Annotated in this window: 97 protein-coding genes and 1 rRNA gene (1 of these 98 running past the window's edge); 50 read left to right on the top strand and 48 right to left on the bottom strand. The window is 45.5% G+C overall.

What is annotated here, in order from left to right; translation table 11 throughout:
- On the bottom strand, positions 1 to 861 hold the 5' portion of the coding sequence (locus BZA03_RS17355) for an ATP-binding protein (RefSeq protein WP_110289429.1). The gene continues 501 nt to the left of window position 1, outside the view; only the first 861 of its 1362 coding nucleotides appear in the window; it begins with the start codon at positions 859 to 861; its stop codon lies beyond the left edge, outside the window.
- Positions 861 to 1574 carry a response regulator transcription factor gene (locus tag BZA03_RS17350; RefSeq protein ID WP_039225152.1) on the bottom strand — a complete coding sequence of 238 codons (714 nt, stop codon included), beginning with the start codon at positions 1572 to 1574 and terminating at the stop codon, positions 861 to 863. Before BZA03_RS17350 ends, BZA03_RS17355 begins: the two co-directional genes overlap by 1 nt.
- A gap of 256 nt (positions 1575 to 1830) precedes the next feature.
- On the opposite strand from BZA03_RS17350, the gene BZA03_RS17345 reads away from it, so the two are divergent.
- Positions 1831 to 2712 (top strand): Spy/CpxP family protein refolding chaperone, encoded by an 882-nt coding sequence (locus BZA03_RS17345; protein WP_110289428.1) that lies wholly within the window; start codon positions 1831 to 1833, stop codon positions 2710 to 2712.
- A gap of 53 nt (positions 2713 to 2765) precedes the next feature.
- Here BZA03_RS17345 and BZA03_RS17340 read toward each other — a convergent pair whose 3' ends face one another.
- Together BZA03_RS17340 and BZA03_RS17335 are read right to left on the bottom strand one after the other, a co-directional pair.
- Positions 2766 to 4019 (bottom strand): flagellar assembly protein T N-terminal domain-containing protein, encoded by a 1254-nt coding sequence (locus BZA03_RS17340; RefSeq protein ID WP_110289427.1) that lies wholly within the window; start codon positions 4017 to 4019, stop codon positions 2766 to 2768.
- 5 nt (positions 4020 to 4024) lie between these two features.
- Positions 4025 to 4774, bottom strand: coding sequence for a flagellar basal body L-ring protein FlgH (locus tag BZA03_RS17335; protein ID WP_110289426.1), 750 nt, complete (start codon positions 4772 to 4774; stop codon positions 4025 to 4027).
- A gap of 161 nt (positions 4775 to 4935) precedes the next feature.
- On the opposite strand from BZA03_RS17335, the gene BZA03_RS17330 reads away from it, so the two are divergent.
- Positions 4936 to 5892, top strand: coding sequence for a hypothetical protein (locus BZA03_RS17330; RefSeq protein WP_110289425.1), 957 nt, complete (start codon positions 4936 to 4938; stop codon positions 5890 to 5892).
- A gap of 53 nt (positions 5893 to 5945) precedes the next feature.
- Here the strand turns inward: BZA03_RS17330 and BZA03_RS17325 are convergent, their stop codons facing one another.
- On the bottom strand, positions 5946 to 6356 hold the full coding sequence (locus tag BZA03_RS17325) for a methylglyoxal synthase (protein WP_014948054.1): 411 nt from the start codon (positions 6354 to 6356) through the stop codon (positions 5946 to 5948).
- Positions 6357 to 6968: 612 nt separating this feature from the next.
- Here BZA03_RS17325 and argC point away from each other — a divergent pair.
- The 8 genes from argC (at position 6969) to BZA03_RS17285 (ending at position 17200) form a co-directional block, all read left to right on the top strand.
- A complete protein-coding gene (gene argC, locus BZA03_RS17320; RefSeq protein ID WP_110289424.1) occupies positions 6969 to 7982 on the top strand; it encodes an N-acetyl-gamma-glutamyl-phosphate reductase in 1014 nt (337 codons plus the stop codon).
- A complete protein-coding gene (argB, locus tag BZA03_RS17315; RefSeq protein WP_110289423.1) occupies positions 7979 to 8824 on the top strand; it encodes an acetylglutamate kinase in 846 nt (281 codons plus the stop codon). Before argC ends, argB begins: the two co-directional genes overlap by 4 nt.
- Positions 8821 to 9732, top strand: a complete 912-nt coding sequence (locus BZA03_RS17310) for an ornithine carbamoyltransferase (RefSeq protein WP_014948051.1) — start codon at positions 8821 to 8823, stop codon at positions 9730 to 9732. Before argB ends, BZA03_RS17310 begins: the two co-directional genes overlap by 4 nt.
- Before the next feature lie 36 nt (positions 9733 to 9768).
- The gene (locus tag BZA03_RS17305) at positions 9769 to 10980 is read left to right on the top strand and encodes an argininosuccinate synthase (RefSeq protein ID WP_110289422.1); all 1212 of its coding nucleotides are present in this window, start codon (positions 9769 to 9771) and stop codon (positions 10978 to 10980) included.
- A gap of 53 nt (positions 10981 to 11033) precedes the next feature.
- Positions 11034 to 12416, top strand: a complete 1383-nt coding sequence (argH, locus tag BZA03_RS17300) for an argininosuccinate lyase (protein ID WP_014948049.1) — start codon at positions 11034 to 11036, stop codon at positions 12414 to 12416.
- Between the two features lie 18 nt (positions 12417 to 12434).
- A complete protein-coding gene (gene argA, locus BZA03_RS17295) occupies positions 12435 to 13745 on the top strand; it encodes an amino-acid N-acetyltransferase (RefSeq protein ID WP_075177760.1) in 1311 nt (436 codons plus the stop codon).
- Positions 13746 to 13963: 218 nt separating this feature from the next.
- Positions 13964 to 16201, top strand: coding sequence for an EAL domain-containing protein (locus tag BZA03_RS17290; RefSeq protein ID WP_110289421.1), 2238 nt, complete (start codon positions 13964 to 13966; stop codon positions 16199 to 16201).
- Positions 16202 to 16345: 144 nt separating this feature from the next.
- Entirely contained in the window at positions 16346 to 17200 is an 855-nt protein-coding gene (locus tag BZA03_RS17285; RefSeq protein WP_014975488.1) for an alpha/beta fold hydrolase, read from the top strand.
- Between the two features lie 66 nt (positions 17201 to 17266).
- Here the strand turns inward: BZA03_RS17285 and BZA03_RS17280 are convergent, their stop codons facing one another.
- Positions 17267 to 18379 (bottom strand): DUF2855 family protein, encoded by a 1113-nt coding sequence (locus BZA03_RS17280; RefSeq protein WP_110289420.1) that lies wholly within the window; start codon positions 18377 to 18379, stop codon positions 17267 to 17269.
- 16 nt (positions 18380 to 18395) lie between these two features.
- Positions 18396 to 19811, bottom strand: coding sequence for an FAD/NAD(P)-binding protein (locus BZA03_RS17275; protein WP_110289419.1), 1416 nt, complete (start codon positions 19809 to 19811; stop codon positions 18396 to 18398).
- A gap of 124 nt (positions 19812 to 19935) precedes the next feature.
- On the opposite strand from BZA03_RS17275, the gene BZA03_RS17270 reads away from it, so the two are divergent.
- Positions 19936 to 20514, top strand: a complete 579-nt coding sequence (locus tag BZA03_RS17270; protein WP_039219244.1) for a TetR/AcrR family transcriptional regulator — start codon at positions 19936 to 19938, stop codon at positions 20512 to 20514.
- Between the two features lie 48 nt (positions 20515 to 20562).
- Here BZA03_RS17270 and BZA03_RS17265 read toward each other — a convergent pair whose 3' ends face one another.
- The gene (locus BZA03_RS17265) at positions 20563 to 22038 is read right to left on the bottom strand and encodes a catalase (protein WP_014975484.1); all 1476 of its coding nucleotides are present in this window, start codon (positions 22036 to 22038) and stop codon (positions 20563 to 20565) included.
- Between the two features lie 437 nt (positions 22039 to 22475).
- Between BZA03_RS17265 and BZA03_RS17260 the strand changes: the two genes are divergently transcribed.
- Positions 22476 to 23003, top strand: coding sequence for a hypothetical protein (locus tag BZA03_RS17260; protein ID WP_039225086.1), 528 nt, complete (start codon positions 22476 to 22478; stop codon positions 23001 to 23003).
- Between the two features lie 135 nt (positions 23004 to 23138).
- Here the strand turns inward: BZA03_RS17260 and yghU are convergent, their stop codons facing one another.
- The 4 genes from yghU to BZA03_RS17240 all read right to left on the bottom strand — a co-directional run bounded on the left by yghU (position 23139) and on the right by BZA03_RS17240 (position 29279).
- The gene (gene yghU / locus BZA03_RS17255; protein ID WP_014975482.1) at positions 23139 to 23996 is read right to left on the bottom strand and encodes a glutathione-dependent disulfide-bond oxidoreductase; all 858 of its coding nucleotides are present in this window, start codon (positions 23994 to 23996) and stop codon (positions 23139 to 23141) included.
- A 282-nt stretch (positions 23997 to 24278) separates the two neighbouring features.
- Positions 24279 to 24536, bottom strand: coding sequence for a hypothetical protein (locus tag BZA03_RS17250; protein ID WP_014975481.1), 258 nt, complete (start codon positions 24534 to 24536; stop codon positions 24279 to 24281).
- A gap of 310 nt (positions 24537 to 24846) precedes the next feature.
- Positions 24847 to 26538 (bottom strand): NAD-dependent malic enzyme, encoded by a 1692-nt coding sequence (locus tag BZA03_RS17245; protein WP_110289478.1) that lies wholly within the window; start codon positions 26536 to 26538, stop codon positions 24847 to 24849.
- A 77-nt stretch (positions 26539 to 26615) separates the two neighbouring features.
- Entirely contained in the window at positions 26616 to 29279 is a 2664-nt protein-coding gene (locus BZA03_RS17240) for a penicillin-binding protein 1A (protein WP_069943617.1), read from the bottom strand.
- Positions 29280 to 29415: 136 nt separating this feature from the next.
- Between BZA03_RS17240 and pilM the strand changes: the two genes are divergently transcribed.
- The 9 genes from pilM (at position 29416) to BZA03_RS17195 (ending at position 38547) form a co-directional block, all read left to right on the top strand.
- The gene (pilM, locus tag BZA03_RS17235) at positions 29416 to 30483 is read left to right on the top strand and encodes a type IV pilus assembly protein PilM (RefSeq protein ID WP_039225089.1); all 1068 of its coding nucleotides are present in this window, start codon (positions 29416 to 29418) and stop codon (positions 30481 to 30483) included.
- The gene (locus tag BZA03_RS17230; protein WP_110289418.1) at positions 30471 to 31049 is read left to right on the top strand and encodes a PilN domain-containing protein; all 579 of its coding nucleotides are present in this window, start codon (positions 30471 to 30473) and stop codon (positions 31047 to 31049) included. Before pilM ends, BZA03_RS17230 begins: the two co-directional genes overlap by 13 nt.
- 2 nt (positions 31050 to 31051) lie before the next feature.
- Complete coding sequence (locus BZA03_RS17225; protein ID WP_110289417.1) at positions 31052 to 31663, top strand: type 4a pilus biogenesis protein PilO; 612 nt, start codon at positions 31052 to 31054, stop codon at positions 31661 to 31663.
- Positions 31660 to 32187, top strand: a complete 528-nt coding sequence (locus tag BZA03_RS17220) for a pilus assembly protein PilP (protein ID WP_110289416.1) — start codon at positions 31660 to 31662, stop codon at positions 32185 to 32187. The genes BZA03_RS17225 and BZA03_RS17220 overlap by 4 nt, the downstream gene beginning before the upstream one ends.
- A 2-nt stretch (positions 32188 to 32189) precedes the next feature.
- Positions 32190 to 33962: a type IV pilus secretin PilQ gene (locus tag BZA03_RS17215; RefSeq protein WP_110289415.1), complete on the top strand. Its 1773-nt coding sequence runs from the start codon at positions 32190 to 32192 to the stop codon at positions 33960 to 33962.
- A 269-nt stretch (positions 33963 to 34231) separates the two neighbouring features.
- On the top strand, positions 34232 to 34747 hold the full coding sequence (aroK, locus tag BZA03_RS17210; protein WP_014948032.1) for a shikimate kinase AroK: 516 nt from the start codon (positions 34232 to 34234) through the stop codon (positions 34745 to 34747).
- Positions 34748 to 34777: 30 nt separating this feature from the next.
- Positions 34778 to 35845 (top strand): 3-dehydroquinate synthase, encoded by a 1068-nt coding sequence (gene aroB, locus BZA03_RS17205; protein ID WP_014948031.1) that lies wholly within the window; start codon positions 34778 to 34780, stop codon positions 35843 to 35845.
- A gap of 121 nt (positions 35846 to 35966) precedes the next feature.
- On the top strand, positions 35967 to 37439 hold the full coding sequence (locus BZA03_RS17200; RefSeq protein ID WP_110289414.1) for an SPOR domain-containing protein: 1473 nt from the start codon (positions 35967 to 35969) through the stop codon (positions 37437 to 37439).
- A gap of 226 nt (positions 37440 to 37665) precedes the next feature.
- Positions 37666 to 38547, top strand: coding sequence for a Dam family site-specific DNA-(adenine-N6)-methyltransferase (locus BZA03_RS17195; protein ID WP_110289413.1), 882 nt, complete (start codon positions 37666 to 37668; stop codon positions 38545 to 38547).
- Between the two features lie 83 nt (positions 38548 to 38630).
- On the opposite strand, the gene BZA03_RS17190 is transcribed toward BZA03_RS17195, so the two are convergent.
- The 3 genes from BZA03_RS17190 to BZA03_RS17180 all read right to left on the bottom strand — a co-directional run bounded on the left by BZA03_RS17190 (position 38631) and on the right by BZA03_RS17180 (position 40143).
- Complete coding sequence (locus BZA03_RS17190; RefSeq protein ID WP_014948028.1) at positions 38631 to 38831, bottom strand: DUF2970 domain-containing protein; 201 nt, start codon at positions 38829 to 38831, stop codon at positions 38631 to 38633.
- A gap of 9 nt (positions 38832 to 38840) precedes the next feature.
- Positions 38841 to 39149, bottom strand: coding sequence for a hypothetical protein (locus BZA03_RS17185; protein WP_014948027.1), 309 nt, complete (start codon positions 39147 to 39149; stop codon positions 38841 to 38843).
- A 172-nt stretch (positions 39150 to 39321) separates the two neighbouring features.
- Positions 39322 to 40143 (bottom strand): TorF family putative porin, encoded by an 822-nt coding sequence (locus tag BZA03_RS17180; RefSeq protein WP_014978118.1) that lies wholly within the window; start codon positions 40141 to 40143, stop codon positions 39322 to 39324.
- A 305-nt stretch (positions 40144 to 40448) separates the two neighbouring features.
- On the opposite strand from BZA03_RS17180, the gene rpe reads away from it, so the two are divergent.
- From rpe to BZA03_RS17140, 8 genes are all read left to right on the top strand, one after another.
- Complete coding sequence (rpe, locus tag BZA03_RS17175; RefSeq protein ID WP_014978117.1) at positions 40449 to 41126, top strand: ribulose-phosphate 3-epimerase; 678 nt, start codon at positions 40449 to 40451, stop codon at positions 41124 to 41126.
- 65 nt (positions 41127 to 41191) lie between these two features.
- Complete coding sequence (trpS, locus tag BZA03_RS17170) at positions 41192 to 42199, top strand: tryptophan--tRNA ligase (protein WP_039225099.1); 1008 nt, start codon at positions 41192 to 41194, stop codon at positions 42197 to 42199.
- A 100-nt stretch (positions 42200 to 42299) separates the two neighbouring features.
- Positions 42300 to 42884: an aminodeoxychorismate/anthranilate synthase component II gene (locus BZA03_RS17165; protein ID WP_014975476.1), complete on the top strand. Its 585-nt coding sequence runs from the start codon at positions 42300 to 42302 to the stop codon at positions 42882 to 42884.
- Between the two features lie 297 nt (positions 42885 to 43181).
- Positions 43182 to 44348, top strand: a complete 1167-nt coding sequence (locus BZA03_RS17160) for an HDOD domain-containing protein (RefSeq protein WP_014948022.1) — start codon at positions 43182 to 43184, stop codon at positions 44346 to 44348.
- Positions 44349 to 44810: 462 nt separating this feature from the next.
- The gene (locus BZA03_RS17155; RefSeq protein ID WP_110289412.1) at positions 44811 to 46019 is read left to right on the top strand and encodes an aspartate aminotransferase family protein; all 1209 of its coding nucleotides are present in this window, start codon (positions 44811 to 44813) and stop codon (positions 46017 to 46019) included.
- Between the two features lie 20 nt (positions 46020 to 46039).
- On the top strand, positions 46040 to 47077 hold the full coding sequence (gene astA, locus BZA03_RS17150; RefSeq protein ID WP_014948020.1) for an arginine N-succinyltransferase: 1038 nt from the start codon (positions 46040 to 46042) through the stop codon (positions 47075 to 47077).
- Positions 47078 to 47090: 13 nt separating this feature from the next.
- The gene (astD, locus tag BZA03_RS17145) at positions 47091 to 48560 is read left to right on the top strand and encodes a succinylglutamate-semialdehyde dehydrogenase (RefSeq protein WP_014975473.1); all 1470 of its coding nucleotides are present in this window, start codon (positions 47091 to 47093) and stop codon (positions 48558 to 48560) included.
- 117 nt (positions 48561 to 48677) lie between these two features.
- Positions 48678 to 49484 carry a DUF1338 domain-containing protein gene (locus tag BZA03_RS17140; RefSeq protein WP_110289411.1) on the top strand — a complete coding sequence of 269 codons (807 nt, stop codon included), beginning with the start codon at positions 48678 to 48680 and terminating at the stop codon, positions 49482 to 49484.
- A gap of 65 nt (positions 49485 to 49549) precedes the next feature.
- On the opposite strand, the gene BZA03_RS17135 is transcribed toward BZA03_RS17140, so the two are convergent.
- The 3 genes from BZA03_RS17135 to parC form a co-directional block, all read right to left on the bottom strand.
- A complete protein-coding gene (locus BZA03_RS17135; protein ID WP_110289410.1) occupies positions 49550 to 51718 on the bottom strand; it encodes a bifunctional diguanylate cyclase/phosphodiesterase in 2169 nt (722 codons plus the stop codon).
- Between the two features lie 12 nt (positions 51719 to 51730).
- Positions 51731 to 52267, bottom strand: coding sequence for a heme NO-binding domain-containing protein (locus BZA03_RS17130; protein ID WP_014948016.1), 537 nt, complete (start codon positions 52265 to 52267; stop codon positions 51731 to 51733).
- Between the two features lie 63 nt (positions 52268 to 52330).
- A complete protein-coding gene (parC, locus tag BZA03_RS17125; RefSeq protein WP_014975471.1) occupies positions 52331 to 54616 on the bottom strand; it encodes a DNA topoisomerase IV subunit A in 2286 nt (761 codons plus the stop codon).
- A 326-nt stretch (positions 54617 to 54942) separates the two neighbouring features.
- Between parC and BZA03_RS17120 the strand changes: the two genes are divergently transcribed.
- A complete protein-coding gene (locus BZA03_RS17120) occupies positions 54943 to 58071 on the top strand; it encodes a hybrid sensor histidine kinase/response regulator (protein ID WP_110289409.1) in 3129 nt (1042 codons plus the stop codon).
- 29 nt (positions 58072 to 58100) lie between these two features.
- Here the strand turns inward: BZA03_RS17120 and BZA03_RS17115 are convergent, their stop codons facing one another.
- The 3 genes from BZA03_RS17115 to BZA03_RS17105 form a co-directional block, all read right to left on the bottom strand.
- Entirely contained in the window at positions 58101 to 58796 is a 696-nt protein-coding gene (locus BZA03_RS17115) for a DUF2982 domain-containing protein (RefSeq protein WP_075177774.1), read from the bottom strand.
- 165 nt (positions 58797 to 58961) lie between these two features.
- The gene (locus BZA03_RS17110; RefSeq protein WP_110289408.1) at positions 58962 to 62108 is read right to left on the bottom strand and encodes an efflux RND transporter permease subunit; all 3147 of its coding nucleotides are present in this window, start codon (positions 62106 to 62108) and stop codon (positions 58962 to 58964) included.
- Positions 62108 to 63247 carry an efflux RND transporter periplasmic adaptor subunit gene (locus tag BZA03_RS17105; RefSeq protein WP_110289407.1) on the bottom strand — a complete coding sequence of 380 codons (1140 nt, stop codon included), beginning with the start codon at positions 63245 to 63247 and terminating at the stop codon, positions 62108 to 62110. The genes BZA03_RS17110 and BZA03_RS17105 overlap by 1 nt, the downstream gene beginning before the upstream one ends.
- Before the next feature lie 129 nt (positions 63248 to 63376).
- Between BZA03_RS17105 and BZA03_RS17100 the strand changes: the two genes are divergently transcribed.
- The 4 genes from BZA03_RS17100 (at position 63377) to BZA03_RS17085 (ending at position 67714) form a co-directional block, all read left to right on the top strand.
- Positions 63377 to 64024 (top strand): TetR/AcrR family transcriptional regulator, encoded by a 648-nt coding sequence (locus BZA03_RS17100; protein ID WP_014975467.1) that lies wholly within the window; start codon positions 63377 to 63379, stop codon positions 64022 to 64024.
- Positions 64025 to 64187: 163 nt separating this feature from the next.
- On the top strand, positions 64188 to 65201 hold the full coding sequence (locus tag BZA03_RS17095) for an aspartate carbamoyltransferase (RefSeq protein WP_014948009.1): 1014 nt from the start codon (positions 64188 to 64190) through the stop codon (positions 65199 to 65201).
- A gap of 4 nt (positions 65202 to 65205) precedes the next feature.
- Positions 65206 to 66486: a glutamate-1-semialdehyde 2,1-aminomutase gene (gene hemL, locus BZA03_RS17090; protein ID WP_014948008.1), complete on the top strand. Its 1281-nt coding sequence runs from the start codon at positions 65206 to 65208 to the stop codon at positions 66484 to 66486.
- A gap of 154 nt (positions 66487 to 66640) precedes the next feature.
- Positions 66641 to 67714 (top strand): adenylate/guanylate cyclase domain-containing protein, encoded by a 1074-nt coding sequence (locus BZA03_RS17085; protein ID WP_014948007.1) that lies wholly within the window; start codon positions 66641 to 66643, stop codon positions 67712 to 67714.
- 28 nt (positions 67715 to 67742) lie between these two features.
- Here the strand turns inward: BZA03_RS17085 and BZA03_RS17080 are convergent, their stop codons facing one another.
- The 4 genes from BZA03_RS17080 to glnK all read right to left on the bottom strand — a co-directional run bounded on the left by BZA03_RS17080 (position 67743) and on the right by glnK (position 72385).
- Positions 67743 to 68669, bottom strand: a complete 927-nt coding sequence (locus tag BZA03_RS17080) for a Dyp-type peroxidase (protein WP_014948006.1) — start codon at positions 68667 to 68669, stop codon at positions 67743 to 67745.
- Positions 68670 to 68853: 184 nt separating this feature from the next.
- Entirely contained in the window at positions 68854 to 70545 is a 1692-nt protein-coding gene (gene ggt, locus BZA03_RS17075; RefSeq protein WP_110289406.1) for a gamma-glutamyltransferase, read from the bottom strand.
- Positions 70546 to 70766: 221 nt separating this feature from the next.
- Positions 70767 to 72014, bottom strand: coding sequence for an ammonium transporter (locus tag BZA03_RS17070; RefSeq protein ID WP_014948004.1), 1248 nt, complete (start codon positions 72012 to 72014; stop codon positions 70767 to 70769).
- Between the two features lie 32 nt (positions 72015 to 72046).
- Positions 72047 to 72385, bottom strand: coding sequence for a P-II family nitrogen regulator (gene glnK, locus BZA03_RS17065; protein ID WP_012516988.1), 339 nt, complete (start codon positions 72383 to 72385; stop codon positions 72047 to 72049).
- A 242-nt stretch (positions 72386 to 72627) separates the two neighbouring features.
- Here glnK and BZA03_RS17060 point away from each other — a divergent pair, with 242 nt between their 5' ends.
- The gene (locus BZA03_RS17060) at positions 72628 to 73482 is read left to right on the top strand and encodes a hypothetical protein (protein ID WP_110289405.1); all 855 of its coding nucleotides are present in this window, start codon (positions 72628 to 72630) and stop codon (positions 73480 to 73482) included.
- Positions 73483 to 73531: 49 nt separating this feature from the next.
- Here the strand turns inward: BZA03_RS17060 and BZA03_RS17055 are convergent, their stop codons facing one another.
- On the bottom strand, positions 73532 to 74251 hold the full coding sequence (locus tag BZA03_RS17055) for an AraC family transcriptional regulator (RefSeq protein ID WP_014975463.1): 720 nt from the start codon (positions 74249 to 74251) through the stop codon (positions 73532 to 73534).
- 228 nt (positions 74252 to 74479) lie between these two features.
- Here BZA03_RS17055 and BZA03_RS17050 point away from each other — a divergent pair, with 228 nt between their 5' ends.
- From BZA03_RS17050 to BZA03_RS17040, 3 genes are all read left to right on the top strand, one after another.
- The gene (locus BZA03_RS17050; protein WP_110289404.1) at positions 74480 to 76123 is read left to right on the top strand and encodes an endonuclease; all 1644 of its coding nucleotides are present in this window, start codon (positions 74480 to 74482) and stop codon (positions 76121 to 76123) included.
- Between the two features lie 212 nt (positions 76124 to 76335).
- Positions 76336 to 77259 (top strand): DUF808 domain-containing protein, encoded by a 924-nt coding sequence (locus tag BZA03_RS17045; protein ID WP_039225115.1) that lies wholly within the window; start codon positions 76336 to 76338, stop codon positions 77257 to 77259.
- A 372-nt stretch (positions 77260 to 77631) separates the two neighbouring features.
- Positions 77632 to 77916 (top strand): hypothetical protein, encoded by a 285-nt coding sequence (locus BZA03_RS17040; protein ID WP_014975460.1) that lies wholly within the window; start codon positions 77632 to 77634, stop codon positions 77914 to 77916.
- A 267-nt stretch (positions 77917 to 78183) separates the two neighbouring features.
- Here the strand turns inward: BZA03_RS17040 and mrcB are convergent, their stop codons facing one another.
- Positions 78184 to 80535: a penicillin-binding protein 1B gene (mrcB, locus tag BZA03_RS17035; RefSeq protein WP_014975459.1), complete on the bottom strand. Its 2352-nt coding sequence runs from the start codon at positions 80533 to 80535 to the stop codon at positions 78184 to 78186.
- Positions 80536 to 80802: 267 nt separating this feature from the next.
- Here mrcB and BZA03_RS17030 point away from each other — a divergent pair, with 267 nt between their 5' ends.
- Positions 80803 to 82089 carry a lytic murein transglycosylase gene (locus tag BZA03_RS17030; protein WP_110289403.1) on the top strand — a complete coding sequence of 429 codons (1287 nt, stop codon included), beginning with the start codon at positions 80803 to 80805 and terminating at the stop codon, positions 82087 to 82089.
- An 88-nt stretch (positions 82090 to 82177) separates the two neighbouring features.
- Here the strand turns inward: BZA03_RS17030 and BZA03_RS17025 are convergent, their stop codons facing one another.
- Both BZA03_RS17025 and hrpB read right to left on the bottom strand, forming a co-directional pair.
- Positions 82178 to 82990, bottom strand: a complete 813-nt coding sequence (locus BZA03_RS17025; protein ID WP_039225118.1) for a DUF4198 domain-containing protein — start codon at positions 82988 to 82990, stop codon at positions 82178 to 82180.
- A gap of 194 nt (positions 82991 to 83184) precedes the next feature.
- Positions 83185 to 85881 carry an ATP-dependent helicase HrpB gene (hrpB, locus tag BZA03_RS17020; protein ID WP_110289402.1) on the bottom strand — a complete coding sequence of 899 codons (2697 nt, stop codon included), beginning with the start codon at positions 85879 to 85881 and terminating at the stop codon, positions 83185 to 83187.
- 156 nt (positions 85882 to 86037) lie between these two features.
- On the opposite strand from hrpB, the gene thpR reads away from it, so the two are divergent.
- Together thpR and purU are read left to right on the top strand one after the other, a co-directional pair.
- Positions 86038 to 86691, top strand: coding sequence for an RNA 2',3'-cyclic phosphodiesterase (thpR, locus tag BZA03_RS17015; RefSeq protein WP_049588560.1), 654 nt, complete (start codon positions 86038 to 86040; stop codon positions 86689 to 86691).
- A 185-nt stretch (positions 86692 to 86876) separates the two neighbouring features.
- Positions 86877 to 87731, top strand: coding sequence for a formyltetrahydrofolate deformylase (purU, locus tag BZA03_RS17010; RefSeq protein ID WP_014947992.1), 855 nt, complete (start codon positions 86877 to 86879; stop codon positions 87729 to 87731).
- A 111-nt stretch (positions 87732 to 87842) separates the two neighbouring features.
- Here the strand turns inward: purU and BZA03_RS17005 are convergent, their stop codons facing one another.
- Positions 87843 to 88283, bottom strand: a complete 441-nt coding sequence (locus BZA03_RS17005; protein WP_110289401.1) for a hypothetical protein — start codon at positions 88281 to 88283, stop codon at positions 87843 to 87845.
- A gap of 148 nt (positions 88284 to 88431) precedes the next feature.
- Positions 88432 to 88950, bottom strand: coding sequence for a YgjV family protein (locus BZA03_RS17000; RefSeq protein ID WP_014947990.1), 519 nt, complete (start codon positions 88948 to 88950; stop codon positions 88432 to 88434).
- On the opposite strand from BZA03_RS17000, the gene BZA03_RS16995 reads away from it, so the two are divergent.
- From BZA03_RS16995 to BZA03_RS16985, 3 genes are all read left to right on the top strand, one after another.
- The gene (locus BZA03_RS16995; protein WP_014975451.1) at positions 88949 to 89134 is read left to right on the top strand and encodes a hypothetical protein; all 186 of its coding nucleotides are present in this window, start codon (positions 88949 to 88951) and stop codon (positions 89132 to 89134) included. The two genes, BZA03_RS17000 and BZA03_RS16995, sit on opposite strands and share 2 nt — an antisense overlap.
- Before the next feature lie 69 nt (positions 89135 to 89203).
- Positions 89204 to 91393, top strand: coding sequence for a M3 family metallopeptidase (locus BZA03_RS16990; RefSeq protein ID WP_110289400.1), 2190 nt, complete (start codon positions 89204 to 89206; stop codon positions 91391 to 91393).
- Between the two features lie 408 nt (positions 91394 to 91801).
- A complete protein-coding gene (locus BZA03_RS16985; protein ID WP_039225123.1) occupies positions 91802 to 93712 on the top strand; it encodes a methyl-accepting chemotaxis protein in 1911 nt (636 codons plus the stop codon).
- Positions 93713 to 93772: 60 nt separating this feature from the next.
- Here the strand turns inward: BZA03_RS16985 and BZA03_RS16980 are convergent, their stop codons facing one another.
- On the bottom strand, positions 93773 to 94360 hold the full coding sequence (locus tag BZA03_RS16980) for a hypothetical protein (protein ID WP_110289399.1): 588 nt from the start codon (positions 94358 to 94360) through the stop codon (positions 93773 to 93775).
- A 303-nt stretch (positions 94361 to 94663) separates the two neighbouring features.
- Positions 94664 to 95515 carry a hypothetical protein gene (locus BZA03_RS16975; protein WP_110289398.1) on the bottom strand — a complete coding sequence of 284 codons (852 nt, stop codon included), beginning with the start codon at positions 95513 to 95515 and terminating at the stop codon, positions 94664 to 94666.
- 210 nt (positions 95516 to 95725) lie between these two features.
- On the opposite strand from BZA03_RS16975, the gene BZA03_RS16970 reads away from it, so the two are divergent.
- Positions 95726 to 97543: a sodium:proton antiporter gene (locus BZA03_RS16970; protein WP_014975447.1), complete on the top strand. Its 1818-nt coding sequence runs from the start codon at positions 95726 to 95728 to the stop codon at positions 97541 to 97543.
- A gap of 294 nt (positions 97544 to 97837) precedes the next feature.
- Here the strand turns inward: BZA03_RS16970 and BZA03_RS16965 are convergent, their stop codons facing one another.
- On the bottom strand, positions 97838 to 99148 hold the full coding sequence (locus tag BZA03_RS16965; protein ID WP_110289397.1) for a 3-deoxy-D-manno-octulosonic acid transferase: 1311 nt from the start codon (positions 99146 to 99148) through the stop codon (positions 97838 to 97840).
- Positions 99149 to 99545: 397 nt separating this feature from the next.
- Here BZA03_RS16965 and BZA03_RS16960 point away from each other — a divergent pair, with 397 nt between their 5' ends.
- Entirely contained in the window at positions 99546 to 100655 is a 1110-nt protein-coding gene (locus BZA03_RS16960) for a glycosyltransferase family 4 protein (protein ID WP_110289396.1), read from the top strand.
- Between the two features lie 85 nt (positions 100656 to 100740).
- Here the strand turns inward: BZA03_RS16960 and rpsQ are convergent, their stop codons facing one another.
- The 11 genes from rpsQ to rpsJ are packed head-to-tail and all read right to left on the bottom strand — an operon-like array spanning position 100741 to position 105678.
- A complete protein-coding gene (gene rpsQ, locus BZA03_RS16955; protein ID WP_014975444.1) occupies positions 100741 to 100998 on the bottom strand; it encodes a 30S ribosomal protein S17 in 258 nt (85 codons plus the stop codon).
- Positions 100998 to 101189, bottom strand: a complete 192-nt coding sequence (gene rpmC, locus BZA03_RS16950) for a 50S ribosomal protein L29 (RefSeq protein ID WP_014947980.1) — start codon at positions 101187 to 101189, stop codon at positions 100998 to 101000. The genes rpsQ and rpmC overlap by 1 nt, the downstream gene beginning before the upstream one ends.
- Positions 101189 to 101599: a 50S ribosomal protein L16 gene (rplP, locus tag BZA03_RS16945; RefSeq protein ID WP_014947979.1), complete on the bottom strand. Its 411-nt coding sequence runs from the start codon at positions 101597 to 101599 to the stop codon at positions 101189 to 101191. The genes rpmC and rplP overlap by 1 nt, the downstream gene beginning before the upstream one ends.
- Positions 101600 to 101601: 2 nt before the next feature.
- On the bottom strand, positions 101602 to 102306 hold the full coding sequence (gene rpsC / locus BZA03_RS16940) for a 30S ribosomal protein S3 (RefSeq protein WP_014947978.1): 705 nt from the start codon (positions 102304 to 102306) through the stop codon (positions 101602 to 101604).
- Positions 102307 to 102315: 9 nt separating this feature from the next.
- A complete protein-coding gene (gene rplV / locus BZA03_RS16935; RefSeq protein WP_014947977.1) occupies positions 102316 to 102648 on the bottom strand; it encodes a 50S ribosomal protein L22 in 333 nt (110 codons plus the stop codon).
- 11 nt (positions 102649 to 102659) lie between these two features.
- Positions 102660 to 102935, bottom strand: coding sequence for a 30S ribosomal protein S19 (gene rpsS / locus BZA03_RS16930; protein ID WP_012516961.1), 276 nt, complete (start codon positions 102933 to 102935; stop codon positions 102660 to 102662).
- Between the two features lie 15 nt (positions 102936 to 102950).
- The gene (gene rplB, locus BZA03_RS16925) at positions 102951 to 103775 is read right to left on the bottom strand and encodes a 50S ribosomal protein L2 (protein ID WP_014947976.1); all 825 of its coding nucleotides are present in this window, start codon (positions 103773 to 103775) and stop codon (positions 102951 to 102953) included.
- 14 nt (positions 103776 to 103789) lie between these two features.
- A complete protein-coding gene (gene rplW, locus BZA03_RS16920) occupies positions 103790 to 104089 on the bottom strand; it encodes a 50S ribosomal protein L23 (RefSeq protein WP_012516959.1) in 300 nt (99 codons plus the stop codon).
- On the bottom strand, positions 104086 to 104691 hold the full coding sequence (rplD, locus tag BZA03_RS16915) for a 50S ribosomal protein L4 (RefSeq protein WP_012516958.1): 606 nt from the start codon (positions 104689 to 104691) through the stop codon (positions 104086 to 104088). The genes rplW and rplD overlap by 4 nt, the downstream gene beginning before the upstream one ends.
- A gap of 18 nt (positions 104692 to 104709) precedes the next feature.
- Positions 104710 to 105348 carry a 50S ribosomal protein L3 gene (gene rplC, locus BZA03_RS16910; protein ID WP_014947975.1) on the bottom strand — a complete coding sequence of 213 codons (639 nt, stop codon included), beginning with the start codon at positions 105346 to 105348 and terminating at the stop codon, positions 104710 to 104712.
- Positions 105349 to 105366: 18 nt separating this feature from the next.
- Positions 105367 to 105678, bottom strand: a complete 312-nt coding sequence (rpsJ, locus tag BZA03_RS16905) for a 30S ribosomal protein S10 (RefSeq protein WP_010179497.1) — start codon at positions 105676 to 105678, stop codon at positions 105367 to 105369.
- A 388-nt stretch (positions 105679 to 106066) separates the two neighbouring features.
- Between rpsJ and BZA03_RS16900 the strand changes: the two genes are divergently transcribed.
- Positions 106067 to 108325 (top strand): GspE/PulE family protein, encoded by a 2259-nt coding sequence (locus BZA03_RS16900; RefSeq protein WP_375342588.1) that lies wholly within the window; start codon positions 106067 to 106069, stop codon positions 108323 to 108325.
- 41 nt (positions 108326 to 108366) lie between these two features.
- The gene (locus BZA03_RS16895; RefSeq protein WP_075177789.1) at positions 108367 to 108861 is read left to right on the top strand and encodes an SEL1-like repeat protein; all 495 of its coding nucleotides are present in this window, start codon (positions 108367 to 108369) and stop codon (positions 108859 to 108861) included.
- Positions 108862 to 108912: 51 nt separating this feature from the next.
- Here the strand turns inward: BZA03_RS16895 and acnA are convergent, their stop codons facing one another.
- Entirely contained in the window at positions 108913 to 111630 is a 2718-nt protein-coding gene (gene acnA, locus BZA03_RS16890; RefSeq protein ID WP_110289395.1) for an aconitate hydratase AcnA, read from the bottom strand.
- 488 nt (positions 111631 to 112118) lie between these two features.
- On the opposite strand from acnA, the gene BZA03_RS16885 reads away from it, so the two are divergent.
- Both BZA03_RS16885 and gpmA read left to right on the top strand, forming a co-directional pair.
- Entirely contained in the window at positions 112119 to 112580 is a 462-nt protein-coding gene (locus BZA03_RS16885) for a cupin domain-containing protein (protein ID WP_110289394.1), read from the top strand.
- A 177-nt stretch (positions 112581 to 112757) separates the two neighbouring features.
- Positions 112758 to 113504: a 2,3-diphosphoglycerate-dependent phosphoglycerate mutase gene (gpmA, locus tag BZA03_RS16880; RefSeq protein ID WP_014947970.1), complete on the top strand. Its 747-nt coding sequence runs from the start codon at positions 112758 to 112760 to the stop codon at positions 113502 to 113504.
- A 66-nt stretch (positions 113505 to 113570) separates the two neighbouring features.
- Here gpmA and BZA03_RS16875 read toward each other — a convergent pair whose 3' ends face one another.
- Both BZA03_RS16875 and rrf read right to left on the bottom strand, forming a co-directional pair.
- The gene (locus BZA03_RS16875) at positions 113571 to 114572 is read right to left on the bottom strand and encodes a branched-chain amino acid aminotransferase (RefSeq protein WP_014947969.1); all 1002 of its coding nucleotides are present in this window, start codon (positions 114570 to 114572) and stop codon (positions 113571 to 113573) included.
- A gap of 644 nt (positions 114573 to 115216) precedes the next feature.
- A 5S ribosomal RNA gene (rrf, locus tag BZA03_RS16870) occupies positions 115217 to 115332 on the bottom strand.
- Positions 115333 to 115343 lie beyond the last annotated feature (11 nt).

The raw sequence follows: 115343 nt of genomic DNA, 5'->3' as shown, positions 1-115343 counted from the left end.
CGCTTCCATACGATCAGCCTCCCGCTCAACACGAGATAACGTGGCAGGGTCTACATTTTGCTGATGAGCAAGACCTAGCGCCATTTGCAGTCGCGCTAGGGGTGAACGAAGTTCGTGAGACACATCAGCCAATAATCGCTTCTGTGCGCCCCACATTGATTCGAGCTGTTCAGCCATTTTATTGAAATCGCGCGCCAACTGACCTAACTCATCCTGACGCTTGGCAGCCTTGCCCACCCGCGTTTGCCAGTCGCCGCTTGCTAAACGTTTTGCTGACCCCTGAATGTGCAAAATAGGGTTGGTCAGCGTTTTGGCGAATAGCCAGCTCAAAAGCGTGGTAGTAATAAGTGCAATCGCCAAAAACAGCAGAACCGGAGGAGTTTGCTTTTCGGGCATATCAAGCTTTACTGCAAAAAGCGCAAAGCGTGAATTGTCTCGCTCGAAGAAAACCGGGCCGAGAATTTTGAATGCGCCGCGCTTTACTGCAATCGGGGAGGTTTGATTTACCAAACGCAGTAAATCTTCTTTATCGTTGTCACGAAGCGGAGGGCCTCCACCTGAAATAAGGCGGTTGTCGCGAATATCTACCGCAACCAGTCGACCTCTCACGCCACGTGAATTGCGATCTAGCGTCTCATGTAACGGTAGGTCCTGAAAGCGCCCACGCTGCATCCGCTCAATGGCTTGATTTAAATCTTCTACTTCGCGAGGCTTTATTTGCACAACTTGAAGGTCTTCAAAAAAGAGGCGACTTCCCCAAATTGCCAAAAGCGATGTAACAATGAACGTTGCCCAAAACCACAGAAACAAGCGGCCCATGATGGCCCGCGTTGGGCTGATGCTGCGTAACAGTTTTACCATTAATGGCTTCCAACAATTAACATGTACCCTACTCCGCGGATGGTTTTGATTTTTTCATCTACGGCTACTGCACTGATTTTCTTTCGCAGGTTGCTAACATGCATATCAATGCTTCTGTCAAAAGCTTGCAGTGGCTTGCCGAGTATCTTTAAGCTTATTTCTTCTTTCGTTACCCGCTGAGCGGCATTTAGCATTAGTAAACGCAAAATTAAAAATTCAGTTGTGGTTAGCGTTAATTCCACATCGTCTACTTTAGCGAGCTGGCTACTTGGGCTTAAAAAGATGCCATTCACAAATAAATCTTGTTCAACCGCTCCTCCCGTTGAGGAAAGATTATGACGACGCACAATCGCTTTTATTCGTGCCACCAGCTCTCGATGGTTAAACGGTTTCGGTAAATAATCATCGGCGCCCATTTCCAGACCTAAAATGCGGTCGTAATCATCGCCTCTTGCTGTCAACATAAGTACAGGCGTGCTATGGCTGACACGAAGTTTTTTCAACACATCGAAGCCATCCATCTTTGGCATCATCACATCCAATAAAATAAGATCGTAATGTCGTCCAGACACAGCTTCAGATAACCCTTCTTCGCCGTCGTTACGCACTTGCACTTGATAACCCATACTCGACAGGTACGTGGAGAGCATTTCAGTTAGCTCAAGGTCATCATCAATAACAAGGATAGACTGCAAATGAAAATCTGAACTCATGGTATTAAACTCTTTAACGGTTGGAACTGCTGACCTTTGATTCATGAAAGTGCCTGTAATTTTTATAAACTTCAACCTGCGCTTGTGGTGAGTCTTGTCTAAATTAAACGAAAAACACTGACAAACGCATACTATATCTTTTCAGACCTTTACAATTACAAAACGGCATCACCTTTACAGAAGCTTTACAGTGTGTTGACTGCTTTTTGTATTTATCACGCTAGGATTAACGTGTCCGAACAAAAAGGAGACGACAATGAAAAAGTTATTAATTGCTAGTGCAACTGTAGCGGCGATTAGCTTAGGTGGACTTGCGTTGGCTCAGCCAGCAGGCCCTGGTATGCGTCACCACGAACCGGTTAAAGAAATTGTTAAACACCTTCGCGGTTTAAGCTTAAGTGACGCACAACGCGAAGAGATAAAAACACTCATAAGCGCATTTAAAGACGCTAACCCTCGACCTGAAAATCACGATAGTGAAAAGCCAAGTTTCGATTTTGAAACTGCTTCTGAGGCACAAATCAGCACCTTTATACAAACTCAGCTTGAAGAGCGTGAGTCGAAACACTTTGCGCTTGCGCAACTACGCCACAGTATTTTTAACGTGCTAAGTGAAGAGCAGCAAGCGAAAGTCTTGGCACGCGAAGAAAGTAGAGATCAAAAAAGAGCGGCGAGAGGCGATAAGCGACGCAACGCGTCTGACGAGCAAAAGTCACAATTTGCAAAACGTATGGATGATGAAGGCAAAGGCAAAAAATTCCGTGGTCACGGTAAAGGTGAAAGAGGCGACAGAGATCACCAGCGGGATGACACGCCGTTTAAAGGCATTGACCTGACCGATGAGCAGCTAACAAATATTGCTGAACTTCGTGAATCATTCAAGGATACATCCAAAGCGAATAGAGAAACGTTGCGAAGCTTCAAGGAAGCCCAGCGCGACCTGATTAGAAGCTCGTCTTTCTCACAAGACTCTTGGAATGCGCTTGTTGACCAGTACAAAGACGACCTTGTCAGTGCTGGTGTTGAAAAGGCCAAACAGCGCCAGGCCATGTTTGCAGTACTAACGCCTGAACAGCAAGCTGAGTTAAAAGCGCAGCGCGAAGAAGGTCGAAAGCTACGTGACTTACTGCGTTCTTAGTATTCAGTAACACCCTAACCCACCGTAAAAAGTGCTGGCCCTGGCCAGCCTTTTTATGGCTGGCTTTCAACCTGCTGACTTTCTTTTAAACTACGTTTCGCCGAGAGAGTTAAAGGCGTGACAAAATCACCAATATGTACGCTATCACTACCTGACTCCGCTTTGAGTAAACTGACGTCATCAGAAACTTCGTACACCTGCAAAGTCAAAGTCTTCGTTGAAAACAGTCCCTGCTTTCTTGATAAGCCCAATGCAGGCAGCGCCCGTTGCTTAACCAATGAAAACTCATCGCCCACGGCTAACCCACTATTTTTACCCAGATCTATAGCAATGTAGTCAGGCGAGATATCAATGACCTGCGCATAAGTCGTTTCGCACTGAAGTGCCGCGTGAATGTCAGTAATAGCAGCGTGTACCGTGTTGAGGACCATGCGCCCAAAATCACTGCGCCACAACAAACTGTTGCTCATATCCACCGAATAATGTTGAGAAAAGGGCCAATCGGCCTCGCTGTGATAGCTATCATTAAAAATCACCTTGGCTTTGAAAGTGTCGAGCACGTAAACCTGAACGGTAAAATTCCGGCGAAGCGCGACACCATCAGTTTCAAATACCGAGGTAGCCTGCGACACCTGTTCGAAAAGAGAAATGTCCTTTACAAACCCGAATACCACGAACTGCTGCCCATATTCACTTCGCAGAATGGTCGACATAGCCGTTAAATCAATGTCTGACAGACTGGAGGTTAACCAGGTGTTAGCGTTAATAAGAGAAACAGGAATCTGGCTTACATCTCCACTTTGATAAAGACCGTTGAGTTGCTGAGCAAATCGTTGAGACACGTGACTGCCAAATGAATAGAGCATGCCAGTCGCGGCCTGTTGGGGTGATGTTAAAGGAAATTCTGTCACTAAAATGCGATGGGCAAGTCCGTTGTTAGTGCAATTGAACAGAGGCGTAATGTTTACATTCACCACCACTGTAAGCGCGTCGTCTTTGAGTGTTTCGCTTATGATCTCTACTCTTTGAACTCTGCCCTGAGAACGAATTTCGGCTTTGCTGGAAAGGAGTAGCCCGTCTACCGTGATATCCTGCGCGGAAATGGTACTGCCACTGCGAAAAGCCGCGTCAGCAATGGCATTTTGTATGGCGCTGGTTCTCACGTCGCTAAGTTCTGCGCCAGCGAGTGCCATTGTAGCTTCACCCTGTACCCATTGAGCCCATGCGTGCTGAGTAACCAAAGAAGGAAGTAGTACCAGCAAAGCAGTAAGACTGATGCGTAAGCTTGGCAAAATAGTGCCTTTCATCGCGCTTATCCAAATATTGAAAACAGCTTGCCAATCACCGTTCGCTGCTGATTATCTTGCAGCTCACCCGTACCGCTATACTCAATTAACGCGTTGCCGACTTTTGAAGACAATACGGTATTACTTTCATCCACATCTTTTTTTCTGACCTCTCCTGAAAAGCGAATGTATTCTTTTCCTCTGTTCATCGTTATCCACTTTTCACCCGTTACCAGTAAATTCCCTGCCGGCGTTATTCCCGTAACATACACGGTAATACTGCCACTCATCGAATTTGACTGCTTAGTTTTAGCAGAGCTGGCGAACTCACTGTCCTGTTCGTGCTCCACCTCAACGTCATCTTCGTCAATTCGAATTCCCCCCACTTTTAGTGTGACGGGAGATAAATCAAAGGATGTGTTTTTGTCTGTATTAAAATCGAGCGACTTCTCCGACTGCGTCTGTTCTTCAAGCTTAACTAGAATCATATCACCCACTTTGAAGCTTGCGTGGCGTTCATAAAGCCCTACAGAGTACTCAGGATTAAATAGCGACCCCGTGGGTACATGCAAGGTCGACGTTGGCTCCATCCTAGGGGGTGAGTAACGGGGATCGCCAGGCGACGGCTCTTCCTCAACAGGCTTTACAGCTCGTTGCGACACATTTGGGTTGGTAGGGCTACTTTGAACAACCTGTTCTTCGTCAGTGAGTGTTTGGGCACAACCACCAAGTGTAAAGATTGCGATTAGTGTGTGTATATGGCATCGAACTTTCATGACATTGCTCAGTATTAGTTTTTATGCAGTGTGTAAATTAAGTGCCATCCATGACCTAACAGGAGCAAGTGTAAACGAACAAATTAAAAGAAATCTCGTTCGCTTAACTTATTTGCAAAACCTTTACAAATCAAATATATGCCTGCGGGTAAGGGGATGTTTTGGCCTTAGAAAACACAACAACTAACACTGCTGAAAATGGCGTCAGCGCACTACTTTCAAAATTTGGTTTACATACTGCTGACATTGAAAATAAATCGGCAAATTCAACAGAAGTAGCCAATGAAGCGGCAACCAGCGGCCAGTCTTTGCCGTCTTTGTTCGCATCGCTACTCGCAATAGAGAATCAACCGAATGAAGCTGATGCATTCGACAGCAAAATATCAGGCGAAGCTAATCTCTCAACACAGCCTTATATACTTACCGATACGGCAAGCGATGCTCAAGACGCATTATCTTTGCTTTCTGGTACGAGTAGCGTCAATGGGGTTTTATCGGATGATGCAATTGCCACCATGCAAGGCACGCTGTTAAATGCATTGCAAAACAATGTATTTCAATCGCTAGTTACCAACAATGATACGTCCGTAAATGCTACTACTAGCGTTCTGGGAAATGGTGATAGCAACGCGGCTGCCAATAATCAAAGTGATACTACTCCAACACTCTTCGATAATTTGTATTCCGGCGCTTTCGGAGACGATGGGCTTGATCTTAAAGACGGATTTGATGCGTTAAATATTGCAAATCACCTACCCATAGTTTCGGATATTTATGAAGCAACCACGTCAAATCACACGGCCGCGGCAGCAAGCTTGGCGGGAAGTTTTTTATATGGCGGAATAGGCGGATTAATGTATAACGCTATCGATTTGACCGTAGAGAATGTGACAGGACAAAGCATCTCAAACAATATGTGGTCTATGGGGCAGTCTTTACTCGCGTCAGTTTTTAGCAATCCAAGCATCGACAGTAAGGTAAATGCTAACATTTCAGGTGCGCCACAAACGCAGGCGAGTGATGCCACCGCATCTATTCAGACCGATGATATAACCGCCGGAATAACCAACAAGGCAGCAGATGCTGCCTACCAGTTCGTTCAACGAGGTTTCAATTAACCTAAAGACCAGCTTCTGCCCACCAAACTACAAGGCCGTTGATTTAACCAATATTAAAAATTCGGTTTAACTGGCTTGTAGTCGGGTGACAGAAAAAGCGGCGACGTTATTACTAGGTCAGCTGTGGCGGGTGTGCAGGCAACTGGTACATTCCATACCGAACACAGTCGTAGCAGCGCTTTAACGTCAGGGTCGTGAGGCGCTGGGTTTAGCGGATCCCAGAAAAAGAAAAGTGCATCTAGCTTGTTCTCAGCGATGAGTGCTCCTATCTGCTGGTCGCCACCAAGCGGGCCACTTTTGTAGCGCGTAACTTCTAGCCCCGTTTCATTGGCAATTAAACCGCCTGTTGTGCCTGTTCCCACTAAATTACACTGTTTGAGCACATCAATGTGCTGCTTAACCCAAGCAAGTAGCTCAGGCTTTTTATGATCGTGCGCAACAAGCGCCAAGGTAAGTTTGCCCATTTTATTTTCCGAGTTAATCCCAACAACCAATGCTTAAGCCCACTGACGACAGCCATTAACGTCCCATCTGAGTTCTGTTAAAAGCTACTGCTAGCGTTTTCCCCGCGCATTATTAAAAGCAATGTTCATCGATAACGAAGACTGTTAATGCACCGTATGTCGAAGTGAGTATAAATATTCAGTTCTAACGGGCAACTTGTCAACTTACTGTAACAACAATAAATATATTATTAGTTATATTTTTTGTGGCGTAGTCGCCGTAACCACCCAATAAAATATTTATACATTTTTATTGCATAAACATTCAAATTAGATACACTAGTCGACGGTTAAAGCATCCAACTCACAATTTTGAGTTGCGACTTGATAGGAATTGATGATGACACAACCAACTCGCTTTGTTGGTTCAACCACTGGCAACGATAAAGAGTTTACCTCTCCCCTGGCTGGCTACACGATGCATAGCGTACGACGATGCGTGCGCCTTTCTATGCTTTTGCGGTAGCACACTTTTTACCTTTGTGATGTGGTCGCGGTTAGGCAACGAATAACGCCCAACCAGTTTACAAAGGTAAAAAGTGATTTTTTTCTCCTTTTATTGAATTTTTAATTATGTACAGCGTTTCAATTATTGGTGCCAGTGGTTACACAGGGGCACAACTCGTTCAGTTGGTTATTCAACACCCAAAACTAGTATTGGCGGGCACTTACGTGTCTGAGAATAGTAGAGACGCGGGTAAGAACATTGCAGAGCTTCACGGTAACTTGGCTCACGTAAACTCTACACTTACGCCAATTTCGGATGCGGCATTAGAAGAAATGGCTGACGGTGTCGATTTTATCTTTCTTGCCACACCGCACGAGGCGAGCCACGACTGGATGCCTGTCTTATCTTCAGACAAAGCCAAAGTGCTCGATTTGTCGGGTGCATTCAGGCTAAAAGACACGAATGTCTTCGAACAGTTCTACGGCTTTCCACATACGCAAGAGCAAAGCTTGGCTCAAGCTGTTTACGGCCTTGCCGAGTGGCACGAAGCGCAAATTGCCTCTGCCGACGTTATCGCTGTGCCGGGTTGCTATCCCACTGCGAGCCTTAGTGCACTTAAACCTCTTGCTCACAATAATTTACTAGATGAAAGCGTACGCCCAGTAATTAACGCTGTTTCCGGCGTATCGGGTGCAGGTAGGAAAGCCAGCCTAACCACAAGCTTTTTTGAAGTTAGCCTGCAGGCATATGGCGTGCTAGGTCACCGTCATACCCCTGAAATTGAAGCTTACTTAGGTACCCCCGTTATCTTTACGCCGCACTTAGGTAATTTTAAAAGAGGAATTTTGGCGACCGTAACCGTTAAGGTTAAAGCTGGTACCACCAGCGCACAACTTGAACAAGCGTACACTGACGCCTATGCTGATAAACCCATTGTGCGTTTGCGCAAGAGTTTTCCAAAAATTGATGACGTTGCTCATACCCCATTTGTTGATCTGCACTGGAAGTTAGATGAAGCATCTGGATACGCAGTGATTACCGCTGCAATCGACAACGTAATGAAAGGTGCTGCCTCTCAGGCAATACAGTGCCTTAACATAATGACGAAACAACCAGTAGAGACAGGGTTAGTACTATGAGTGTTTCACCAATTGTAATTAAAGTTGGCGGTGCATTACTTGATGATGCGGCGGCAATGACTCGCTTATTTCTAAGCGTAAAAGACGTTCAAGCGACACGCCCGGTTGTGGTAGTACATGGGGGCGGCCCGTTAGTGGAAACTTTAATGGCGAGCCTTGGCCTTCAAAGCACAAAAATTGATGGCCTTCGGGTTACGCCCGATGAACATATGCCTTATATCTGCGGAGCTCTCGCAGGTTCTGCCAACAAGCAACTATGCGCAGCGGCTTTGGCTTCAGGCTTAACCCCTGTTGGTTTGTCGTTGTTAGACGGCAATATGGTGGTGTGTGAGCCACTAGCTGACCAATACGGCGCCGTGGGCGTACCGTCAACAGCAGACGCATCATTTCTAAAAAGCGTATTAGCCCAGTCAACACTACCGGTAATCAGTTCTATTGGCTCAAGCCCACAAGGTCGCCTGCTAAATGTCAATGCCGACCAAGCGGCTACGGTCATCGCCGAATTGCTTAACGCAGAGCTTTTACTTCTTTCCAATGTTGACGGTGTACTTGACGGTAACAAATTGCTAATTAGCGAACTTAACGCTGCAAGCATATCGAAGTACGCAGATGAAGGCGTTATCACCGACGGGATGAAGGTAAAAGTGGATGCGGCACTCGCGTCTGCAGAGAATTTAGGCCGCGCGGTTTACATCGCGAGTTGGGCCGCCGACATCAACGACATTTTAAATAAGAAAACGGGCACGCAAATACTGCCCTCAGCACTGACAAATACACCGTCAAAAAACGCTGATTTACCCCACACCGACTTTACGAAAGGCAATGCCGGAGAAGTACAATGAAACAGGACCTACTAACCTTTGCAGACTGGACACCCGACGCAATGAAAAACTTGCTGCAATTGGCTGTAGAAATTAAACAAGCCCCAGCAAGTTACAGCAACGTGCTAGCGGGGAAGTCAATTGTTGCCCTGTTTGAAAAGCCATCTTTGCGAACCCGCGTAAGCTTCGATATTGGTATTAACAAGCTTGGCGGCCACATGGTGTATTTAGATGTGCAGTCTGGCAAATTAGCCGGCCGTGAAGACGCAGTAGACACCGCCGCTAACCTTGCGTGCTGGGCTGACGCCATTGTTGCTCGCGTATTTTCTCACGATACGCTAGAAACCTTTTCTAAGGCGGCAAACGTGCCGGTTATCAATGCGCTGTGCGATAAGTACCACCCATGCCAAGGCCTTGCCGACTACCTCACAATGTTTGAACGCTTCGGCAAAACCGAAGGTCTTACCATGGCCTATGTGGGCGACGGCAACAATGTAACCCATTCTCTGTTAATTGTTGGGGCGCTTCTAGGTTGCAACCAAGTTGTAGTCACGCCAGAGGGGCACGAAGCGGCACCTGAAATTGTGGCGCAAGCCAAAGCTATTGCCGAGAAAACGGGTGTATCGATTGTTGAAAGCACAGAGCTTAGTGCTGCTAACGGTGCAGACGTTATCTATGCAGATACATGGCTTTCAATGGGTGACGAGACGCCACTTGAAGTGATCAAAGAAAAGTTCATGCCTTATCAGGTGAACGAAGCGTTGATGGAAGCAACCGGTGCTAGCTACGTTATGCACTGCCAACCTGCCCATCGCGATTTAGAAATTACGGGCTCGTTGATTGATAGCGATAAATCGCTATTAATGCAGCAAGCCGAAAATAGAATGCATGGCCAAAACGCCATTCTTACTCAATTACTTAACGCTTAAAAAGACGCCTAAAAGACGCTTAGAAGGATTATTTAGATGCAAAACGTTAAAAAAATCGTGCTGGCCTATTCAGGCGGGCTTGATACATCAGCCATCATTCCATGGCTTAAAGAAAACTATGGCTGTGAAGTTGTCGCATTTGCAGCAGATGTGGGTCAAGGTGATGAAGAACTAGAAGGGCTTCATGAAAAAGCTATCGCATCTGGCGCAAGCGAATGCCACATTGTTGATTTGAAAGAAGAGTTCGTAAGCGAATATATCTTCCCAACTATTACTACAGGTGCAGTTTACGAAGGTGAATACCTACTGGGTACGTCAATGGCACGCCCGGTCATCGCCAAAGCGCAAGTTGAGATTGCGCGCAAAGTAGGTGCCGACGCACTATGCCACGGCTGTACGGGTAAAGGTAACGACCAGGTGCGCTTTGAAAGTACCTTTGCTGCCCTAGCCCCAGACCTTACGGTAATCGCGCCATGGCGCGAATGGGACATGGTAAGCCGTGAAGATCTATTGGCTTATCTAGCTGAGCGCAATATTCCAACCACGGCGTCAGCAACAAAAATTTACAGCCGCGATGCAAACGCATGGCACATTTCACACGAAGGCGGCGAGCTTGAAGATCCATGGCAAGAGCCTACCAAGCAAGTGTGGACCATGACCGTTGATCCTGAAGATGCACCAGACACACCTGAGCGCGTAACTCTGTCTTTTGACGAAGGCAAACTGACTCATGTTGATGGTGAGGCACTATCGCCTTATCAAGCGCTAGTTAAACTTAATACTGTAGCTGCGGCGCATGGTGTTGGACGTATCGACATTGTTGAGAACCGCCTTGTAGGTATGAAGTCACGCGGCTGTTATGAAACACCAGGAGGCACCGTACTGCTTAAAGCGTATAAAGCCCTAGAAACTATGGTGCTAGATAAAGCTGCGCTGAAATACCGTGAGCAAATTGGTCTTGAGTTCTCACACGTGATGTACGACGGCCGTTGGTTCACTGCCCTTAACGATGCACTGCTTGCTGGCGCTGCGTCTTTTGCTAAGAAAGTAACAGGCGATATCGTGGTTAAGCTTTATAAAGGCCAAGCCACGGTTACCCAGCGCAAATCGCCAAACAGCCTTTACTCTGAAGACTTTGCCACCTTTGGTGCTGACGATGTTTACGACCAGAAGCACGCTGAAGGCTTTATCCGCCTGTTCAGCCTTTCAAGTCGTATCGAAGCACTGAAAAAACAAGGTGAACAGTAAGCTTTACCTACAAAAGTAAAGCTTAAGTCAGAACAGCATTTAAGGAGCATCACATGGCGTTGTGGGGTGGCCGGTTTGAATCCGGTGCAAGTAGTATGTTTAAACAGGTTAACGACTCGCTGCCGTTTGACCAAGTTATGGCAAGCCAAGATATTCAAGGCTCTATCAGTTGGTCGCGTGCGCTGCAAAAAGCGGGTGTATTGACCGTTGACGAACAAGCCCAGCTTGAGTCCGCACTGAGCGAGTTAAAAGCGAAAGCTGATGCAGGTGAACTAGACTTTAACGCATCTAGCGAAGAAGACATTCACAGCTTTGTTGAAGCTGCGCTTATAGAGAAGCTTGGTGACATTGGCCGTAAGCTTCATACCGGGCGTAGCCGAAACGATCAGGTTGCCACCGACTTTCGTCTGTGGGTACGTGAACATATTGCCTCACTTCGCGCTGATGTTTTAGGTGTAATAAAGTCGCTTCTTAATGCCGCCAGCCGTCATCAAGAAGCGATCATCCCAGGTTACACCCACTTACAGCGTGCACAGCCTATTCACTTTGCACACTGGTGCTTAGCTTACGTTGAAATGCTAAAGCGTGACTTAAGCCGTTTAGACGACTTGAAAGTACGCATGAATCAGTGCCCTTTAGGCTCTGGCGCATTGGCAGGTACTACTTTCCCTGTAGACCGTCATGCCATTGCTGAAGAACTGGGCTTTGACTCTCCATGCCTTAACAGCCTAGACGCTGTGTCGGACAGAGACTTTGTGCTAGAGCTTTTATTTGTAGCCAGCACCAGCATGATGCACTTGTCACGTCTTGCCGAAGACATGATTTTCTATAACTCTGGCGAAGCAGGATTCTTACAGCTTGGCGATAGCGTAACCTCCGGTTCATCGCTTATGCCGCAGAAGAAAAACCCAGATGCACTAGAGTTAATGCGCGGCAAATGTGGCCGTGTGTTTGGTTCTTTGCAGGCACTATTGGTTACCATGAAAGGCCTTCCTCTTGCGTACAACAAAGACATGCAAGAAGACAAAGAAGGCGCTATCGATACTGTAAATCAGTGGCATATTTGTTTATGCATTGCCAGCGAAGTGCTTGATTCACTGCAGTTAAACGAAGAGCGCTGTCGTGTTGCGGCGACCCAAGGGTTCTCTAACGCAACTGAACTTGCCGATTATCTGGTAGGTAAAGGTGTACCGTTTAGAACAGGTCACGATATTGCAGGACGCGTTGTGCTTCAGGCCATCGACAAAGGCTGTGCCATTGAAGATTTACCACTAAGCGACATGCAGGCTATTTGCGATAAAATTGAAGACGATGTATACCCGGTACTACAGCTAGAGTACGGCGTGAATCAACGCAATATCTTGGGCGGCACCAGCAAAGAAACCGTGACGAAAGCACTGTATCAAGAGCTGGAAGACCTGGATAAGCAAGGGTAGCGACAAGGAACTGCTTAGATGGTATTAGCGCATCATGACGGCATAAAACTGTTTCGCAGTTCACTGCCCTATATTAATGCTCACCAGGGAAAGACCTTCGTATTGATGTTCGGTGGCGAAGCCATCGAACATCCTAATTTCCCTAATATTATTCACGACATTGCGCTGCTTAACAGCTTGGGCGTGCGCGTGGTCGTAGTGCACGGTGCCCGCCCGCAGATTGATCAGCGCGTAGCCCTTCGCAACATCGAAGGTCGCTTTGAAAGCGGTGTACGCATTACCGACAAACAAACCCTTGAGTGCGTTAAAGATGCCGCCGGCTCGGTACGCTCTCAGGTAGAAGCCCTACTGACTATGGGGCTACCAAACTCACCCATGCACGGCTCGCAAATACGCGTGTGCTCTGGCAACTTGGTCGTTGCCAAGCCAATGGGCGTGCGAGGCGGCGTTGATTTTGAAAACACCGGTTTAGTGCGTCGTATTGATACCACCGGCATTAACGATCATTTAAACGATGGCTCGATTGTGTTGCTATCGCCTATGGGCTATTCATCAACGGGAGAAGTGTTTAACTTGTCACACGAAGATGTAGCTACGCAGGCGGCTATAGCCCTTAAAGCTGACAAACTTATCGTATTTTCGAATTTTGATGGTGTATACAACCGCGAAGGTCGTTTACTTCGCACCATTGAACGCCCTCAACTAGAGCAGTTGATCATGGCAGGCGACATTACCACCGAAGATACGGTGTTAAGTGCCCTTACCACCAGCGTTGCTGCCGGCGTGCCTCGCGCTCACTGCATCAGCTTTGAAAAGGATGGCGCATTGCTACAAGAACTGTTTACTCGTGACGGTACAGGCTCGCTAGTAATGGAACATCATTACGAACAGCTGCGTGCAGCGACCATCGAAGATGTGGGCGGTATCTTAAAGCTGATAAAACCGCTAGAAGAAAGCGGCGTGTTAGTGAAGCGCTCTCGTGAGCGTTTAGAGAACGAAATTAACCAGTTTATAGTGATAGTGCGCGACGGCATGATCATCGCCTGCGCAGCTTTGTATTTATACCCTGAAGACGGCTGTGCCGAGTTAGCCTGCGTGGCAACCCATCAAGACTATCGAGGCAAAAACCGTGGCGAACGGATTTTAGATGAAGTGCGCGCCCGTGCTAAAGAAGCCGGTATTAACAGCATTTTTGTACTGACCACAGTTACCGCACACTGGTTTTTAGAGCAAGGGTTTGAACCTGCTGACATAAGTGCGCTACCTGCCGTGAAGAAAGAGCTGTATAACTTCCAGCGTAATTCTAAAGTATTCACTTTATCGGTATAAGGCCCTACGCACTAAGCCCAATCAATTTAGACGTTTCCTTATTGTTAATTAGTAAGGAAACTTCCCTCTCCTTTTTATATCATATTGAATATATTAGCGTTATGACTATGTTTATTGCTACCACTCACATTAGCAAAGGGTTATATTAAACCATTCACTCCGGTGAATTATTTGCAACACTCTAGTATTGAACTTATTTAAACGTCAGCGGTTTACTAGTGATTTCTCGAACAATAAGAATTTTAAAACACTATCTTTTACTTGATGAAGATAACCTAAGAACCACCGATGCTGACGTGTGGCGCCTCAGTGTGCTGCGCACTATTCTGCTCATTGGCGTTGTCCTTACCTCGGCCATCGTGGCGCACTCTTCATATACTGCGTATGTACAGGAACTTTATTATGTTATGTACTTAACGCTGGGCTTCACTGCTTTTCTCTTCGCCACACTTTCGATAGGCTTGAAGCATATAAAGATCGCTTCTGCGTGCTTAGTTTTAGCGGTAGTTGGAGCTTCCCTGTGCATACTCTTCTTCACAATAGACTTAGAATCGGCGCGTTATGGCTTACTTTTGCTGTTTACGCTGCCTATTATTGTTCGAGTTTTGTATGGGGTGAAAGCATCCATTGCGACCATGCTATTCAATCTCATTCCGTATTATTTACTGCTGAACAATACGCAAGTATCTCCTTTGTTCGGCATTGATATTACATTGCCGGATACCCATACGTATTTAGCTTCGTTAATTTTCCTGTTTTTCAATTTCTGCATTCCAATGGCTGTACTGCGGGTCATGTCGTCATTAGAAAAACAGTCTGAGCACAATTTATTACAAAGCAAAAAGCTTAATAAACTTGTTAGCCGTTATCAGGAAATTTTTAACAATGGTGGTACACCGTCTTTCTTTTGTGACGAACAAGGACGCATAATTCAGGCTAACAAGGCTGCAAGAGCGCTAGTCAAAAAGTACCGGCCAGAGAGTGAATATATTCAAGATCTCTTCTCTTTATCTCACCCCATTACAAAGGGCGTAAACCAACACGCTTCCATTTTTAATGCACCCGAACGAGAATTTAAGCTTCAACCTGCTAGCCTTGAGCATCACAAAAAACAACTTATCCACTGCCATGACATATCCGCCAATAAAAAAAGCTTGATGGAGTTTGATGCATTCAAGAAGCAGCAGTATGAGAAGCACTATTTTAATGAACTAACGGGACTGAAAAACCATCACTTTTGGAAAATAGCGGAGTCGAGCGAGAGTATTTTAAATCGACATATTGTCCTGCTGAAACTGGCTAACCTCAGAGAAGTAAACCTGCAATACGGTTACAGTCAAGGTGATCAGCTGCTTTTAAGCGTAGCGACACTTTTACAAAGCGAATTTACAAATGATGTCTCGGTATATCAATTCCCTGGCGCTAAATTCTTATTTACCGTAAACGGCAAACATCTTTCAACACAAAGTATAGAACATTATCTTGAGCGTCGATTGCCCACCAGCATGGTTATCAACTCAGCGCGAGGCACTGTAGAACATATGCTGAAATGGCGAGCGGGGCATTATCATGCCAGTCGTGAAATTAGTTTAGATGCGGCCGCCGAGTGCTGCGCAATAGCGCTAAGCCAAAGCGATGAATTCGCGCCGTACATCTCCTTTAGTATCAATACGGTGAAAACTATTCGAGAAAATACGCAACAAAAAGATAAGGTAAAGGCCCTTCTTGATAATGGGTGTCTTGCTTTGTATTTGCAGCCTCAGGTGTCGCTCCATGGCGTTACGGTGGGCTACGAAGTGCTGGCAAGATTGAAAGAGCCAAAGTCTGGTACCGTTCTTCAACCATTTCAGTTTCTGCCTTTGGTGGAAGAAAACAAATGGGAAGTACTGTTCACACAAAAAATTATCGATGGCACCTTGGCACTTTTAGACAAGTGGCCTAGCAACCTACCCAAGGTCCCCCTAGCGATTAACTTATCGGGGCCAGAACTACTTAGCGACCTCTTTTATGAAAAGCTATTACGTCGCTTCTCAGAGAGCCCTGAGCTCGGAGAACGCCTTAAATTAGAGCTAACAGAGACGTCTGTATTAGCCAGCCATTACGAGACTAAGCGACGCTTAACGTCGTTAGCCAATGTGGGAGCAACCATTATTATTGACGACTTCGGCACTGGTCACGCATCACTTTCCCAGCTTATTGATATGTCTGCTAGCGTTATAAAGGTAGATAGAGAGTTTGTAGAAAGAGTAGAAACGTCTGAACGACACCGCAAGATTGTTAAGATGACTCTAGACCTCGCTAAGAGTCTAGACATGCAGACCATTGCCGAAGGGGTAGAAACACAGGCGCAGCTGCGTGTACTTAAAGACATGGGTTTCAATATTTTCCAAGGGTATTTATTTGGAAAACCGGCTCCTATTGAGCATTGGATTAAGACGGCAAAAGCACGCGCATAAAAACATGAAAATCGCGACTTGCGTTCAACATGTGTAATTATCAGAAATTGAAATAGTCGTACTATTGCAAATCTTAACAATCGGCGCTTTACTGGTATGACCAGAAGCGTAACGAAAACTAAAGTATGCCTTGTGAGCAAGACGATGACAAAGGACATTCAAGTAACCTGTGAAGATGGTACTCATCTAGCAGCTTCACTTTTCACTCCACATTCCCCCGCTAAAGCTGCAGTTATGATTGGCCCTGCAACGGGTATAAAACGGCAATTCTACAGCGCTTTTGCCGCCTATTTATGTGAACAAGGCTTTGGTGTTATCACCTTCGATAACAGAGGTATTGGCGGTTCGGTAAAAAGCAGCGTTAAACAAAGCGATGCGTCGTTGGTAACATGGGGCGAGCAAGATATGCCAGCGGTGCTAGAGACATTGAAAATTCATTTCCCTAACGTCCCCTACTTTCTTGTTGGTCATAGTGCAGGTGGTCAGCTGCTGGGTTTGATGCATAATGTGCACGACCTTACTGCCTTTTGTAATTTTGGTAGCTCTTCGGGCAGTCTGAGAAACATGCGTAAAAGCTATTTGCTAAAAGCCCATTTCTTCATGAATTTCTACATTCCCGTGAGTAATTTACTGTTCGGCCATACTAAATCTCAGTGGGTCGGCATGGGAGAGCCACTACCTAAAAAAGTGGCCCGTCAGTGGCAAAAATGGTGTAACGGTAAAGGCTACGTAAAAACAGGCTTTGGCAGTGATGTTAACGAGCATCACTACGACACCATTCAGATACCCTCTAAATGGCTGCTCGCCAACGACGACGATATTGCTAATATTCATAACGTTCACGATATGATTAGCGTTTTCCCCAATATGGAAGCAGAAGTTGAGGAGCTAGATCCACAGGCCTACAACGTAAAAGAAATAGGTCACATGAAGTTTTTCTCCCGTAAATGTCAGCATTTATGGCCTAAGGTCACCAATTATTTTAATCAGTATGTGTGATATTACCCTCGAGCGAGCGCTTTTTATCAAAGCGCTCGAACTCAATATGGGCGCTCTGGTTACGCGCTAAGCAAGTGTGTATATTCTTCCTTCATTTGAAGGAATGAGGCCTTGCTGATGTTCGCTAAAGTCATCTTGTAGCGCGCTCAACCCTTCACGCTCTTTAACGTTTAACCAACCGGCGCTCCACACAATGGCTTTTGATACAAACCCGCTACTTAACTTCTGGTACTCAGCAACCCCAATCTCAGACATACGCTGCTGTATATGAGCAGGAGCAAAGAAGAACTCCTCATCGCTTGACGGCTTAATGTCCTGCCAGTGAGTAAGCCCTACGCTGATGTATCTTGTTAGGTGTTCACCAAGTTTATGTTTGATGGATGCTTTGACCTGAGCATTACCTGACATGTCGACCACAACAGTGCTTTTCAGTTGCAACATGTCCAGCTGTTCATAACCAATAACGGCGCTATATACACCCAATGCTTCTAGTGATGCAACACGCTTTTCAGAGGTTACACCTATTGCGTTAATACCGGCTTCTTTAAACGCAAAAGCAAGCCCTAAACTGGTTTTGCTTGAAGCACTTAATACTAATAACTGCTCTCTTTGTGCCCCAGGTATAGCATCGACCACTTCTGATAAACAAAAGGATGTTGCGTAAAGCGGCCACAGCAACATCTGAAAGTTTTCTTGCTCGTGCTGCTTAGTGCTTATTTCAGCGTTAGCGTGGGCCGTTAGTGAAGGAAGTGGTCGGTAGACATTATACCCTTGGGGCAACTTCAAACGATGAGGGCTACAGTCTATTAAATTGTTGTTTGTCACCGTAGTGTTAGCCATAACCAAATATTCAGCGGGCGGGAAATAACCAAGGAAACGACTTCCTACTTCTACCGCATCGTTGTCAGAGCTAATTACTTGACCCACGCCCCATACCGGAATAACCCCCCAGTTTTCGTTACTACTTGTATTAATGGGTGGAAAAAACTGCCAATAACCAAGCTTGTCACCCACCATATAATAGGTCAAGTTATTGGCAGTAAACGCGAACCTTTCAATTTTGATTACTACGTTTTTTGCCTTTCCAGCACCCTCTGTCTGCGCGTTATCAGGGCTATCAACTGTTTGTATTATCCGAAAGCGATTTGGGTTCGTTTTGTCTATTTGAAACTGTTTCATCGATATTTATAACCTTTTAAAGCTGTCCGCTCGCTTTTAAGCTGTGTATGTAAGTCATCAGCTTTTGCATGGCCGGTGCCGCTGCTTGCTTCAATCGCCCTAACACCTGCATTTTTTGCATATCGTCTTTTGCCACGCCGTGTACTATTTTTGAAAAGCCATCTAGTCGACAATGGTAGATCCACGCTTTAAGCGCTGGGTCTTCACCCCAAATTTGCATGTTTCGTAACATTGCTGCAGTCATTGGTAACCAATCGATGTCGCGATTAGGCAGCGGGACCACTTGTGTCAGCATCTGCTTTTGTTGTTCATCGCTGTAGGCCGCCTCAACGTGAGCAATAAGCGCCGCACTAAAAACAGGTTGATAGGCACGCACTGTTTGAGGGGTGATGGTGTCGCCATCAAACACCGCTTTCATCTCTAAATTAGTAAGTGCAGAAGCTGAGCAGTCAATAACCAACGCGTTATCTGGCATACTCCACGTTGTATCTTCAAATCTGAGCTTATCGCGGCTGATATGTTTAACCCGACCTTGTCTAACGACAGATGGTAGAGTTTGTAAGGCTTTAAGCTCTAATTCGCTCACCGTTGCGCCGTGAAACATACTGGGTCTTACTTTCTTATCAATACGCAGTAAAACGCCCCGCTCTTCTAGTTTGTCGAACATATCCTCGATGGAACTTGACGCAGCGATAGCTTCCATTTGGTTTGCTTGTGCCCCAATAGAGTCAAAGAAGAATTCATCTAAAGGCTGGGTATTTTTCCGGTTCAGTAACCATGCATCTCGCGATACTACCCAGTGGATATTATGCGGGGCGACGTGATTTTCAAGTAGCCATAGGCAGGTATCAATACCCGTTTTACCCCCACCAACAACCACATAGTTGTCAAAGCCTTCAATCATTTGAACCACGGTATTAACCGGCGTAAATGCAACGTCGTCTTCGCGGGTAAAGCTAGGTGTATGAGTAAGCGGAATATTAGTGTTTAGATAAGTGGCATCAACAATTTTCTTGTTAACCGTAACGTTATAGTGCTTGCTATTTAACATAGAAACAAACTGGTTATTGCCCTTGTATTCGCAAAGCGGGTAATACTGCACTCGGTTTGAAGGCAAAAAGGTTTCGTTCATTACCGCATCGAAATACGCACTCACTTCTTGGCCTGAAGCTAATCCCATTAGGCCTTCATTCAATCCTGTTTTATTAATAACGCCACGATTTAACTCTTTTGAACACACGCCGTAAAAAGCAGAAGGCTGGTGAAGGGTGACAAAGGGATAAGCATAGTTCCAATGCCCTCCGGGCTTCGCATTTTTATCTATAATCAAAATGTTAGCGTTAGTTTCGTGAAGTAGTACATCAGCAAAAGCCATCCCTACCGCGCCAGCACCAACAATTAAATAATCGCAGGTTAATTGCTCAGTTTTCATATATAGTGTCCTTATGAACAACCTGCGGGCAGGCAGGTTAAGTGTTAAACCAAGAGATATAACGGCGTTATAAAACCACTTTACATAACGGTGTTATATTGCGCAACATGTAAATGATGTGTAAATGAAAAAAGATACGCGACAAAAGATCTTAGACGCTGCCTCAGCACTGTTTTTGAAAGGCGGAACGAATGCACTTAGCGTGCGCGCCATTGCTGACGGTGCGGGTATGTCAACGATTGGCATCTATAGCCATTTTAAAGGTAAGCAGGGTATTTTAGATGCGCTCTACATTGAAGGTTTCGAATTAGTTGAGCGTGAAATGTTGGCAGCCGATGGCAATACTGCGGCAGAAAAAGTGATTAATGGATGCGAGCGTATTTTAACGTTTTCAGAAACTCATGCGGCCCATTATCGACTAATTTTTGCTTCTAATTTGAAAGACTATACGCCATCAGATGAAGCTATCGAGGCAGGTGAAAAAGCCTTTATCACGCTAACTAAGCTTACCGCTGCGTTAATTAAAAAAGATCTGTCTGTTGAAGAAAAGCAAGATGTAGCTATGCAAGTATGGGCACTAAATCATGGTTATATTACGTTGAATCAGCACGAAATTAGCAACCGTATTACTTGGAACAATTGGAAAGAGCGCGCACTTCAGGCCATTCGCTTGCACGTTTACGCCCTAGTCGCTACCCAGTAAAAAAGGGGTCAGAGTACATTTTTATAAAGTACTCTGACCCCATTTACTCTATTTGCTGGCTACAGCCTTTCTTACCCGTTCGCCATAGTCGCTATCAGCTAGATCGTATTGCACAAACATGGCTTCTTGAACGTCCTTCGTTGCCTGGCTTAAGCCGTCAGCAATGTTGTTAACCAGCTGTTGTTTTTGATCTTCACTCATTATGCGGTAAAGGTCACCGGCCTGTGAGTAGTTATCTTCGTCACGGTTATCGTAAATATCTAACCATGCGTCTTGCTCTAGCGGCATAGGCGGCTCTTGAACCTCTGGTGCTTCAGCCGGCTCACCAACTCGCGCGCGATTATTTGGATAGAAGTTGGCTCCACTTCCTGCAAGTGCTGGGTTAATTCCCGCAAAGGCTCCATCTCGTTGATAATTGTGCACTGGACAACGCGGCGCGTTTACCGGTATTTGGTTGTAGTTTGCACCAATACGGTATCTGTGCGCATCTTGATATCCAATTAGTCGCGCTTGAAGCATTCTGTCTGGTGACGCACCAATACCCGGTACCAAATTGCTCGGCGCGAACGCTGCTTGCTCAGTTTCTGCAAAGTAGTTATCAACATTACGGTTTAACTCCAACTGACCTACTTCAATTAATGGAAAGTCGCTGTGTGGCCACACCTTCGTTAGGTCAAACGGATTAATGTGGTAATTACGCGCTTCCTCTTCATTCATAATCTGCACATTCACGGTCCACGATGGAAATTCGCCGTTATCAATGCTTTCGACCAAGTCTTGCTGAGCGCCATAAGCAGGCATCTTTGCCGCTTCTTCGCTAGTTAGCGTTTTAATACCTTGGTTAGTTTTAAAGTGCCATTTCACCCAATAGCGTTCGCCTGCGTTATTCCAGAAACTCAACGTATGAGAGCTATAGCCATTCACATGACGATATGAAAGTGGAATACCGCGATCAGACATCAAGATTGTCGATTGGTGTAATGACTGAGGGTTGTTCGCCCAAAACTCATACACGGCCTGCGGGTCCGGCAAATTCGTACGCGGGTTTTTCTTTTGACTGTGAATGAAGTCAGGAAACTTGATGCCATCTCGTAAGAAGAATACCGGAGTATTATTTCCTACCATGTCCCAGTTTCCCTGTTCGGTATAAAACTTCACTGAGAAACCACGAGGATCACGGGCATAGTCACTTGAATCCTGACCACCACCTACGGTAGAAAAGCGCAAAAACACGTCGGTTTTTTGCCCCTCTTTTTGCAGAAAGTCTGCAATAGTGTAGTCAGATAAGCTCTTAGTTAGCGTAAAGGTGCCATATGCAGCACTGCCCCTTGCGTGAACTACACGCTCTGGAATTCGCTCGCGGTTGAAGTGCGCAAGCTTCTCAAACAAATAATGGTTGTCGAACGTAACCGGCCCGCGTGGCCCCGCTGTTCGACTCTGATTATCATTGGCAACGGGCGCACCATTGCTAGACGTTAGCGTAGTAGGTTTTATAGCTGCACCTGAAAATGGACACTTACTCATTGCGAATTCCTTCTGTTTATTTCTCACCGATTTTTAGTCTTACTAAAATTGGGTGTCAGTGTGTGATTAAAGAAATGGTGTTAATCACGCTTTTCGTTTAAACAGATAGTCGCTGATTTAATAAAACAATTAAAACAAACAAAATAGATAGTTATAATCGTAATTACTGAATCATTGTCCAAAATTGGTTTCATGCTTAGAATGCATTGATGTGGTGTTATCGAGACAGCAAATACGCGAGGCTTTTTATGTCGCTGTATTTAATGTCAGGTAAGCGTTAAGCGGCGTCTCGCCTGTTATTAAGCCAGCACAAGGACGCTTTAAGGCCACAGCACATTTGTCTCTCTGCGTATTACTTTTATGCAATGTAAGTCTAGCTTTGGCCTCTGTCCGTAACTAAAGAGACAAAAGTTTGTCTAATGCTAAGGGCTTGAGACATGACAAAGCCACTCATCTTCATTACTGGTTTTTTAATGCTGTGCTTGATTACTTTTGCGTCTTGGAAAACCTTTGAAACATTAAGCCATTTCAACGATAAAAATAACGAGCTTTCTTTTATGGGCAGCTCAGGATGGCAATGGCACAACAAATCTCAGGGGCTTCAAATAAAACGAGTCGATGGCTATTTGCCTGCGCTGAGAAAAGTATCTAAGAGCAAAGAATATGCATCGCTCATTACCATTACAGAAAACGGCAGCTATCGCGGCTTTGTGTTTTTCGACCAAGATTGTGAAGAAGGCGCTATTGTCTCTGAGAAAGTAACTTACGCCGATACCAAATCACCACAAATTGAAGTGTTGCACTGCCTTCATGGAAAGCTGGTGTACATGAAAAACTGGCCGGCAGTACCCACCGAACGCTGGAGAGGTCGTGTGGGCAATTTTGAATTTAATGAAGCTTTGAATGAGTGGGATTTCACACCACTTCAAAAAGCCTATTTGAAGAGTGTTGCAGAGCTCATCTGAAAATTGGGGTCAGAGTACTTTTTTAAGCTATCGGGCCAGAGTAAGTTCTGACCCCGTTTTATGTTGATGCCTTTCGTTAGCCATTCTGATGCTAAAAAGGCGATTAACCAAAGTAATGTACTCTGACCCCATTATTTAGGCTTTGGTGAGTGCGTCGTCGATATCTTTTGCGCTGTGGCGGTTTTCTAACTGACCATCGTCACCCCAGGTCTTATTGACAATACGGCCACGTTTAACGCCTTCTCGCTGCTCTAGTTGCTTAGCCCAGCGGACTAAATTGGTGTACTCGTGCACCTGAAGGAAAGTGGCTGCATCGTACAGATTTCCGAGCACTAAATTGCCGTACCACGGCCATATAGCCATGTCAGCGATACTGTACTCGCTACCTGCCATGAACTCATTGTTTGCTAAGTGCTTGTCTAGCACATCTAACTGACGCTTAGTTTCCATGGTAAAGCGGTTGATAGGATATTCCATTGGATATGGCGCATAGCTGTAGAAGTGCCCGAAACCACCGCCTAAGTAAGGCGCTGACCCCACCTGCCAGAACAGCCAGTTGAAACATTCTGCCTTTGCATGGGCGTCTTGCGGAATGAACTTACCGAATTTTTCCGCCAAGTAAACTAAGATTGACCCAGACTCGAATAGCTTGGTTTCTGGTGACGTTGTCGTGTCGACCATAGCAGGAATTTTACTATTCGGATTAACGTCAACAAACCCAGAAGAAAACTGATCGCCCTCACCAATGTTAATCAGCCAAGCGTCGTATTCTGCTTCGCTCACGCCAGCTGCCAACAACTCTTCAAGCATGATGGTAACTTTCTGACCATTAGGCGTAGCTAACGAGTATAGCTGCAAACCATGTTCACCATTAGGACGAGCCTTCTCATGGGTAGCGCCTGACACAGGACGATTAATGCTGGCCCACTTGTTGCCATCATCCTCAGCCTGAGTCCAAACTTCTGGTGGTGTGTAGTTACTTTCTGTCGACATAGCAATTCCTTTAAATGACTTTATCGTTAAGGTTAGTACAATACATAGCTACTAAGAACAGCTTTTAAAGACTTATAGCTCAACGGTGTCGACTAATAAACGGCGATATACGTTTATTGACATAAAAAAGCCGCGCTTTAGCTTTATCCAGAGCGCGGCTTTATGAATAAAAGGCGAGCAGTCCGTTGCCCGCAAACTGGAACTATCGATAGTTGCTATAAAGCTTTATGCCAGCGATAACCGAGGCAGAATCGATAGCGTGTAAAAAGGATTAGTCGCGAATTACTTAACCTCGTAGTAGGCATCAATTAAGTCGGATTCATCCAGATAAGCAAACATTTCACTTTGCTCATCTACTGGGCTTTCTGAAACTGTACTAGCAGCCGTTTTAGCAGCCTTTTCATCTTGTGCTGCAACATCAACATTAGGTGCGTCGCAAGCTGAGAGTGTTGCAAGAGCGGCCATAACTAATGACGTAGAGAATGAGCGCCTAATAATTCGCGCGTAGAAAGGACTTACCTTGTTTTTTAACGTGGTCATCAATAACACCCCTTGCTCCTTGTTGTAACTATAAAGAGGTGTATCAATCATTGTGCCAACAAGAATTAATCATTTAATAACAGCAGGTTAGGAGCTTATTAACGAGAATACATATGAGCAACACATAGGAAATGTTGCGCATAGGCAACACCATATTACATTTGATTAGAGTTCGGCCGTGAAATGGATGAAGTTCGAGCAGTGAGACGGTGGCTTACTTCAGCTTTTGGGTTGTAAGTCATGGTGAAAGCGTTGCTCACAAGTACAAAAAAAGCAGGCTAAGCCTGCTTTTTTATAACGTTAACGGATACTAGATGCTTACCCGCTTGTAAGGGCGGTACTCTGCTTTCCAGAAGTTACGCTCAATGCTGGCGCGCAATGCGTCGTCAGACATTTCAAGAGCAAGTCCCTGCTCCATCGCTACTCTACCCACCTCAAAAGCAATCTCTCTGCTAATTTCTGCAATGGCAGCAAGGGGTGGCAATAGTGAACCCTGACCCGTGTTGACTAATGGCGACGCTGAAGCAAGTGCGTTACTTGCAGCCATCAGCATTTCGTCACTAATAAGCTTCGCTTTAGATGCAACAACACCAAGGCCAATGCCTGGGAAGATGTAAGAGTTGTTGCATTGAGCGATAGGGAATATTTTGCCATCGTACTCTACAGGCTTGAACGGACTACCTGTAGCAATAATCACTTCACCTTCTGTCCATTCAATCACTTGCTCAGGACGCGCTTCAACTTGTCGTGAGGGGTTACTTAACGGGAAGATAATTGGCAGCTCACAGCCTTGCTTCATGGCACGGATAACTTGTTCAGTGAACAAGCCTGGCTGACCTGAAACACCAATAAGTACGTCTGGCTGCGCGCAGTGCATAACATCAAGTAGTGACGCATAATCTCCACTGAACGTCCAATCAGCCAAGTCAGCATTTTTCTGCTGAAGCTTTTGTTGGAAGTCGCGTAGACCTTCCATGCCTTCGGTTACCAAACCAAAACGGTCAATCATGAACACTTGCTTACGTGCTTGCTCGTCAGTCAGGCCTTCAAATACCATTTGTTGAATGAGCATTTCAGCAATACCACAGCCTGCCGAACCCGCGCCCACGAACACCACCTTCATGTCGCGTAGCTTTTGCTGCTTGGTTTTACATGCCGCCAAAATAGTACCAAGGGTAACGGCAGCAGTGCCTTGTATATCGTCGTTAAAACAACACACGTCGTTGCGATAGCGGTTTAATAACGGCATAGCATTTGGCTGCGCAAAATCTTCAAACTGAATCATTACATCAGGCCAGCGTCGCTTCACAGCGTTAATGAACATATCAACAAATTCGTCGTATTCTTCCTGTTCAATACGCGGATGGCGCGCCCCCATATACATTGGGTCGGCTAGCAGCTTTTCGTTGTTAGTACCTACATCTAACATTACGGGCAATGTGTATGCTGGACTAATTCCACCACACGCTGTGTAAAGCGAAAGTTTACCGATAGGAATGCCCATTCCGCCAATACCTTGGTCTCCCAAGCCTAAGATGCGTTCACCGTCAGTCACAACAATCACTTTCACTTTGCGCTTCGTAGCATTGCGAACAATGTCATCAAGCTGGTGACGTTCTTCATACGACACAAACAAGCCACGCGAACTGCGATAGATATCTGAAAACTGCTCACATGCATCACCTACAGTAGGGGTGTAGATGATGGGCATCATCTCATCGATGTGCTTTTGAATTAGGCGGTAAAACAAGGTTTCGTTATTGTCTTGAATTGCGCGCAGATAAATATGCTTGTTTAGTGCTTCGTCAAAACTGCTGTATTGCATGTAAGCACGTTCAACCTGCTCTTCGATGGTTTCGTACCTTGGTGGCACTAGACCCGTCAGGTTAAACGCCGCACGTTCCCGTGCAGTGAAGGCACTGCCTTTATTCAGTAGGGGGGTTTCCAGCAATGAAGGGCCGGCATGAGGAATATAAAGATATCGCTGTGAATCTTCTGACATTGGTTTTCCGATAATGTGTTCAGGCAAATACATCACCTAAGCCTGAAGCGGCACGCGTGCAACGTGCCTCTTAGTAATTAGAATATTTCTTCTGGCTCAGGCGCAGTAGTCGTATCCTGCGTGGCCGGATCCAACACTTCGTCATCGCGAACATAAGTCGTTGGCTCGGTTCCCTGCAGGAAATATTCGAATAGTGTCGTATGGTCTGTTCGTCTGGTCAACTTTCCACTGGTACGATCAATGCGAACACGCACTATATTCTCTGGTACGGGCATTGGCGTATGTGGTTTATTTTCTAGAGCATGTTGCATAAATCTGATCCACGCTGGCTCAGCAGCTTTAGCTCCATCTTCAATGCCGATCATGGCGTTGCCTATCCAGTTGAATTTCTCAGCATTCTTATTAATAAGGTTTTGGTTTCGCGTAGCTCGCCCTAACTGACGCCCCATGTTGTCGAAGCCTACCCATGTGGTGGCCACCAAATCTTTGTGGAAACCACTGAACCACGTGTCTCGCGAGTCATTCGTTGTACCCGTTTTCCCAGCTATGTCAGTACGCTGAAGAATATTACGAGCACGCCAGCCGGTGCCTAACCAATAGGTTTTCTTGCTCCAATTTCCGTTTGCTCTCACAGCCGTTCGCATCATTTCTGCCACTAAGAAAGCGTTTTGAGCAGTAATAACCTGAGGCGCAATCACTTTTTCTGCAGCTTCGTCATCATCGACGTCGCCAAGTAAAATATCTTGATTTAGTTCAGCGGCAAGTAAGGCTTCAATATCGGCTTCTTCGTCTTCAGGTAGTATTTCTGGATCGCTTTGATTTTCACAACGATTGCACGCCCAAACTGGGTTTGCTTTCCAAAGCTCATCGCCGTTTTCATCAAGCACTTTGCTGATAAAATGAGGGTTTACTAAGTAGCCACCGTTCGCAATCACCGACATACCTCTTACTACTTCAAGCGGCGTATGTGAACTCGACCCAAGGGATACGGTTTCATCAAGTGGGATATCGTCTTTATTAAAACCAAAGCGTGTTAAGTAATCGGCCGTTTCTCTAAGACCAACACCACGCAATAGTCGAACCGATACCACGTTTTTCGATTTACCAAGGGCTTTACGCATTCTAATTGGGCCGTCGTACTCAGCTGGCGAGTTTTGCGGTCGCCAAGCTACACCCGTCGCCGCATTCCATTGGTTAATGGGAGCGTCATTGATGATGGATGCAAGGGTATAGCCACTGTCTAATGCAGCAGAATAAACGAAAGGCTTGATGTTCGAGCCCACTTGGCGCTTGGCCTGTGTCGCTCGGTTAAACTGGCTTTGATAAAAGCTGTAGCCACCAACAACCGCTTCAACCGCACCGTTTTTCGGATTAAGTGCGATAAACGCTCCGCTCACCTCAGGGATTTGCGAAATGCGCCACTGCCCTTCTTGCTGTCTGATATAAATGACCGCCCCTTCTTGAGTCACATCTGAAGCGCTTTTGGGGTCACTACCCTGCCTAAAGTCTGTAATGTAGCGTCGGGCCCAATCTAGTCCATCCCACTCTACCGTTATTGCTTTGCCATCTACAGACAACACTTCTATCGACTGCTCATTTACTTTCGTAACAACCGATGGCAAAAGAGGTTTAATGTGAGGAATCTCTTCAAGCACGCGCATGATTGATTCGTTATCCCACTCTTCTCGTGTTGTCTTATCACTTATGTCATAGCTCAATGAAAGTTGTGGAATCGCGTCATCCTTTCCTTCTGGCTTAGGAATATTCCATAAGTAGCCAAGGGCGCCTTTATAGCCATGACGCTCATCATAGTCATGAAGATTTCGAACCACCGCACGCTGAGCAGCTAATTGAAGATCTGACGTTGCAGTCGCAAAAACTTGGTATCCGCCGGTTTCTGCCTCTTCTTTTCCATAAATCTCTACCATTTCGTTATAAATGGTGTCGGCCAAATAAGGCGCATCCACTTCAATTTCAGCACCGTGCTTCTTCGCTGAAACTGGCGCATTGGCAGCTTCATCGAACTGCGCTTTAGTGATGTACTCTTCGTCAAGCATACGAAGTAAGACCACGCGTCTGCGTTCGACAGAACGTTGCGGCCCGCTGATAGGGTTAAGCACTGATGGCGCCTTGGGAAGACCTGCAATAGTAGCAATTTGAGCTAAAGAGAGTTCGTTAAGCGGTTTGCCATAGTACACTTGGGCGGCCGCCCCAAAACCAAACGCTCTATGGCCTAATTCGATTTTGTTGAGGTACAGCTCAAGAATTTCCTGCTTAGAAAGCTCTTGCTCCATGTGCAGTGCTATAAAGATCTCTTTGATCTTTCTGATATAGGTTTTCTCCCGACTAAGGAAAAACCCTCGTGCTAGCTGCATGGTTAACGTACTTGCTCCCTGACGCTTTTCGCCAGTAAGGACTAAACTTACTGCAGCACGCATTATACCAATGGGGTCAATACCGTGGTGTTCGTAGAAGCGACTGTCTTCGGTAGCGAGTATGGCGTTAATTAATTCTTGCGGGACTTCCTCAAGTTTTACGGGGATCCGCCGTTTAACTCCATACTGTGAAATAAGTTTTCCGTCTTTGGTGTATATCTGCATGGGTGTTTGCAGGCGTACATCCTTAAGTACAGTAACACTTGGTAGGTCAGGTTTGATATAAAAGTAAATACCTACCAGTGCTGCAAAACCAAGAAGGCCTGATAGAAAACTAAATAAAATAAGTGGTTTGATGTACTTCACTGTAACGGATACCAAGACATTTTGTTGAAATGACGTATATTTTATACGTATGTGTTATCTCTAGAACCATACGCATAAGACTATTAGAGTAACATTGTACTTTAGAGCAACTACCTTTGAAACTGGACACTTGCACATGAAATCGCTGTTTAAGAAAAAGCTGCCGCCCATTGTGGGCTTAGATATAGGCACGCGTCAAATAAAAGCGGTGTGGTTAGAGCAATCGAAAGACGGGTTCGTCCTTCAAGGGTATGCCTGTGAGCCAATTAACAAAATCGCTTTCTCTGAGCGTGATATTAAAGATTATGAGTCAGTAAGCATTGCTCTCAAGAAAATTCGAAAGTCGCTAAAAACAAAATTAAAGCTGGCAAATGTTGCTGTAGCTGGTACGTCAGTGATCAGTAAAATCGTCTATATGGACCCAGAGCAAAGCGATTACGATTTAGAAAATCAAATTGAGATCGAAGCCGACAGTCTCATTCCCTATCCGCTTGAAGAAGTATATTTGGATTTTGAAGAAATGGGGCCAAGCACAACGCACACTGGAAAAGTAAATGTATTGCTTACCGCTGCGCATAAAGATTTGGTAGACAGTCGCTTGCTGCTTGCAAGAGAAGCTAACTTTGAACCTAAGATTGTTGATATGGAAAATTATGCCATCGGCAATGCCATGGACTTTTTCCATACGCCTCATACCGAAGACATGCCACTTTGCTGTATTAATGTGGGCGCCTCGCTACTTCAAATATGCGTAATAAAAAACGGCGACGTCATCTACACCAAAGAGCACGCCTTTGGCTTAAATCAGCTAATTAACGATATTAGCGCCATTCATATGGTTGAGCGTGAAACCGCAGAGCGTCAACTACTTGATGGCACGCTGTCTGGAAATTGGGTGGAAGATACGCTTCCTATATTTGCCGCTAACCTACAGCAAAATATCAACCGTGCATTACAAATGTATATGAGCACGCTACATGCAGAGCGCCCCACCAAAATACTGTTTAGCGGCGGTGCCGCTACTATTGAACCGTTAGTCGACATTTTAAAACAAGACTTAGGCCTAGAGGTTGATTGCTTCAATCCGTTTAGCAACATGTCGATAAACCCTAAACTTGATGCCACGAGACTTAGCAAAATTGCACCACAGCTTGCGATTGCAGCAGGTCTAGCGAGCCGGAGCTTTACGCCATGGCACATGTAAATTTACTACCTTGGCGAGAGAAGCAGCGCCAACATCAAAAACAACAATACTTGGCAGGGCTACTTGCCGTTGCCGCCATTGTAGGATTGATTTTTTGGTTCATTGGTCAAGCTATCGACCAGCAAATCAGTAATCAAAACTCGCGTAATCAATACCTTGAACGGGAAATCGCGGTTTTAGATGCGCAAATTGCAGAGATAAAAAAGGTTAAAGACAGTAAAAATGCCATTGAGCAGCGCATGGCATTAATTGAGCAACTGCAAGCAAGTCGCAATGTGGCTCCTATAGTATTTGATGAACTTGCTAAACTCGTTCCTCCCGGTGTGGCCTTTGAGTCTATGACCAGAAGCAATAACCGTATTGAGATTGAAGGGACTAGTGATTCGAATAATCGTCTTTCCGACTTTATGCGCGCGCTGGACAACTCGAATGTGTTCGTTGCCGCAGAGCTTTCTACCATTAAATCTGACAGCAGTGCAGCGAGAGCGATTAGCAACTTTACGCTTACGTTTTCGATAAACCCCAATGTTGCTCCCCTAGAAATAGAAAGTAGTGAGGCGCAATAACCATGAAGTTTGATGTTTCAAAACTAAAAGAACTTAACGAACTCGACTTTGAACAAATCGCTATTTGGCCAAACGAAGTTCGCGTTGTTGTGGCGGCGTTTGTCGCAATATTGGTAGGTGCGTTGAGCTACTACATGCTAATAAGCCCCAAATTACCGATTAAAGATGCGGCTGAATTAAAAGAACAAGAACTAAAGTTACAGTTCGAAGCAAAGTACCGCATTGCGGCTAATTTAGAAGCTTACCAAGCCCAACTCGCGCAAATTAAAGAAGACTTCTCGTCTATGCTGAAAAGTCTTCCAACCAGCAACGAAACACCGGGTTTGCTTGACGATATCACTTACGTTGGTACCGCATCGGGCCTCACGTTTGAGTTGCTTAATTGGCAACAAGAAGTACCAAAAGAGTTTTACACCGAACTACCTATCGAAATGGAAGTAAGCGGTGGCTATCACAACTTTGGCGAATTCGTTTCCAAAGTTGCGGATTTACCTCGTATCGTTACGCTTCACGATTTTGACATAAAGCGTGAAGCAAATGGTCTGTCGCTGAAGCTGCAGGCGAAAACTTATCGTTCGGAAAACTCGACAGACATTGAAGGAGATGAACAATGATTCGTTCGTTTTTATCTCTTTTAATCATATTGTTAGTAACAGGCTGTTCACCTAAACTCGACGATCTGCATGCCTATACACAGAGTGTTAAAGAGCGTGCTCAGCCACAAATTGAACCGTATCCAGAATTCAAGACTCACCCACCTTTTAGCTATTCGGCAAGCGCCTTAAGAAGCCCGTTCGATCGCCCTAAGAACAACGCCGCTCCAGTAGCAAAAGCACGGGTAGAAAACTGTTTGCAGCCAAACTTCCAGCGCCCTAAAGAAGCATTGGAAGCCTATGGCGTGGACGCCCTCGCACTGACTGGCAACTTTGCCGTTAAGGGAGTGCAGTGGGCATTATTGAAAAGTAACGATGGCATATTACATAAAGCTAAAGTAGGGAGTCGTATCGGCTTGTTTTATGGCAAAATTACGCAAATTAGCACCGACTCAATTACTATTGAACAGTTATTACCTGATGGTGCGGGCTGCTGGCAAAGGAAAACAACAACAATGACTACAGCATCGAAGGCGGGAGAGTAAGCATGGCCGAACGATACATATTCAACAAATCTCTGAATCGTAGAGTGCCTAGATGGTATTGGCTGGCTTTCGCTGTGGCTGCAATATTTTCATTAACCGTATTTGTTTCGCCAGTAAAAGCCCAAGAGCCTTTGTTAGTCGACCCTGATACTAAACGAAATGCATCAACCGTTACCACCACGGTCACAAACATCGACTTTACTCAAGCAGCTAACAATACCGCTGTAACACTGGTGAGTTTTGAGGGCCAAGCGCCAAAGCTTCAGCTTATTGAGTCACAAGGAAAAGTATCCCTTACATTACCAAACACCAAGTTAGGCGAAGACCAATTGGTAGAACTTAATGTGGCTGATTTCGGTACCTTGGTTTCTACCATCGAGACATTCGAAGATAAAGATGGCGCGCGAATTGAGGTTAATTATTCGGGCCCAGTTACGGTTAAAAATACGGTAAAAGACGGCGTAATTCGTATGGCGATAACGCCAATGGACAGCGCGCAGCAAGACGCCTTGGAAGCGGAAAAGAAATACACAGGCGACCCCATTTCGCTCGATTTTCAAGATGTTCCTGTGAGACAAGTTTTACAAATTATTGCGCAGGTTAATGGGTTTAACTTAGTGACCACCGACACCGTAACAGGAAACGTAACGATAAGCTTGTCGGGCGTTCCGTGGGATCAAGCTCTCGACATGATTTTGCGTGTTAAAGGTCTGGATAAACGCTTAGAGGGCAACATTTTATTAATTGCACCGGCTGAAGAACTATCGGCTCGTGAAACCCAAGCCCTTCAATCTAAAAAGCAAGTTTCAGACTTAGCGCCTCTTCATACGGTTAATATTCCTGTTAACTATGCAAAAGCTGCTGCCCTGGCCACGATCTTAAAGTCGACAGAGGGCGGGATCTTATCTGAGCGAGGGGGTGTTACAGTAGACGAACGAACCAACACTTTACTTATTCGCGACACGTTAGCCTCTATTGATGAAGCAAGAAAAACCATCAATGCGTTAGATATTCCAGTGAAGCAAGTGCTGATTGAAAGCCGTATGGTTACTGTGCTTGACGATGTAGACGAGCAGCTTGGCGTTCGTTGGGGTTTCAGCGACCGTCAAGACGATAATGGTGTGTCGGGAAGCCTTGAGGGCGCAGACACCATTGCCGGCGGCATAGTGCCTAGCATTGATAATCGCCTTAATGTGAACCTGCCTGTGACCAGCGCCGCGGGTAGCATTGGCTTTCAAATTGCGAGCTTGGTTGATGGCACCATATTAGACCTTGAGCTTTCCGCACTAGAATCTGAAAACAAAGGCGAAATTATTGCGAGTCCTCGTATTACGGTTGCTAACCAGCATGAAGCTTACATTGAACAAGGTACGGAAATACCTTACGTACAAGCAACGTCTAGCGGTGCGACTTCAGTAGAGTTCAAAAAAGCCGTTTTGTCACTGAAAGTTACGCCACATATTACGCCTGATAATCGCATTATTTTGGATTTAGTTGTTACGCAAGATACCCGTGGCGAAACCGTTTCTACGTCTACTGGTGAGGCCGTAGCCATCGATACCCAAGAAATTAAAACGCAGGTATTGGTAGAAAACGGCGAAACCATCGTATTAGGTGGCATATTCCAACAAACCAGTTCTGATGGCGTGTCGAAAGTGCCTTTGTTTGGTGATTTGCCTGTCGTTGGTGCCCTTTTCAGAAACTCGTCACAACTTCAGCAAAAACGAGAACTACTTATCTTTGTGACACCCAAGATAGTCACTGAAAGACCATAATCCTCATTTTTAGCCTTCAAAAAAGCGCATTTTTGTGCGCTTTTTTGGTTTTCAGCCTTTTTTTGTAACTAAATTTACAGGTATACGCTTTTTGTTAGTAACAAAACTTGCAACGCCTTGCATGAAACTGAGATAATCCCCGCCTCGAAATTTAAGCGAGGTTTAAGGAGTGGTGCTTATTGGACACTAAATAGGCACGAGTCAATGGGTAGGCTGGTAAGGCAACAGTGCACTGCCCCTAACATGATTAAGTTGTGATATAAGCAAATATGGCTGAAAAACGTAATATCTTTTTGGTTGGCCCAATGGGTGCTGGCAAAAGTACCATCGGTAGACATCTGGCAGACGAACTTCACCTAGACTTTTTTGATTCGGATCAGGAAATTGAGCGCCGCACGGGTGCAGACATTGCCTGGATCTTCGACCTTGAAGGCGAAGACGGTTTCCGTAAACGCGAAGAAAACGTCATTAACGATTTGACAGATAAGCAAGGTATTGTACTTGCTACTGGCGGCGGTTCTATTGTAACTAAAGCTGTGCGTAATCGTTTATCTGCCCGCGGCATCGTTGTTTACCTACAAACGACAATCGATAAGCAAGTTGCCCGTACACAACGTGACAAACGTCGTCCTTTGCTACAAAACGAAGATCCAGAACAAGTACTTCGCGATCTTGCAGAAATGCGCAACCCGCTTTACGAAGAAGTTGCTGATTACATTGTTGATACAGACGACCAAAGTGCGCGTGCTGTAGCGAATCAGATTATCAGTAAAATTGGTTTATAAATTAAATATGTAATAGGAGGTGCTACGCCAATGTCAACCTTAACTGTGGAACTTGGAGAACGTAGCTATCCTATACAGATAGAGGCTGGGTTGCTTTCGCAACCTGGCCTTTTTAGTGCCTATATAAAAGGCCCACTTGCCGTCATTGTTACCAACGAAACTGTTGCCCCACTGTATTTAGAAACCGCTAAAGCGGCGTGTGGTAATGTTCAGGTTGAAACCATTATTTTGCCGGACGGCGAGCAACACAAAAATCTTGCCCAATTCGAAGTGGTTATGACACGCCTTCTTGAGCTAAACGCTGCAAGAGATACGACACTTATCGCACTTGGCGGTGGTGTAATTGGTGATCTTACTGGCTTTGTTGCGGCAACTTACCAACGCGGTGTGCCCTTCATTCAAGTTCCTACAACTTTGCTTTCTCAAGTCGACTCATCAGTAGGTGGAAAAACCGCGGTAAATCATCCTCTCGGCAAAAACATGATTGGCGCTTTTTACCAACCGGTTTATGTGGCCATTGATACTGATACCCTCGCTACATTACCCGCGAGAGAGTTTGCTGCTGGCATGGCAGAGGTCATCAAATACGGTATCATTTACGACGCACCGTTTTTTGAATGGCTTGAAAGTAATGTAGATGCGCTTACGTCGCTTGATACTGAAATTCTTACCCAAGCTATTTCTCGCTGCTGCGAAATCAAAGCAGACGTGGTAGCAAAAGATGAACGTGAAGGTGGTTTACGCGCCATTCTTAACTTAGGCCACACGTTCGGTCACGCTATTGAAGCCGAGCAAGGCTACGGTAACTGGCTGCATGGTGAAGCGGTAGCCGCTGGTACTATAATTGCTTGTAAAGCTGCTGAAGCATTAACGTGGTTTGAAGCGTCAGAAACACGACGCGTATCGTCGCTATTTGAAGCATTTGCTTTACCGGTTGCAGGCCCAAATAGTATGACAAAGAATGACTACGTTAAGCATATGAAACGCGATAAAAAAGTGGAAGCTGGCAGTATTCGATTTGTACTTCCTCAAGGCATAGGCAAAGCGGTTGTTACCAAGGACGTCACGGACGCCATTCTTACTGACATCCTTTCTTAGTCATTAGCCCTCGCGACAACCTGGCAACGCGTCTATCTTGACTTCCCTACGTTAGTTGGAATCATGAAGAAATGCGTTGCAGGACAGTTTTTAAAGCAACGGTGAATAAGGGCAAACTCCCATGCAAAGTGAACTGCATGAACGTTTGGAATATTTGGTCAATTACTCTTCTCAGCTGATTTTTGTCAGTGGTGAGTCTATTGCTCAACAACAAAAGACCCTTGAAGCCTTTGTCTTCCAGCAGCACGATGATACCGAGATTGCGTATTTAACTGCGCAAGAAAATATGGAGCCCTCTGACTACCGTCGACAACTTTGTCGGCAGCTTCTTGGTCAAGTGGTGGGTAGCTTCGTTAGGCCTCTAAACGAACTACTTTCCGACCTAAATAGTCACGAAGGTCCAATTCTTATAGCCATCACCCAAGCCCACAATCTTCCTGATGCACTATTGCAAGAACTATGGGACTTGGTGTTGCAAAGTCGGTTTGCTGGTAACAAACAGCATTTAAATGTGCTTTTGTTCGCGAATAACGAATGGGCTGAGCGCGCCAAGCAGTGGCTTCCTGCAAAAAATACAGAAACCCCACTAATAATTAGCAGCCAGTCAGTCATTAGCGAACAGCCTAGCTTCGAGTCAGAGCTCGACAAAATGATTGCTTCACGTCGCGAGGCTTTTCAGGCTCATTTAGAAAATAGACAGCGTGAAAATACGCAAACTTTTATCAACCCATTAAAGTCTAAGTGGTTTTATATCGCTGTTATATGCGTGTTCCTTGCTACGTTTTCTGGCCTTATTTACTGGCAATACGGTGATAAATTAGCATCGATTTTTGCGCCTATTAGTCAATCTTCGCCAGAACCTGAAAGAACGCAGGTTGAGCCCGGCTCTGCTTATAACAAGCTTATAGGCAATGGTGAAACCGATGAAAGCGAAACAACAGCATCAAACTCAGCAACTCAAGCAACCAACCAAATAGGCAACGTAGAGCTTGTTTCCGCGCCCAATGATGATAGTGCAGACGTTGGTGGCTCGTTAATTGATGAATCGTCAGATAACGGTCCGTTGATTACCAATTGGGAAAATGCGGTTTCATCCTTACCTGAAGTTACGCCATCTTCAGAACAGGCAGACAGTAACCAGTTTGAGAATGCCCCGATTGAAGGTAATACCACTGATTCCAATGGTTCAGAGGTGGTTAGCAGTGGTGCGCTAAGTGATCAACAATCTGCTCAAGGTGCCAAATCAAACTCGGACGGCGTCAACGATAATGTAACGCCAACCACTGTGGCCAGTGAATCGAGTCAAGAAGGCTGGATTGGGGAAAATGACTACGCTATACAGTTGTTAGCGATGAAAAGTGAGTCTGTTCTCAGTGAGTTCCTACGAGAAAACAATCTAACTGAGCAAACGCGAATTTATAAAACGACGCGCTATGGTGGCGACTGGTTTGTAGTAGTTAACAAGCAAATCTACACGTCGTTATCTCAAGCGCAACAAGCACGAACAAATTTACCCGAATATCCAGGTAAACAAAATGCGTTTATAAAGCGAGGAAACCAAATCCTCTCAGAGATGAGCAAAGCGCAAAATTAAGTCATTTCACAACCGGGTGGCCATAATATTTCCAGTAAATGAGCAAAATTCCGTTCTTGCGACACTTGTTGGTTGTCCGTTTTACTGATGAAAGTTACAATCTACCTTTAGTGTGGTGATATCTGATACTGATCAGCATAAAAGTATAAAGACGACCCTTTCCCTTGGAACGGCGGCGCACGGAAAAACCACCGTCTTCATTCCGTCTAGGTAGTAACGTTTAAGCATGATGCAGAAAAAAAACCGGGCTTTTTTAAAATGGGCCGGTGGCAAATACAGCTTGGTTGAGCATATTCAGGCCAGATTACCGCAAGCCAATAAACTCATTGAACCGTTTGTTGGTGCCGGATCTGTATTTCTGAATACGCAATACAAACGCTACCTGCTTAATGACATCAATCCTGATCTCATCAACTTATACAATTTCCTTAAAGCGCAGCCCGATGCACTGATTAACGATGCACGCTCATTTTTCGACGGAAAACGCAACGAAGAAAAAATGTATTACGCTTTACGAGAAGAGTTTAACGCCACACAAGATGAATATTATCGCGCCATTCTCTTTTTGTATTTGAACCGTCACGGTTACAACGGATTATGTCGTTACAGCCTTCAAGGGCGTTTTAACGTACCTTTTGGCCGCTATAAAAAACCTTACTTTCCAGAAGACGAGATGTTTGTGTTTTCGGAAAAGTCGCAAAAAGCGACGTTTACTTGTCTTCCTTTTGAAAAGGTTTTTTCTAGAGCTAGGCGTGGCAATGTTATTTATTGTGACCCACCGTATGCTCCTATCAGCAAGACTGCAGCGTTTACCAGCTATGCCGCGCGAAGCTTCGGACAAGAATCTCAAGAGAAGCTGGCTGAGCTCGCCACCCGCGCGTCAAAAAAGCGAGGCATACCCGTCCTCATCTCAAATCACGATTTACCGCTAACTCGGTCGCTTTATCACGGGGCAGATTTCAGTATGCTGTCAGTTAAGCGTTCGATAAGTCAAAACGGTGCAAAGCGACAGCCTGTGGATGAAATTTTGGCTTATTTCCCTCCAGCTAACGTCGCACCAAAGCGAAACGCTCGAAAAAAGAAGACGTTTCACCGCCCTTCAGTTTAGTGTGTGGTGCCGAAAAAACGTCTTATAGGTAGCGCATCGACCGCCTTACCCGCATACGATTTTAATGTGTATTCACGCAATTGCTATGCGCTATAGCCCGTATACCATTTAACGAACATAAAAAGTGTAACAACAAACAGCACAACCAAGATTACACCAATGACGGCGAAACTGATAAAAGTGCCTTTAGTAAAGTCACGTTCGTAGTTTTTATGGCTCTGAACACCAAATAGACTAGCAACTACACTACCTAGAACTGACCAAAAACCAGTACCAGACTGCATAATTTTCCCCTAAGTGTCGTTAGCAGGTGAGGTGAAATCTCGATTACCTTCGTCGCTGTGCATCAACTCAAGTAGGTCTAAAAAGTGGAATTGAAAAGAGGATGATTTCCCCGCTATCCATGACAGCCAACTGACTTCCTCAACACCCTCTTGATGACGGGCACATTGGTTTTGAATATGGCTTGCGGGCAACTTGGGGTTGAACTCCGTAACGGGTTGGAATTCGCATACTGACGAGTGTGAATTTGGCGTACTTGTAACCGCAACGCTAACAAGCGCTACCGCTCCACAAATCGCAAAAAATGGAAGAACCTTCATCCTGAATACTCCTTACACTCGTTTAAAAATTAATCTCATTATAATCAAAAGCAGGTTACGAACAAGTTAAAAATGCGTTGCTTTTAAAAAATGAAAAGCCTAACGGAAACACATTAGGCTTTTAGTACTCAACGTTTTGATAAAGGCCATCCAATGGCCGCTACAAAGTAGTTTATAGCTCGAAGTCTACTGAATACGCTACGGTAAATTTAACGGCGTCGTTATCAAACTCGTCGTCACCGCCCATGTCGTCAAGGTCGGTACCGGTGATGGCGAAGCTAAAGCCGTCTTTTGCTATTGAAATACCATAGTCCATATAACCTTCAACGCCATTAAACGCTTCAGCGAAGTCACCCTCGTGATAACCGACATGGAAACCCAGCTCAGTGCCATTCAGGATTTCTGTAGTGTAACCAAGAGACGTATAAGACGCTTGAGCAAAACCAAAGTCCTGATCTTCGCCTTCGTCAGCTTCAGTGTGCGCTAAAAGGTATACCGTAAGGCTTAACCCACCCATACCTACAGACCCATAAACTTCTGCAAAGTCGAAGTTCGCTTCGTCATCGTAGTTGTAGTAGAGGTAGCCAAAGTCGTACGCAATACCGTCAGACTCACCTGAGAAACCGAAGTACATATCGTGCTCATATGAATATACGTCACCTGCACCGTAGTTCACGTTAGACGCCCACGTACCCGCATAAAAACCACTTTCATGCGCGTAATCGATACCACCCTGTACTGCGGCTTCGTTAGTTGTTTGTGTTAGACCACGCCAGATGTAGTTACTGGTTGCACTAGCGTTAGCAGTGAATGAACCTTCTGCATAGCTAGGCATGGCTGTTAACAGACACGCTGAAGAAATAGCAGCGGCAAGTATTGTTCTTTTTGTAGATGTTTTCATGTGTGTTCTCCAGTCAAATTCAAACTTGTTGTAATTCGTTTTTTCTGTCTGTGTTTTCTTTTTTGGACTGGATAACGCAAAGTTGATGCCCATTTATGGTTCATCAAAAAAACTCACAAAAAACAAATTAACCAATTGAAATTAAAAACATTATTTCATTTAAAAAATTCATCCGCTGTAACCGAAATAAAAAAACGCTGCATAAAAATGCACCAACATAACGCGCACTCACCAAAATTGGGCAGTGTTCTGACAAAGTCCGTTTATCTTAAATTTCCGCGAAATTAACGCTGATTAACCCTTTGCATAGTAAAGAAGCACGGATTTGGGTAAACTTTCGCAAAGGTGAAACGTAAGTGGCAACGCACCTTGTTGTTTTTAGAATGAAAGGACATGCAATGAAACCATTCCTAATTGCTCCATCAATACTATCGGCCGATTTCGCTCGACTTGGCGAAGACGTAGAAAAGGTATTAGAGGCTGGCGCTGATGTGGTGCATTTCGATGTAATGGATAACCACTATGTACCCAATCTTACGTTTGGGCCAATGATTTGCGAGGCGTTAAGAAACTACGGCATTACCGCTCCCATTGATGTGCACTTAATGGTGAAGCCCGTCGATGACTTAATTGAAAAATTCGCGAATGCAGGGGCCAGCTATATTAGTTTTCACCCAGAAGCGTCTGAGCACATAGACCGCTCTCTACAGCTTATTATCGATGCAGGTTGCAAGCCGGGGCTCGTATTTAACCCAGCAACGCCACTACATTACCTTGACCACGTCATGGACAAACTGCACCACATTCTTATTATGTCGGTTAACCCAGGGTTTGGTGGTCAAAAGTTTATTCCTAGCACCTTAGATAAAGTGCGCGCGGTGAAACAGCGTGTATTAGAAAGCGGCTACGATATTCGAATTGAAATTGACGGTGGCGTAAAAGTCGATAACATTCGCGAAATAGCGGAAGCGGGCGCGGATATGTTTGTGGCTGGTTCGGCTATTTTTTCTCAACCCGACTACAGCGATGTCATTGAGCAAATGCGCAATGAACTAGCGTCACTGTCTAAAGCATAATTTTTGAAGCTTTATTTTCCCAAGCTTTATTTTCACAGTATTTAACGTATTACAGGTAAAAAGAAATGAGTAATAAACCCGTTGTATTAAGTGGCTGTCAGCCTTCAGGACAACTTACCCTTGGCAATTACATGGGTGCACTTAAACAGTGGGTTTCCATGCAAGACGACCACGACTGCTTATATATGATAGTGGATTTGCATGCTATTACTGTACGACAAGACCCTAAGCAGCTTGCTGAAGCTTGTCTAGACGGCCTTTCTCTTTACCTTGCTTGCGGTATTGATCCACAAAAAAGTACTCTGTTTTTGCAATCCCATGTGCCTGAACATGCACAGCTATCTTGGGTATTGAATTGTTACGCCCAAATGGGTGAGCTTAATCGCATGACTCAATTCAAAGATAAGTCTGCGAAGAACGAAAATAACATTAATGTAGGCTTATACAGCTACCCTGTACTCCAAGCAGCAGATATTTTGCTATACCAAGCAGATAAAGTACCGGTAGGTGAAGATCAGAAGCAGCACCTTGAATTGACTCGTGACATTGCTACACGTGTTAACAATCTATACGGCGATGTATTTCGTCTACCTGACCCGTATATCCCAGACTTTGGCGCTCGCATCATGAGCCTTCAAGAGCCTGAAAAGAAGATGTCTAAGTCTGACAACAACCCGAATAACTTCATCGGCTTATTAGAAGATCCTAAGAAGTTAGCCAAGAAAATCAAACGTGCCGTGACCGACTCTGACGAGCAAGCTAATATCTACTTTAACCCAACTGAAAAACCAGGCGTGTCTAACTTACTGACTCTACTTTCGCTTGCGACGGGTAAATCAATTAAAGAGCTTGAGCCTGAATATACCGACAAAATGTATGGCCACCTTAAAGGTGATGTTGCAGACGCTGTGGTTGCTCTACTTGAACCTATTCAGGCCCGCTATGCTGAAATTCGCGCAGACAGAGCATATCTTGACGACGTAATGCGTCAGGGTGCTGAGAAAGCGTCAGCGCGAGCGGCTGAAACTTTGGCTAAAGTATACAAAGCAGTCGGCTTTATTCCAAAGCCATAACAGCCGAATTCCAACATCTTGCTACAGGCCATGAAGGGTTCATTTAATCCTTCATGGCTAAAACCTTCGCAACTTAGAAATACCAAGGACTAGCACTGCTGTGTTGCTGTTAATTGATAACTTCGATTCGTTCACTCATAACCTCGCTCGGTATTTCACTGAGCTCAGCGTCGACGTTGAAGTGGTGCGAAATAACGCACTGACCTTAGACGACATATCTCGCTTAGCGCCTTCACAGTTAGTTATTTCACCGGGACCATGCACGCCTAACGAAGCGGGCATCAGCTTATCTGCGATTGAACATTTTGCAGGCAAGATTCCTATTTTAGGTGTATGCCTGGGTCATCAAGCTATAGGTCAAGTGTTTGGTGCCAAGGTAGTAGGTGCACAAGAGATTAAGCATGGAAAAATTTCACCCCTAACACACCGCAACAGTGGCCTGTTCAAAGGCTTACCTAACCCGTTTAACGTGACGCGCTACCACTCATTGGTTTTAGATCCCGCATCGCTACCTGCCTCACTGAGTGTTGATGCATGGTGTGAAACCGCAAAGGGCACAAAGGAAATCATGGCAATTTCCCATAATCATCACCCTATTTGGGGCGTGCAGTACCACCCCGAGTCACTGCTTACCGAACACGGTCATAGCGTACTGGATGCATTTCTTCAGTTTAAATCAATTTAAGTATACGAGTTTGATGCCGATACGCTTTTATAGCGTAAAAGGTTACGCTTGAAGGCCAGAATTACTCGCAATTCACTGATTTTTCGTTTAACTTTTCATAATTCGTTTTAGCCAATGCGCTGAATAAAGATTATACGAAGCATCGCACACGCAATATCAACAGTTGCAGGGTAAATAAGGCTTGCTTTCAAGCAGTAGCTACCATTTTCATCATTACCGTAGCGAAAGTAATAAAGGCCCCTGATGTACGATAATATTGCCGTTCACCAAAAAGTTATGAGCAGGAGTGCTTTTAATATGACAATGGGGGCAACCACACCGCCCACGATAGATGATCGTTTTGAAAATATGATCATATCGCCAGAGCGAGTGCTGGAAATGCTAGGAAGACGCAAGGTGGGAGAGGTAAGCTTCGAGCAATCGGAGCAAGGTGATGCGCGCAGGCTGCTACTGCACGTTGAAAAAGTGGCGATTGAAAACAAGCGCCTTCAAGAGAAAACCGAAGCGTCATACCTTGAATCAGTGAGTCACCATCTTCACGAGATCCTTCTAGGTGAATTAACAGAGCAGCTAAGCTATACCGACGAGCTCGTTCAAAACGTACTTAACTTGCCCGAAAATATCGGCGAGCTTCTTGATGCACTTTCCGTGAAAGCTTGCTCTGTTTCGAAACTAGAGCCAATTGCCGCAACCATGCCATGGCTTTATGATGAACTGATCGTTGTGGTGAATACTCCACAATTTAGACGCAAAGACTCCCGTGGGCGTATCATTGTTGTAGAGACACTGCGCACAGCATTGAGCTTTTTGGGTATTGAAAACCTACGCACATTGATACCGTCGCTCATCTTAAAGCGTGCTATGCCTCAGATTACCGACCCTTACCCGCTAATTAAACAAAAGCTTACGCCTTATACGACTGGCGTTGCCATAACGGCGAAACGCCTTGCAGCGCTTACGGATCTAAACAAAAACCAGGCTTATACCCTTGCGATGCTTAGTAATTTGGGGCGTTGTGTCGTAACAAGACTTTACTTCAAACTGTTCGATAAAATTCAGCTACATCTGTTGCAAGAATGCCAGAAAGACAAAGAGCAAAAGCGACATGAAGCGCTACTCAAAGTGGCTCCTTCAGCCAACCACCTTATTGCTCTACAGCAAGAATTCGCAGATGCAGTCAGCGCGGATATTCTGGAGTGGATGCATTTAATGCGCTTGCCTATTGCAGAACCTATGCGAGCGTGTGCCGATAAAGTACCCGCACAGCCTAAAACACTCAGTAAGGTACTTCATCAAGCCCGAACCTACACACAAATTCGGATGTTACATCAGTTAAAGCTTGTTGAAATGAAAGAAGTAAAGCCGCTTTTCATGGAGCAACGCTACCCTGCAGGTGCACTCGAAAAACTCAAAACTATTGATATTTTCACCCTTCCTTTGGTGAAAAACGAAGAGAATCATTAATTTTTTAGTGGATATTCATGCACTCGTTATGCACCTTTTTCATTTCATGTGCATGATGCCCCAAATTATTGACGGTTGCTCAATGCCTTGCCCGTTTTTAGCGACATTAAACAGGTAAGGCTTCCAGTCCTATCTCCCCTTTCTTATTGCTTCACAGTGCATTAAAACCCGTATGCAGCCCTTTTCTCAGCGCAAAAATTGATTATTACTAATTGATATAGCCCAGTAGTTAATAGTTATTCACTTTTCCTGCAAATTAAGCCACAGTCCTTATAAATAAAGGGCTGCAGCCCTTTGCATAGAAGACAAATGTTAAAAAAAATGGCATACTGTTGAACAAATCCGATTAGTTTTTACGCGCCCAATTAACGCTTATCGACCAAAGTAGTACTAAAATGTGCTCATTGATTCGACAAGCAAAATCACACAGTGTGATTGGCGCCCAACGCAGAGGTAACAAAGATGAACGTAACTCGCGCTACATTTGATGATGTAATGGTTCCTAACTATAACCCAGCAGGTATGGTACCTGTTCGAGGTGAAGGTTCACGCATATGGGATCAAGATGGAGCTGAGTACATCGACTTTGCAGGCGGTATTGCAGTTAACGTTTTAGGTCACTGTCACCCAGAGCTTGTGAAAGCTCTTAATGAACAAGGCAGCAAGCTTTGGCACTTAAGCAACGTTTTCACTAACGAGCCAGCCCTTCGTTTAGCTAAAAAGCTAAATGACGCAACGTTTTCAGATAGAGTTTACTTCGCAAACTCAGGCGCAGAAGCGAACGAAGCAGCATTGAAGCTAGCTCGTCGCTGGGCGCTGGACAAGCACGGTGAAGACAAAAACCAAATCATCGCTTTCAACAAAGGTTTCCACGGCCGTACCTTCTTTACCGTAACAGTAGGTGGTCAAGCTGCTTACTCTGACGGTTTTGGTCCTAAGCCAGGCGCTGTTGACCACTGTGACTACAACGATTTAGCTGCCTTTGAAGCGCTAATTTCTGACAAAACCTGCGCGGTAATGATGGAACCGCTTCAGGGTGAAGGCGGTATTATTCCACCTGATGTAGATTTCGTAAAAGGCGTTCGCGAACTTTGTGACAAGCACAACGCATTACTTATTTTTGACGAAGTTCAGTCGGGTGTTGGTCGTACTGGTCACCTTTATGCCTACATGGGTCTTGGCGTAACACCTGATATCCTAACGACCGCAAAATCTCTTGGTGGCGGCTTTCCAATTGGTGCCATGCTTACCACAGCAGACATCGCTGCACACCTTAAGCCAGGTACCCACGGTAGTACTTACGGTGGTAACCCACTAGCCTGTGCTGTTGCGGAAAAAGCGTTAGATATCGTGAACCAGCCAGAAGTGCTTGAAGGTGTACTTAAGAAAGAAGCCCTATTCCGTGAACTACTAGGTGCTATCAATGAAAAGTACAACGTATTTGAAGAAGTACGTGGTCAAGGCATGCTGTTAGGTTGTGCGTTAAATGAGAAATACCAAGGCCGTGCACGTGACTTCATGATGGCTGCAACGAAAGAGAACCTTATGTGTCTTGTTGCTGGCATGAACGTTATTCGTTTTGCACCTTCACTGGTTATTCCTGATGAAGACATCAAAGAAGGTCTTGCACGTTTTGAACGCGCCGTTGCTGCCGTTGTAAACGCCGAATAATTACAACACGAGTAGCGAACATGAATATCATTCGCCCTATCACGAAGGCCGACTATAACGCGCTTAAAGAGATCGCCGTTGAATCAGGTATTGGCTTTACGTCTTTACCTGTCAACGACGAGTTGCTGCAGCGTAAAATTGATCGTGCAGAAACTGCGTTTAACAAACCAAACGTAACCGAACCTGGCGATGAGTCATACTTGTTTGTAATGGAAGATACCACTACCGGACAGGTAGTGGGAACAACAGGTATTGAAGCGGCTGTTGGTATAGACGATGCGTTCTATCATTACCACCTAAGTAAAGTAGTGCACGCCTCGCGCGAGCTTAACATTCACAACACGGTAGACATTCTAACGTTTTGTAATGACTACACCGGTGTTACTGAAATATGTACGCTGTTTCTTCGCGAACAAGCCCGTGGCGGCATAAACGGCCGCTTCCTTTCAAAGGTTCGATTCTTGTTCATGATGGAGCACCGTGAACGCTTCTCAGAGACAGTTATTGCTGAAATGCGCGGTGTGAGTGACGAAGAAGGACGCTCACCGTTTTGGGAGTGGTTGGAAACCCATTTCTTCTCTATGGATTTTCCTACTGCCGACTACTTAACTGGCATTGGTAATAAAGTGTTTATTGCTGAGCTTATGCCGAAGTACCCGATATACGTAAATCTGCTTAGCAAAGAAGCGCAAGAAGTCATTGGCGAAGTCCATGACAAAACACGCCCTGCTCTTCAGCTTCTTGAAGAAGAAGGCTTTTCTTGCCGCGGCTACGTAGACATTTTCGACGCAGGCCCGACGGTAGAAGCAAACTTAAGCCACATCCGCACGGCTCAGTCGAGTTTAAAACTGCCTGTAGTGATTGACGATAGCGCTGCTGCCCAAGGGCAAACGCACTACATCATTAATACATCAGTATCTGATTTTCGTGCAGTTGCAACCGAGATGACGGTAAGCGAAGAAAAGCAAGTTGCCGTGCTATCTCGCCAAGCCGCTGCTGCATTGAATGTCAAAGAGGGAGAGCACGTACGCTTCGCCCCCGTTACATTCAGAGATTAAAAGGACACCCACTATGCTACATACACATTTTATCAACGGTGAATGGGTTGCCGGACAAGGTCATGACTTAGCGTCAATTGACCCTGCAAAAAACGAAGTGATTTGGGAAGGTAAGTCTGCGACAGCCTCTCAAATTGATGACGCAATTAACGCTGCTCGTGCTGCACTTCCAGCATGGAGCATGAAAACCGTTGAAGAGCGTCTTGAAATTATTAAGGTTTATGGCACTAAGCTAGAAGAAGCTAAAGCGCACCTTGCCAAAGTTATGGCTAAAGAAACGGGCAAGCCAGAGTGGGAAACTGCCACTGAAGTTGGTGCCATGATGGGCAAAATTGGTATTTCTGAAAAAGCCTATTTCGAACGCACGGGTAACGTTGAAAACCCAATGCCTGTAGGTAAAGCCTTCATTCGACACAAGCCTCACGGCGTTGTTGCTGTATTTGGCCCATACAACTTCCCTGGCCACCTGCCAAACGGACACATTGTTCCAGCCCTTATTGCAGGTAACACAGTTGTGTTTAAACCAAGCGATTTGACGCCTATGGTTGCACAAGAAATGGTGAAGCTATGGGATGCTGCTGGCCTGCCAGCGGGTGTACTCAACCTAGTACAAGGTGAAGTTGAAACAGGTAAGGCATTGGCGTCGCATAACGATATCGATGGTCTTTTCTTTACGGGTAGCTCACGCACAGGAAAAATCTTGCACGAGCAGTTCGCAGGTCACCCAGGTAAAATTTTGGCTCTTGAAATGGGTGGTAACAACCCACTCATTGTTAAAGATGTGGCTGATGTTGATGCTGCTGTACATGACATCGTTCAATCTGCTTTCATTACGTCCGGTCAGCGCTGTACGTGTGCACGTCGCCTATTCTTACCAGCCGATGCACAGGGTGATGCAATCCTTGCTCGCTTAATCGAAGTGACCAAGAATATTAAGGTGGGTGATTATGACGCTGAAGATCAACCATTTATGGGCGCAATGATCTCAAGCAATGCCGCTGCACTGATGGTAAAAGCACAGCAAGAGCTTGAAAACCTTGGTGGTAAAGTACTGGTTCGCCTTGAACAAAAAGACGAGAACAAAGGTTTTGCTACTCCTGGCATCATTGATGTGACTGACATGCTTGCTTCACTGCCTGACGAAGAACACTTTGGTCCACTACTTAAAGTGATTCGTTACAGCGATTTTGACGCAGCTATCGCAGAAGCGAATAACACCAGCTTTGGCTTATCAGCAGGTCTTCTAGGCGACAACGAAGAAGATTATCGCTACTTCTTCGCACGCATTCGCGCGGGCATCGTAAACTGGAATAGACCTATTACAGGTGCAAGCAGCGCAGCGCCATTTGGTGGCGTGGGCGACAGCGGTAACCACAGAGCAAGTGCGTTTTATGCAGCCGACTACTGTGCGTACCCAGTTGCTTCAGTTGAGCTTGATAAAGTTACTATGCCGGGCAAATTAAGCCCAGGCTTGTCGATGTAACCCAAGCTTTTCACGTTACAAAAAGGCCGACATGATTTTTGTGTCGGCCAGTTTAGTACCAACCCTATACGAACTATTCGTTTAAAAATAGTCAACGACAGAAAGGACCCTACCACCATGCATAGCAACATCGATACGTTGTTTAGCAACATGTGGGACGATTACGTTACCATCACTCCCTCAGCGCATAAAATTCATGCACTTTTGGCGGGTGAAGAAAACACGAACGACATCGTTAACGACCATGTAGCTTTTCGAACTTTTGCTCTTGATAAAACCCGCTTAGACAAGCTTGCTGCGCACTTCTTAGCATTGGGTTATGAAGCTAAAGGCGACTATGACTTTGAAGCGAAAAAGCTTACTGCAAAGCATTTCGAGCACCCTGACGATACTAAACCAAAAGTATTTATTAGTGAGCTTCGTGTAAATGAGCTTTCTGAAACTGCTCAAGCAATTATCAAGAAGATGGTTGATCAAATGCCTGAGTCTGTAGTGGATGCAGATAACTTCTTGTACTCGGGTAAGCATTGGGACGTTACTAAAGCAGAATACGACACACTGCTTAGCGAATCAGAATACGCGGCGTGGATGGCGGCATGGGGCTTCCGTGCTAACCACTTTACAGTAAGTGTTAATCACTTAACCCGTACTGACGAGCTTACCGACGTAAACACATTGCTTAAAGAAGCAGGCTTTGTGCTAAACACCTCTGGCGGCGAAATTAAAGGTGGTCCAGACGTATTTTTAGCGCAATCTTCAACGATGGCTGACCGTGCTGACGTAGCGTTTAGCGACGAAACTGTGGCAATTCCAAGCTGCTTCTACGAATTTGCACAGCGTTATGAAATGCGTGATGGTAAGCTTTACAAAGGCTTTGTTGCCGCATCGGCAGATAAAATCTTTGAAAGCACCAATGCTAAGTAACGAGCTTGCTTAGTCATTAAAAAAAGCCCGATAGGGCTTTTTTTGTTTATGCTTAGCTGAAGACATTACCGATTAGGCTCTGTAGTATGCCTTGCCAAGAACTGGTCGTAAGGCATTGGTTTATCAAAGTAAAACCCCTGCATCAGCTGAATGTCGGCCTGCTCCATAAAAGGCAAATAAGACTCCAACTCTACGCCTTCAGCCACCACATCTATTTGCAAACTCTTTAACATCGCTATCAAACCATTAAATAGCGCATTGGCTTTGCTATCTTGGTGAATACCCTGAATTAAGCTTTTATCCACCTTAACCACTTCAAACTGGAAACTTCGCAAGTAGCTAAGAGATGAAAAGCCACTGCCAAAATCATCCAGAGACAGTCTAAACCCATGATCTCTCAACGTGTTTAATGCTCTAAGTGCTGATTTTTCATCGCGAATAAAGACCGACTCAGTGAGCTCTAGCTCAATAAATTCGGGAGACACATCATTATCCATACAGATAGACATTGCCTGATTTGGAAATTCTGGGTCAAGCATCTGATTAGCACTGATATTCACAGACAAAGGAATGGCATCACCCTGCTGCGACTCCATTATTGAAATGTAATCACATGCCGCTTCCAGTGCTTGAAGACCAATAGCACTGTCCAGCTTGTGCTCTTCTGCTATGGGAATAAACACTGCCGGCGATACAACACCGTGTAAGCCTGAAATCCAGCGACACAGTACTTCACCGCCTTTTAACTCACCGTTTAGATCATATTTACCCTGAATATAGAAATCGAGAAGGTGGTTCTCTACTGTTCTGCGCAAGTCATTCACCATACTGACCTGCTGGGTCATGCTCTCATAGAGACCTGACTCGTAAATAAACGCCTGCCCTTTACCCAGCTCTTTCGCACGGTACATTGCGGCGTCGGCGCACTGCACCAAGCTTTCTAGGTTGTCACTATGTTCTGGAAATTCAGCAATGCCAATACTGGCAGACAGCCTAAGCTCCGACGTTTTTACGGTTATGGCGTCTTCTTCTATCTGGCTGATAAGCCGCTCAGAGCGTTCAGCAATTTCCTCAACATTCTGATTAGGCAATACGGCAATAAACTCATCACCACCCCACCTGCCGACTTCCCCTATTGGGCCGAATATGGCAGTAAGGAGCGCTCCTACGCGCTGAAGCTCAATATCCCCTCTTTCATGCCCTGCGTTGTCGTTAATTGCTTTGAACCCGTCCAGATCAATAAAGACCAAAACAAAGTGCTGTTCTTTTTGTACTAACCCGGAGATGGACTCACGCAGCGAATTGCGATTGGAAAGGCCGGTTAACTCATCGTGCAATGCCAGTTGACGTAGTTTGGCTTCGTTTCGTTTTCTATCGCTGATGTCGCGCATTGTGGCAATCAAATAAGATGACGTTTGCTGGTAGGTCTCAAACAAAGCCACCGAGATATCGACAACCTTAATTTCACCGTTTTGCGTCTTCACTTTTGACTCGAAGCGAATTTGTTTATCAAGCGCCAACTGCACTTTATCGACTTTCTCAGCAATGAATATTTGGTTGAAATCCAAACCAATGCATTGCTCTTTGAAAGGCGCAGCAATCAGCTGAATATATGCATCGTTACATTCTGTGATAACAAGATCAGGTGAGAGTACTAACATGGGCTCACGTGAGCTCGCAAAAGCAGAGGCCATTAAGTGAAACGATTGTTCAGCTTTGCGCTGTTGAGTAATGTCTTTTGTGGTACCAACAATTTGAAGCGCTTCACCCGCTTTTCCACGCTTTAGCACGCGCCCGCGCAGCCTTACCCACTGAAAATCGCTGTCGAGCTTTAAGCGAAAAGAAAACTCTATACGGTCACGATTGCCGTGTAGCGCCATGCTCCAGTGAAACTGCAGACCGTCTAAATCGTCCTCATGTACCCGCTCTAGAAGCTCAATTAAGGTGCCTGACCAGGTAGATACACTTTCAGAATGTAGTGAGAATGAGCGAAATTCCATAATGTCATTCTCTGCCTCCCAATTCCAAAAAGACTCCTGCGACGCCCATAGTGCAAGTTCCAAATCTTTCTGTGCACTTTGGCTTTTTTGAAGCGTAGCATACAAACTTTGCGTCTTTTCTCTCAGCAAAGCTTCGGCTTGCTCTCTCGCATTTCGCTCTCGCTTTAAACGCCTTTCAAGTAACGCAGCACGGTCGCTACCAGAAGGCGTGCTATGCGTTGTTCCATCTGACATAACATGCCTCCGTTAAACGAGAGATATACTAAATTCGTAGGTATGAGGCGTATCTAGTTGATGGGTTTCCCTTTCCAGGGTGCAGTTGTAATGAGCTGCGGCTGCGTCCATCAAGCCTTCTGCTAAAGGATATAATTCTCTTTCAGAATAATACTGTAAGCGCATGGTGTTATCGGTTCTGGATATCACCGTAAATCGGGGTAGGTCGGCGTCTGGGTAGAGCTTCTTAACCTGAACATGAATGTCGCCGTCCAAGTGCTCCAGCATATCCAACATGCCTTCTGTATTGGCCAGCACGTCGCCATGCACTGCACCTAACTTACCAAATAAGTAATAGCCGAAATCGTAGAGTAGCTCGTTAGCTGACTTACCCGTTTTCTCCACCAGCACACCTAACAGGCGTTGCATTTGTTCAAACGGGTAATAGCCCACTGCGGTATAAGCGCCGTCGTTTTCTAACCCAGCTTCCATGATGACATCGTCAGCAAACTCAGGAGAAACTTTCTCCTCGAGCATATCGATTAACGATGTAAAAACTATGCCTAGCATGTAAATTCCTCATCTAATCCCTTTTTGAGTGTAGTTCACCTAAGCATAAGAACAACTTAAACTTTATGACAAATCTTCAGATGTTTCGTCCTTGCTGGGTAAGACAACTTCAACCGTATCAACCCGCTGTAGTCCTCGCGGTAATTTATTCCCTCTTCGACCTCTTTCTCCCTGATAGTGGGTAAGGTCGTCAGCCGTCAGTGTCATGTTGCGCTTACCGGCTCCCACTTTAATTGCGGCGCCATCAGGTACAACAGCAAGCACCTTCACGTACTCTTCTCGAGATTGCGATTTTGCAGAAGGAATATTGATAAGCTTGTTCCCCTTCCCTTTACCTAAACTTGGTAAGTCGCGTAGTGGGAACATGAGCATGCGACCTTCATTAGAAATACTTAGGCACCAGTCGGAGTCTGGATTTGTAACCGGTGTTGGTTTCATGACTTTCGCCGCAGTAGGCAATGATAAGTAGGCTTTACCCGCCTTGTTCTTACTCACCATATCTTTAAATGTGCCGACGAAGCCGTAACCTGCATCAGAACCTACTAAGAATTTGCTTTCGTCTTGCGCCATAATGACGTGTTGGAATGACTCGCCACCCACTATGCTGAAGCGCCCGGTTAGCGGCTCCCCCTGACTTCGTGCAGACGGCAACCCGTGAGCGTCACAAGAGAAAGTACGACCTGAACTGTCCATAAACACGGCAGGCTGATTACTCTTGCCTTCGGCGCTGGATAAATAGGCATCACCAGCTTTGTAGCTTAAACCTTCCGCATCGATATCGTGACCTTTTGCACAGCGTGCCCAGCCCTTTTCTGACAGCACAACGGTTACAGACTCAGCAGGTACCAGCTCTTTTTCAGACAGCGCTTTAGCTTCACCACGCTCAACAATAGGTGAGCGTCTGTCGTCACCGTACTTTTCAGCGTCTGCAAGGATTTCTTTCTTAATTAGGGTTTTAAGACGGCGATCTGAGCCTAGAAGCTGCTGGAGCTTGTCGCGCTCTTCTGCAAGTTCATCTTGCTCGCCTTTAATCTTCATTTCTTCTAACTTGGCTAAGTGACGAAGCTTCAATTCCAGAATTGCTTCCGCTTGTGTGTCACTTAAACCGAATCGCGCCATTAATTCTGGTTTTGGTTTGTCGTACGTGCGAATAATTTCGATAACTTCATCGATATTCAAAAACGCAATTAATAAACCTTCTAAAATATGCAAACGCGCTAACACTTTATCTAAACGGTATTGCAAGCGGCGCGTCACGGTATCTTTTCGGTACTGCAACCATTCAGACAAAATCGTACGTAAATCTTTCACCTGAGGGCGACCGTCTAGGCCAATCATATTCAAGTTGACCCGGTAGTTTTTCTCTAGGTCGGTAGTTGCAAATAAATGCTGCATCAGCTGAGTTACATCAATGCGATTTGAGCGAGGCGTAATCACCAAACGGGTTGGATTTTCATGATCCGATTCGTCTCGAAGATCGCTTACCATCGGTAACTTTTTCGCCTGCATTTGCGCGGCAATTTGCTCTAGTATCTTGGCACCAGACGCTTGGTGAGGTAGAGCGGTAATGACAACATCACCGTTTTCTTCCATATACACCGCGCGCATTTTTATAGAACCACGCCCAGTCTCGTACAGCTTTTGAATATCAGACTTTGGCGTAATAATTTCAGCTTCGGTAGGATAGTCAGGTCCATTAACGTGTTCTAGCACATCGCTAAGCTCGGCTTTGCTGTTGTCTAACAACATGGCACACGCGTTGGCCAACTCTCTCACGTTGTGAGGAGGAATATCCGTCGCCATGCCAACGGCAATCCCTGTCACGCCATTTAATAGGATATGTGGCAAGCGAGCTGGAAGCACGCTAGGCTCGTTTAGCGTACCGTCAAAATTAGGTACCCAATCTACCGTACCTTGTCCAAGTTCATTCAGCAGCACCTCAGAGAAGCGCGAGAGCTTAGCTTCCGTATAACGCATGGCAGCAAACGATTTCGGATCATCCGGCGCACCCCAGTTACCTTGACCATCTACTAAAGGGTAGCGATAAGAGAAAGGCTGAGCCATGAGCACCATCGCCTCATAACAGGCAGAATCGCCGTGAGGGTGAAACTTACCCAGCACATCACCTACGGTTCTCGCCGATTTTTTATATTTGGCGTTTGCATTTAACCCTAGGTCTGACATCGCATAAATGATGCGTCGCTGAACAGGCTTTAAGCCATCCGAAATATGTGGAAGTGCACGATCCATGATGACGTACATGGAATAGTTTAGATAAGCGTCTTCGGTGAAACGTCGAAGAGGAAGTTGCTCTACCCCATCGCGATTAATGATGATCTCGTCACTCATGATAGTTTTTTCGTTTTGTTATTAATACCAATGCGCTCGTGCTAGTTAGGCTGTCGATTGTGGACAATTTAGCGCACCACTTAGTGAAAGCTCCCGAGCGTTAAAGGCTATTGTGGGGTAAACCGCATTTGTGTGCAATCCTTGAAACCAATTGTCGCGACTTTTGGGTCTTACTCATTGTATGGGGTGAGGGTTTGTTTTGTTATTCTTCAAAGAGAGTGGTTAAATAGCATTGGGTGAAATTTGCCGTTCAATTTTCACTCTTACGAGTAAAACTAAAAAATAATAAAGCCCCTAATCAAACGGTAACGTAAGTACAGATAATCATGGCTATCTTTCGCGTATTCTTTTTTTTATTTCTTGTTGTAGGCAGTTACCTGCCTTCGAATGCCAGCGCGCAGCATATCGAGCAGCTCTTCGATGAAGAAAGTACGCTAGATTTATCAGACTCTCTGTATTTTTTATTTGAAACCGATTATCAGCTTACTATCAGCGATGTATCACGAAGACGCAATGACTTCCTTATGCATCCCCATGACAACCCTAACTTTGGGTTTCGTAATAATGGCATGTGGCTACTCACTTCTGTTGCCAATGTTTCAAACGATAAACACTGGGTGTTCTCAATAAATTTCAGCCAGCTCGACAGTGTTGATTTTTATTTGGTGCAAAACGGCAAGGTAATAAAGCAAAGCCATCAGGGGAAAGCTCAAAAAGAACAGCGTTTTCGTGTTCCAACCTTTCGTGTTGAGCTGCCTGATAGCGATCCTGTCGACCTTTACATACGCATTGAAAGTCACTCGTCTAGCCTAATTGCACCACTTCGAATTCAAGCCGAACCGCTACATAGCAGCTACTTCCAAATGGACAGCTTGCTCTGGGGCTTTTTCTACGGCGGATTGCTTATTCTCGCTATTTATAACCTTGCTCTATTTTTTGGCGTGCGGGAAAAAAGTCTGATTGCCTATGTTGGCTATATCGCTGCGGTTATTTTGTGGCAGTTTGTGTGGGGCGGCCATACGCACTTGCTGTTTAGTCAGGGGATCCCCTCTTGGCTGGTTGGGCATTCCGAGCTGATATTCGTAATTATTGGTATAAGCTCAGGCTTTTTTACCAAGACGTTTTTGGAAACGGAAAAGCACTCTCCCACGGCACATCCCGTCATTAACTTATTGTTGGTTTGCCAAGCGTTAACAGGGCTGGTGTGCTTCGTCGATCTGCTTCCTTCTATTTGGAAGAACAACCTAGTATACGGCGTGGGTCTTGTGGCGATATTGAGTTATATCTACGCCGGGTTCGAAGCATTTTTCAATAAGTTTAAGCCCGCGCGTTACTTCATTTTTGCATGGAGTATGCTCGCCACCGGTGCGATTATTGGCATGTTAAGCCTTATCGGAATTTTACCTTCCAACGACTTCACCACCTATTGTTTTCAGGTGGGTGTTTTCTTAGAAGCAGGGCTCTTTTCCTTTGCATTAATGGAGAAAAGCAGAGGCCAGCTGGAAAGCGAAGTTGAGCAAGCAACAAATGATTTGCGCAACAATATGGAGCTCATTGAAGAGCAGAATGCCCGTTTAGATATCGCGCGCAAAGATGCGATAAAAGCCAGTAACGTTAAATCTCAATTTCTGGCCAACATGAGTCATGAAATTCGCACACCTCTTAATGCTATCTTGGGGTTCAGCAAAGAGTTGAACAATGCGTCGCTGCCCACTGACCAGCAAGAGCAAGTCAGAATTGTAAACACGGCCGCGGATAACCTGCTAACAATCGTTAACGATATCCTCGATTTTTCTAAGATTGAGGCCGGTAAACTGCAAATTAATAATCAGCCTTTCTCGCCCAATAAGCTGCTCGAAGAAATGGTCACTATCATGGCTAAATCTTCCCACAGCAAGCGCATCGAATTTGTATTTGATTTGCACCCGCTCCCTGAAAAGCTCATTGGCGATGTGTTTCGTATTAAGCAAGTGCTCAATAACTTGTTAAGTAATGCACTTAAATTCACGTCCAGCGGCACCATTACGTTTTCGGTGAGCGGACGCTCGCTTCCTCATGGTATTCACGAAGTAAATATTACCGTTGAAGACACAGGTATCGGAATAAGCCGACAAGACAGAAAAAAGCTATTTAACGCTTTCTCGCAAGTAGACGACGCCCTTAACCGTAATTACCAAGGCACTGGATTAGGTCTCGTGATAAGTCGAGAGCTGGTTCGCTTAATGAACGGTGATCTAACGCTAAAAAGTGTATTAGGCCAAGGCTCTACGTTTAACGTATCACTACGTATGAACCAGTTAAGCCAGAAATATGCGTTAACTAGTAGTGAAGACTGGAAAGGTAAGAACGTGGTTATTTTCGACCCGGTACCTGCAACACGTCGCTCAAGTGCAAGCATGTTATCGATTTTGGGTGCACAGGTTACCTCTGTTGAATCACTAGATTATTTGATGTCACTTAAAGGCCAGTACGACTTTTTCATGGCAACTGTGCCGGTAAGTAAGATGGGATTGCGGGATACCTATTTAAGTCGTTTTGTACAGTTCCCTGCGCAAAAGCGCATACTTTGGTATTCCGGCCCTGAACCTTTTGCCCAATACCCAAGCCTGTCGCAACATTTCCATTCACAAGCGCGTATGCCGATGACGCTTACCAAGTTAGATAGCCTGGTGCACCACCATACAACGCCAGCTAAAAATGCGATGCAAGAGAAAATAGGCACGCTACCAAAAGCTAAAATTCTTGCTGTTGATGACATGGAAATGAATCTTAAACTGCTGCATACGTGGCTCGATCATTCTCCTGTCGAGCTAACCACAACGATCAGTGGACAAGACGCCGTCAATCAGTGCCAGACTCAAGAGTTTGACTTAATTCTCATGGACGTGCAGATGCCAGGCATGGACGGACTGCAGGCCACCCGAGAAATTCGTAAATCACCGTTGAATATGGGTACCCCAATAGTGGCAGTGACAGCCCACGCGTTTAAAGAAGAGCAAGAAAGATTGCTTGCCTCTGGCATGGACGATTACTTACCTAAGCCTATTGAGGTTGAGCTACTTATTACGCTTATCAATTCGTGGTGCCACAATGTTGAGCCCGGTGAAATCGTCTTTCCCTCTATCGACTGGCAGCTAGCACTTAAACGAGCGAATCAAAATCAAGATACAGCAAAAGAAATGTTAGACAGTTTTATTGCGTTACTGCCCGAAACTATCGAGACACTTTCGGCGCTTTGGGACGATCAAGATTACAATGGGCTTAAGACCGAAGTTCACAAACTACACGGTGCGTGTTGCTATACAGGTCTGCCGCGCATGCAGCATTTAGCCAACGAAACAGAGAGCTCACTTAAACTTGGTCAGCACAAGTTAGTCGAGGAAAACTTACCAGCCCTTATTGCCGAAGCCAAGAAAGTGCTTAACGAGAGTAAATTGAAGGACAGCCGCAGCTAGGCGAATAAAGTCTAATTGCTACGATGAGCTTAGCTGGCTTCAGAAGACTGCCTAGCTTTCTGGCACTGAGCAATAAGTCCTGCAAACTCGCTGGCATCCCTATCTAGCTCTGAACTCGCGATAAAAATATCATACCCAAGGCGCTTTCTTAGCTCTACCATACGATGTGCCAGCATAGCTTTAATGCCTTTAATGATGGTCCCGTCTTCCATAACGTACTGCTTATCGTCAAACATAGATTGCTCATAACAGCTTCCAGAGGCGCAATTCTCATCTGTGTTCTGCATTAGCAATGGCCGCTGCTCCATTAACAAGTGCGTTGCAAGCCGTGGTGAAATCGTATTGAGGAAATCCGTGTAACTTTTGATTTTGAAACCGATGGTTTCAAGGGGAATATGCTCCAGCCCATGGCGAACACGGGGGCAATCTGCGCGCAGCAGGTTGTCCCAGTGAATACGCCAACTGCCCAGACGGTGGCGATAAGTAATATAGTCTTTGGCTATTTCCAAACTATAGTCGGGCTCACGAATTTTGAAGTACCCTACGAGCAAGCACACTAACGCGGCACTGGTGATAAAAATCCCCGCTAAGAACAGCCAATCGGGAAGAAAGGCTAACCACAGTGCCGCAATACACAAACCGATACAGCCCAGCACCAGGCTAGTAATACCGTTACTTTTCGAGGCAGCTCGGATATAGATTGGTTCGACACTAGTACCAGACATAAAAATACACCACCAACATGATTACGGCCCAAACGATATAAAGTCTCATGCGTTTACACTTAACGCAGTCGGTTTGCCACCAACGCAAAAGAGGATTTGATTTTCGCATACGCTAAGTAAGCCAAATTTATACGTGGGTTAAAAAGGGATAGTTTAACCGTAAAATTATGCCAATGTGTGATTTCTATAACGGTATCGTTGAAAAGCAGCCACTATAGTTGGCGTAAAGACTAACGACAAGATTACCGAGAACCCTACTCCACCAGCCAGCACCACGGCCAACGGCGGCCAAAAGCTACCTTCACTGAACAATAGCAAGGGAATCAATCCACCTACCGTCGTGAAAGTAGTCGATAAAATATGGCGGCTGCAGCTCATGGTTTCTTCAACAATGGCTTTCGTGTCTCCCTGCTTTGCTTTGGGGTTCGCGTTGATAGCGGCAATGACCACTATCGATCCGTTGATTGCTACGCCAATAAGGCCAGCACAACCTAGCAGCGGATTAAACCCAACCGGCAATCCAGATATCCAAAGACTGAACATACCCAGCCCTACAGAAAGTATTGCCACTAATCCGATTACACCCGCCATCCGCAAGCTGGTAAAAGTCAGAATGAGCGTTGTTACCATAAGAACCAACAGCACCGGCGCATAGGTCGCTAATTTACCTAATGCTTGCTGCTGTTCATCAGCGTCTCCCGCTAAATGAATACGATATCCTTCGGGAAGAATTAATCGACTTTCGAGCAGATCTCGCAAATGGTTACTTGCATCAATGGCCGGGACACCAGGAAGCAAAAACGCCTGAATACGATTTAACCTTTCGCCATCAAGGCGCGTGATACTGCTGGTTGCAGGCTGAAGCGTTAAGTTTGTTACAGCAGCAAGTGGCGACCAAGAAATAGCATTGTCTCCTGCAACCGGAATTGGCATGGCGTCTACGCCCGTTACATTTTGTCTATACGCCTCGTCTAGCCTTACGCGTACAGGAATTTCTTCTGTGCTTTCCAAAACAGAACCACCGGTAATACCTGAAAAGTTTATCTGCATTTGATTGGCAAGCTCGGAAAGCGTAAGCCCCAAGTAAGACAGGTTATCGCTGTCCGCGTTTATTTTAAGCTCGGGTTCTCCCATTGAAACGCTGGTTATAGACTGAGAAATGCCGTCGACTTCAGACATTAACATGCGTACTTTGTCGCCTAGGTCGTTCAACACATTCAGATCAGGGCCGAAAATCTCTACCTCAACAGGCGCCGCAATAGGCGGACCCTGCCCAAAGGCTCGCACTACAATTTGTACCACTGGATACGCGCTATCAAGCTCTTGTTGTAGTTTGCCCACTAGCGCAACAGCGTCATCCACTGTATCTGTCGACACCACAGCATTTGCGAAATAAGGCATGTTGTCACGCGTCATCATCTGGTTGTAGTACACCGATGGGGCAGAGCCCCCGACTAACCAACTAACTTGTTTCACGCCTTGCTCACTGCGAATAGCACCATCTATTTTTTTAACATAGCTCGTTGTGTTGTCGATGCTGCTCCCTTCTTTGGTCCACAGGTACACTTCGAACTGATCTCTGTCTGCACTTGGGAAAAACACATTGGCTAAGCTTTTAGACAGTACAAAGCCAGATAAACAAAGCAAAGCAATAACCGGTAACACCAAAATTGGCTGTTTAACCCATCTACCCAATTGCTTTTTAAAAGCGAGACTGAGCTCTGGCGCTTGTAGTCCCACTTTCCACCACGCCTTCGATGCTATTTCACGTTGCGAACTATTGTCGTGCTTTGGCAAAAATCGGGCAGCGAGGGCTGCAATGATAGTAAGAGAAATAAACAGCGAGCCAATAAGTGCCATCACCACGCTAATGGCAATCGGGCCAACAAAGTCACCAATGTTTCCATCTAAAAGAAAGATGGGCATAAAGCCTAAAATGGTCGTAAGCGTTGAAGCCAAAAGCGGTACAAATAGATGTGAAACGCTTTTGGCCATAGCACCTACTCGCGTTAAATTAGGATCTTGTAAATTAATGCGAATTTCATCGGTAATAACAATGGCATTATCGATTAGTAAACCAATGGCGATGATCATGCCAAAGATAGACATTTGGTGAATTTGCTCGTCGTAAAAACTTAAAGAGAACAAGGCAAAAGCGGCGCATAAGGGAAGTGCCAGGCCCACAATCCACGCAGCACGAAACCCCATGAAAAGTAGAATAACCATCATGACCACGGCGCACCCCATAAGCAGGTTCATCGATAAGTCAGCAAGGCGAGTAGCGGTATATTCGTTTTGCTCAAATGCGACGGTAGCGGTTAAGGTTCCGCTGAAGTCTTTATTGAACTGCTCCACTACTGCTAATGCATTTTCTGTCCATACATCAGAACGTAGTGACGGCTGCATACGCGCTGCCACAAAGATAGACTCTTCACCATTTAGAAATGCCACTTCGTTGCGAGGGGTAGTAAAACTGCGCTCCACTGTAGCGACGTCTTCTACCCGTAAGTAGCGACCTTGCTCGTTAACTAAGGGAATTGAAGCAATCATGTTCACGCCATTTAAGCCCTCTCCCACTGTAAAGCGCAAATTGCTTTGCTGGGAGTTAAGCATACCGGCAGGTAATTTGGGGTCGGCGCGGCTTATTAAATTGCTTACTTGCTGTAAGGTAAGACCCGTTGCGGCAAGCTTAATCGGGTCGATATTGACGCTAATCTCTTCCTGCGGTGCGCCGTATACACGCACTAGCTCAGTGCCGTTAACGTTTCGCAGCCTGTCTGTAAGTTCTTGAGCCAAACGCGCGGTGAGTGTAATAGGGGTATTTTCAAAGTGGTCTGCTCGCACAGATAGCAATAAAGTGAACGCTGTCGCGCCGCGCTTTTCATCGAAAACTGGCGCCATTGCACCTTCAGGGAATGACTCGGCGGCAGCGCCAATGGCGTCGCGAATTTCACTGAATAATTGTTCGTTACTTGAATTATTTATCCAGTCTTGCGTCTCTATGAGAATGATGGAGATACCAGCACGCGACGTGGACTTCACTTCCTTTATTTCAAATATTTCTCTAAGCCTGTCTTCAAGCACATCACTAACCAAAGCCTCTACCCGTTCCGCCGATGCGCCAGGGTATTGAGTAATGATCAGTGCGTTTCGCGTATCTATTCGCGGGTCCTCAATACGCGGCAGAGAGCCTAATGCTGACAACCCTGCTGTGACTAGCACCAGAAGACTCAGTATGAGTAAATGCCCTCGTCGGTAAAATAAGGTATACCATGGATAAGATTTATCTGAGCCGAAGTTAAATGACTTCATTAGCGTGCCCCAGCTTGATGTTGACTGGGGATTGATACCATTTGGCCAGGTGCGAGTTTGTGTGTACCTTCGCTTACGTAAACCTCTCCATCTTTAAGCGCTCCGCGCACAAACGCGCTGTTTCCGTCGGTATATACAACTTCCACTACACGGGCTTCAAGGGTGGCGGTTTGCTCGTTTGATAAAACAAATACGCGCCACAAACCGCGCAAGCCGTTGCTTAGCGCGTTAACCGGCAGCCAACTTCCGGTCTCAGAGTGAGAACGAAAGCCAGACAAAATGGCCATGTCACCGGGGCGTACCCGCTCATTACTATTTAATGTCACTAAAATATCAATGGTTCGCGTTTGCACGTTGCGAACAGGTAAGCGTTGCGTAACAGTACCCGCCACATCAATATCCCCGACGCTAACCAGCACCGGCTCATTAAGGTCAAACTGATCCACAACATCGGCAGTTACCGCGAAACGTGCCTGATAATTCTCTATGCCCGTAATTCCAAACACGGGGGTTCCAGCGCTAACTACACTGCCTTCATCAAAAAATCGTCGATTGACTACGCCATCGAAGGGAGAAATAAGGGTCGCTTTTTCTATTTCTACCTTCAGTGATTCAAGGGCGGCCTGCATTTCACTAACTTGGGCCTTAGCGACATTGAGACTTGCCTTGGTTTCGTCTAGTCGCTGCGCTGATTCTAGCTTTTTCTCAACCAACGACGTGGTTCTTTCGCTGTTTACTCTAGCAAGTTCAAGGTCGGCGTTTGCACGCTCAAGTGAGGCTTGAAGCTCACGTTTTCTGGCATTGAGACGCTGAACATCTTGACGGGCTAGAACATCTCCCTTGCTTACTACATCGCCCTCTTCAACAAGTAATGTATTGACTTGCCCTGCCATATCGAATGAAAGCGAAGTGGCCCGTGGGGATTCGATAAGCCCAAAAACATTGATTGGAGTTTCAAAGCCCGATTGAATTTTGACTGTTCCAGTGGACACTGCAACGGGAACTCTTGCCTCTGGCGTTTGTGTCGCATTGCCAAGACCTGCTGTCATCAAAAGAATGACCAACGCTGCAGTAAAAACGGCAATAGCGATAATAAGTGAGAGTTTGCCACTTTTAGAAGGCGTCGTTGCAGCAGTCATAACATTTCCTTTAACCAGTTTAGCGTTTGCTCTGGGCTATATTTGCATACTTATTGTGCTATGCTAGTATATAAATACTAGACCGTCCAGTTTGATATTTAAATATTCGTCAATAAAGTGAGAACGAACGTGGCTACCACTCGAAAGCAAGGCCGACCTAAAAGCGAAGAGAAATACCATCTTATATTGCATGCAGCGTCTTGCCTGTTCTTAAAAGAGGGCTTTGCCAACACATCTATGGACACTGTGGCTAAAGCCTCTGGTGTGTCTAAACAAACGGTCTATTCTCATTTCGAAGGAAAAGATGCTCTCTTTAAAGCGGCAATCTCATCGAAATGCAGATCATACCAACTCGACACCCAGCAACTTATCGACGCCACTTCAGGTTCACTCTCACTATTAGAATGTTTACGAAAAGTTGGCTGTCAGTTTGTGCGACTTTTACAAGATCCTGAAGCCATTGCTATCTTTCGAGTAATTATAGCTGAAGCGGTAAATAGCCCTCATGTGGCAACACTTTTTTATCAGGCTGGCCCAGAAGCTTCCCTATCTACATTGAGTGATGTCATAGAGAAGTTCGGAGAAGGTAGCTTAAGCCGTGATATCGCCCAACAGCTGGCAGTAGATTATTGCGCCCTGCTTAAGGGGGAATATCACACCATGATGCTGTGCGGCATACAGTCTCCGCTTCAAGACGAAGCGATTACAGCCCACGTAAATAGCGCAGCTGAAAAAATCCTTTTACTCTTTACCCACTATACTCAGCAACACAATTAGTCGACATATGCGCACATGCACACTTGTGTTTTGATTTGTGGAAAGCCCTTTTCAATAAAACGCCAAACTGAGAAAAACGTAAGGCAAGATTAACGTTGCGCTAATGACTTAGCCCCAGCGGTATTATAAACTAGCGCCGTTTTCGTTGATGATTGAGAAGCGCATGTCTGACTTTACCGGTAACCACATTCTTTCGGTTAATCAATTCGATCGCGAGGCCATTGAGAAAGTGTTCTCAGTTGCCAATTCCATGCAACCCTATGCCAAACGACAAAAGCGCACAACCGTGCTAGATGGCGCCATTCTCGGTAACCTTTTCTTTGAGCCAAGTACCCGTACGCGAGTTAGCTTTGGTACCGCATTCAACCTTTTAGGTGGTGAAGTTAGAGAAACCACCGGCATGTCGAGCTCTGCGCTGGCTAAAGGTGAGTCATTGTACGACACAGCCCGTGTGCTGAGCGGCTATTCCGACATTATTGCAATGCGACATCCTGCGGCGGGTTCAGTGGCAGAATTTGCCGAAGGTAGTCGTGTACCTGTTATCAACGGTGGTGATGGTGCAAACGAACACCCAACCCAAGCACTGTTGGACTTGTTCACGATTAAACGTGAACTGGAATACAATGGCCACGGCATTGACGGCTTACACATCGCCATGATTGGTGATTTGCGTTACGGCCGAACAGTACACTCTTTATCTCGCTTGTTATGTTTGTTTAAAAACATTCGCTTTACGCTCATTTCGCCAAAAGAGCTGGCCATGCCTCAGCCCATCATAGACGCCATCGAAAATGCGGGGCACCAGCTTACGATTACCGATACCCTTGAAGGGAATATGGATGCGGACATATGCTATCAAACACGCATTCAGGAAGAGCGCTTTCCTTCTCAAGAAGAAGCCAACAAATACCGAGGTAAGTTCCGCCTTAATCAGTCGATTTACACGAAACACTTTCAGTCGAAGACCGTTATCATGCATCCACTTCCACGAGATTCACGTATGGAAGCCAACGAATTAGATAACGATCTAAACCTCAATCCAAACCTCGCCATTTTTAGACAAACCGACAATGGTGTACTTGTCAGAATGGCATTGTTTGCGCTTACTCTGGGTGTAGAAAACCTTCTCACTAAGTACGAGCGTGACGTTGTTTGGTACAGCAATAAGAGTAAGTAATTACATGCAAAAATCTGAAGCCCTATTTACCCGCGCCCAAAAAACCATTCCTGGTGGCGTAAATTCACCCGTTCGCGCTTTTAAAGCGGTAGGCGGTACACCTCGCTTCATCACGAAAGCTGATGGCGCTTACATGTGGGATGCGGATGGCAAACAATATATTGACTATATTCAGTCTTGGGGCCCTATGGTTCTAGGTCACAATAACGCTCAAATTCGCGAAGCGGTTATTGAAGCGTCATATAACGGCCTGTCTTTCGGTGCACCTACCGAAGCTGAAGTGATCATGGCTGAGTTGGTTAGCGAACTGGTTCCATCTATGGAAATGGTACGCATGGTGAACTCGGGTACAGAAGCTACCATGTCAGCTATTCGCCTGGCTCGCGGCTACACGAGCAGAAACAAAATTGTTAAGTTTGAAGGCTGCTACCACGGGCACGCCGACTCTCTGCTAGTTAAAGCGGGCTCAGGGGCGCTAACCCTTGGTGTACCAAGTTCACCAGGTGTTCCAGCAAATGTTGCTGAGCATACGCTTACCGTTGAATACAATAACCTAGACAGCGTAAAAGAAATCTTCGAAGCCCATGGCGATGATATTGCGTGCATTATCGTTGAACCTGTCGCAGGTAACATGAACTGTATCCCTCCTGTGGAAGGCTTCCTTGAAGGACTTCGCGCTATTTGTGACCAATATGGCAGTGTATTGATTTTTGATGAAGTAATGACAGGCTTCCGCGTATCTCGCGGCGGGGCGCAAGAGCGTTATAACATCAAACCAGACCTGACTTGCTTGGGTAAAGTCATTGGCGGCGGCATGCCAGTGGGCTGTTTTGGTGGCCGTCGTGACATTATTACTCACATAGCACCGACAGGGCCAATTTACCAAGCGGGTACGCTTTCTGGTAACCCAGTAGCAATGGCTGCAGGTCTTGCTGCTTTAACGCAAATAAAGCAGCCTGGACTTTACGATTCAATTTTCGAAAATACGCAAACGCTAGTGGATGGTTTCCAAGCCCTTGCTGACAAACACAATATTAGTCTAACTACTAATATTGCCGGCAGTATGTTTGGGATATTCTTTACTGACGTAGAGAAAGTTACGAACTACAAGCAAGCAATTAACTGTAATACCGAGCAATTCAATAAATTCTATCACGGTATGCTAGAGCAAGGCGTTTACTTAGCACCTGCATCTTATGAAGCGGGCTTTGTTTCTAAAGCGCATGACGCTGCAGTCATTGAGCAAACCCTTGCTGCAGCAGATAAAGTGTTCTCAACGCTTTAAGTTAATTCCTTTCTGGTAATTTTTGCACTAATACGCCCACCGTGGCGTATTAGTGCCTCTTCTTCATTGCTTCTCTCATACGTAACGCTTGAATTCCTCGCGGGCTAGATTATTAGCCTTCATTTAAAAGCAGTTTATAGGTGTGGTGTTATCAATGGATTGGCAGTTTGGCGCTATTTGCGCACTTTTTCTCTACAGTGTCGCTATCACAACTTTGCACGTAAGGCGCAGCCGTCGGTTTGCATACAGAGCTAGCCAATTTAAACGTCGGCGTCATGTCTCCACCACTGTCGCAAAAAACGACGATGAAACGCACTTTCACACAGCTGCCGATGAGGCCCAAAGGCTTACACAAACCTTTCAAAAATTCATTCCAAAGCAGTTTGTGGAGCACATGTCGAATTCTGACGTAGACGCGCTGGGTCTTGGCTATGCGGCTGAAAACGACGTTGCGATTATGTTTTGCGATATCAGAGGCTTTACCGGTTTTTCTGAACGTATTACGCCACAAGAGTTGATGAACTTTCTTAATTCTTATTTCACCAGAATGAACGATCCTATTCATCAAAACCACGGTTTTATTGATAAGTTCATGGGCGACGCCATTATGGCGCTGTTCGATCATCGCGAAGGATCTTCACAACAAAAAGCTATGGATGCGGTTAATGCTGCGCTCGACTTACGCAAAGCGCTGACAATATATAACGGCCATAGAAAGAACAGTAACTACGAACCAATTAATATGGGAATAGGTATCCACTTTGGCCCTGTTATTATGGGTACGGTAGGTTCAGAAGATAGGATGGATACCACCGTCATTGGCGATAGCGTAAACATTGCTTCTCGCTTAGAAGCTTTAACACCCAAATACGAGGCGGATATTATCGTAAGTGCCCAAGTTCTTCAGACCATAGGGTCTGGCTTCCCAATTAAAACCCGCTTGCTTGACTGGGTAAGAGTGAAAGGACGAAAAGCGCCAATTGAAATATACGAGGTGTTAAGCCACCTTTCAGAGAGTGAGCAGGAAAAGAAGTTGGCGGTTCAGACCAAGATTGCCGCAGGTATCGCATGCCGTATAAATCAGCAGTGGGACGAGGCCATTTCTTTTTTTGAGACCGCTGTCGCTATGAGCCCAAACGATTCGCTAGCGCATCATCACATAGATGTTTGTCGAATTTACAGAAGCGTCGATTTTAAGGAGGATTGGGATGGTGCGCTAGTCTACTAATCCCAATGGCCATAAGCGACGGTTAAATTTAGGACTCAGATAACTTAGCCTGCTGGCGAATAAAATTAATGGATGGCGCGAAAAACGCAGCACCTGTTTCAGCACTGGTAAAGTCCAGCCATCTGTCATAATCGCCTTCACCGTTGCCGTATATTTGGCTGTGGAGCATCTGTTTAAATGGCCGCGCACTGGCACTACAGCTTACAAAGAATAAGCCTTGAGAGGCCATATCACCGTATGGCATGCCTTGCTTAATTAGCCTTGGTTCGTCGCCATCGGGCGCAACAGTGCTTGCCCTAACACAGTGCGAAGATTCAGACTGTTCGCTACTTACCAAATTGTGCTCTTGCGTGGTGCCCATCACTTGTTCTTGCTGACGGCTTGAAAGACTATTCCAACGCCTTAAATCATGGCGATAGCGTTGTATGTGAACATAGCTGCCACCGCTAAAGTCAGGGTCATCTTCGCCAATAATCCCGACTTGTCTGCGCTTCATTCCACGTGGATTATCTGCGCCATAAAGAAAACCATTGAGGTCACGGCCATCTAAGTACCTAAACCCTCTTATCTGCTCCACCAGTTCTACATGAATACGCAACAAATCCATCACTTCAATGCCAACCGCATGGCAAATATCCAGCCTATCAGCGCGAATTTGAATGAAGAGATCGCAAGGCATGGTGGGGGCACTTCTATCGTCACACTGCATATCAGGAAAAGGGGCAAGCTCAACAGGTATCAAACCGGGGTATACCTCAGCCCAGTAACCGGTGCCAATAGCGACAACCCCGGTTACCATGGCTTCGTAGTGCTCATTCTCAAAATGCTCGAATATATCCAGCACGCGAGATAGTTTGGCGCGTACGGCTTGGCTATCGTCATCAATGACGTTCAGTAGTAAATACTGTGCATGTAAATTTGGCTCAGCGCAGAGGCCTTTTTGTGGTTGTGTCATTGCCGCTCTTGTTGTTATTAACGCCTTGTTCTGACGTTTCGCTGCTGGCGATCATTCGCCGCGCTTTGTTGTGCGAACCTTATCGTAAAGTGTAGCGGCTGCTTCAAACTTTGAAACCCTTTAAAGCGAAGCAGCAAACGGGGGAACAAATTAACTCCGCCGCCTATTATTTACACTAGTGTGCTTAATAGCCCGCGGCTTGTCCATCTTTTCGCGTTTCTGAAGCGCCAAAATAGACACCTTTCTGCTCGTCCCAAGCGATGGCCTGATAGCCACCGAACGCGCCTACCACGCGTTGAAGCTTATGCCCCCGCTCCATGAGTTCTCGCTGAACGGTTTCACTGACCCCCGATTCTAAGCTCACATAGCCACCATCAGTCATCAACGCGCCCGTTGGGCTACTCGACCCACTGTGCAGTATGCGTGGAGCATCCCCCGCTTCCTGCAAATTCATTCCGAAGTCGAGAATGTTTACAATAATTTGCGCATGCATTTGAGGCTGAGTTCCACCGCCCATCACGCCAAAGCTCATCACTGGCTTACCGTTTCTTGTTACAAAAGCCGGGATAATGGTGTGAAATGGACGCTTTCCCGGGCGATATTCATTAAAGTGCCCTTCTTCAAGGGTAAACATCTCACCTCTATTTTGAAGAATAAAACCTAGCCCTGGAGGTGTCATGCCTGAGCCCATTCCGCGGTAGTTACTTTGAATTAAGGACACCATATTGCCCTCTTTATCAGCAACGGTCAGATAAATGGTATCCCCTTCATAAATACCCGCATCAACGCGATTCGCTGCGCGTTCATTATCTATGAGCTTCTGGCGCTTAGCGGCATACTCTTTCGAAATTAGCCAGTCGACTGGAATATCGTTGAAGTCTGGATCCGCATAGAACTTAGCGCGATCTTCGAAGGCGAGCTTCTTGGCTTCAACAAAGGTATGGATGTAGTCTGCTGAGTTAAACCCCATTCCTTCGATATCATAGTGCTCAAGCACATTAAGAATCTGTAGGGCCGCTATGCCTTGTCCGTTGGGCGGAAGTTCCCACACATCATAACCGCGATAATTAGCAGAAACGGGCTCTACCCACTCCGAGGTATGCGATGACAAATCCTGGTATGACAAAAAGCCGCCTTGAGACTTCATGTAAGCATCGATAGTGCGTGCGATATCGCCCTTATAAAAAGCATCTCGCCCGCCTGTTGCAATCTTTTCATAGGTCACGGCTAAGCCAGGGTTTTTAAAAACATCGCCTTTTTGCGGTACTTTCCCGTCGATAAGAAAAGTCTCTGCGAAGCCGTCATAATGACCTATTCGCTCTTGATTCATCTGCCAGTAATAGGCAATGACTTCTGAAACAGGAAACCCCTCACGGGCATATTTGATAGATGGGGTAAGCAGCGCAGACATGGGCAGCTTGCCAAATTTTTCGTGTAGTGCAAACCAGCCATCTACAGCGCCAGGGACAGAAACGGGTAGCGGACCAAATTTTGGAATTTGATGCAAGCCACGCTCGGCAAACACCGCTTTGGTTAACTGTCTGGGTGAACGGCCAGAAGCGTTTAAGCCGACTAGCTTTTCTTCTTTTGCATCCCACACAATGGCAAATAGGTCGCCGCCAATACCGCTGCCTGTAGGCTCAACTAAACCTAACATGGCATTGGCTGCAATAGCTGCATCAACTGCACTGCCGCCTTGTTTTAAAATATCCAATGCCACTTGCGTAGCTAATGGTTGGCTTGTTGCTGCCATGCCGTTCTTTGCAATAACTTCTGAGCGACTTGCAAAGGGTTGCCCCGTTATTCTGTCATAGCCCAAACAGCTGATACTAAAGAAAGCCAGTATCAAAGGTAGAAGTCGCACACTTGCAGTCATAACCGTCCTTTTACTAAAACGTTGCCGATAATAAATCTAGCGTTAGTTTATCGATTCATAGTGTAGCGTTATTGTCACATTACGCCTAGGCTCTTTTCCTAAGCTCAATAATGGTCTTAAAACACATTGCATGAAACGAAAAAAGCCCCGCATTAGCGGGGCTTAAACGAAGTAATAAGGCATTATTGTTATTGTTGTTTCGTTGCCTAATCGAGACTCTCTTACGAACGGCTGCTTGTGAAGTCTGGGTATGCTTCCAGACCACATTCGCTCATGTCTACGCCGTCGAATTCTTCTTCTTCGCTCACACGTACACCCATAACCGCTTTAATCACTAGCCATACCACTAGGCTCACTACGAATACCCATACAAAGATAGTCGCTGCACCAATTAGCTGACCAGAGATGCTTGAACCATCGTTAGTGAAAGGTACAAGGATAAGACCTAGAAGACCTACCACGCCGTGAACTGAAATTGCGCCCACTGGATCGTCAATCTTAAGCTTGTCTAGTGCAACAATGCTAAGCACTACTAAAATACCACCAAGGCCGCCGAACAAAGTAGCTTGTAATGGTGTAGGTGTTGAAGGCTCTGCTGTAATAGCCACAAGACCGGCTAGTGCACCGTTAAGTACCATAGTTAGGTCAGCTTTACCGAATAGAATGCGTGCTACGATAAGTGCAGCAATTGCACCACCAGCAGCTGCAGCATTTGTGTTCATAAATACAATCGCTACTGAGTTTGCACTTTCAACAGTTGCAGTAGCCAGTACTGAACCGCCGTTGAAGCCAAACCAACCCATCCACAGGATAAATGTACCTAAAGTTGCAAGCGGTAAGTTTGCACCTGGAATCGCGTTTACTTTACCGTCAGCGGTGTATTTACCCTTACGAGCACCAAGCACAAGAACACCAGCAAGAGCAGCAGCTGCACCAGCCATGTGAACAATACCTGAACCTGCAAAGTCAGAGAAACCAAGGTCGCCAAGCGTATACATACCGAATACTGCTTCGCCGCCCCATGTCCAAGCACCTTCCATTGGGTAGATGAAGCCCGTCATAACAACTGCGAACGCTAGGAATGCCCAAAGCTTCATACGCTCAGCTACCGCACCAGATACGATAGACATTGCTGTTGCAACAAATACTACTTGGAAGAAGAAGTCAGCAGAAGGTGCATATGTTGCTGGCTCTTCAGCGACACCTGTTGCGCCATCAGCCATGATACCGCTTAGGAATGGACCCCAGTCGCCGCCACCGTACATAATGCCGTAACCGCAAATCATGTACATAGTGCAAGCGATAGCGAATAGCGCCACGTTTTTAGTTAGAATTTCTGTGGTGTTTTTCGCTCGAACAAGACCTGCTTCAAGCATCGCAAAACCTGCAGCCATCCACATAACCAGTGCACCGCAGATTAGAAAATAAAAGGTATCTAGCGCATACCCAAGTTCAAAAGTGATTTCCATTATGGTTTTCTCCGCAAATATATCGTTGTGGCTTACAGCGCGTCGCTATCCGACTCACCAGTTCGAATACGAACGGCATGTTCAAGGTCGTAAACAAACACCTTGCCGTCTCCAATTTTGCCTGTTTTGGCAGCGCCAACGATGGCTTCTACCAGGCGCTCTACTTGATCATCCTGAACAGCAATTTCCAGTTTGACTTTAGGTAGAAAATCCACCTGATATTCCGCTCCGCGGTAAAGTTCAGTGTGTCCTTTTTGACGTCCAAAGCCCTTCACTTCGGTCACGGTCAAACCGTCGATACCGATTTCTGAAATGGCTTCACGAACATCATCTAGCTTGAACGGCTTGATGATCGCTGTGACTAGTTTCATGAGTTGCTCCCAGTTTGTTTTGGTTATTCTGTGATTTATGGTCGTGTTTCCAACTATGGGAAGATAAACCAAGAGCCATGCCACAAATGATTAGCCAAATAAATCAAATACATACAAGCAAACGCTTCATGAACGCACAAAAATAATGCACACTAATGGTGCACTGTTAAAAATTTGCCCAATTTTGAAGCGGTATGAGGTTGCGGTAAGGTGAGAGGACTAAAAAGTGCGATGAAATTAGGATGGAACTATTCGATAGGGCCCATGGTCTGTTGTTTACTATGACGACTATCACCCCATCTTTCTTTGCGCCTGAGCGCAGCATTGAACACCATTCCGTTGCAAAGAAAATGGCGTGGCGCCCACTATTAATTTCGGGCTGTGCACATGTGTTTGGGGTCATCGTAGTGGTCATACTTTCTCAAATGGGCATCAACAACCAAAAAGCACGAGTAAGTGTTTTGGAGCGAACGCCGGAGATAAGCGCCAGACTGTACTATCCCCCCGTTCCACGCCCTTCTGCCCAAGCTAAACCACAAGAAACTAAACCAATCGATGTTTCCCCTAAAAGGCAAGAAATTGAGTTGAAGCCTGACGCAACCAAAGCGACTGAAGCACTTGATAGTAAGAATGAAATTGTAGAAAGCCCTGCGCCCAAGCAGCAGAAAAATGCTGAGCCCGATACACAGCAGGTACCCATTGAAAGTAAGCCGACTAGTACACTGCCGTCGCCCACTTTATCAAAAGACGCAAATCGGCGCGCAGGCTCGTTGAATCTGTCGGTAAAAGATGGCGCCGCCCTCTATTTTGAAAAGTATCACAGTGACAAAGTCGCTGAAGACGCAGAACAAGCAGCAAAAGCATTTCAAGAGCGTAAAAATAGTCCTGTTCTTAGCGGGCCAAGCACACAGCAAATACAAGCTAATGAAAATCGACGCCCTTCAAAACGCGTAAACTGTAGCAGTACGACCAATAAAACTTTGGCGATATTGAGTGGAATTGCTGGTGGAACCTTAGAATGCACCAAAATGGACGACCACAAACGTTTTATAGAAGCCAGAGTCAATAAACTTCCTAAAGACGAAGAGATTAACTAGCCCTCTCTATCAACGATTTACCGTCATGTGAGGTAAGCCCTTATCACAGTCACTTTCTTTTGAAAAACTTAGGGGGTCGCCCGAAATACGCTTTGAACCGGCGACTGAATGCTGCAACATCTTCATACCCTGTTAGCTGAGCTATACCCAACATTGGTGTATCGGTATTTCTAAGTAGTGCTTTGGCCTTTTCCATCCTCACTTTTACAAGGTAATCTCGTAAACTATGCCCGGTGGCTTCTTTAAAGCGTGTTTTGAATTGCGTTGTTCCCATGCAGGCTATCCGTGCTAACTCCACCTGTGTAAAGCCTCGGGCAAGGTCGCGATGAATATGGCTTAATACAGGAGTCATTCGCTTATCCATGCTGCATCCTTTCAAGGATGTTTCTAGCAAGGTTAAAAATAGCGCCAGTATTTCTTCATGGCCTTGGTCAGCAAACTGGCTAATTTGAATCTCTACGAACGATAAAAACGCCTGTAATGCTGACGTTACCTGAAATATCGGGTGCAACCTGTCATTTAAATTAACTGGCACATACTCCAAGTCCGCCACAATAAATTTTGACAGTTCGTTAGCACTAAAATAATGGACCTCATTCGGCGCTATGCATACGCCTTCGCCTACGCCTACTCGCCCGCTAAAATTATCGATTTCTATCAAGATATGTCCGTTGATGGGCAGCACTAACTGAAAGTAGTTGTGTTTATGGCGGCACGTTTGCTTCGTATATGAGCGTACGGATAGCGATGGAATTGGGCTGTCAGTCATTTTATTGCTCCCAACAGTCCATAATAGGTAGTACTGTTCTTTTGCCTAACTCACCGTTTATTTGCATCTATTTCCTTGCCGTTAACTCAGTACTCTCTGCCGTTAGATTAAGCACTTTTATTCATTTTGTCACAAATACGTGCAATATTTGATACGCCTAGGAAGGCGTCGAACACTACGTTTAAGGAATAAATATACATTTAAAATAAAGACAATAACGGAAAATAAATGAATATAAACTTACGTCAAATAGTCGGCTTGGCAGGTGCGTTGTTACCCGCTATCGCCATGGGTCAGGTCTCCAATGGAGACTTTGAAACATGGACGTCTGGCGCACCTAATTCATGGTCAACTATCGACTCCGGCATTAGTGTAGCTGAAAACTCGGTCTACTCATTCTCGGGAAGCAAGTCTGCTGCAGTTACCGTCAATACGACAACGCAAGGTTCAACTGACTTCCGTCAGACAATCAATGTAACCGCCGGTCAAAATTATGAATTTTCAGTGAGGCTATATCACACTGAAGGTGCTGTAAAAGCACGCTTATATGTAGACGGTTATCAAGGTTATTCTGACAACAGCTTAACCGGAAACTGGCAACAGCTTACTTTCTCTTATTCCGCTACAGCGTCAAAAGAGATTGAGGTGGGGTTACGCTTTTATGATCAGACTGGCTTTGATGGGTCAGAAACCGTCTATGTAGACGCATTCGAGCCGACTACGCTTGGGTCAGGTGGCAATAACGGTGGTGGAAGTTCGTGTGCAAGCCATTCAGGCGTTTTGAACTTAACTACCGACAATTACGGCAGTGAAACCAGTTGGCAAATAACTAACGCAAACAACCAAGTTGAAGCCTCTGGCAGCAGCTACGCTAGCAACCAAAGTTATACTGAAGCGGTTTGCCTTACTGATGGAGAATATACCTTTACCATTAGTGATGCCTATGGCGATGGAATCTGCTGCTCCTATGGCTCTGGCAGCTATAACTTGCTAATAGAGGGCGTGTCTGTTGCTAATGGCGGCTCTTTCGGCGCGAGTGAAAGCATCAGCTTTAGCGTTGGTACAACGAGTGGCGGCGGCAGTGGTGGTGGTTCATCAGAACTCACTGGTTACTATGCAAGTGCCAACGGTCTATCAGGCTATGCGTTAAAAACCGAGCTTTACAACATTATCAAAAATCATAATACACAAAGCTATGGCGACCTTTGGACATTCTATATTTCATACACAAGCGACAGCTACTATGAAAATGACGGCTCCATTTTGGACATGTATTCAGAAAACCCAAATGGTAGTGACGCTTACAGCTACACGGCTGGTTCTGACCAGTGTGGCAGCTATAGTGGAGAAGGCAGTTGCTATAACCGCGAACACGCCTTCCCGCGCAGCTGGTTTGGCGGTGCAGTCTCGCCAATGAATACTGATGTTCATCACGTTTTTGCAACCGACGGCTACGTTAACGGTCGCCGAAGTAGCTATCCGTACGGTGATGTCGCAAGTGCTACTTATACGTCATCGAATGGTTCCAAACTGGGCGCTGGCTCTTCTGCTTCTGGTTATACAGGCACAGTTTTTGAGCCCATCGACGAGTTCAAAGGTGACTTCGCTAGAGCGTATTTCTACATGGCGACACGTTATGAAAACGTCATTGCAAATTGGGAAACGAATAGCACCTATGGCGACGCAGTGTTGAATGGTACGAGTGATCAAGTATTTGAAAGCTGGTTCTTAACTCTGCTTTTAAGCTGGCATTCTCAAGACCCTGTAAGCCAAAAAGAAATCGATAGGAATGACGCTGCCTTCAATTTCCAGAACAATCGAAACCCTTTTGTTGATCATCCAGAACTGGTAAACAACATTTGGGGTAATTAACTTCAACATGAGAAGAGCACGAGCGTGCTCTTCTCAACTCACACTTCCTCTGAGTTCGCCTTTTCTGTTGGTGATAGCCCTGAAAATTGCCTAAAACGAATTGTGATTTATCGGCATTATTCCTGATTGTATATCACCCATGTTTTAAGTACGCTAAGCTGCTATTTACTGGGGATTACTCTAACTGTAATACATAACAAAGGATATTCGACGTGGCCGCAGCTAACTTACTTGCCCTACTTGATGATATAGCAACGTTAATGGACGACATCGCAACCATGTCGAAAGTCGCTGCGCAAAAAACAGCGGGCGTTTTGGGCGACGATTTAGCGGTAAACGCCGACCAGGTCCAAGGCGTTAAAGCAGACCGAGAGCTACCTGTTGTATGGGCAGTAGCAAAAGGCTCACTTATTAATAAAGCAATATTGGTTCCTGCGGCATTAGCCATCAGTGCTTTTGTGCCCTCACTTATAACCGTCCTTTTGGTACTGGGCGGGTTATATTTATGTTTTGAAGGTGCAGAAAAACTACTGCACAAATATCTTCCCCACGAAGATGAAGAAAAAACACGAGAAGCCAGAATAGAAGCGCTTACCCACGAAGATGTGGATATGGTAGCTTTTGAGAAAGATAAAATAAAAGGCGCTATACGCACAGACTTTATACTGTCTGCTGAAATTATTGTAATTGCATTAGGCACAGTGACCGATGCAACACTTACTACGCAAATTGGTGTACTAGTAGCACTAAGCTTAGCGATTACCCTTGGCGTTTATGGGCTGGTAGCGGCACTAGTTAAAATGGACGATGTTGGGCTTTACATGCTTCGCAAGTCGTTAACAGGTTCAATGAACACCCTTCAACGATTTATTGGCAGAGCGTTATTAGTTGCCGCCCCCGCATTAATGAAAACCCTTGCGGTTGTAGGCACTGTTGCTATGTTTTTAGTCGGTGGTGGCATCCTCACACACAGCATTGGCTTTTTGCACGTTATTACCGACTGGTTTACCGCACTTATCCCAGACGCATCGCTGGTTATGTCTATACTTGCTGATGGTGTTGTTGGTATTGCTGCTGGTGTGATCATTGCGCTAGTAATGACAATGGTTTCACAATTTAGAAGTAAAGCGTCCTAGACCTATTCACTCTTTTATACATTGGCGGCGCTGCTCTTCTTTATAGACTAGCGCCCCTATTTCTGACCTTTCTCATGGTCACCAGTGTCGCTGCGCAAGTGTTAAAAAATTTGCGTTAGTCATTTTGACCACCTCTACATTAAATTCGCTAAATTTTAGTATTTCTTTAATTCCTCAATTCCACCTTTATTTTTTACTAAAAGTTAAAATTCATTAAATTCATATACTTACCTTATTTTTACGAGTTGGCACATCCCTCGCTATAAACTAATTGTTAATTGATAACGACTTATTATCGAAACCTTTAGCAACATGATAGCTGCCACGCAGTATGTTCAAGTGCAGTGTCTAACTTAATTTTTGGAGATTACTATGTTTATCGGTCGCAAAACTTTCACTGCACTAACTTTAGCAACTAGCGTATTGGGCGCATCAGCGTTCGCTGACGACACTCAGAACAACATTGTTTCGCATACAGATTTTATCGTTGAAAGCGCCATGCATGACGTAAAGCAGAACTTGGACCTAGGCGTGACTTATGACGTGTTAACTGCAAGCCATACGTTTGAGCCAGAAGTAGAAGAAGCAAATGCATTGGTTGCTGACATCACTATTACGCCGATTGAGCCTATCAGCTCAGACGATAACGACGCATAAGGAGAATGCACATGTTAACCGCCGCAACCCTATTTATGGTGGTACTCGGACCGGTTATTGCGTTTGTAGTCAGTGCGCTGGTGTTTTCAACAGCGCGCCTATTCCTTCAGAAAGGTCACTGAAAACGCAATAAAAACAAATAGGAACCTAACCGACTACCGCTAAAAGATTTGCCTTCCCTGGGCCTTTTACTCCAGAGGGAGATAGAAAGCACGGACTGTATCCCAGCCAAGTGATTGTGTTTTCTATCTTCTTACTGGAGTTTTTTTATCCGAATATCCGTTCCCACCAGCTTTTATCATCCTTGTCGCTGTCTTTGTCTACAGGACGGCCTGAACAATCTTGTTGAGGTGGAGGAAGCACATCCAAAATAGCCGGTACGCTTAAACTCCCAGCACATCCTGCAACCACAACCGCGCCGGTCTTGGCGTCAAAATGTGCAATGCCTAAGCCTTTTGGGAAACGCCTTGATAATGACTTGGGTGACTGAGATTTCATGTAGTTTATGAAGACGGGTAAGGCTCCACCTGCCCCGGTTAAATTAACCGGCTGGTTATCGTCGTTACCCACCCACACTGTAACAACGTTATTTCTATCAAAGCCACTAAACCAGCTGTCGCGATAATCATCTGTGGTGCCCGTTTTGCCGGCCATATTCACATTGCCAAAATTCCAGCCAATGCGCTTTGCAGTACCTTCTGTGGTTACCTTGTATAAGGCGTAGTTAAGCAGATAGGTTGCCGCTTCATCGGTGCGCTGAGCGAAAAATTCAGCCTTTTTCCAAAGCAGTGCATTATCAGCCGTAACTACAGACGTCACCGTATGAAGAGGTATATAACGTCCATCATTTGATAGGGTTTGATACATTTGATTGGTACTAAAAGGGGTCAATTCAAAAGCGCCAAGGGTCAACGACGGTACTTTATCTACGGGGGTGGTTACCCCTAATCGCTCTATCGTATCGGCTAGCGCATCAAGCCCTATCTGCATGCCTAAATTAACCGTAGGTATATTTAAAGACTCGACTAGCCCTTGAAGTAATGGCACCTGCCCTCTGAACTCTTTATCGTAGTTTTGCGGGGACCAGGTTTTTCCATTTCGACTTTCAAGTGTAATGGGCTCGTCTTTAAGCGGCGTTGCCAAGTTAAATTGTGTTGGATCTTCTAGTGCGGTTAAGTAAACCGCAGGTTTAATCAACGAGCCTATTGGGCGTTTTGCGTCTAGTGCTCGGTTAAAGCCTTTAAACGCAAAGTCTTTTCCGCCAACGATAGCGCGTACTTCACCACTTGCACTATCTGTGACTACCATTGCGCCCTGTAATGGCACTTTCCTGTCTTTTTGCAAACCGTCTAGCGTACCCGACAATGCACTTTCAGCGCGGCGCTGGGCTACGATATCAAGTGTTGTAAACACTTTTACGCCCGAATCTCTTAAGCTAGGCTCAGCCAGAATTTCATTGAGTTCCCGACGAACCTGCTCCATGAAAGCAGGGTGTTTACCGCTTGCCAAGCTAGCCCCACTGGCGAGCCCTAACGGCATATTCACAAAACGTTCGTAGTCTTGACGACTAATTTCATTTTCATCAAACAGCATGCGCAACACTAAATCACGACGCTCTTTAGTGCGCTCAGCATATTTGCGTGGGTTGTAATAAGATGGGCCTTTAATAATAGCAACCAACGTGGCTATTTCGGGCGTACTTAGCTCGTTAGCTGGTCGGTCAAAATAGAAATAGCTAGCAAGTCCAAAACCATGTACGGCCATATCGCCATTTTGCCCCAAAAACACTTCGTTTAAGTACGCTTCAATAATTTCTGATTTGCTGTAACGGGCATCAATGATCACCGCCATAATGGCTTCTTTTGCCTTACGTACAATGGAACGCTCACGGGTTAAAAACATGTTTTTAACCAGCTGCTGCGTTAGCGTACTCCCGCCTTGAACCGTTCTACCGGCTGCAATATTTGCCATTAGAGCCCGCAATATTGAAAGCGGCGCAACGCCATGGTGATTATAAAAATTGCGGTCTTCCACCAGGGTTAGCGCTTTTGGCAACATTTCAGGAATGGTGTCTAACGTTACCAGCATACGGTCTTCTTGAGACCCGCTTGTCATGCGCGTTACTAACCAGGGTTCTAGCTTTGCAGAACCATACGGGCGGCCTTGCGACTTGTCATAAATTTCCCCAATACGTGCACCTTCCCACGTGATCACTAAATGACGCAGAGGCTCTGCGCCTTCTGGAAACTGAAACGCACGGCGCTGCACAGTCAGCACCTTATTTTGATAGCTATATTCACCGCTACTGTCGGCAAAGGTTACCTTGCGGTAGCCCAGCAAATTGAGCTCATCAATGACTTCTTGGGGCGTTATCTCTTCACCTTTGCTGATTTCCAACGGACGGGCGAAGATCTGCGCGGGAACTTCCCATTTATTTCCAGAGAACGCATGCTTAATTTGGGCGTCAAGGTAGAAGGCATACGCCCCAAGCACAACCAAACCAATAAGAGTGACTCGCCAAAACAGTTTGAAAAACCACGAGCGCTTGGCCGAGCCTTTGCCATTGCTTGATGCTTTACTTTTTGAAGATGGATTGTCTTTTGTCTGTCTTTTTGCCACGTGAAAACGCCATGAAGATCATTGAGGATGACATCGCACATATTGCGATATGGATTTAACGAACGCCTTTAAAACGTTAGTTTTATTAGTATCAACATTACCATTCGGGCCGCCTCTCAACAACTGTTTCCAAATATGCACACTCCGAATTTGTATACTTCTGAAACGTCCCATGGCGCTAATATGTTGAAGGACAAAAATGAATTTTACTCGCGTTTCACGGTCACAATGCGATAGCATGCTGGCAAGTAACACAGGAACCGTACTATGCGCTTAGCTTCATTTAAGTCTTCTTTTTTCTCTACTCGTTCGCCTAAAGGGGCCAAGTCTTACGCCTCATTTCTTCGACCGTCACTTCGCACGTCTATGGCGCTGCTTCTCGCGGGTGCGACAATGAATTCAGCGCTAGCCAATGAACAATTCGCTAGCTGCACCGCAGCGCTTGCTGATAAAGCCAAGCAGGAAGGGGTTAGCCAGCAGACTATCGATGATGTGTTTCCTCGTCTTGTTCACCAAGACCGTGTGATTGAGCTAGACCGAAGCCAACCAGAATTTGTACAAACGTTTCCGGGGTATTTCAGCAAGCGCGTTACCGACTGGCGTACCGAAAAAGGTAAAGAGATGTATGCAAAGCACGACAAACTTTTGCATAAGCTAAGTGAAAAATACGGCGTGCCTCCTCATTATCTGCTCGCTTTTTGGGGACTAGAAACAAACTTTGGCTCTTATAAAGGCAAAATGCCGGTACTCGACTCGCTTGCCACTTTGGCTTGTGATAAGCGACGAAGCACCTACTTCACCCAAGAGTTTCTTGTTGCTGTGAAATTGATGGAGCGAGAGAAGCTGCAAAAAGAAGACATGATTGGCTCGTGGGCCGGTGCCATGGGGCACACCCAATTTATGCCTTCGGCCTATACCCACTACGCTATTGATGGCGATGGCGACGGACAAATAAACTTGTGGGCAAGTGAAGAAGATGCGTTGTCTTCTGCGGCAAACTTTCTTGCCAACTTGGGTTGGGAGCGCAGCTTCCGCTGGGGTCGTGAAGTGCAACTGCCTGAGAACTTTGACTATCAAGAGTCAGGCTATAAAAATAGAAAATCTCTCAGTGAATGGAATGCCCAAGGCGTGAAAAAAGCTGATGGTTCTGAGCTGGGCGAAGGCGACACTACCGCCTATGTTATTGTGCCTGCTGGTCATAACGGCCCCGCCTTTATCGCCTACAAAAACTTCCGCGTTATTATGCGCTGGAACAACTCAGAGTTTTATGCCATTGCCGTGGGTGTATTGGCCGACCGTATTGCTGGCGCTTCTGGCATTAAAGCCACGTTACCTGATTTACCTGCGTACAATCGCAAAGATATTATTGCCCTTCAAAGCAAGCTGAATGATTTGGGCTTTGATGTGGGTAAGCCTGACGGCATTATTGGCCCCGCTACCCGTGAAGGCATTCGCAATTACCAAATTAGTAACAACATGATTGCGGATGGGTTCCCAGGACTTGAAGTGATGGCTGCACTTAATATTGACCTGGCAAGCAAAGCTAACTCTTAATCTTGATTAAAACAGCGCCCTTTCAGGGGCGCATTAATCATTTGGTATTTTCAGTAATCGGTAAGGTAAAAACCGCTCAGCTTATTGGTTACTGAAAGTACTCAAACGTTAGGCTTGAAAAATAGGTTTCGAAATCTGCTGCCGAGCTATTTGTAAGTGGGACTCCCCAAACTGTATTCAGAATTACAGGACCTTCGACGTCAAATTTAAATGTCGCCTTGCCCTCACTATCCGTTTTAACCGCTTGCTCTTTAGCGCTGTGATCAACCAAGGAATACGCATCAATAAGCGCGTTACTCAAAGGCTTACCTTTAAATAATACCTGAACAGATAGCGTGTTTCCTGCAAGCTTGTAAGGATGCTCAAGAGGCACTATTTCCAATGTGTGGCCAATGGGTTTTAATACGTTGTTCGTTACCGCATCGCCAACTTGCACAATGGTTTTCGCCTTTCTAGAGTACAGCTCTTTGCCGGCGATATCGTTTTGTCCCCTTGCCTCGCGGTGCGCCAATACCTCAGTTAAGCCTTCTTCTTTTGCATACTGATTAAACTTCTTCGCTTTTAATGTGCTTGTGGCGTGATAGCTTTCAAACCCTATGACGTGAGTACCGGATGGGAGCTTGGTTGTTTTTGCCATGCCCGGCAGCATTGAGGTTTTAGGTACAACACTGGCAGCCATATCAGTTACACCGTCAAAAGAGTAGGTGCGCAACGCGACTATTCTATCCCATGCAAGGTTCCAATGAGAGGTATCTTCCTTATGACCCACTTTAAACTGCAATGCCAGCGAATTCGGTTCTTGAGAACGATATGCTGTGGGTTCTAGCCAAAAATCGTGAGCTTGAACGTTAATTGAAGTAGCAAATAAAAAAGCAGCAGTGGCAATACAAGATAGTTTCATTGCGTAGTTTAACCTGTAAATAAGAGTGAGGTTTCATACTCCAACTTAGCGCAAGTTTCAGCGCACGACCACTGTCGTAAAAAACATACTGTGTACGAAACTGGCATATAGGAAAATGGCGTATAGATACTTCTCTTGTTTAAAATAAATAAAAATCACCTGAAAACGATGGTTTGTGTAGCCGTATCAGCGCGCTACATATGCTTTTTTGTTTTGCTGGTCGGCGATGCATTTGCGGGGTCATCTGGCCAAAAGTGCTTTGGATAGCGCCCCTTCATTTCTTTTTGTATTTCCTTATAACTGCCATGCCAAAAGGCGGCTAAATCACTGGTGGTTTGTAATGGCCTACCTGCTGGCGACAGCAGCTCACATACAACGGTAATTCGCCCACCCGCTATCGTTAATGGCGTGCCTTGAGAATATAACTCTGGCATTTTGACCGACAGCACCACATCTCCATTATCGCGATAATCCAGGCTAGCCTCTCTGCCGGTTGGAATAGTCACGTGAGTTGGCAAGAGTGTGGCTAATGCATCTTGCTGAGGCCAAGAAAGACCATTATTCAAGGCTGTTTTCCACGGTAACTGCTTAAGGTTTTTGATGTTTTTACAGTTTTTTAAGACAGGTGCTAAACTGTCTTTGGCCTCGTGCACGAGAGCGTTCAATGACGACGGCCACGGCTCGGGTTCATCGAAGGCTTTGTCTTGTGGCAAATTGAGCTTCCCAGCCATTGCCACTCTTCGCCACCATTGCCAGTCTGCGTCAGAAAGCGGCCAGCTTGATAGAGGAAGTGCATCAAGGTAGGCGAACCATGCGTTGCATAACGCATCATCCCAGAATGCTTTTTCACGACTTTTTTCCTGTCCAGAAACCGGTGTGCTATTTAACGTTATCTCATAAAAGCCCGTACTTACTCTGGCTTCCATTACCCCAGTATCGCTGTTAAGAATAACGCTGCGCTTTTCTTTGAACGCGTCAGGAAAGGCTAAACGCAACCAGCTTTCAGGCACTGACTGTGCCAAGCGTATTGCCACCGTGCTTTTTATCAGCTGCCCGTCGAGCACTGCCAGCCATGGTCCATCGCCATTTTCGCTCTCATTAAAAATGGACGCACTACCAGCAGCAGTGAGCTCTGCACCTTTGCCACTTGCCAGTTTGTATTCGACTATACCGGTCTTAGGCTTACCATTTGTTGTATTCGAGCTCTCTGCCGATTTATCTGACGCACTGCGCCTATAGCCCACCTGCAAAGGAAATGCGATGGCGATACCAAGCCCAAGGGCTTGCTCGTCTAGTTCGTTAATATCAAGCTTTAAGCGTTGTGCTTTTCCATCATTATTTTGTACGTAGCGCGCATAACGGGAAGCTTGCTGTGTAAGCTGACTGCGCGTGATGCTATTAGCGTTTAGCAGCGCTTCCATTACATTTGTTGCGCCGCCCACACTGACATTACTTTCGCTAAGGGCCACAACAAAAGGTGCGGCGTGGCGAAGCGCTTCGTTGTCATCAGCACTAAGTCCATCAATCCCTTGTTTAACGGTCAGCAATAAGTGGGCTAAATGGGGCTGACAGGGTAACTGGGCCAGCGCTCTTCCATAGGGAGTAATGCTGGATTGTGAGATAGCATTAACCCGCTGAAGCTTTTGTTGTGCGACCTGCTGCTGCGCTTGTGTAGGCTTCGTCAACAATGCCAAGGTATCTGGGCTACTGCCCCAGGCTAAGGTATCAAGCAAAAAGCTACTTAAGTCTTCCTTTTCAATTTGCGCCGCATTGTATTTGGCCAAACGCTCGAAGCTGCTTTTGCTACACAAACGATAGCAGGTTCCGGCCATTACACGCCCCGCGCGCCCCGCTCTTTGAATGGCGGATGCTTGCGAAATGCGCTGCTGGGTAAGCGCAGTTATGTCACTGGACGGATGATACTGAGCACTGTTTTCCCATAGGCTATCAATAACCACCGTCACGCCTTCAATGGTAAGACTCGTTTCAGCAATATTGGTAGATAATATGACTTTTCGTCTGCCTTGCGGGTCTGGCGTAATAGCGGCTTGTTGCACAGATTTACTTAACGCTCCATAGAGCATGTGAACGGCCATGTCCGCACTCTCAGCTAACCCTTTTATTTCTTTGGCAACAGCATTGATGCTTCCTCGCCCAGGAAGGAAAACCAAAATATCACCGTCGTGTTCGCCTACGGCCTGCTTTATGATATTGCAGGTTTTGGGTACTAACTCATGCGCCTGCACATCTTGTGTGTAGCGGATGTCAACGGGAAACATGCGCCCTTGCGTATTCAAGTTCACTACTGGCGGCACGCTATGCGCATTGAGCAACATTTGAAGGGGTGCTACATCCAAGGTAGCCGACATTACAACTAATCGTAAGTCATCGCGAAGGCCAGACTGTACTTCAAGCGCTAGTGCCAAACCGAAGTCACTGTGAATACTGCGTTCATGAAATTCATCGAAGACGATAGCGGCTACTCCATCAAGCTCAGGGTCTTGCTGAATCATGCGAGTCAGCACCCCTTCGGTTATGATCTCAAGCCGAGTGGCAGACGATGTTTTCGACTCCCCCTTAATGCGATAGCCAACCGTTTCGCCCACATTTTCATTTAATTGCCCAGCTAAATAGTCCGCAAGGTTTCTCACCACCACGCGCCGTGGCTGCATAAGTAATATTTTTCCTTTAAGCGATGATTTCAGCAGTGACAAAGGAAGTACGGTGGACTTTCCCGCGCCCGGAGGAGCCCCTATGATGACGTTGCTAGCGGCTACAGCTTCTTCAAGCGGCGTAACGAGTTCATAAGCGGGTAAGTGAGAAAACGGCTGTAACATAAAGGGCATAAAGGTGTTATAAGTTGATGGGTATAGTGTACCTGATTTGAGCAATGCACCCGAACATCACTGCTATTTTTTTAAATTTGGCAAATAGCTTAATACTTGCGTCTTGTTTTGGAAATCGCAGGTAGCGCCATGATAAGCTTAAGTTTGTTTGGACATTAACGTGATGCACAAGCTAAAGGGCAAATTAGAAGGAGGAAAGCTATGCGAAGCTTTATTGGTTTAGATCTTAGCGCCACAGAAAAACTTGCTCTAGATAGCTGGCGCCAACAGGCATTGCCTGAAGTTATGCCTCGGCAATGGGTAAAAAGCGAGTCTACCCGTTCTCGAAAGTCTACCAATGCGCGCTACGAGCACACCAATAGCCAAGGGCCCGCGCAACCGTACGCAGTGCCGGCGGCGAACTTCCACATAACGCTTAGCTTTTTAGGTGAGATAAATCACCGGCAGCACGAAGCGTTGGTGTATGAACTCGATCAGCTTGTGAGCGAACCCTTTTCTCTAACCCTCGATGCAACGGGATTATGGAACGGCCCTAAGATACTCTTCGCTTCGCCGACAGATGCGCCAAAGGCGCTAGGTGAACTCGCCAAATTGTCGCGAAAAGCAGCCCGCAAGGCGGCGATAGAGGTAGAAAGCAGAGAATATAAGCCTCACGTTACGCTTGTCAGAAAGGCTACGTCGAGCTTGCCTCTTCCCCTTTACAGCCCCAATGTAGACGTTCACGTTTCGGCATTTCACCTTTTTGAGTCTGTCTCTACACCGCAAGGGGTAGTCTACCCTATCCGCCAGTCTTGGCCGTTAAAACACAATATGTCGGTAAGAGAAAAGCTGCGCCGAGGGATAACCGACGAGTAAAGGCAAACGCAATACCGTGCTGACTTGGGTAAACTGATGTCCATTTGACTCGCACCTTTTGAGCTTAAGACCTCATGTGATTATGAGTTATAGCAATTTAAGCTGGTTTAAAGTAGCGTGTCGCCTTTACAACACATGGCGGCACAGGTAAAAAGAAAGCCTGTTTTTTTATTCAAACTGCCCAAATGCAACAAACATTTAGATTAGTAATAGACTGCCCAGACCAAATTGGGCTCGTTGCCAGCGTGTCGCAATTTTTGGCCGACCATAACGCTACCATCGTTGAAGCAAGCCATCACACTGACTTACAAACCGGCCGCTTTTTCATGCGCCATGAAATTAGCACCGACTCGCTAAAGTTAGATCATCAAAGCTTTGTTAAAGAATTCACCCCGCTTGCTAACGAATATCAGATGAACTGGAAGCTGAGCGACTCCAGCAAAAAACAGCGCGTCGCTCTGCTTGCCAGCCTTGAGTCTCACTGTTTAGTTGACCTGCTTCACCGCTGGCACACAGGCGAACTACACTGTGATATTCCGGTTATTATTGGCAACCACCCGCAAATGAAACAGTTTGCAGACTGGTACAAAGTCCCTTTCCATTGGGTAGACTTTAAAGCGTTAGGGAAAGAAGCCGCTTTTGCGCAAATCACGACTTTACTTCAAGAATACAAAATTGATTTGACCGTGCTTGCCCGCTTTATGCAGATTTTACCTGATACGCTTTGCCAAGAATTGCAAGGTAAAGCCATTAACATTCACCACAGCTTCTTGCCGAGCTTTGCAGGTGCTAAGCCTTACCAGCAAGCCTATGATCGCGGCGTAAAGCTAATCGGCGCAACCTGTCACTACGTAACTAAAGATTTAGATGAAGGCCCTATTATTGAGCAAAGCGTTAAGCGTATTAGTCACAGCGACAGTGCAGCTGATATGGTGCGTAAGGGTAAAGATTGTGAAGTAACGGCATTAGCTCATGGCGTGCGCTACCACTTAGAAGACCGCGTGATTATTCACAGAAATAAGACCGTGGTGTTTGCGTAAGTCTTTACAGTGATAAATTAAAAAAGCCCGCGAGTAAACATTACTTTCGGGCTTCTCTTTACACTGTTTTTCGCTCTACACTTTTTTTGCTTTACACTTTTTTCGCTTTATTTAGACATTCTTTTTTACGTTGTTAAATCCATCATCACCTAGCACCACTTGAAGTCTCGCTTTTATTACGGCTTCCTTATGAGGATAGTGAAAGTCAAACCCTTTACCGTTGCCGCTTTCCAAAATGACTCCAAGGTAATGGTGAGAAAAATTAAGCGCATAGATAGTATTGGCGTTCACCCTGAGGGGCTGGCGATCAAGTCCCTGTAAAAAGTGAAACACCACAAAATCACCATCTTTTTCTATCAATTTTTCAATGGGATATCTATTACCAAAGCGCCTGCTTCTTAAATAAGAGAAAAAGCCTATACATAGCCCAACACTACCTAGGGTAGCCGCTAGTTTAACTTCACCTTCTGCAGTGATATTTAAAATAAAAAGAGCCAGTAGAAACACTGGAACACCAAGAAATAGTGCCTTGTCGATGGGTGTGCGTTGCATCGTCTTCCCTGTGAAAGTTTGATTCCCTTTAAAGACGCAATAAATCACAAAGCGGCTATGGTTTCAATACAAGCAACGGTTTCAATACGTCCACTTTCTTGTCATTAGGTTAGTGCAGTTATCGGTCTGACATGAACTACTTTACGCTTCAAACAGGGCTGGTGCGCATGGCACGTCTTAGCTTCATGTAATACCACAGGTTAGAGGCTGCAAACAGGGCTTCAGTAATGGCTAATCCCCACGTTTGCGTAATTATTCCGTACGCAGTGAAGTTGATGGAGCCAATGATCATGCATACCCTTAAACCCGCTTCCTTGCAGTGAAGTTCGCCAAACCGGTATGCCATAAAAGTTAACACCGGCATAGCTTCAACTAACGATGTTTTACCGGTTAGGTTATTCACCGTCAGCACAATAACCATCATAGAGATTAATGTAATGTAGGTTGCCACAGGAGACAGTAGTTTTTGTTTTATTAAACGATAACTGGTACTCAGCCCTGCCACCGTAATTACTACGGCTCCCCCCCACGCTTGCTCGAAAACCAAAAGTGAGCCAATAGCAATACATAACCCTAAATTCAGTAGCAGTAATTTACGTTCAGTGTTCGACCAAAAGGAGGCCAAAGCGAATGCAACGGGAAACGCGTGAAGAAGTAATTCAAACATGATGATCACAGTAAAAAAGTCAGTGGTTTACGAGCTGCGGAAGACAGCTATTCAGAACGCGCGCAGTGTAATTTCCAACCAGCATAAAGCCAATCAAAATTTGACCAATTTCGACGAATTGCATATCAGCGCGATTTCTCTTCAAACCGCTGTGCTGCAAGGAATTACGTTAAAGAGCATTTAACTTATTTTTACATTATCTTAAGATGGTTTTTGTCATAAAACGTATAGATAAAAACAGACAGGAAAACTCATGGGTAAATTTAAATCATCACTCACCGCTATGGCGGTTGTGGTTGCTCTCGGTGCATGTTCAGAACAAAAAGCACCTGAGACCACCAGCACAGATGTACAAAATACAGCGACATCTCAACAAGCACAGTTTGATAACGTGCTGCTTCAAGAGTTTAAAGGCCCGTACGGTGGCGTGCCTGCTTTCGATAAAATGAATTTGGAAGATTTGAAGCCTGCGCTAGAAAAAGCCATGGAACTGAATCTTAAAGAGATCGAAGCCATCGCAAATAACGAAGCGCCACCAACGTTTGAAAACGTCATTGTTGAAATGGAGCGCGCAGGTGCAGAGCTTGGACGCGTATTCACGTATTACGGCATTTGGAGCTCAAACAAGTCTAGCCCTGAATTCCGCGAAATTCAGGCCGAGATGTCACCAAAACTGTCAGCTTTCTTCACTCAAATTACGCAAAATGAAAAACTCTTTGAAAGAGTGAAAACGGTGTACGAGTCTGATGAACTGAAATCGCTCACGCCAGAAGAACAGCGTATTACGTGGATGACTTACAACAGCTTCGCGCGCAACGGTGCAACGTTAGATGGCGAAGCGAAAAAGCGCTATGCTGAAATTAACCAAGAACTTGCTACGCTGCACACCAAGTTTTCTAACAACGTGCTAGCAGACGAAGAAAACTACGTTACTTATATTACTGAAGACCAGCTTGACGGCCTACCCGCTTCGTTTGTAAAGGCAGCTAAAGCGGCAGCAGAGTCTCGCGGCGAAGAAGGTAAGTATGCGATTACCAATACGCGTTCGTCTATGGACCCGTTCTTGACCTACTCAACCAATCGAGAGCTTCGCGAAAAAGTATGGCGTACTTACTACAACCGCGGTGACAATGCCGACGAGTTTGATAACAATGACATTATCAAGCGCATCCTAACCCTTCGAGATGAGCGCGTTGAGCTGTTAGGTTACGAAAATTACGCACAGTGGCGTTTAGAAGATCGTATGGCGAAGAACCCAGAAAACGCCATGGATCTGATGATGAAAGTATGGCCTGCCGCTATTGCTCGCGTTGAAGAAGAAGTGGCCGACATGCAGGCCATTGCCGATGAAGAAGGTGCAGACATCACTATTGCGCCATGGGACTACCGCTTCTATGCAGAAAAAGTGCGCCAAGCGAAGTACGACCTAGATTCAAACGAAGTAAAGCAGTACTTACAGCTTGATAAGCTGCGCGAAGCGATGTTTTACGTTGCAGGTCGCTTGTTCAACTTCAACTTCACACCTGTTGAAGAGGGCAAAGTACCCGTTTTCCACGAAGACGTGAAAGTATGGGAAGTAACTGACAAAGACAGCGGTGAGCATATCGGTCTTTGGTACCTTGACCCATTCTCACGCCAAGGTAAACGCTCTGGTGCTTGGGCAACGACGTATCGCTCTTACACCACGTTCGATGGCAAGAAGACCGTATTGTCTTCAAACAACTCGAACTTCGTGAAAGGTGCTGATGGCGAAGCTACACTTATTTCGTGGGATGATGCTGAAACCTACTTCCATGAATTTGGTCATGCTCTTCACTTCTTAGCGTCTGACGTAGAATACCCGTCTTCGCATTCTGGCGTACGCGATTACACTGAGTTCCAGTCTCAGTTATTAGAGCGCTGGTTGACCACCGATGAGGTAATCAACAACTATCTGGTTCACCATGAAACAGGCGAGCCAATTCCAGCAGAAATAGTTGAGAAGATTAAGAAGGCCTCAACCTTCAATGAAGGCTTCAAAACCACTGAGTACATGGCTTCTGCCATTATGGATCTGAAGTATCATACTACCGATCCTAGCAAGATTGACCCTGATACTTTTGAGCGTGAAGAGCTTAAGAAGCTTGGTATGCCAGAAGAAATCGTTATGCGTCACCGTTCACCTCACTTCGGTCACGTGTTCTCGGGTGAAGGTTATGCTGCGGCCTATTACGGCTACATGTGGGCAGAGGTTCTTACTGCTGACGCAGCAGAAGCCTTTATGGAAGCACCGGGTGGTTTCTACGATAAAGAAGTAGGCGATCGCTTAGTGAAATATCTATTCGCCGTACGTAACGCAATGGATCCAGCTGAAGCATATCGCAAGTTCCGTGGTCGTGACGCCAAGGTAGACGCATTGATGCGTGACCGTGGTTTCCCTATTCCTAAGGAAAGCAAAGAGTAAGTTAACGCACTTACCCTTCCTAGGTCCTGTTGTTATTCGCTCTACATCAAAGAGCAACAGGCCCTAGCTGTGGCTAATTAAATATTTAGCTTAAGTACGCCATTGGCCCTCTTGTTTTCTTCGTAAAGCAGAGGGCTTTTTTACAACTGACGTTTTTGTAAAGCCTCATCTTTCTATTGACCTATTGGTCAATTATGCTTCACAATCTCTTTGCCCTAGCAAAAAGTATAAACTTTGCAGGGAAAAGGTCGATAACTTGTCTGCGCTTAAAAAATAAAAATAGCACTAGCGTAAGAATCAGAGAGTAGTACTGACCCGCCTAGGACTCAGTATCAGACGTTGCTGTGCCTGCAATGCCACGTCACCCTTGATCATAAATTTCAGCATTAACTTACGTGGTCGAAAGTCATGACTTTCAGTATAAAACAAAAACTCATTATTTCTCTTATTGTGGCGGTGCTCGCTGCTGCTATTCTTGTAGGTTCTATTAGCCAATGGATTGCCCGTGATCTCGTTAAAGAGAACATGGAAGAACTTCAGCTTCCTTCATTACTTAAACAGGTTGGTAACCGAGTGGACAGGGAAGCAAGTGTAATGCTTACCGTTGCTCACGGCATTGCTTCTAACCCCGACATTCTTGCCTGGTCTTCGGCAGGCGCAGATAGCGCTGGCGAACGCCGTCTCCTTAGCTATTTAAGTAATATCGTTGAATTTAACGATTTAACGGTAGCCTCATTTGTAGACAGAACCACCTACAAATATTGGAACCAAGATGGTTTCTTGCGGGTGCTACAAAACGATGAATTTGATGGGTGGTTTTTCGCTTACAAAAATAGCGGCGAACCAATTTCACTAAGCCTATACAACGAACCGGGTCAAGGTTACCGACTTTTTGCGAATTACCAGCAAGTAAACGGCAGAGGTATGTCGGGTGTCGCTAAATCGGTCGATGAGCTGCTAGATATCATCAATGCGGTGAAAATTGCGCAAACCGGCTTTGTCTTTCTTGTTGACGGAAACGGCACCATTATCGCGCATCCCAATACCGAGTTATTAGGAAAGGCTAAGTTAGCGTCCATAAGCGATTCAAGCACATCAGGGCAACTACTCAATCGTCAGAGCTTTGCTATGGCCACCAGTGACGCGGCAGGCGACACGCAACTGTTTGCCAGTACCTATGTGGAGAAAGCCGGTTGGTACGTGGTTGCACAAGTACCCGAGCATGAGCTTTACGCATCACTAAATGCAGGCAGTCGCCAAATTATTATTTGGGCTTTGGTGATAGCAGGCGCTTTCGCACTTATTGGTATTTGGCTAGCAGGCACGCTTACCAAGCCACTTGAATCACTAGCCGATGTTTTCCAGCAACTTGGCAGAGGACAAGGCGACTTACGCTCTCGTATTCCTATGCCAGAACAAAAGGAAATTGCCCGATTAGTGGAAGGGTTCAATAACTTTATTGATCACCTTCACGGCACCATTTCGCAAGTGGCGAAAACAAGTCACGCACTAAAGGCGTCAGCACAAGATGTTGCGAAGCAGTCTCATCAAACAGAAAACTCAACCAAGAGCCAGCGCGATCAAACCTTACAGGCGGCAGCCGCGCTAACAGAAATGGGCAGTACGGTAAATGAAGTAGCCCAGTCAGCTACCCATGCTGCGCAAAATGCGAATATGGCAACCACTAACTCCGCTCACGGTCGAGAAATTACCCAACGTGCAGTACACGCGATAAACGGTCTTTCGGGTCAAATTCAAGATGTGTCTCGGGTTATTCAATCGCTAGATGAACACACCGCAGCTATTGGCGGTATCCTCGATACAATTCGAGGTATTTCAGAGCAAACCAATTTACTTGCGCTAAATGCTGCTATAGAAGCAGCTCGGGCTGGCGATCACGGCCGAGGCTTCTCAGTCGTTGCTGATGAGGTGCGAACACTTGCACAACGTGCCGCTCAAGCGACTGATGAAATACAGGTGAAGATCGATAAGTTCCAGCAAGACTCTAAATCTGCCGTTTCGCAAATGGAGTCAAGTCGAGTACGCACAACCGATGTGGTAACCGCAACCAATGAAATAGACAAATTGCTTCAAGATATCGCCGAAGAGATTGCTCACATTAATGATGTGAACACGCAAGTAGCGACGGCTACGGAAGAGCAAGCTACTGTGGTTGAAGATATCAGTCGAAACATTAATGACATTAGTGCATCAAGTGAAGAAACCCTGAATGCGACTAAGATATTGGTTAGCGTGAGTGACAAGCTCGATGAACTTGCGCAAGAACTCTCGTCTGAAGTGAGCAGATTTAAACTTTAAGTTTACTTATGTCTTATGAATGGCAAAGCGGTGAGATAATACAACCTTATGCGCCATCATTTAGAAAGTGATGGCGTATTCTACTTTTACTTGATTGTCACGGCTGGAGCGCCATGGCAATTGCATTGATGCTCCTTCACTTTCCCACGACTCTCTCATAGCTCCAACAGTAAGAAGGTGCTTGTCTTCCTTGAATGGGATTTCTATATAAAGGCCTGCTGATGTACTGGTAGGCAGACGAATTGTATCGGCAACCGGAATGCTCATCTCATGACGGGGGCGTACTTTATGGCTTAACCCCAACCGATAATCACCTCTATCCCACCAGCTAACCACTTCAAATTCGTGGCTTCTGACACGCTGAGACATAACACCGTAGTCAAGCAACCCTTTGTTGTAATGGACAATGGCTTCAACGTTAAACATTGGCGCCAGTTTTTGGCTAAATGCAAGTTGATACTGCTTTTGTTTGCAGCCTTTGAACTTAATTTTATTCTTAGTGAGAGTTAGGGAAAACGTATCGTCACTGTCTGAATATTTGTTGAGCCATTCTTGTGCCTTTTCGACCACAGAGGCATTAGCTGCACCCGCCAATAAAAAACATGGACAAAAGCACATTGCTAAAAAGGACTGGTTTAAACGTCTCATTTTTCGCTGCCTCTCAAATTGTGGTTGGCTACAACTTATTCGATCACAATTTCAGTATAGACAGGAAAGTAGGCAGTTGGGTATTAGCCATTTTACTAACATCGACTAAAAGATAACTTTAAAAGAACAGCTGCTGACAATGAAAGAGCGCTTATTCACAACCGTGAATAAGCTTGGGGGGATTGGCTGCCGGACTTCAATCAGCTCGCCTTATTATGGCGTTGCTCGTTACGGCGTTACCTGTTTTGGCACTACTTGTTATGGCGCTATTTGTTATGGCATTACTTGTTATGGCGCTATTTGTTATGGCATTACTCTGGCGCTAGACAACGATGCTTTGCGCCCTTCCGTAGCTTCTTCGCTGAACCAATATGTGCCGCTATTATCCACGCATATGCCTTCAACTTGTTTATATTGCTCAAGCGGCCATACATCAAGAAGGGCAAAGTCGCTTGATACTTGAGCCATGAAAGTAGCAAAGTTTCCAAATGGATCTGATTTATAGCCGGTGATAACAAACCTATTTTGGTGCTGATCGAAGTCTACCCCAGTTACCACGCCCGGCAGTCCATCAATGGACGCAAACGTACTAATGGTTTGCTCAGCTTCGTCTTCGTTCACTTTATAGATATGGGTTATACCAGTTTTCCAACTTTTAGAAAAAAGAAGCAGGTCATCGCCATTCTTAACCATCGCCTCTGAGTCAAAATCATGTGCATAAGGAATGTTATTCGAAGCGTCATTACCCTCGTATTTCAATGTAATAGAGGTGATGTCATTCACATTTGAGCGGTTTACTTTATGTATTTCGACCTGCTCTCTTTTGCCTTTATTGTTTCCCACATCCGCAATGTAAAACGATGAAGCGTCAGCGGTTATTGCTTCCCAGTCTTTATTGGTGAGCGGTAAGCGCGTTCGTTCAATAATTTCACCCTGGTAATTTATACGATAAATGATGGGAGCATTACCTGAGTCATTTAATGAGTACATGCCGTCCGTTTCGCAAAATAGACCCGATGTTTCTGAAAGTTCTTCCGGCAACTCAACGATATTTTCTATTTGTAACTGTGCAGAAGGGATGGGATATTGAACTGCGCATGCCGATGCTAGTACAAGCGATGCTGATAAAGCCGCGAATTTAAAGTGAGTGTTCAATGAAAGGCTCCGAAAAGAACGATAAGTGACGAATAATATCAAACCTACCCACTCTCTAACATGCATTTTAGTGCGCTAAATAAGGTCTATTGGTCTAAACTTTTAGCCCAAGCGTATATCGCTATAAACATAGGTTGGCCTAAAGTCTCTGTATGACAAATGTTTAGGCTGATATACCATGGAATAATATCAACACGTTAAGGACTCACTTTGTCAGACCCGCTTCTTTCACTCGTTGCAGTTGGATTGCTGTCAATTACCTGCCAATACTTAGCCTATAAGGTTAGGCTCCCTGCTATTTTACCGTTGTTAATTGTCGGTATTGTGGTTGGCCCTGTTTTTGGCGTGCTCAACGCGGACGACTTATTCGGTGATTTGCTGTTTCCTGTCGTTTCTCTCTCTGTTGCCATTATTCTTTTTGAAGGGTCACTGACGCTGAAGTTCAGCGACATCGCGGGTCATGGGAACATGGTTCGCAACCTTTGCTCTGTGGGCGTGGTTGTAACCTGGCTTGTCGCAGCCACTGCAGCGCACTACAGTCTTGATCTTACTTGGCAGCTATCCTTCCTATTCGGAGCCATTGTTACCGTAACAGGCCCAACGGTTATAGTGCCCATGCTCAGAACCGTGCGACCGAAAACGAATTTGGCCAATATCTTACGCTGGGAAGGGATTGTCATAGACCCTATCGGCGCTCTGCTCGCCGTACTGGTTTTCGAGTTTATCGTTGCATCGCAAGAAACCGCCATTACCCATACGCTGATAGCGTTTGGCAAAACCATTGGAATTGGCTCCGTACTTGGTCTCGCTTCTGGCTATCTGCTTGGCCTGTCTATTCGCAAAGACTGGATACCGCACTATTTGCTTAACACCGCAGTGTTAACCGTTATTCTGGGTGTGTTTGCAGCGTCTAATTATGTTGCGCACGAGTCTGGCCTTTTGGCCGTTACCATATCTGGTATGGTACTGGCCAATATGAAGGACGTAGACGTAGAAGACATTCTTGAATTTAAAGAAACCCTCAGTGTTTTACTTATTTCAGGCTTATTTATTCTGCTTGCAACGCGTTTGAACTTACAATCGGTAGTGGATGTAGGTTGGGGCTCCGTTGTAGTGCTTGCCGCCATTATGTTTGTGGCTCGGCCTTTGTCCGTATTGGCGTCCTCCGTTGGTACCGGACTCAAGTTAAACGAATTAGCCTTGCTAAGCTGGATTGCACCTCGAGGTATTGTTGCAGCGGCGGTATCAGCCCTTTTCTCTTTAAAGCTTGAAGAAATTGGCTATGAAGGCGCGGGTATTATCGTTCCTATTGTCTTTATGGTGATTATTGCAACAGTAGTGGTACAGAGCCTTACTTCACGCACTGTTGCGTCGCTACTTAAGGTGAGAGCGCCTGCGCCAACTGGCTATCTGATTTTCGGTGGCAGTAAATTCAACCGCGCCTTAGCGACGGAAATGATAAACCAAAAGCTAGACGTTACCATTGCAGATACTAACTGGGACGCAATAAGAGAAGCGCGTATGAAGGATATCCCAGTATATTTTGGCAACCCAATGTCTGATCATGCAGCACGACATCTTGATCTGAATACATTCGGTACCGTGCTGATTATGTCGCCTTATAAACAGCTTAACCCACTTATTGCTTATCACTTTGAATACACGATGGGCAAAGACAAAGTATGGGCGCTGACAAATAACGAACAATCTACGCGACCAAGTCACCAAGTTAGCGAACAATACGCGAAAAAACTTACTCTGTTCGATGAAGGCGTTACTTATGGGTATTTAGCATCGGCCATTGCCCGTGACTCAATGGTGAAAACCACCCGTTTATCTGAAGAGTTTACTTACGAGCAGTACATAAAACAGTATGGTGAGCGCGCTACACCTCTCATTGCGATCAACGCTGAAGGTAAGAGCTATACTTTTATCAACGGTAACAGTATTCAGCCTAAAGCAGGATGGCGTGTGATTAGCTTGATTGAACCAGAACGAAAAGAAGAAAAAGTAGAAGTGCAAAAGTAAGAAAACCTCCTGCCCACCGGCAGGAGGTCTCTCCCTGGAAAACGCGCAACGCAGTGCCCTTTTTAAAAGGTGCATATTTATTTGGATTTTACTGTTGTTACGCTGTCGCACACTTTATAGCAAGCAGCGAACCAACTTTGACAATCCTTGTATAATCAAATAGATAGCTAAAAACCAAGTCCCTATTCATTATCTTTTAGCTGTCACAGCGCCTAATTTGGTGCATCAGACGCACAAATGCGGGGTTCCTTTTTTGTTCAATAACAACGAGTTGCTGTTTTTGACTGACGGCATTTAACGAATACTGCGATGTATACACGCTAAAGTAGAATCTAACGCGCCGCTGTTATCCTGTAGTACCTTTTTACCGGCCATTCCCGCTTTTTCAGCTTTACTGGGTGATTCAAGCCATTCTTGCACCGTTGAAGAAACGCGAGAAGCATCTTCTACAATGCTTAATGCGCCACATTCTTTTAAATAGTCGCAGATAACAGGGTTATTATAGGTGTGTGGCCCCATCATTATTGGCAACGAGAATGCTGCCGGCTCAAGGGCATTATGGCCGCCTCTATCGGCAATAGAGCCGCCAACAAAGGCAAATGTTGCTACCGCATAAGCATGATTTAACTTACCCATTTCATCCAACAGGATAACGTTCACATCGTCTGGAACGTTATCCACCTCTGAACTTTTGACGAAGTTCAAATTATGCCTTTCAAGTAATTTTGCTACGGCTTCAAAACGCTCTGGATGGCGAGGGACAATAATCACCCGTAGTTGAGGGTTCTCGTTCCATAAAGCCTTTGCAGATTCAACGATAACGCTCTCTTCAGGTTCGTGCGTGCTGCCTGCAACTAGTATTGGCCTTTCACCCTTAGCTAACCCAAGAAAATGTGCAGAAGAGCTCGCTGTCTTTGCGGCTTGATCAAACTTAATATTATTCGTGAGGGTTAGCTTATCTTGCGCAACACCAAGCCAAGCATAATTATCATAGTCTCTCTGCCCTTGAGCACATACGTGAGACAGCTTAGCCAACATAGGGTTAAATAGCTGTCCGATTTTTTTATAACGTTTGGCCGATCGCTCAGTCATGCGAGCATTTATTACCATAACGGGAATATTGCGCTTCCAGCACACGTGAATAAGGTTTGGCCATAGTTCAACTTCTGTAATCATTACTGCTTTGGGCTTAATGCGTTTCAGCATTGAAGACATAGTCAGCGACAAATCATAAGGCAGATAGAAATGGTGAACGGTGTCTTTGAATATATCTCGAACGCGAGCAGAGCCTGTAGACGTGGTTGTAGTTACGGTTATTTGCGCGTCTGGCTCGTGTTGCATTATTCGCTTTATTACGCATGAAGCAGCCACGACTTCTCCCACTGAAACACAGTGAAACAAATAGCCATTCTGCTTGAGCGGCTTTGGAACTATGCCAAAACGCTCAAATCTCCCTCGATGTGAGTCATCGCTTGTTTTCGTGGCTTTTATTAATAAATGAATAAATGCGAAGGGAATGGCAATCGCCAATACAAGCGAATATCCCCACCGGCAGAGCGTTTCAAGTAGAGTAGGTTTATAGCCACGTGTATTGGCAACAACCATAAATACATCCTTTTTGATACAGATACTTCGACGGCACGACTACAAGTGATCGACTATCGATGTTGAATTATGCTTTTCAAATACGGTGTGCTGGGCACTGCGAAACACCCACTCCCAGCGGTAAGCAGGTAATTCTAGCTATCTAGTGCCGCAGTTCCCGATAGATTCTTTCGACATTGTAGTGGCTAAATAGCCCGCGTCTAGGGCAAAGCGACCCTATACGTAAGTAAATAGTGTATATGAGAAAGGCAATAATATATTGATCACTCGCTTTATGCGTATAGCGATGTTTAAACAGCAAGATGTAACCACAACCATATAAGAAAAGCCGCAAAAAAACGGTCTTAAATAAAAAAGCAGCGTATACAGAGTATTAAATAAATTTTAAGGAAGGCATTTGAGTATACGCGTTCTTCACATTGAACTTGGCATACATCTTCACGGTGGCGCCGAACAAGTTGCATACCTCATCAATGCGTTAGAGCACCATGATGATATATCACTTCACTTGGTTTGCGCTGAAGACAGTGAGATTCGTCATACGGCTTTTGGGTATTGTGAAACGCATACCATTAAGTATGCCGGTGAGTCAGACTTCCTATGTGTAAAGCGTTTACTGGAAGTCGTAAATGGGGTTAACCCAGATATTATTCATGTGCACAGCGAACGGGGTTCGGATGTATGGGGTGCCATGCTGGCCAAAATTTCAGGTGTCCCTACAGTTTGCACAAGGCGAATAGATAACCCCGAAACTCACTTTTCATTTTATAAGTACAAACAATTCGATGCAGTTATCAGCGTATCTGAAGGTGTGAGGAAAGTGGTTTCACTACATTGTGAAGGCGTAGAACATCAGCGCGTTATATATCCAGCAGTAGACTTAACAGAGTATTCCCAACGCAAAGATAGCGGTTGGCTGCGACGTACATTTTCTATTCCTGAAGACCATATCGTCATTGCAAACTTCGCTCAGTACACATCTCAAAAAGGGCAAGCGGATATCATTTTGGCTATGCACGATGTATTGAACAAGCATGAAAATGTAACCTGTTTATTGTTTGGCGAGGGAAATCTAAAAGACAGCTATCAATCACTTATAGAACGCCATAAGCTAGACGAGCATGTGAAGCTTTGCGGTTTTACTAAAGAGGTAGCTAAAATACTCCCTAATGTAGATATTCTAGTTCATCCTTCCTATTCAGAGGGTTTAGGCGATATTTTACTTCAGGCAGGTGCTAATAAATGTGCAGTGTTATCTAGTCCTGTAGGGGGAATACCCGAAGTTATCAAGCATAAGGAAACAGGTGTTATGGTAGCGCCGGGAGATATTGACGGGATTGGGGAGAGCTTAATTAGTCTAATTGAAGCCCCTGATAAAAGAGCACAATATGGAGAGGCCTTGTATAAGCTTGTAACAAGTAAATTTGGTATAGAAAGGATGAGCGATGCCTACGCTGATTTATACAAGACGCTAGTCTTCAACGGCGCTGATAATGAACACGCTTAAGCCTATGGAAGCACGTGTAAGAAATTGCAGACACAAAAAAGCCGCTCGAGAGCGGCTTTTTTAAGACTTTGAAAAAAGTTAGCGATTAAACGCCAGCTTTCTCAACAACGTCAACTAGCATCCAAGATTTGCTCTTAGATAGTGGGCGACATTCACGTACTGTTACTACGTCACCTTTATTGCATACGTTGTTTTCGTCGTGGGCGTGAAGCTTAGTAGAGCGCTTGATGAACTTCCCGTAGATTGGGTGCTTAACAAAACGTTCAACTACAACAGTGATAGACTTATCCATCTTGTTGCTAACCACACGACCTTGTACTGTACGAATTTTTTGCTCAGTCATTACGCATCAGCCTTTTGAGTCAGAATGGTTTTAACACGCGCGATGTTACGACGTACTTTTCTCAACTGATCAGTTTTTTCAAGCTGACCAGTTGTGTGCTGCATGCGTAGGTTGAACTGTTCGCGTAGCAGGTTAATCAACTCTGCGTTCAGCTCTTCTACGCTCTTTTCTTTCAGTTCAGTCGCTTTCATTACATCACCGTCCGAGTTACAAAGGTTGTTTTAAATGGCAGTTTAGCCGCTGCCAATTCAAACGCTTCGCGTGCAAGATTTTCAGGAACACCTTCCATCTCGTATAGCACACGACCAGGCTGAATTTGGCATACCCAGTACTCAACGTTACCTTTACCTTTACCTTGACGCACTTCTAGAGGCTTCTCAGTAATTGGCTTGTCAGGGAAAACTCGAATCCAAATTTTACCTTGACGCTTAACGTGACGAGTCATAGCACGACGCGCTGCTTCGATTTGGCGCGCAGTCATTCGACCACGACCAACTGCTTTAAGGCCGTAAGTACCAAAGGCAACAGTATTACCCGCTGCTAAGCCGCGGTTGCGGCCTTTGTGCATCTTACGGAACTTCATGCGTTTTGGTTGTAACATGATTAGCCCTCTCGCTTAGCGTTGCGGCCTTTCTTCTTAGGTTGAGCAGCTGGTGCTTGCTCTTGAGTTGTAGGTAGACCACCTAGAACTTCACCTTTGAAGATCCATACTTTAACGCCGATGATACCGTAAGTAGTTGACGCTTCAGAGGTTGCGTAATCGATATCCGCACGGAAAGTGTGCAGAGGAACGCGACCTTCACGGTACCATTCAGAACGTGCAATCTCTGCTCCGCCCAAACGGCCGCTAACTTCAACTTTGATACCTTTCGCGCCTAGACGCATTGCGTTTTGTACTGCGCGCTTCATAGCACGACGGAACATAACACGACGCTCTAGCTGGCTAGAGATGCTGTCAGCTACTAGCTGGCCATCTAGCTCTGGCTTACGTACTTCAGCGATGTTGATCTGAGCTGGCACGCCGGCTAGCTTAGATACGTAGTTACGCAACTTCTCTACGTCTTCACCTTTCTTACCGATTACAACGCCTGGACGAGCAGTGTGAATAGTCACACGGATGCTCTTAGCAGGACGCTCGATCACGATTTTAGAAAGTGAAGCGTTCTTTAGTTGCTTAGTCAGATACTGACGTACCTGATGATCGTTATACAGGTTGTCTGCATAGTCTGCAGTATTAGCGTACCAGGTAGAAGTCCATGGTTTGCTGATACCCAGGCGTATACCTGTAGGATGTACCTTCTGTCCCATTATCTACTCCTAGTTATCCGCTACAACCACAGTGATGTGACTGCTGCGCTTGAAGATACGATCAGCACGGCCTTTAGCACGTGGCTTGATACGTTTCATAGTTGGACCTTCGTCAACGAAAACTTTAGACACGCGTAATTCGTCGATGTCTGCGCCTTCGTTGTGCTCTGCGTTAGCAATCGCAGATTCCAATACTTTCTTTACTAGCGCTGCGCTTTTCTTCGGGCTGTACGCAAGAAGCTCTAGAGCTTTCTCAACGTGCATTCCGCGAATTTGATCCGCAACCAAGCGTGCCTTTTGAGCCGACGTGCGGGCAAAACGGTGTTTAGCTAATGCTTCCATCTTCCTACCCCTTAACGTTTAGCTTTCTTATCCGCGACATGGCCGCGGTAAGTACGCGTTGGCGCAAATTCGCCCAACTTGTGGCCGACCATTTCGTCACTAATAATGACAGGTACATGTTGGCGACCGTTATGGACCGCAATGGTCAACCCAATCATATCTGGGATGATCATAGAACGACGAGACCAAGTTTTGATTGGTTTACGTTCGTTCTTTTCCACTGCAGCCTCTACCTTCTTCAGCAAGTGAAGGTCAATAAAAGGACCTTTCTTGAGAGAACGTGGCATGGTGAATCCTCGCTATTACTTGTTTCGACGACGTACGATAAGCTTATCAGTACGCTTGTTGCTTCGGGTTTTCTTACCTTTGGTAGGAACACCCCAAGGAGTTACTGGGTGACGACCGCCTGATGTACGACCTTCACCACCACCGTGTGGGTGATCAACCGGGTTCATGGCAACACCACGAACGGTAGGACGAACACCACGCCAGCGTGTAGCACCAGCTTTACCTAGTGAACGAAGCATGTGCTCTGCATTGCCAACTTCACCAATAGTGGCGCGGCAATCAGATAGAACTTTACGCATTTCGCCAGAGCGTAGACGTAGGGTAACGTAGTTTCCGTCACGTGCTAGGATCTGAGCATAAGCACCAGCAGAACGTGCGATTTGCGCACCTTTGCCAGGCTTCATTTCAATTGCGTGTACAACAGTACCTACAGGGATGTTACGCATAGGTAGAGTGTTACCAGACTTGATCGGAGCGTCCGAACCAGACTGGATTGCATCACCTGCCTGCATACCCTTAGGAGCCAGAATGTAACGACGTTCACCGTCTGCGTACAATACTAGTGCAATGTTTGCAGAACGGTTTGGATCGTATTCTAAACGCTCAACTTTAGCTGGAATGCCGTCTTTGTTGCGTTTAAAGTCGATTACACGGTAGTGTTGCTTATGACCACCACCAATGTGACGAGTGGTAATACGACCATTGTTGTTACGACCGCCAGATTTGCTGTTCTTTTCAAGCAAAGGTGCGTACGGTGCACCTTTGTGCAGGTCAGGATTTACGACCTGAACAACGTGACGACGACCGGCAGAAGTTGGCTTAGCTTTCAATAATGGCATTTCTAATCCCCTTCTTACTCAGCACCACCGACAAAGTCGATGTCCTGACCTTCTTTAAGAACCACGTAGGCCTTTTTCCAGTCGCTGCGCTTACCGAAAGACATGCCGTGACGCTTGGTTTTACCCTTAACGTTCACAGTACGAACACCTTCAACTTCAACTTCAAACAGTTTTTCAACTGCAGCTTTGATTTCGGCTTTGTTCGCGTCTTTAGCTACTTTAAATACAACTGTGTTGTTCGCTTCAGCAGCCATTGTAGACTTTTCTGAAACGTGAGGTGCTACTAGCACCTTCAGTAGACGTTCTTCTTTCATGCTAACGCCTCCTCAAGTTGTTTAACCGCATCAGCAGTCATTAGCACTTTTTCAAATGCAATCAAGCTCACTGGGTCGATGCCTGCTACGTCACGTACGTCAACTTTGTACAAGTTGCGCGCCGCTAGGAACAAGTTCTCATCAACTTCAGGAGTAACGATTAGAACGTCATTTAGTTCATATTCGTTAAGTGCAGAAATAAGAGCTTTAGTCTTAGGTGCGTCAACACCGAACTTCTCTACAACAACCAAACGGTCTTGACGGATTAGTTCAGACAGGATGCTCTTGATCGCACCGCGATACATTTTCTTGTTAACTTTTTGGTCAAAGTCACGAGGCTTTGCTGCGAAAGCACGGCCACCGCCAACCCAAATTGGGCTACGGATTGTACCAGCACGCGCGCGGCCAGTACCTTTTTGACGCCATGGCTTCTTACCGCCACCACGAACTTCAGCGCGAGTTTTCTGCGCTTTTGTACCCTGACGAGCACCTGCACCGTAAGCTACAACTACCTGGTGTACCAGGGCTTCGTTGAATTCACGTCCAAAGGTCGCTTCGGATACTTCAAGAGCGCTTTGCGCGTCTTTCAATGTTAATTCCATCAGTTCACTCCCCAGACGTTACGCTTTAACAGCTGGCTTTACGATTACATCGTTGCCAGTTGCGCCAGGTACGGCACCTTTAACTAGGATAAGGCCGTTCTCTACGTCAACACGTACAACTTCCAAAGACTGAGTAGTCACTTGCTTGTTACCAAGCTGACCAGCCATTTTCTTGCCTTTGAATACTTTACCTGGTGATTGGTTTTGACCAATTGAACCAGGAGCACGGTGTGACAAAGAGTTACCGTGTGTCATACGCTGAGAACTGAAGTTCCAGCGCTTGATAGCACCTTGGAAACCTTTACCTTTTGATGTACCAGTTACATCAATTTTCTTAGTGTCGTTAAAGATTTCAACAGTGATTTCACTGCCTACTTCAATATCGGCACCTTCGTTTTCTTCTAGGCGGAATTCTACTAGAGTGCGTCCAGCTTCAACACCAGCTTTAGCAAAGTGACCTGCTTCAGCTTTGTTGATGCGGTTAGCTTTCTTAGTTCCAGCAGTAACCTGAAGAGCGCGATAACCGTCAGTTTCCTCAGTACGAAGCTGAGTAACGCGGTTTGGGGTCGCTTCAATAACAGTCACAGGGATAGACGTACCATCTTCAGTGAAGATGCGAGTCATACCCACTTTACGACCGACTAGACCAATCGCCATTGTTATAACCCTCTCTTATTAGCCCAGGCTGATTTGAACATCAACGCCAGCAGCCAAGTCCAAACGCATCAACGCGTCAACTGTTTTATCAGTTGGCTCGATGATGTCTACCAAACGCTTGTGAGTACGGATTTCATATTGATCACGCGCGTCTTTGTTAACGTGCGGAGAAATCAGAACTGTATAGCGTTCTTTGCGAGTAGGTAGAGGAATAGGACCACTTACCTGAGCACCAGTGCGTTTCGCAGTTTCAACGATTTCAGCCGTAGACTGATCGATCAACTTGTGATCAAACGCTTTCAAACGAATGCGAATTCTTTGATTTGGCATCGATTAAGCTCCAATCGAAAGAACAAAAAAATTCACCCTTTCTCTTCCATTTATTCCGGAAAGAAAGGATGTGCGTAAACCGATGGTTCCCAATCGGAACCCTGTTCTTTTTTCTAGCACGCCAGCAACAGGCTAATCAGTGATGATGAATCCGTTACTTCGGCAACCACCCTAAAAGCAGTGAGGTCGCGGCTAAAAATTACGTGCCCTAATTGGGCAGTGGGCGCGAATTATACAGAAAGGCAGAAGCAATGCAAGAGGCAGTTTGCTTTTTATACACATATTTTTACGCTATACCAGTGTATGTAACTGTCTATAAGTAGTATTGTTGCTTTCGTGGTATAGGTATATCTTGTTACCCTAGCTTAACAGGCACTTGTAACGCCAAATGCATAAAGGACTAGGCGCCAACATTATTAGTAGTGAGAATATGGAAGTAGTGAATAACCAGCAAACTTTTGCACAAATAAAACGCATTTTAAATAACCATTCCACATTACTGGATGCATATGGCTTATTAGAGCCAATCATCCTCGGTTTGTTTGATGCCCAGCGTATGAGTATTTTTCAACGTCGACGTCAGCATCAAGATTTGGTCGCGAGATTTAAAACGGGTAAAGAGACACTGGAAATAAAAGTGCCAATTAGCCCAATGTCGATTGCTGGTTATGTTGCCCTATCACAAAAGGCTGTGGTTATTGACGACCCGTATAATCCTGCACTACTTCAAAGCATTCACCCTCGCCTGCGCTTCGCCGACAAGTTCGACAAAGACAATGACTTTAAAACCCAGAACATTTTATGCGTACCTATAATGAATGCGGGCGTGTTGATGGGTGTTATCCAAATCATCAACAAAGTCAGTGGTGGTTTTACTGAAGAAGATTTAAAACTAGGCAATGCCCTTGCACTTATTCTTGGCGACAAGTTCAGATTTGAATTGGGCGGCACGAACAACCCTTTCGATTTGCTGGTTCATAAAAGTCTGTTAGACGAAGCAACCCTAAATGATATTCAAGACTCGACCCCAGACATTAGAGCGCTTATTCAGCGACTAGTATCGGAACACCGCATCTCTGAAGAAGAAATTGGCAACTCGCTTTCTATTCACTATCAGGTGCCTTTTATTCCTTATTTACCTGATAAGTATCACAGGTTCGAAAATGAAAGCCGTCTGAATGTTTCTTATTTAAAAAGAAACTATGTGGCTGTCATTGCCGATGCCCATGACAAGCCCATCGTGTTGATGGCTGAACCTAATAATGCGGCGCTACTTATGGAAATAGAGAGCGCCATGGGCATTGATAGCTACGAGATTGCTGTCAGCCTTCCAAGCTTAATTCTTCAATATTTGGGGGAAAACAGCGGTGGCGGTGGCCCCGGCGAGATGAGTGATATTCTCGACGAGATTGGTACATCAACTGAAGATAACGACGACCAGGTCGATGAACTTTCTGACGACGCCCTTGCTGTGGTACGCTTAGTAAGCCGTATTCTGCACGATGCAAAAAGACTCAACGCGTCAGATATTCATATAGACCCAGAGAAAAACGCGCCCACCCGTGTACGTATGCGCGTGGACGGTGTGTGCCGCGACATGAACCAAGTGCCTAATTCGCATCACAGTGCGGTTATTGCACGCATAAAGATAATGTCGAATTTGAACATTGCCGAAAAACGCGTACCTCAGGATGGCAAACTCGCATTTAGAATGAATGGTCAACTTGTTGAAGTTCGTGTTGCCACCATTCCTACGGTTGCCGGTGAAGGTGTGGTAATGCGTATTCTGGCATCTGGCGGTGCGATGCCTATTGATAAGATGAACTTGGCACCGAACAACCGTGCGCGTTTAGAAGAAATGATTAAGAAGCCTCACGGCATTCTTCTCGTTGTTGGGCCAACGGGTTCAGGTAAAACCACCACGCTTCACGCTATATTGGGATATTTAAACACGCCTGAAAAGAAGATTTGGACAGCCGAGGACCCGGTGGAAATCACGCAACCAGGCCTACAGCAGGTACAAGTAAGCCCCAAGATTGGCTTCAACTTTGCTGCTGCCCTGCGCGCATTCTTACGTGCTGACCCTGACATTATTCTTATTGGTGAGATGCGTGATAAAGAAACCGCGCATGCAGGTATTGAAGCCTCGTTAACCGGTCACTTAGTACTGTCTACACTGCATACTAACTCAGCCCCTGAAACGATTACCCGTTTACTTGATTTGGGTCTCGACCCAGTGAACTTCTCAGATGCCTGCGTGGGTATATTGGCTCAACGTCTTATCCGAACGCTATGTAGTAACTGTAAAGAAAAGTACATCGCCACTGAAACCGATATGGCCTTTATTGAGCGCCAGTATGGTCATGCGCACATGGCGGAGCTGAATATTCAGACGCCACTAGAGCTTTACCGCGCTAAAGGCTGCGAAGAATGCGGAAACACGGGTTACAAAGGTAGAACAGGTGTACACGAACTACTAGGTATGACGCCAGAGCTTCGGTCCATGGTGTACAAAGAAGCCAGCGTCGCCGATATGAAGTCTCAGGCTGCTGCTGATGGCATGCGCACCCTCGTTCAAGACGCAATTTTCAAAGTGCTTAAAGGCGACACCGACCTTGCACAAGTTCAAATTATCGGTGGTGATTAATCTTCAATTTACGTTTTCAATAATATTAGAGAAAGGAAGCAATGAAACTAAAACAAGCTGTTTTTTTGATGATATCAATTAGCGCGTTTTCGACAACACTTCAAGCAAGGGATAGAACCATTGAAGATATGTGGAAAGATGATTATTTAGCGATAGTTAAAGATGGTGTTAGAGCCCTAAAAGATGAGGATTTCGACACAGCGTTAAGCAAGTTGACTGAATCAGCACATACAGGAAATAAAGAAGCTCAGTACTACCTAGCACAAATGTATTTGTATGGGTGGGGAATGGAGCCCGATTACCAAAAAGGTTGGGTGTGGCTTAATGTGGCGCTTGAGCAAAAGCGACGCAAATGGGAACAAACTTACAGAGAGATCGACAGTGCACTCCCCGAAGATTTTAAGTCTGCTATGCAGCCAACAGTTGATGAATACGTTAGCCTGTATGGTGCCGAGGCCAAAGATCTTAAGTGCTTTCGCTACAAAGAAATTGGTTCGAATATAAAAGAAATTATCTGCGAAAAGCGCTACTACTAACTCGCAAAAAAAGGCAAGGGATTGATCCCTTGCCCTCGATGGCTATCGTACTTACTTCTTCAAGTACTCTCTAATCACATAATGCAGAATGCCGCCGTTTTCAAAGTAAGTGAACTCGTTTGATGTATCAATTCTGATATCCATCATAAACGTTGTTGTTTTCCCTTCATCCGACTCGGCTTTAACTTCAACCTCGGTCTGCCCACGTTCAACAGCGTTAATAGAAAAAGACTCATTGCCTTTAAGCTCCAAAGAACTCGCGCTGTCACCTGACTTAAATTGGAGCGGTAAAATTCCCATCCCAATGAGGTTCGAGCGGTGAATTCTCTCGTAGCTCTCAGCTAGTACTGCTTTTACACCCATTAAAGAAGGACCTTTAGCAGCCCAATCTCGACTCGAGCCAGTTCCGTACTCTTTTCCACCAATGACAATGGCTGGTACGCCGTCATCTTTGTAACGCATAGCAGCATGGAAAATAGACATACCATCGCCACTTGGGAAGTGTGTGGTAGCACTACCTCTTGTGCCGGGTGCTAATTGGTTTTGAAGACGCACGTTAGCAAACGTACCTCTCATCATAACCTCGTGGTTACCACGACGCGATCCATAAGAGTTAAAGTCTTTAGGCTCGACCCCTTGGGCCTGCAGATACTCTCCGGCTGGGCTATCTTCTGCGATGGCGCCGGCTGGAGAAATATGGTCAGTAGTAATCGAATCGCCCACCTTAACCAGGCATCGTGCGTTTTCAATTGCAGTCAAAGCCTCTGGCTCTTTACCCATTACTTCAAAGAAAGGCGGATGCTTAATATAGGTTGATTCTGGCCAGTCGTAGACTGACGTTTTACTTACCTGCAATTCATTCCACTCGCCGCTTCCTTTAAATACATCTGCATACTTTTCTTTAAACAAATCACCGGTGACGTTTTCCGCTATATATTGCTGAATTTCGTCTTCGGTAGGCCAGATGTCTTTTAGATATACCGGAGAACCATCACTCGCCTTACCTAACGGCTCTTTAGTGATATCTACATTCATGTTTCCAGCCAACGCGTACGCAACAACCAGTGGTGGTGATGCAAGGTAGTTCGCAGCCACATCAGGATGGATACGCCCTTCAAAGTTGCGGTTACCAGATAAAACCGAGGTAACCGTAAGTTTCGCTTTTCTAATGGCGTCGGTAATGGCATCAGGTAGCGGTCCAGAGTTACCAATACACGTAGTACAGCCGTAGCCAACCAAGTTAAAGCCTAGTGCTTCAAGCGGATCCATCAGACCTGCATCTTCTAGATACTGAGTAACAACCTGAGAACCAGGTGCTAATGAAGTCTTAACCCACGGCTTACGAGTTAGCCCTTTTTCTGCTGCTTTCTTCGCAAGCAAGCCTGCGCCAACGAGTACAGATGGATTTGACGTATTAGTACAGCTGGTGATAGCAGCTATTACAATAGCGCCATCTTCAAGGTTGAACTTGCTTCCTCTGAACTCCACGAACGAGTCGTGTTCTTCGTCCACCTCGTCTGTTGTACCTAACCCCGCTTCCGCGATGAGATCGGTTTCTTCATCAAGCACTTTCACGTCAATTTGCGAACGATGCCACTCTCTAAATGCCTCTGCTGCATTATCGAGGGCAATTCTATCTTGAGGACGCTTAGGTCCAGCAAGTGAAGGAACCACTTCATCTAAGTTAAGTTCAAGGGTCTCATGATACTGGGCATCTTTTGAGTGGTCGTCGTGCCATAAGTGGCTGAACTTTGCATATTCCTCAACAAGGGCAATTTGATCTTCGTCTCGGCCGGTGAGTCGCAGGTAATCTAGCGCTACATCATCAATAGGGAAAATACCGCAAGTAGCACCATATTCGGGCGCCATGTTTGCGATGGTGGCACGGTCTGCCGTAGTAAGATGCTTAAGACCCGGTCCATAGAATTCTACAAATTTTCCAACAACGCCATGTTCACGTAGTTGTTGTGTGATAGTTAGCACCATGTCGGTGGCAGTTACGCCAGCAGGTAACTTACCTGAAAGCCTGAAGCCAACCACTTTTGGTAATAACATTGTTACTGGTTGACCCAGCATCGCCGCTTCTGCTTCAATGCCTCCCACACCCCAGCCAAGTACGCCAAGGCCATTAATCATAGTGGTATGCGAATCTGTCCCTACTAGGGTATCTGGGTAAACCAAGGTTTCCCCATCCTGTTCCTTAGTAAAGGCGCAACGAGCAAGATACTCTAGGTTAACCTGATGCACGATACCGCGACCAGGGGGAACCACTTTGAAATTGTCAAAGCTAGACTGACCCCATTTAAGAAATTGATAACGCTCTCTATTTCGCTGGATTTCAATGTCGGTATTCTTTTCAAGCGCATCGTCTTCAGCAAAATGATCTACCATTACTGAGTGGTCAATAACCAGCTCTACTGGATTGAGTGGATTAATCGCCTGAGCGTCACCACCTAAACGATTAACCGCATCGCGCATGGCTGCTAAATCAACAATAGCAGGCACACCCGTAAAATCTTGGAGGATGACGCGTGCGGGAACGAAAGACACTTCGTGATCAACGTGATTATCTGTGTCCCACTTTGCTACTTGCTCAATATCGTTGCTGTTAACAAACTCTTGGTCTTCATGACGAATTAGGTTTTCCAAAAGAATTTTGATACAAAATGGAAGCCTGTCGAGCGCATATTTACTGCCTATACCGTCAAAATTAACCGCCTTGAAGTTTTTGCCGTTTACTTCAAGCTGCGAAAAAGACTTATATGTCATACGCTCACCATCCTTCTTTGCCTGTTCGTGAATATTGTGTACGTTTCAATTTTGCCAACGCGAGAAACGAGCAACGTGTTTTTCGTCGCCTTATTTTCCAATTTGTACGGCCTAAACATGAAAAAAAGTTCACCTACTATTAGTAATGGCATCGCTTTTTTAGCTATTTCTCATTATTGGTTTAAACAGATGGATTATGAAAAAGCGCTATAACAGCTGGAAAAAGCTGACTAGGGCAGATAGCGCTTATTGGTAAGTAAGCTTGGCACACTTTATATTGAGGCTAATTGGTAAGAAAACTTCGCATATGCACAGAGTACTTGCTGATTAAGATGGTTTACAAATATGCAACATTTCTATTTTCTTATAACGCACCAAACGGTATGCTTAAAAGAAGGTTAAACATTAAATGTCTTAATACATGCTTAGGAAAGCTTTGAGATATACAAGCATTAGTAGTAAGCAATAACAATAATAACGAAGTTATCATGACACACCCGCTAGTTAAAAAGTACAACCTTGCACCTCACCCCGAGGGAGGTTTCTATCGTCAAGTCTTCCGTTCTGAAAACGAAACTAAATCCTTTGTGCACAATGCTAATCGTCCCGCGCTTACTCATATTTATTTTCTTCTACTAAAGGGACAAGTAAGTCGTTTTCATCGCGTGTTACATGATGAAGTGTGGAATCACTACGAAGGGGCTCCACTACAACTGTTTCAACTTGAAAAACAACAGTTGTGGGAACGTCGCATTGGTGGGCAAAGCACTGACTATGTAGAAGTTGTTAAAGCAGGGAATTTTCAGGCAGCCGCAACGATGGGGGATTACTCCCTTGTCGGTTGTACAGTAGCACCTGGCTTCGACTTCGAAGACTTTAGCTTTATTGAAGAGCCATCGATGCAAGAGTGGATAAAAGTTGCTCATCCAGACCTTACCCGTTTTATATAATAATTCCCAAGTTATAGTGATAAACACACGTCTTACCTGCGATTTTGTACCAGCATAAACTGGATTTTTAAGCGCCAATCAAGGATGATAACAGCAGATTTTTAAATATACGTCTGAACGTCCAATTTCTGGAATTATCTCAGACTATTTCACTCTAACGCCGCAGGTAACCCAACTATGTATAAATTGGTACTTATTCGTCATGGAGAAAGTCAGTGGAACTTGGAAAACCGTTTCACAGGCTGGCACGACGTTGACTTGACCGACACTGGTGTAGCACAAGCAAAGACCGCAGGTCAGCTTCTTAAAGATGCTGGATTTACATTTGATCAGGCTTATACGTCTGTACTTCTTCGCGCAATTAAAACACTTAATATTGCACTTGAAGAGATGGGTCAGCACTATCTTCCAGTTGAGCGTCACTGGCGTCTGAACGAGCGTCACTACGGTGCGTTAACAGGTCTAGACAAAGCAGAGACTGCCGCTAAGCATGGTGAAGAACAGGTTAAAATTTGGCGTCGTAGCTTCGACATCCCACCTCCGGCCGTTGAAGATGATAGCGAGCACTTCCCAGGTCACGATCCGCGCTACAACAATGTAGATGCTGATATCTTGCCACGTGGTGAAAGTCTAAAACTAACTATCGAACGTGTACTACCATACTGGCACGACGTTATTCGTCCAGACATCCAAGCTGGCAAGCGCGTAATTATTGCTGCGCACGGCAACAGTCTTCGTGCTCTTGTTAAGTACCTTGATGGTATGTCAGACGAAGAAGTGTTGGGTCTAAACATTCCTACAGGTGTACCGCTAGTATACGAACTAGATGAAAACCTTAAGCCAATCTCTAAAGAATATCTTGGCGATGCTGACGCTATCAAAGCAATGATGGATGCAGTCGCTAAGCAAGGCAAAGCTAAGTAATCGAGTGCCTTTTTAGATACGAAAAAGCCTGCGTTCGCAGGCTTTTTTTATGGGTGTCTGATTAGACTAGTTCGGCACTTTCACCAACCAATTGTGAGTGTCTTCGGCCTTACCCCATTGGATATCATTTAACGCTTGTCTTAGCTTCATCGTTACGGGGCCAGCTTCACCGTTACCCACCTGATACTCTTTATCATTGTGAATAAAAGTACCTACCGGCGTAAGTACAGCCGCTGTACCAGACAGTGCTGCTTCAGTGTTCGGTTTGGCTGAACGCTCTAGTAGTTCGTCTACAGTTATATCACGCTCGCTCACTTTCATGCCGTGGTCTTTGGCAATTTGAAGAATCGTTGCTCGGGTCACACCGTGTAGGAAGCTAGAATCTAACCCTTTGGTAATGATTTCATCACCATCGATAAGCAGGAAGTTAGCAGCTCCGGTTTCTTGTACATCGCCATTAGGGCAAAACAGAATTTGATCAGCCTGAACTTCTGCACGCGCTTTAAGAATAGGAGGCAACGCACTGGCGTAGTTACCACCGCTTTTTACCATTCCCATGTGCGGTGCACAGCGCATACCTGTTTCGTCTAGCAACAAGCGAAGTGGCTTCAAACCGCCAGCAAAGTAATCACCAACCGGCGATAACAGGACGTATAGCATAGAACTTGCTGATGGCGCTGCCGCTTTACCGATAGACGCTTCTGTGCCGATATGCGTAGGGCGGATATACATAGAACCTGGAGGCTCTGGAACCTCGGAGGCGTATTTTGCAACAATATCGATGATCATCTTTTCGACTTGCGCTTTGTCTATTTCAGGCAAGTTTAGTAGACGGCTACTTTGAGCAAAGCGCTCGATATTCTTATCCATTCTGAAAATGTTGATGCTGCCATCTTCGTGCTTAAATGCTTTTAAGCCTTCAAAGCATGTACTTGAGTAATGAAGCACGTGTGCACCAGGGTGCAGCTGAATACTATCTGCACTGACAAATTCGGTGTCAGTCCACTTATCGTTGACAAAGGTAGCAAGTGCCATTTGTGGCATGAATACTGTACCGAATACGGCCATTAGTTTGTCCTATTTACTTCGACTAGAAAAATACTCGACAGAGTTTACCAAAAAACGCTCACTTTGCTAAAAGTAAGTCAGATCTATTAAGGCTTTTATCGAATAAGAATGTCTACAAATACTGACAACACAAAAATAATGGGGTCAGAGTACATTTTTACTTATCTAACAAATGGGGTCAGAGTACTTTTCAAGCTCATAAGAAGTTAAGACTTTAATTACACCGCCCTTGTTTTACATCTTTAATACCTTTGCCTAAGCTGGCGAACTATAGAATTTTAGCTCACCTCCAAACTCGTAATTACACACACTACTGGCATTAAGAAACGAGCGACCTCTATATCCCAGAAAAATGGGGTCAGAGTACATTTTTTTGATTTATCAGTACTGGACGAAAAATGTATGACTACGCTCCGGTATTTAGCGTAATAAAGTACTCTGACCCCTTTATTTTGAATCGATGTGTTGTACCGTCTGTGAAATCAAACGTCACACTAAAAAAGCTGAGAAAGAGAACTACGGAGATCGTTGAAATCTTAATATTTGGGTTTTGCTGAGGGAATGGGGATTAATGTACTCTGACCCCATTTTTTCTTTCTTCCAAACGCAAAAAACCCGCCGTTAGGCGGGTTTCTTTTAATGGGACCTGGCAGTGTCCTACTCTCACATGGGGAAGCCCCACACTACCATCGGCGCTAATACGTTTCACTTCTGAGTTCGGAATGGAGTCAGGTGGTACCGTATCGCTATGGCTGCCAGGAAAAACTGGTA

Source organism: Alteromonas sp. I10 (assembly GCF_003201515.1).
GTDB classification, from domain to species: Bacteria; Pseudomonadota; Gammaproteobacteria; order Enterobacterales; family Alteromonadaceae; genus Alteromonas; species Alteromonas macleodii.
Note: the sequence above shows the minus strand (reverse complement) of the source record. Positions and strands in the feature narration are given on the sequence as shown.

Coding starts and splice junctions, on each gene's coding strand:
- BZA03_RS17260 (WP_039225086.1), top strand. CDS start 22,476: ATGACAAAGCCACTCATCTTCATTACTGGTTTTTTAATGCTGTGCTTG.
- BZA03_RS17180 (WP_014978118.1), bottom strand. CDS start 40,143: ATGGGCATCAACTTTGCGTTATCCAGTCCAAAAAAGAAAACACAGACA.
- BZA03_RS17190 (WP_014948028.1), bottom strand. CDS start 38,831: ATGCAGTCTGGTACTGGTTTTTGGTCAGTTCTAGGTAGTGTAGTTGCT.
- BZA03_RS16885 (WP_110289394.1), top strand. CDS start 112,119: ATGACACACCCGCTAGTTAAAAAGTACAACCTTGCACCTCACCCCGAG.
- BZA03_RS17140 (WP_110289411.1), top strand. CDS start 48,678: ATGCATAGCAACATCGATACGTTGTTTAGCAACATGTGGGACGATTAC.
- rpsS (WP_012516961.1), bottom strand. CDS start 102,935: ATGCCACGTTCTCTCAAGAAAGGTCCTTTTATTGACCTTCACTTGCTG.
- BZA03_RS17270 (WP_039219244.1), top strand. CDS start 19,936: ATGAAAAAAGATACGCGACAAAAGATCTTAGACGCTGCCTCAGCACTG.
- argA (WP_075177760.1), top strand. CDS start 12,435: ATGGTATTAGCGCATCATGACGGCATAAAACTGTTTCGCAGTTCACTG.
- BZA03_RS17245 (WP_110289478.1), bottom strand. CDS start 26,538: ATGTCAGAAGATTCACAGCGATATCTTTATATTCCTCATGCCGGCCCT.
- BZA03_RS17030 (WP_110289403.1), top strand. CDS start 80,803: ATGCGCTTAGCTTCATTTAAGTCTTCTTTTTTCTCTACTCGTTCGCCT.
- BZA03_RS16995 (WP_014975451.1), top strand. CDS start 88,949: ATGATGATCACAGTAAAAAAGTCAGTGGTTTACGAGCTGCGGAAGACA.
- aroK (WP_014948032.1), top strand. CDS start 34,232: ATGGCTGAAAAACGTAATATCTTTTTGGTTGGCCCAATGGGTGCTGGC.
- BZA03_RS16895 (WP_075177789.1), top strand. CDS start 108,367: ATGAAACTAAAACAAGCTGTTTTTTTGATGATATCAATTAGCGCGTTT.
- rplW (WP_012516959.1), bottom strand. CDS start 104,089: ATGAAAGAAGAACGTCTACTGAAGGTGCTAGTAGCACCTCACGTTTCA.
- BZA03_RS16990 (WP_110289400.1), top strand. CDS start 89,204: ATGGGTAAATTTAAATCATCACTCACCGCTATGGCGGTTGTGGTTGCT.
- astD (WP_014975473.1), top strand. CDS start 47,091: ATGCTACATACACATTTTATCAACGGTGAATGGGTTGCCGGACAAGGT.
- BZA03_RS17340 (WP_110289427.1), bottom strand. CDS start 4,019: ATGAAAGGCACTATTTTGCCAAGCTTACGCATCAGTCTTACTGCTTTG.
- BZA03_RS17325 (WP_014948054.1), bottom strand. CDS start 6,356: ATGGGCAAACTTACCTTGGCGCTTGTTGCGCACGATCATAAAAAGCCT.
- rplC (WP_014947975.1), bottom strand. CDS start 105,348: ATGGCGATTGGTCTAGTCGGTCGTAAAGTGGGTATGACTCGCATCTTC.
- BZA03_RS17155 (WP_110289412.1), top strand. CDS start 44,811: ATGAACGTAACTCGCGCTACATTTGATGATGTAATGGTTCCTAACTAT.
- BZA03_RS17040 (WP_014975460.1), top strand. CDS start 77,632: ATGTTTATCGGTCGCAAAACTTTCACTGCACTAACTTTAGCAACTAGC.
- BZA03_RS17060 (WP_110289405.1), top strand. CDS start 72,628: ATGGAACTATTCGATAGGGCCCATGGTCTGTTGTTTACTATGACGACT.
- BZA03_RS17095 (WP_014948009.1), top strand. CDS start 64,188: ATGTCTGACTTTACCGGTAACCACATTCTTTCGGTTAATCAATTCGAT.
- parC (WP_014975471.1), bottom strand. CDS start 54,616: ATGAGTGACGAGATCATCATTAATCGCGATGGGGTAGAGCAACTTCCT.
- BZA03_RS16900 (WP_375342588.1), top strand. CDS start 106,067: ATGCATAAAGGACTAGGCGCCAACATTATTAGTAGTGAGAATATGGAA.
- BZA03_RS16985 (WP_039225123.1), top strand. CDS start 91,802: ATGACTTTCAGTATAAAACAAAAACTCATTATTTCTCTTATTGTGGCG.
- argB (WP_110289423.1), top strand. CDS start 7,979: ATGAGTGTTTCACCAATTGTAATTAAAGTTGGCGGTGCATTACTTGAT.
- acnA (WP_110289395.1), bottom strand. CDS start 111,630: ATGACATATAAGTCTTTTTCGCAGCTTGAAGTAAACGGCAAAAACTTC.
- gpmA (WP_014947970.1), top strand. CDS start 112,758: ATGTATAAATTGGTACTTATTCGTCATGGAGAAAGTCAGTGGAACTTG.
- BZA03_RS17110 (WP_110289408.1), bottom strand. CDS start 62,108: ATGAAGTCATTTAACTTCGGCTCAGATAAATCTTATCCATGGTATACC.
- glnK (WP_012516988.1), bottom strand. CDS start 72,385: ATGAAACTAGTCACAGCGATCATCAAGCCGTTCAAGCTAGATGATGTT.
- BZA03_RS17335 (WP_110289426.1), bottom strand. CDS start 4,774: ATGAAAGTTCGATGCCATATACACACACTAATCGCAATCTTTACACTT.
- BZA03_RS17105 (WP_110289407.1), bottom strand. CDS start 63,247: ATGACTGCTGCAACGACGCCTTCTAAAAGTGGCAAACTCTCACTTATT.
- ggt (WP_110289406.1), bottom strand. CDS start 70,545: ATGACTGCAAGTGTGCGACTTCTACCTTTGATACTGGCTTTCTTTAGT.
- BZA03_RS17085 (WP_014948007.1), top strand. CDS start 66,641: ATGGATTGGCAGTTTGGCGCTATTTGCGCACTTTTTCTCTACAGTGTC.
- argC (WP_110289424.1), top strand. CDS start 6,969: ATGTACAGCGTTTCAATTATTGGTGCCAGTGGTTACACAGGGGCACAA.
- BZA03_RS17345 (WP_110289428.1), top strand. CDS start 1,831: ATGAAAAAGTTATTAATTGCTAGTGCAACTGTAGCGGCGATTAGCTTA.
- BZA03_RS17305 (WP_110289422.1), top strand. CDS start 9,769: ATGCAAAACGTTAAAAAAATCGTGCTGGCCTATTCAGGCGGGCTTGAT.
- BZA03_RS17275 (WP_110289419.1), bottom strand. CDS start 19,811: ATGAAAACTGAGCAATTAACCTGCGATTATTTAATTGTTGGTGCTGGC.
- BZA03_RS17350 (WP_039225152.1), bottom strand. CDS start 1,574: ATGAGTTCAGATTTTCATTTGCAGTCTATCCTTGTTATTGATGATGAC.
- BZA03_RS17280 (WP_110289420.1), bottom strand. CDS start 18,379: ATGAAACAGTTTCAAATAGACAAAACGAACCCAAATCGCTTTCGGATA.
- BZA03_RS17115 (WP_075177774.1), bottom strand. CDS start 58,796: ATGTCTGGTACTAGTGTCGAACCAATCTATATCCGAGCTGCCTCGAAA.
- BZA03_RS16875 (WP_014947969.1), bottom strand. CDS start 114,572: ATGGCCGTATTCGGTACAGTATTCATGCCACAAATGGCACTTGCTACC.
- rpsQ (WP_014975444.1), bottom strand. CDS start 100,998: ATGACTGAGCAAAAAATTCGTACAGTACAAGGTCGTGTGGTTAGCAAC.
- purU (WP_014947992.1), top strand. CDS start 86,877: ATGCAACAAACATTTAGATTAGTAATAGACTGCCCAGACCAAATTGGG.
- hemL (WP_014948008.1), top strand. CDS start 65,206: ATGCAAAAATCTGAAGCCCTATTTACCCGCGCCCAAAAAACCATTCCT.
- rplP (WP_014947979.1), bottom strand. CDS start 101,599: ATGTTACAACCAAAACGCATGAAGTTCCGTAAGATGCACAAAGGCCGC.
- BZA03_RS17005 (WP_110289401.1), bottom strand. CDS start 88,283: ATGCAACGCACACCCATCGACAAGGCACTATTTCTTGGTGTTCCAGTG.
- rpsJ (WP_010179497.1), bottom strand. CDS start 105,678: ATGCCAAATCAAAGAATTCGCATTCGTTTGAAAGCGTTTGATCACAAG.
- BZA03_RS17250 (WP_014975481.1), bottom strand. CDS start 24,536: ATGACCACGTTAAAAAACAAGGTAAGTCCTTTCTACGCGCGAATTATT.
- BZA03_RS17215 (WP_110289415.1), top strand. CDS start 32,190: ATGGCCGAACGATACATATTCAACAAATCTCTGAATCGTAGAGTGCCT.
- rpmC (WP_014947980.1), bottom strand. CDS start 101,189: ATGAAAGCGACTGAACTGAAAGAAAAGAGCGTAGAAGAGCTGAACGCA.
- rplV (WP_014947977.1), bottom strand. CDS start 102,648: ATGGAAGCATTAGCTAAACACCGTTTTGCCCGCACGTCGGCTCAAAAG.
- BZA03_RS17230 (WP_110289418.1), top strand. CDS start 30,471: ATGGCACATGTAAATTTACTACCTTGGCGAGAGAAGCAGCGCCAACAT.
- BZA03_RS17050 (WP_110289404.1), top strand. CDS start 74,480: ATGAATATAAACTTACGTCAAATAGTCGGCTTGGCAGGTGCGTTGTTA.
- astA (WP_014948020.1), top strand. CDS start 46,040: ATGAATATCATTCGCCCTATCACGAAGGCCGACTATAACGCGCTTAAA.
- BZA03_RS17055 (WP_014975463.1), bottom strand. CDS start 74,251: ATGACTGACAGCCCAATTCCATCGCTATCCGTACGCTCATATACGAAG.
- BZA03_RS17310 (WP_014948051.1), top strand. CDS start 8,821: ATGAAACAGGACCTACTAACCTTTGCAGACTGGACACCCGACGCAATG.
- aroB (WP_014948031.1), top strand. CDS start 34,778: ATGTCAACCTTAACTGTGGAACTTGGAGAACGTAGCTATCCTATACAG.
- BZA03_RS17220 (WP_110289416.1), top strand. CDS start 31,660: ATGATTCGTTCGTTTTTATCTCTTTTAATCATATTGTTAGTAACAGGC.
- BZA03_RS17025 (WP_039225118.1), bottom strand. CDS start 82,990: ATGAAACTATCTTGTATTGCCACTGCTGCTTTTTTATTTGCTACTTCA.
- BZA03_RS17195 (WP_110289413.1), top strand. CDS start 37,666: ATGATGCAGAAAAAAAACCGGGCTTTTTTAAAATGGGCCGGTGGCAAA.
- BZA03_RS16965 (WP_110289397.1), bottom strand. CDS start 99,148: ATGGTTGTTGCCAATACACGTGGCTATAAACCTACTCTACTTGAAACG.
- argH (WP_014948049.1), top strand. CDS start 11,034: ATGGCGTTGTGGGGTGGCCGGTTTGAATCCGGTGCAAGTAGTATGTTT.
- trpS (WP_039225099.1), top strand. CDS start 41,192: ATGAGTAATAAACCCGTTGTATTAAGTGGCTGTCAGCCTTCAGGACAA.
- BZA03_RS17285 (WP_014975488.1), top strand. CDS start 16,346: ATGACAAAGGACATTCAAGTAACCTGTGAAGATGGTACTCATCTAGCA.
- BZA03_RS17225 (WP_110289417.1), top strand. CDS start 31,052: ATGAAGTTTGATGTTTCAAAACTAAAAGAACTTAACGAACTCGACTTT.
- BZA03_RS17120 (WP_110289409.1), top strand. CDS start 54,943: ATGGCTATCTTTCGCGTATTCTTTTTTTTATTTCTTGTTGTAGGCAGT.
- BZA03_RS17200 (WP_110289414.1), top strand. CDS start 35,967: ATGCAAAGTGAACTGCATGAACGTTTGGAATATTTGGTCAATTACTCT.
- BZA03_RS17265 (WP_014975484.1), bottom strand. CDS start 22,038: ATGAGTAAGTGTCCATTTTCAGGTGCAGCTATAAAACCTACTACGCTA.
- rplB (WP_014947976.1), bottom strand. CDS start 103,775: ATGCCATTATTGAAAGCTAAGCCAACTTCTGCCGGTCGTCGTCACGTT.
- thpR (WP_049588560.1), top strand. CDS start 86,038: ATGCGAAGCTTTATTGGTTTAGATCTTAGCGCCACAGAAAAACTTGCT.
- BZA03_RS17080 (WP_014948006.1), bottom strand. CDS start 68,669: ATGACACAACCACAAAAAGGCCTCTGCGCTGAGCCAAATTTACATGCA.
- rpsC (WP_014947978.1), bottom strand. CDS start 102,306: ATGGGACAGAAGGTACATCCTACAGGTATACGCCTGGGTATCAGCAAA.
- rpe (WP_014978117.1), top strand. CDS start 40,449: ATGAAACCATTCCTAATTGCTCCATCAATACTATCGGCCGATTTCGCT.
- rplD (WP_012516958.1), bottom strand. CDS start 104,691: ATGGAATTAACATTGAAAGACGCGCAAAGCGCTCTTGAAGTATCCGAA.
- pilM (WP_039225089.1), top strand. CDS start 29,416: ATGAAATCGCTGTTTAAGAAAAAGCTGCCGCCCATTGTGGGCTTAGAT.
- BZA03_RS17185 (WP_014948027.1), bottom strand. CDS start 39,149: ATGAAGGTTCTTCCATTTTTTGCGATTTGTGGAGCGGTAGCGCTTGTT.
- BZA03_RS17160 (WP_014948022.1), top strand. CDS start 43,182: ATGACAATGGGGGCAACCACACCGCCCACGATAGATGATCGTTTTGAA.
- yghU (WP_014975482.1), bottom strand. CDS start 23,996: ATGTCGACAGAAAGTAACTACACACCACCAGAAGTTTGGACTCAGGCT.
- BZA03_RS17135 (WP_110289410.1), bottom strand. CDS start 51,718: ATGTCAGATGGAACAACGCATAGCACGCCTTCTGGTAGCGACCGTGCT.
- BZA03_RS17130 (WP_014948016.1), bottom strand. CDS start 52,267: ATGCTAGGCATAGTTTTTACATCGTTAATCGATATGCTCGAGGAGAAA.
- BZA03_RS16980 (WP_110289399.1), bottom strand. CDS start 94,360: ATGAGACGTTTAAACCAGTCCTTTTTAGCAATGTGCTTTTGTCCATGT.
- BZA03_RS17000 (WP_014947990.1), bottom strand. CDS start 88,950: ATGTTTGAATTACTTCTTCACGCGTTTCCCGTTGCATTCGCTTTGGCC.
- BZA03_RS17070 (WP_014948004.1), bottom strand. CDS start 72,014: ATGGAAATCACTTTTGAACTTGGGTATGCGCTAGATACCTTTTATTTT.